The organism is Thauera sp. (assembly GCF_047601425.1).
In the GTDB taxonomy this organism is placed as follows: domain Bacteria; phylum Pseudomonadota; class Gammaproteobacteria; order Burkholderiales; family Rhodocyclaceae; genus Thauera.
On sequence record NZ_JASGJL010000001.1, the window covers coordinates 841899 to 954118 of the forward strand.

At 65.2% G+C, this 112220-nt stretch carries 108 protein-coding genes, 4 pseudogenes and 1 riboswitch (2 of these 113 cut by a window edge); of the genes and pseudogenes, 71 read left to right on the top strand and 41 right to left on the bottom strand.

Translation table 11 applies throughout. The annotated features are described in order from the left end of the window. On the bottom strand, positions 1–382 hold the 5' portion of the coding sequence (locus QM748_RS04090) for a LemA family protein (protein WP_415245776.1). 242 nt of this gene lie to the left of the window's left edge; 382 of the gene's 624 nt are visible here — the first part of the coding sequence; it begins with the start codon at positions 380–382; its stop codon lies off the left edge, out of view. Between the two features lie 226 nt (positions 383–608). Between QM748_RS04090 and QM748_RS04095 the strand changes: the two genes are divergently transcribed. Then, positions 609–929, top strand: coding sequence for a DUF2249 domain-containing protein (locus QM748_RS04095; protein WP_415245777.1), 321 nt, complete (start codon positions 609–611; stop codon positions 927–929). Positions 930–967: 38 nt separating this feature from the next. Here the strand turns inward: QM748_RS04095 and QM748_RS04100 are convergent, their stop codons facing one another. Both QM748_RS04100 and ppk2 read right to left on the bottom strand, forming a co-directional pair. Then, complete coding sequence (locus QM748_RS04100) at positions 968–1552, bottom strand: glutathione peroxidase (protein ID WP_415245778.1); 585 nt, start codon at positions 1550–1552, stop codon at positions 968–970. 127 nt (positions 1553–1679) lie between these two features. After that, positions 1680–2903 (bottom strand): polyphosphate kinase 2, encoded by a 1224-nt coding sequence (ppk2, locus tag QM748_RS04105; protein WP_415245779.1) that lies wholly within the window; start codon positions 2901–2903, stop codon positions 1680–1682. A gap of 155 nt (positions 2904–3058) precedes the next feature. On the opposite strand from ppk2, the gene QM748_RS04110 reads away from it, so the two are divergent. After that, positions 3059–4003 (top strand): alpha/beta hydrolase, encoded by a 945-nt coding sequence (locus QM748_RS04110; RefSeq protein WP_415245780.1) that lies wholly within the window; start codon positions 3059–3061, stop codon positions 4001–4003. Between the two features lie 72 nt (positions 4004–4075). On the opposite strand, the gene QM748_RS04115 is transcribed toward QM748_RS04110, so the two are convergent. Further along, positions 4076–4936 (bottom strand): HDOD domain-containing protein, encoded by an 861-nt coding sequence (locus QM748_RS04115; RefSeq protein WP_415245781.1) that lies wholly within the window; start codon positions 4934–4936, stop codon positions 4076–4078. Between the two features lie 300 nt (positions 4937–5236). Here QM748_RS04115 and QM748_RS04120 point away from each other — a divergent pair. After that, positions 5237–5347: pseudogene (locus tag QM748_RS04120) on the top strand (hypothetical protein); the annotation flags it as partial. Between the two features lie 115 nt (positions 5348–5462). After that, a complete protein-coding gene (locus QM748_RS04125; protein ID WP_415245782.1) occupies positions 5463–6971 on the top strand; it encodes an SLC13 family permease in 1509 nt (502 codons plus the stop codon). On the opposite strand, the gene QM748_RS04130 is transcribed toward QM748_RS04125, so the two are convergent. Further along, positions 6968–7786 (bottom strand): DODA-type extradiol aromatic ring-opening family dioxygenase, encoded by an 819-nt coding sequence (locus QM748_RS04130; RefSeq protein ID WP_415245783.1) that lies wholly within the window; start codon positions 7784–7786, stop codon positions 6968–6970. The two genes, QM748_RS04125 and QM748_RS04130, sit on opposite strands and share 4 nt — an antisense overlap. A 192-nt stretch (positions 7787–7978) precedes the next feature. On the opposite strand from QM748_RS04130, the gene tadA reads away from it, so the two are divergent. The 4 genes from tadA to QM748_RS04150 are packed head-to-tail and all read left to right on the top strand — an operon-like array spanning position 7979 to position 10184. After that, positions 7979–8443 (top strand): tRNA adenosine(34) deaminase TadA, encoded by a 465-nt coding sequence (tadA, locus tag QM748_RS04135; protein ID WP_415245784.1) that lies wholly within the window; start codon positions 7979–7981, stop codon positions 8441–8443. After that, positions 8444–8923 (top strand): L,D-transpeptidase family protein, encoded by a 480-nt coding sequence (locus QM748_RS04140; RefSeq protein WP_415245785.1) that lies wholly within the window; start codon positions 8444–8446, stop codon positions 8921–8923. It begins immediately after the preceding gene. After that, positions 8920–9390 carry a GNAT family N-acetyltransferase gene (locus tag QM748_RS04145; RefSeq protein ID WP_415245786.1) on the top strand — a complete coding sequence of 157 codons (471 nt, stop codon included), beginning with the start codon at positions 8920–8922 and terminating at the stop codon, positions 9388–9390. The genes QM748_RS04140 and QM748_RS04145 overlap by 4 nt, the downstream gene beginning before the upstream one ends. After that, positions 9387–10184 carry a transferase gene (locus QM748_RS04150; RefSeq protein ID WP_415245787.1) on the top strand — a complete coding sequence of 266 codons (798 nt, stop codon included), beginning with the start codon at positions 9387–9389 and terminating at the stop codon, positions 10182–10184. The genes QM748_RS04145 and QM748_RS04150 overlap by 4 nt, the downstream gene beginning before the upstream one ends. Positions 10185–10256: 72 nt before the next feature. On the opposite strand, the gene QM748_RS04155 is transcribed toward QM748_RS04150, so the two are convergent. Genes QM748_RS04155 through QM748_RS04165 form a run of 3 tightly spaced genes read right to left on the bottom strand, consistent with a single transcriptional unit; the run spans position 10257 to position 12452 of the window. Further along, positions 10257–11027: an NRDE family protein gene (locus QM748_RS04155; protein ID WP_415245788.1), complete on the bottom strand. Its 771-nt coding sequence runs from the start codon at positions 11025–11027 to the stop codon at positions 10257–10259. A 4-nt stretch (positions 11028–11031) separates the two neighbouring features. Then, positions 11032–11367 carry a DUF4936 family protein gene (locus QM748_RS04160; protein WP_415245789.1) on the bottom strand — a complete coding sequence of 112 codons (336 nt, stop codon included), beginning with the start codon at positions 11365–11367 and terminating at the stop codon, positions 11032–11034. 35 nt (positions 11368–11402) lie between these two features. After that, positions 11403–12452 carry a YgfZ/GcvT domain-containing protein gene (locus QM748_RS04165; RefSeq protein ID WP_415245790.1) on the bottom strand — a complete coding sequence of 350 codons (1050 nt, stop codon included), beginning with the start codon at positions 12450–12452 and terminating at the stop codon, positions 11403–11405. A 133-nt stretch (positions 12453–12585) separates the two neighbouring features. Here QM748_RS04165 and mltG point away from each other — a divergent pair. From mltG to QM748_RS04200, 7 genes and pseudogenes are all read left to right on the top strand, one after another. Then, a pseudogene (gene mltG, locus QM748_RS04170) lies at positions 12586–13603 on the top strand (endolytic transglycosylase MltG). Next, positions 13600–14238: a dTMP kinase gene (gene tmk, locus QM748_RS04175; protein ID WP_415245791.1), complete on the top strand. Its 639-nt coding sequence runs from the start codon at positions 13600–13602 to the stop codon at positions 14236–14238. The pseudogene mltG and the gene tmk overlap by 4 nt, the downstream one beginning before the upstream one ends. Then, a complete protein-coding gene (holB, locus tag QM748_RS04180) occupies positions 14235–15305 on the top strand; it encodes a DNA polymerase III subunit delta' (protein WP_415245792.1) in 1071 nt (356 codons plus the stop codon). The genes tmk and holB overlap by 4 nt, the downstream gene beginning before the upstream one ends. Further along, positions 15302–15667, top strand: a complete 366-nt coding sequence (locus tag QM748_RS04185; protein ID WP_415245793.1) for a PilZ domain-containing protein — start codon at positions 15302–15304, stop codon at positions 15665–15667. Before holB ends, QM748_RS04185 begins: the two co-directional genes overlap by 4 nt. Positions 15668–15704: 37 nt before the next feature. Continuing rightward, positions 15705–16481, top strand: coding sequence for a TatD family hydrolase (locus QM748_RS04190; RefSeq protein ID WP_415245794.1), 777 nt, complete (start codon positions 15705–15707; stop codon positions 16479–16481). After that, positions 16462–17184, top strand: a complete 723-nt coding sequence (locus QM748_RS04195) for an ankyrin repeat domain-containing protein (protein ID WP_415245795.1) — start codon at positions 16462–16464, stop codon at positions 17182–17184. The genes QM748_RS04190 and QM748_RS04195 overlap by 20 nt, the downstream gene beginning before the upstream one ends. A gap of 11 nt (positions 17185–17195) precedes the next feature. After that, positions 17196–17534: a zinc ribbon domain-containing protein YjdM gene (locus QM748_RS04200; RefSeq protein WP_415245796.1), complete on the top strand. Its 339-nt coding sequence runs from the start codon at positions 17196–17198 to the stop codon at positions 17532–17534. Between the two features lie 107 nt (positions 17535–17641). On the opposite strand, the gene QM748_RS04205 is transcribed toward QM748_RS04200, so the two are convergent. The 5 genes from QM748_RS04205 to murJ form a co-directional block, all read right to left on the bottom strand. Next, the gene (locus QM748_RS04205; protein WP_341645069.1) at positions 17642–17857 is read right to left on the bottom strand and encodes a hypothetical protein; all 216 of its coding nucleotides are present in this window, start codon (positions 17855–17857) and stop codon (positions 17642–17644) included. A 303-nt stretch (positions 17858–18160) separates the two neighbouring features. Continuing rightward, on the bottom strand, positions 18161–18718 hold the full coding sequence (locus QM748_RS04210) for a mechanosensitive ion channel family protein (RefSeq protein ID WP_415245797.1): 558 nt from the start codon (positions 18716–18718) through the stop codon (positions 18161–18163). Between the two features lie 91 nt (positions 18719–18809). Continuing rightward, positions 18810–19664: a DUF429 domain-containing protein gene (locus QM748_RS04215; RefSeq protein WP_415245798.1), complete on the bottom strand. Its 855-nt coding sequence runs from the start codon at positions 19662–19664 to the stop codon at positions 18810–18812. Then, on the bottom strand, positions 19654–20574 hold the full coding sequence (locus QM748_RS04220) for a histone deacetylase (protein ID WP_415245799.1): 921 nt from the start codon (positions 20572–20574) through the stop codon (positions 19654–19656). Before QM748_RS04220 ends, QM748_RS04215 begins: the two co-directional genes overlap by 11 nt. Before the next feature lie 20 nt (positions 20575–20594). After that, positions 20595–22133, bottom strand: coding sequence for a murein biosynthesis integral membrane protein MurJ (gene murJ, locus QM748_RS04225; protein WP_415245800.1), 1539 nt, complete (start codon positions 22131–22133; stop codon positions 20595–20597). Positions 22134–22293: 160 nt separating this feature from the next. Here murJ and rpsT point away from each other — a divergent pair, with 160 nt between their 5' ends. Further along, a complete protein-coding gene (rpsT, locus tag QM748_RS04230) occupies positions 22294–22560 on the top strand; it encodes a 30S ribosomal protein S20 (protein ID WP_068636544.1) in 267 nt (88 codons plus the stop codon). Between the two features lie 85 nt (positions 22561–22645). On the opposite strand, the gene QM748_RS04235 is transcribed toward rpsT, so the two are convergent. Beyond that, complete coding sequence (locus tag QM748_RS04235) at positions 22646–22936, bottom strand: DUF3579 domain-containing protein (RefSeq protein ID WP_415245801.1); 291 nt, start codon at positions 22934–22936, stop codon at positions 22646–22648. A gap of 232 nt (positions 22937–23168) precedes the next feature. On the opposite strand from QM748_RS04235, the gene QM748_RS04240 reads away from it, so the two are divergent. From QM748_RS04240 to QM748_RS04325, 18 genes are all read left to right on the top strand, one after another. After that, complete coding sequence (locus QM748_RS04240; protein ID WP_415245802.1) at positions 23169–24344, top strand: aspartate aminotransferase family protein; 1176 nt, start codon at positions 23169–23171, stop codon at positions 24342–24344. Between the two features lie 9 nt (positions 24345–24353). Beyond that, on the top strand, positions 24354–25280 hold the full coding sequence (gene argF, locus QM748_RS04245) for an ornithine carbamoyltransferase (protein ID WP_415245803.1): 927 nt from the start codon (positions 24354–24356) through the stop codon (positions 25278–25280). Between the two features lie 69 nt (positions 25281–25349). Further along, entirely contained in the window at positions 25350–26582 is a 1233-nt protein-coding gene (locus tag QM748_RS04250) for an argininosuccinate synthase (protein ID WP_415245804.1), read from the top strand. A 35-nt stretch (positions 26583–26617) separates the two neighbouring features. Beyond that, on the top strand, positions 26618–26848 hold the full coding sequence (locus QM748_RS04255; protein ID WP_415245805.1) for a DUF2788 domain-containing protein: 231 nt from the start codon (positions 26618–26620) through the stop codon (positions 26846–26848). A 13-nt stretch (positions 26849–26861) separates the two neighbouring features. After that, positions 26862–27185, top strand: a complete 324-nt coding sequence (locus QM748_RS04260) for a pyrimidine/purine nucleoside phosphorylase (RefSeq protein ID WP_415245806.1) — start codon at positions 26862–26864, stop codon at positions 27183–27185. A 25-nt stretch (positions 27186–27210) separates the two neighbouring features. Continuing rightward, positions 27211–27696 carry a YajQ family cyclic di-GMP-binding protein gene (locus QM748_RS04265; RefSeq protein ID WP_415245807.1) on the top strand — a complete coding sequence of 162 codons (486 nt, stop codon included), beginning with the start codon at positions 27211–27213 and terminating at the stop codon, positions 27694–27696. Between the two features lie 119 nt (positions 27697–27815). Next, positions 27816–28022, top strand: coding sequence for a putative motility protein (locus QM748_RS04270; RefSeq protein WP_415245808.1), 207 nt, complete (start codon positions 27816–27818; stop codon positions 28020–28022). Between the two features lie 239 nt (positions 28023–28261). Continuing rightward, the gene (locus tag QM748_RS04275) at positions 28262–28714 is read left to right on the top strand and encodes a type IV pilin protein (RefSeq protein ID WP_415245809.1); all 453 of its coding nucleotides are present in this window, start codon (positions 28262–28264) and stop codon (positions 28712–28714) included. Then, complete coding sequence (locus QM748_RS04280) at positions 28708–29268, top strand: GspH/FimT family pseudopilin (RefSeq protein WP_415245810.1); 561 nt, start codon at positions 28708–28710, stop codon at positions 29266–29268. Before QM748_RS04275 ends, QM748_RS04280 begins: the two co-directional genes overlap by 7 nt. Beyond that, on the top strand, positions 29265–29726 hold the full coding sequence (locus QM748_RS04285; RefSeq protein WP_415245811.1) for a type IV pilus modification PilV family protein: 462 nt from the start codon (positions 29265–29267) through the stop codon (positions 29724–29726). Before QM748_RS04280 ends, QM748_RS04285 begins: the two co-directional genes overlap by 4 nt. Further along, positions 29723–30832, top strand: a complete 1110-nt coding sequence (locus tag QM748_RS04290; protein WP_415245812.1) for a PilW family protein — start codon at positions 29723–29725, stop codon at positions 30830–30832. Before QM748_RS04285 ends, QM748_RS04290 begins: the two co-directional genes overlap by 4 nt. Next, complete coding sequence (locus tag QM748_RS04295) at positions 30832–31440, top strand: hypothetical protein (RefSeq protein ID WP_415245813.1); 609 nt, start codon at positions 30832–30834, stop codon at positions 31438–31440. The genes QM748_RS04290 and QM748_RS04295 overlap by 1 nt, the downstream gene beginning before the upstream one ends. Positions 31441–31449: 9 nt before the next feature. Next, a complete protein-coding gene (locus QM748_RS04300; protein WP_415245814.1) occupies positions 31450–34479 on the top strand; it encodes a hypothetical protein in 3030 nt (1009 codons plus the stop codon). After that, complete coding sequence (locus QM748_RS04305) at positions 34379–35671, top strand: pilus assembly protein (protein ID WP_415245815.1); 1293 nt, start codon at positions 34379–34381, stop codon at positions 35669–35671. The genes QM748_RS04300 and QM748_RS04305 overlap by 101 nt, the downstream gene beginning before the upstream one ends. A gap of 29 nt (positions 35672–35700) precedes the next feature. After that, positions 35701–36333 carry a TIGR02281 family clan AA aspartic protease gene (locus QM748_RS04310; RefSeq protein WP_415245816.1) on the top strand — a complete coding sequence of 211 codons (633 nt, stop codon included), beginning with the start codon at positions 35701–35703 and terminating at the stop codon, positions 36331–36333. Positions 36334–36460: 127 nt separating this feature from the next. Continuing rightward, entirely contained in the window at positions 36461–36982 is a 522-nt protein-coding gene (locus tag QM748_RS04315; RefSeq protein WP_415245817.1) for a CoA pyrophosphatase, read from the top strand. Between the two features lie 88 nt (positions 36983–37070). Next, positions 37071–37994 (top strand): CobD/CbiB family protein, encoded by a 924-nt coding sequence (locus QM748_RS04320; RefSeq protein ID WP_415245818.1) that lies wholly within the window; start codon positions 37071–37073, stop codon positions 37992–37994. Positions 37995–38022: 28 nt separating this feature from the next. Continuing rightward, positions 38023–39204 (top strand): acetyl-CoA C-acyltransferase family protein, encoded by a 1182-nt coding sequence (locus QM748_RS04325; protein ID WP_415245819.1) that lies wholly within the window; start codon positions 38023–38025, stop codon positions 39202–39204. 178 nt (positions 39205–39382) lie between these two features. On the opposite strand, the gene msrB is transcribed toward QM748_RS04325, so the two are convergent. The 3 genes from msrB to QM748_RS04340 form a co-directional block, all read right to left on the bottom strand. Next, the gene (gene msrB / locus QM748_RS04330) at positions 39383–39793 is read right to left on the bottom strand and encodes a peptide-methionine (R)-S-oxide reductase MsrB (RefSeq protein WP_415245820.1); all 411 of its coding nucleotides are present in this window, start codon (positions 39791–39793) and stop codon (positions 39383–39385) included. A gap of 34 nt (positions 39794–39827) precedes the next feature. After that, positions 39828–40997, bottom strand: a complete 1170-nt coding sequence (locus QM748_RS04335) for a DUF2863 family protein (protein ID WP_415245821.1) — start codon at positions 40995–40997, stop codon at positions 39828–39830. A gap of 107 nt (positions 40998–41104) precedes the next feature. Next, positions 41105–41938: a pyruvate, water dikinase regulatory protein gene (locus tag QM748_RS04340; protein ID WP_415245822.1), complete on the bottom strand. Its 834-nt coding sequence runs from the start codon at positions 41936–41938 to the stop codon at positions 41105–41107. A 128-nt stretch (positions 41939–42066) separates the two neighbouring features. Between QM748_RS04340 and ppsA the strand changes: the two genes are divergently transcribed. The 5 genes from ppsA (at position 42067) to QM748_RS04365 (ending at position 47816) form a co-directional block, all read left to right on the top strand. Next, entirely contained in the window at positions 42067–44433 is a 2367-nt protein-coding gene (gene ppsA / locus QM748_RS04345; RefSeq protein ID WP_415245823.1) for a phosphoenolpyruvate synthase, read from the top strand. Between the two features lie 170 nt (positions 44434–44603). Next, a complete protein-coding gene (locus tag QM748_RS04350; RefSeq protein WP_415245824.1) occupies positions 44604–45500 on the top strand; it encodes an amino acid ABC transporter substrate-binding protein in 897 nt (298 codons plus the stop codon). A 134-nt stretch (positions 45501–45634) separates the two neighbouring features. Beyond that, on the top strand, positions 45635–46372 hold the full coding sequence (locus tag QM748_RS04355) for an amino acid ABC transporter permease (protein ID WP_415245825.1): 738 nt from the start codon (positions 45635–45637) through the stop codon (positions 46370–46372). Between the two features lie 2 nt (positions 46373–46374). Continuing rightward, positions 46375–47046, top strand: a complete 672-nt coding sequence (locus QM748_RS04360; RefSeq protein ID WP_415245826.1) for an amino acid ABC transporter permease — start codon at positions 46375–46377, stop codon at positions 47044–47046. Positions 47047–47078: 32 nt separating this feature from the next. Further along, positions 47079–47816 carry an amino acid ABC transporter ATP-binding protein gene (locus tag QM748_RS04365; protein WP_415245827.1) on the top strand — a complete coding sequence of 246 codons (738 nt, stop codon included), beginning with the start codon at positions 47079–47081 and terminating at the stop codon, positions 47814–47816. Between the two features lie 123 nt (positions 47817–47939). Here the strand turns inward: QM748_RS04365 and QM748_RS04370 are convergent, their stop codons facing one another. The 9 genes from QM748_RS04370 to QM748_RS04410 form a co-directional block, all read right to left on the bottom strand. Then, positions 47940–48800 carry an oxidoreductase gene (locus QM748_RS04370; protein ID WP_415245828.1) on the bottom strand — a complete coding sequence of 287 codons (861 nt, stop codon included), beginning with the start codon at positions 48798–48800 and terminating at the stop codon, positions 47940–47942. Positions 48801–48821: 21 nt separating this feature from the next. Next, positions 48822–49592 (bottom strand): SDR family NAD(P)-dependent oxidoreductase, encoded by a 771-nt coding sequence (locus QM748_RS04375; protein ID WP_415245829.1) that lies wholly within the window; start codon positions 49590–49592, stop codon positions 48822–48824. A 17-nt stretch (positions 49593–49609) separates the two neighbouring features. After that, positions 49610–50566, bottom strand: a complete 957-nt coding sequence (locus QM748_RS04380; protein WP_415245830.1) for an SDR family NAD(P)-dependent oxidoreductase — start codon at positions 50564–50566, stop codon at positions 49610–49612. 212 nt (positions 50567–50778) lie between these two features. Beyond that, positions 50779–51108, bottom strand: a complete 330-nt coding sequence (locus QM748_RS04385) for a DMT family transporter (protein WP_415245831.1) — start codon at positions 51106–51108, stop codon at positions 50779–50781. Positions 51109–51135: 27 nt separating this feature from the next. Continuing rightward, the gene (locus QM748_RS04390; RefSeq protein ID WP_415245832.1) at positions 51136–51522 is read right to left on the bottom strand and encodes a VOC family protein; all 387 of its coding nucleotides are present in this window, start codon (positions 51520–51522) and stop codon (positions 51136–51138) included. Between the two features lie 3 nt (positions 51523–51525). Then, a complete protein-coding gene (locus tag QM748_RS04395; protein ID WP_415245833.1) occupies positions 51526–52293 on the bottom strand; it encodes a RibD family protein in 768 nt (255 codons plus the stop codon). Positions 52294–52318: 25 nt separating this feature from the next. Continuing rightward, on the bottom strand, positions 52319–53188 hold the full coding sequence (locus tag QM748_RS04400) for an oxidoreductase (RefSeq protein ID WP_415245834.1): 870 nt from the start codon (positions 53186–53188) through the stop codon (positions 52319–52321). A gap of 29 nt (positions 53189–53217) precedes the next feature. Further along, complete coding sequence (locus QM748_RS04405; protein WP_415245835.1) at positions 53218–54084, bottom strand: oxidoreductase; 867 nt, start codon at positions 54082–54084, stop codon at positions 53218–53220. Positions 54085–54272: 188 nt separating this feature from the next. Next, the gene (locus QM748_RS04410; protein WP_415245836.1) at positions 54273–55046 is read right to left on the bottom strand and encodes an SDR family NAD(P)-dependent oxidoreductase; all 774 of its coding nucleotides are present in this window, start codon (positions 55044–55046) and stop codon (positions 54273–54275) included. Between the two features lie 228 nt (positions 55047–55274). On the opposite strand from QM748_RS04410, the gene QM748_RS04415 reads away from it, so the two are divergent. After that, positions 55275–55466: a hypothetical protein gene (locus tag QM748_RS04415; protein ID WP_415245837.1), complete on the top strand. Its 192-nt coding sequence runs from the start codon at positions 55275–55277 to the stop codon at positions 55464–55466. Between the two features lie 207 nt (positions 55467–55673). Here the strand turns inward: QM748_RS04415 and QM748_RS04420 are convergent, their stop codons facing one another. The 3 genes from QM748_RS04420 to QM748_RS04430 all read right to left on the bottom strand — a co-directional run bounded on the left by QM748_RS04420 (position 55674) and on the right by QM748_RS04430 (position 59065). Then, positions 55674–56810 (bottom strand): MBL fold metallo-hydrolase, encoded by a 1137-nt coding sequence (locus QM748_RS04420; protein WP_415245838.1) that lies wholly within the window; start codon positions 56808–56810, stop codon positions 55674–55676. 78 nt (positions 56811–56888) lie between these two features. Continuing rightward, the gene (locus QM748_RS04425) at positions 56889–57827 is read right to left on the bottom strand and encodes an alpha/beta hydrolase (protein WP_415245839.1); all 939 of its coding nucleotides are present in this window, start codon (positions 57825–57827) and stop codon (positions 56889–56891) included. 332 nt (positions 57828–58159) lie between these two features. Continuing rightward, positions 58160–59065, bottom strand: a complete 906-nt coding sequence (locus QM748_RS04430; protein ID WP_415245840.1) for an alpha/beta hydrolase — start codon at positions 59063–59065, stop codon at positions 58160–58162. Positions 59066–59174: 109 nt separating this feature from the next. Between QM748_RS04430 and QM748_RS04435 the strand changes: the two genes are divergently transcribed. After that, positions 59175–60134: an AraC family transcriptional regulator gene (locus QM748_RS04435; RefSeq protein ID WP_415245841.1), complete on the top strand. Its 960-nt coding sequence runs from the start codon at positions 59175–59177 to the stop codon at positions 60132–60134. A gap of 63 nt (positions 60135–60197) precedes the next feature. Here the strand turns inward: QM748_RS04435 and QM748_RS04440 are convergent, their stop codons facing one another. Then, on the bottom strand, positions 60198–61730 hold the full coding sequence (locus tag QM748_RS04440; RefSeq protein WP_415245842.1) for a fumarate hydratase: 1533 nt from the start codon (positions 61728–61730) through the stop codon (positions 60198–60200). Positions 61731–62005: 275 nt separating this feature from the next. On the opposite strand from QM748_RS04440, the gene acs reads away from it, so the two are divergent. The 7 genes and pseudogenes from acs (at position 62006) to clpB (ending at position 74438) form a co-directional block, all read left to right on the top strand. Next, positions 62006–63970, top strand: coding sequence for an acetate--CoA ligase (gene acs, locus QM748_RS04445; RefSeq protein ID WP_415245843.1), 1965 nt, complete (start codon positions 62006–62008; stop codon positions 63968–63970). Positions 63971–64163: 193 nt separating this feature from the next. Next, entirely contained in the window at positions 64164–64361 is a 198-nt protein-coding gene (locus QM748_RS04450) for a hypothetical protein (RefSeq protein WP_415245844.1), read from the top strand. 10 nt (positions 64362–64371) lie between these two features. After that, positions 64372–67113, top strand: coding sequence for an ATP-binding protein (locus tag QM748_RS04455; protein ID WP_415245845.1), 2742 nt, complete (start codon positions 64372–64374; stop codon positions 67111–67113). Between the two features lie 30 nt (positions 67114–67143). Continuing rightward, on the top strand, positions 67144–67512 hold the full coding sequence (locus tag QM748_RS04460; protein WP_415245846.1) for a response regulator transcription factor: 369 nt from the start codon (positions 67144–67146) through the stop codon (positions 67510–67512). A gap of 3 nt (positions 67513–67515) precedes the next feature. After that, the gene (locus tag QM748_RS04465; RefSeq protein ID WP_415245847.1) at positions 67516–69705 is read left to right on the top strand and encodes an exonuclease domain-containing protein; all 2190 of its coding nucleotides are present in this window, start codon (positions 67516–67518) and stop codon (positions 69703–69705) included. A gap of 40 nt (positions 69706–69745) precedes the next feature. Beyond that, positions 69746–71792, top strand: a pseudogene (locus tag QM748_RS04470) (VC_2705 family sodium/solute symporter). 66 nt (positions 71793–71858) lie between these two features. Then, a complete protein-coding gene (gene clpB, locus QM748_RS04475) occupies positions 71859–74438 on the top strand; it encodes an ATP-dependent chaperone ClpB (protein ID WP_415245848.1) in 2580 nt (859 codons plus the stop codon). A gap of 39 nt (positions 74439–74477) precedes the next feature. Here the strand turns inward: clpB and QM748_RS04480 are convergent, their stop codons facing one another. Further along, positions 74478–77777 (bottom strand): EAL domain-containing protein, encoded by a 3300-nt coding sequence (locus QM748_RS04480; protein WP_415245849.1) that lies wholly within the window; start codon positions 77775–77777, stop codon positions 74478–74480. Between the two features lie 142 nt (positions 77778–77919). Between QM748_RS04480 and QM748_RS04485 the strand changes: the two genes are divergently transcribed. Next, positions 77920–79812, top strand: coding sequence for a SurA N-terminal domain-containing protein (locus QM748_RS04485; RefSeq protein WP_415245850.1), 1893 nt, complete (start codon positions 77920–77922; stop codon positions 79810–79812). A 78-nt stretch (positions 79813–79890) separates the two neighbouring features. On the opposite strand, the gene QM748_RS04490 is transcribed toward QM748_RS04485, so the two are convergent. Continuing rightward, on the bottom strand, positions 79891–80685 hold the full coding sequence (locus QM748_RS04490; RefSeq protein WP_415245851.1) for an enoyl-ACP reductase: 795 nt from the start codon (positions 80683–80685) through the stop codon (positions 79891–79893). 290 nt (positions 80686–80975) lie between these two features. On the opposite strand from QM748_RS04490, the gene QM748_RS04495 reads away from it, so the two are divergent. The 4 genes from QM748_RS04495 to QM748_RS04510 all read left to right on the top strand — a co-directional run bounded on the left by QM748_RS04495 (position 80976) and on the right by QM748_RS04510 (position 87614). After that, complete coding sequence (locus QM748_RS04495; protein ID WP_415245852.1) at positions 80976–83213, top strand: ABC transporter substrate-binding protein; 2238 nt, start codon at positions 80976–80978, stop codon at positions 83211–83213. Beyond that, complete coding sequence (locus QM748_RS04500; protein ID WP_415245853.1) at positions 83213–84190, top strand: ABC transporter permease; 978 nt, start codon at positions 83213–83215, stop codon at positions 84188–84190. Before QM748_RS04495 ends, QM748_RS04500 begins: the two co-directional genes overlap by 1 nt. A gap of 8 nt (positions 84191–84198) precedes the next feature. Further along, entirely contained in the window at positions 84199–85701 is a 1503-nt protein-coding gene (locus QM748_RS04505; protein ID WP_415245854.1) for an ABC transporter permease, read from the top strand. A gap of 311 nt (positions 85702–86012) precedes the next feature. Continuing rightward, positions 86013–87614: a protein adenylyltransferase SelO gene (locus QM748_RS04510; protein ID WP_415245855.1), complete on the top strand. Its 1602-nt coding sequence runs from the start codon at positions 86013–86015 to the stop codon at positions 87612–87614. Positions 87615–87633: 19 nt separating this feature from the next. Here QM748_RS04510 and smpB read toward each other — a convergent pair whose 3' ends face one another. Continuing rightward, positions 87634–88143 (bottom strand): SsrA-binding protein SmpB, encoded by a 510-nt coding sequence (smpB, locus tag QM748_RS04515; RefSeq protein ID WP_341645007.1) that lies wholly within the window; start codon positions 88141–88143, stop codon positions 87634–87636. Between the two features lie 69 nt (positions 88144–88212). Between smpB and QM748_RS04520 the strand changes: the two genes are divergently transcribed. Continuing rightward, positions 88213–88650: a type II toxin-antitoxin system RatA family toxin gene (locus QM748_RS04520; protein WP_415245856.1), complete on the top strand. Its 438-nt coding sequence runs from the start codon at positions 88213–88215 to the stop codon at positions 88648–88650. 2 nt (positions 88651–88652) lie between these two features. After that, a complete protein-coding gene (locus QM748_RS04525; RefSeq protein ID WP_415245857.1) occupies positions 88653–88991 on the top strand; it encodes an RnfH family protein in 339 nt (112 codons plus the stop codon). A gap of 64 nt (positions 88992–89055) precedes the next feature. Here the strand turns inward: QM748_RS04525 and QM748_RS04530 are convergent, their stop codons facing one another. Next, positions 89056–89526, bottom strand: a complete 471-nt coding sequence (locus tag QM748_RS04530) for a DUF4124 domain-containing protein (protein ID WP_415245858.1) — start codon at positions 89524–89526, stop codon at positions 89056–89058. A 79-nt stretch (positions 89527–89605) separates the two neighbouring features. Between QM748_RS04530 and guaB the strand changes: the two genes are divergently transcribed. From guaB to QM748_RS04580, 10 genes and pseudogenes are all read left to right on the top strand, one after another. Further along, positions 89606–91069 carry an IMP dehydrogenase gene (gene guaB, locus QM748_RS04535; protein ID WP_415245859.1) on the top strand — a complete coding sequence of 488 codons (1464 nt, stop codon included), beginning with the start codon at positions 89606–89608 and terminating at the stop codon, positions 91067–91069. A 74-nt stretch (positions 91070–91143) separates the two neighbouring features. Then, on the top strand, positions 91144–92709 hold the full coding sequence (gene guaA / locus QM748_RS04540) for a glutamine-hydrolyzing GMP synthase (RefSeq protein WP_415245860.1): 1566 nt from the start codon (positions 91144–91146) through the stop codon (positions 92707–92709). A 290-nt stretch (positions 92710–92999) separates the two neighbouring features. Next, positions 93000–93870, top strand: a pseudogene (locus QM748_RS04545) (tyrosine-type recombinase/integrase); the annotation flags it as partial. Between the two features lie 45 nt (positions 93871–93915). After that, positions 93916–94536: a nucleotidyl transferase AbiEii/AbiGii toxin family protein gene (locus QM748_RS04550; protein WP_415248016.1), complete on the top strand. Its 621-nt coding sequence runs from the start codon at positions 93916–93918 to the stop codon at positions 94534–94536. A 181-nt stretch (positions 94537–94717) separates the two neighbouring features. Further along, positions 94718–94809: riboswitch (TPP riboswitch) on the top strand. A gap of 69 nt (positions 94810–94878) precedes the next feature. Further along, a complete protein-coding gene (locus QM748_RS04555; protein ID WP_415245861.1) occupies positions 94879–95961 on the top strand; it encodes a hypothetical protein in 1083 nt (360 codons plus the stop codon). Then, entirely contained in the window at positions 95958–97439 is a 1482-nt protein-coding gene (locus tag QM748_RS04560) for an acyl-CoA reductase (RefSeq protein WP_415245862.1), read from the top strand. Before QM748_RS04555 ends, QM748_RS04560 begins: the two co-directional genes overlap by 4 nt. Before the next feature lie 10 nt (positions 97440–97449). Beyond that, the gene (locus tag QM748_RS04565) at positions 97450–98196 is read left to right on the top strand and encodes an ABC transporter ATP-binding protein (protein ID WP_415245863.1); all 747 of its coding nucleotides are present in this window, start codon (positions 97450–97452) and stop codon (positions 98194–98196) included. After that, positions 98193–99005, top strand: a complete 813-nt coding sequence (locus QM748_RS04570) for an ABC transporter permease (RefSeq protein ID WP_415245864.1) — start codon at positions 98193–98195, stop codon at positions 99003–99005. The genes QM748_RS04565 and QM748_RS04570 overlap by 4 nt, the downstream gene beginning before the upstream one ends. A gap of 18 nt (positions 99006–99023) precedes the next feature. Beyond that, positions 99024–100037: an ABC transporter substrate-binding protein gene (locus QM748_RS04575; protein ID WP_415245865.1), complete on the top strand. Its 1014-nt coding sequence runs from the start codon at positions 99024–99026 to the stop codon at positions 100035–100037. 71 nt (positions 100038–100108) lie between these two features. Continuing rightward, complete coding sequence (locus tag QM748_RS04580) at positions 100109–100825, top strand: SDR family oxidoreductase (protein WP_415245866.1); 717 nt, start codon at positions 100109–100111, stop codon at positions 100823–100825. Between the two features lie 33 nt (positions 100826–100858). On the opposite strand, the gene QM748_RS04585 is transcribed toward QM748_RS04580, so the two are convergent. From QM748_RS04585 to QM748_RS04595, 3 genes are all read right to left on the bottom strand, one after another. Further along, positions 100859–101485, bottom strand: a complete 627-nt coding sequence (locus QM748_RS04585) for a LysE family translocator (RefSeq protein ID WP_415245867.1) — start codon at positions 101483–101485, stop codon at positions 100859–100861. Positions 101486–101579: 94 nt separating this feature from the next. Beyond that, a complete protein-coding gene (locus tag QM748_RS04590; protein ID WP_415245868.1) occupies positions 101580–102398 on the bottom strand; it encodes an AraC family transcriptional regulator in 819 nt (272 codons plus the stop codon). Next, positions 102388–102951, bottom strand: coding sequence for a MarR family winged helix-turn-helix transcriptional regulator (locus tag QM748_RS04595; RefSeq protein WP_415245869.1), 564 nt, complete (start codon positions 102949–102951; stop codon positions 102388–102390). The genes QM748_RS04590 and QM748_RS04595 overlap by 11 nt, the downstream gene beginning before the upstream one ends. 105 nt (positions 102952–103056) lie before the next feature. Between QM748_RS04595 and QM748_RS04600 the strand changes: the two genes are divergently transcribed. After that, positions 103057–103881 (top strand): EamA family transporter, encoded by an 825-nt coding sequence (locus QM748_RS04600; RefSeq protein WP_415245870.1) that lies wholly within the window; start codon positions 103057–103059, stop codon positions 103879–103881. Position 103882: 1 nt separating this feature from the next. On the opposite strand, the gene QM748_RS04605 is transcribed toward QM748_RS04600, so the two are convergent. From QM748_RS04605 to QM748_RS04620, 4 genes are all read right to left on the bottom strand, one after another. Beyond that, positions 103883–104149: a winged helix-turn-helix transcriptional regulator gene (locus QM748_RS04605; protein ID WP_415245871.1), complete on the bottom strand. Its 267-nt coding sequence runs from the start codon at positions 104147–104149 to the stop codon at positions 103883–103885. A gap of 37 nt (positions 104150–104186) precedes the next feature. Continuing rightward, entirely contained in the window at positions 104187–104963 is a 777-nt protein-coding gene (locus tag QM748_RS04610) for a DNA alkylation repair protein (RefSeq protein ID WP_415245872.1), read from the bottom strand. Between the two features lie 126 nt (positions 104964–105089). After that, complete coding sequence (locus QM748_RS04615) at positions 105090–106421, bottom strand: type II toxin-antitoxin system HipA family toxin (RefSeq protein WP_415245873.1); 1332 nt, start codon at positions 106419–106421, stop codon at positions 105090–105092. Between the two features lie 10 nt (positions 106422–106431). Then, positions 106432–106701: a helix-turn-helix domain-containing protein gene (locus tag QM748_RS04620; protein WP_415245874.1), complete on the bottom strand. Its 270-nt coding sequence runs from the start codon at positions 106699–106701 to the stop codon at positions 106432–106434. Between the two features lie 119 nt (positions 106702–106820). Between QM748_RS04620 and glpK the strand changes: the two genes are divergently transcribed. From glpK to QM748_RS04645, 5 genes are all read left to right on the top strand, one after another. After that, positions 106821–108311 (top strand): glycerol kinase GlpK, encoded by a 1491-nt coding sequence (gene glpK / locus QM748_RS04625; protein ID WP_415245875.1) that lies wholly within the window; start codon positions 106821–106823, stop codon positions 108309–108311. A gap of 328 nt (positions 108312–108639) precedes the next feature. Further along, positions 108640–109752 carry an ABC transporter substrate-binding protein gene (locus QM748_RS04630; RefSeq protein WP_415245876.1) on the top strand — a complete coding sequence of 371 codons (1113 nt, stop codon included), beginning with the start codon at positions 108640–108642 and terminating at the stop codon, positions 109750–109752. 101 nt (positions 109753–109853) lie between these two features. After that, positions 109854–110747 carry a branched-chain amino acid ABC transporter permease gene (locus QM748_RS04635; protein ID WP_415245877.1) on the top strand — a complete coding sequence of 298 codons (894 nt, stop codon included), beginning with the start codon at positions 109854–109856 and terminating at the stop codon, positions 110745–110747. Beyond that, positions 110740–111627 (top strand): branched-chain amino acid ABC transporter permease, encoded by an 888-nt coding sequence (locus QM748_RS04640; RefSeq protein ID WP_341644944.1) that lies wholly within the window; start codon positions 110740–110742, stop codon positions 111625–111627. Before QM748_RS04635 ends, QM748_RS04640 begins: the two co-directional genes overlap by 8 nt. Further along, on the top strand, positions 111624–112220 hold the 5' portion of the coding sequence (locus QM748_RS04645) for an ABC transporter ATP-binding protein (protein WP_415245878.1). Its footprint extends 207 nt past the window's final position; 597 of the gene's 804 nt are visible here — the first part of the coding sequence; it begins with the start codon at positions 111624–111626; the stop codon falls past the right edge of the window. Before QM748_RS04640 ends, QM748_RS04645 begins: the two co-directional genes overlap by 4 nt.

Sequence of the window (112220 nt, forward strand, 5' to 3'; positions counted from 1 at the left end):
TGGCTTTCAGGTTGGGATAGTTTTCCGATACCGCGAGCAGCCGCGACAGGGCGCTGCCGAGCTGGCCCTGGGCCTGCTGGAAACGTTCCATCGCCTGCGGGTCGTTCATCATCTCGGGCGTGACCTGGATGGCGGTGGCGCGCGAACGCGCCTCGATGACGCGGCTCAGGGTTTCCTGCTCGAAACTGGCTTCGCCCTTGACCGTCTCGACCAGGTTGGGGACCAGGTCGGCGCGGCGCTGGTACTGGTTCAGGACTTCGGCCCAGGCCGACTTGGTCTGTTCGTCGAGGCGCTGGAAGTCGTTGTAGCCGCAGCCGCCGAGAGCAAGGCTGGCGCTGAGGATCAGGATGGCGGGAGCGCGGCGGGTGATTCGGGCGAGCATGGAAGGATCTCCTGGGGTGGGGTAATCCGCTTCGGGTTTGTCTGATTGAACTTTAGCAGGTCTGCCTCTACGCGGTCATGGCGGTTGCAGAGTGTGACGCATGCCGGCCGGTTTCTTGTTCTGCCTCAAGGTTTGCGGCCGAAGCTGTCCCTTAGCATTCGCCTCACTGCGTGACCGGCCGCATGCAAAGCCAAAGTCCGGAATACGAATCGAGGGAATCTCTGCCATGTTCGACAATGCCGTCCATCCTTTCGACGCCCGCGGCGTCGCCAAACGCTTTCGCCACGCCGCCATCTTTGGTGCCCTCGAGTCGCTGGAGGACGGCGAGACGATGCGCTTCGTCAATGATCATGATCCGCTGCCGCTGCTGAACCAGATCCAGCAGCGATATGGCAGCCAGGTGGCGATCGACTATGTCGCCCGGGAACCGGGCAACATCGTCATCGACTTTCGCATCCAGCTCGGCGCCGGCACTGAAGCAGCCCCGGCAGTGGCGGGTGCCGGAAGCTGCGGCGGCGGCAACGGTTGCGGCTGCTCCGGCGGCTGACAGGGCAACAGCTGCAGGGTGGTGGAATTCCGGGGGGATCAGAGCACCTTCTCGATCGCCTTGCGCAACTCGGGCGCGTCGGGTCCGACGCGGCTGGGAAAGGTTGCCACGACCTTGCCGTTGCGGTCGATGAGGTATTTGTGGAAATTCCAGCGGGGCTCTTCCGACTGGCGCGCGATCTCACGGAACAGCGGGTGGGCGTTCGGGCCGCGGACATGGATGGGCGCGAACATGTCGAAGCTGACGCCGAAATTCACGAAGCAGACTTCGGCCGCCTCGGCTTCGTCCTTGGCTTCCTGCTGGAAGTCGTCGGATGAAAACCCGGCAACTTTCAGGCCTCTGTCCTTGTACTGCCGGTGGAGTGCCTCCAGCCCCTCGAACTGGCCGGTGAAGCCGCAGTGGCTTGCAGTATTCACGACCAGCACCGCCTGCCCGTCGAAACGTCGGGCCAGGTCAACCGTCTCTTCCGAGTGCAGGCGGCGAAGCTGGTGGTTGAACATGGGGGCCTGCAAGGGCTCCTGTACGGCAGCTGTCTGCGCGAGGGCAGGGGCAGGCGCAACGAAGGCCGTGACGGTGATGGCCAGCGATGCAAGGATGGAGGCACGGTGGCTGACGGGCATCATTGCTTCTCCTCGGAAATGAGCGGTCGACCGCGGATTGCCGTCGAGGTTCGCTGCCGGGCACCCGTGGGTGTCCGGCAGCGATGGCGCCTCACGCGAAGCCGTGCCCCGATCTGCCCGCGAGGGTGCTTCAGAGCAGCGGCAGGCCGTCCTTCTCGCCGCGTTCATACACCACGTTGGCGCGGCCGACCAGCAACGGGTCGAGCGGCTTGATCGTGCTGATGTCCTTGTTGGCGTAGGGCAGCTTGTGCAGCACGTAGCGCAGCGCGTTGAGGCGTGCGCGCTTCTTGCAGTCGGACTTCACCACCGTCCACGGCGAATCTGCGGTGTCGGTGTAGAAGAACATCGCTTCCTTGGCCTTGGTGTAGTCGTCCCACTTGTCGAGCGAGGCGAGGTCGATCGGCGACAGCTTCCATTGTTTTAGCGGATGGCTTTCGCGCTCCTTGAAGCGGCGGCGCTGCTCCTCGCGGCTGACCGAGAACCAGAACTTGATCACGTGGATGCCGCTGCGCACGAGATTGCGCTCGAACTCCGGCACCTGGCGCATGAACTCGTTGTACTCGTCGGCCGAACAGAACCCCATCACCCGTTCGACGCCGGCGCGGTTGTACCAGGAGCGGTCGAACAGCACGATCTCGCCCGCAGTGGGCAGGTGCTGGATGTAGCGCTGGAAGTACCACTGCCCGCGCTCGATCTCGGAAGGCTTCTCCAGGGCGACGACGCGCGCGCCGCGAGGATTCAGGTGCTCCATGAAGCGCTTGATGGTGCCGCCCTTGCCGGCGGCGTCGCGGCCTTCGAACAGGATCACGACGCGCTGGCCGGTTTCCTTGACCCAGGCCTGCAGCTTCAGCAACTCCACCTGCAGGCGGTACTTCTGCTTTTCGTAGGCCTTGCGCGACATCAGGTTGCGGTAGGGATAACCGCCGCTGCGCCAGTCCTCGGCCAGTTCGTCGTCGGGATGCTGGTCGCCCCGGGTGAGTTTCGAATCGGTCTTCATCAGCGCGCGGCGCAGCATGTAGACGTCGTCGGGCGAGGCGCCGGCGAGGATCGCTTCGAGCGCTTGCGTGGCCTTGGCGGGATCGGTGCTGGTTTCGCGCTGCAGGATGTCGGTGAGCGCGACCAGCTTGGAGTCCTGCGCGCCGCTCGTCGCCTGATCCACCTCGAAATTCTCGATGCCTTCCGGGCTCAGGTCCGGGGCGATGTCTCCATTGCGGGCACTGCGTTTCGCCGGCGAGCCGGATTTGGCTGACGGGCGGGGCTGGGGCTTCGATTTCGTCTTCTGCCCGGTCGGCTGGCTGCCGTTCGTATCGGGGCTGGCGGCGGGGAGGGCTGCGTTGTCATGGTCTTTTGTCATGCGCGATCTCCATTGGATGATGATTCATTTTACGCCTCGTTCAGGCCGCTGATGGCGTGCCTTGAGGCGCACATGTGCCCCTTGAAGGGAGCGAGCGGCTAGAATTGCGGCCCCGAATCCGATGACGGCGCACAGATGGCGCCATGTAGAACATCATGCCCTTGAGTCCCGAGGCCCGTTCCCTGCTCGACATGGCCTATCGTGTCGGCGCGCCCAAGTTTCATGAGCTGTCGCCCGCACAGGCCAGACATTCCTTCCAGAAACTGCAGTTCGCCTTCCGCCCGGAGGCACCGGCCGTGGCATCGACCACCGAAGTGCCGATGGCGCGTGCCGACGGCAGTGCCCTGCTGTCGCGGCTGTATCGCCCGTTGTCCAGTTCGCCGCAGGACGTTCTGCCGCTGCTGATCTATTTCCATGGCGGTGGCTGGTGCGTCGGCGATGTCGCGAGCTACGACGTGCTGTGCCGCCAGCTTGCGAATGCGTCGGGCTGCGCGGTGCTGTCGGTCGAATACCGGCTTGCGCCCGAGCACCCCTTTCCGGCTGCGCTCGACGACGCCGCGCTGGCATTCGACTGGGCAGTGCAGCAGGCCGACCTGCTGGGCATCGATGCTGGACGCATTGCCCTGGGGGGCGACAGCGCAGGCGGCAATCTTTCCATCGTCACCGCGCTGTCGCGGCGCGACGCGGAGGTTGGGCCACGCTTTCTGCTGCTGATCTATCCGTCCACCGAGATCCTCAGCGAACGTCCGTCGCGGCAGAACTATGGCGAAGGCTATTTTCTTGATTTCGGCACCCTGCAGTGGTTCTTCGAGCGCTATCTGCCCGAGGGCAATACCGAGGACTGGCGTGCGTCGCCGATGCGCGCAGCGTCGCTTGCCGGCCTGCCGCCGGCGATGCTGATTTCGGCGGAGTTCGATCCGCTGGTCGATGACTGCGCCGCTTTCGCACGCAGCCTGCGCGATGCAGGCTGCGAGGTGGATTACCGCCAGGTGGATGGGATGGTGCACGGCTTCATCACGCTGGGAAAACTCTTTCCCCAGGCGGAAGAAACCGTGCAGGAAGCGGGCAGGGCGCTTGCCGCCGCGCTGCGGGCCGGGTGAGGGAGGCCGGCAGCCGGGGCTGGCTGGCGCGTCAAAAGGCGCCGGCCGGGATGGCTGCCGGCAGTGGGGGCGTCAGCTGCTGACGGCGGCGAGCATTTCCTTGCGCGTCGCCTCCGCCGCCTCGATCAGCGAATCGAGCTCGCTCCGGCCGTCGTTGCCCAGGCTGGCATCGAGCAGTTCGGGCCGCCGCCGGATGCCGAGAAGATCGGCGAACGGGTCCGGCGTTTCGGCAGCCAGCGTGGCCAGGAAAACGACATCGTCCAGCGTGCGCGGCGGCCACTCGATCGCTCCTTCGGCATCCAGGTTGACGGCCTGGATGATGTCATCGGGCAGCTCGAAGGCTTCGAGGACGGCCCGCTTGATCGGCTCGTCCCAGAGCATGACAAACTCGGCGAAACGCACGGTGTCGTTTTCGAGCGCGGAATAGTCGGCTGCCTTGGCCAGCAGGTAGAACTGGCCGATATTGACCATCAGTCCAGCCAGCAGCGCGGTGTCGGCGTTGTCCTGCGACAGGTGGCGCGAGAAGGCATAGGCCCATGAGGCGACGTCGATCGAGCGCATCCACAGGCCCGAGGCGATCAGGCGCATCCGCGGTGAGCGGTGGTCGCGCGCCAGTTGGTCGGCCGCTACGGCATAGGCGAGGCAGCGCAGCGTGGACAGGCCGATGCGCGCGATCGCATTGGCCACGCTGGTGACTTCCCTTTGATAGGGATTCAGCAGCAAGGAGTTGGCCATGCGCAGCACTTTGGCGCTCAGCAGAGGTTCGGCACGCACCAGCTCGGCGATGCTCTCGAGCGAGGAGTTCGGATCGTCGGCGAGTTTCTTGATGCGCAGGGACAGGTCGAACACCGTGGGAAAGCTGAGGTTGCCAGCCTTCAATTCGGAGTCCATGTCGGCGGCAAAAGCCCTGATCTGTTGTTCGAACGCTTCCATCGCGTGGATACCTGTCCCTGTTTGATGTGGATGCCAAGAGGCTTTGCCCGCCGTTTCCGGCGCGGTGCCTGTGCGAGCCCCGATTCTAGCCTGCATGGTGTGCCGGTGCGTGCCCGTCATGATTCTCGCTTATGCTTCGCGTCTGCGGAAAAGCCTGCCACTCCTCGCCGTCCGGCGTTCCGTGCCATTCGATCGATGACCATGAATCCTGAAATGCTGTGGGTGTTCGGGCTGCTCGCCCTGTGTGTCGGCTGCTTCGTCGCCAACCGGCCGCGCGTGGACGTGGTTGCGATCTGCGCCATGCTCGCCCTGGTGCTGAGCGGGACGCTGAGCGCGGGCGAAGCGCTGGCCGGCTTCAGCGAACCGAGCGTGATCCTCATCGCGGCCTTCTTCGTCATCGGCGAGGGCCTGGTCCGCACCGGCGTGGCCTTTCGTGTCGGCGACTGGCTGGTCGAGCGCGCCGGCAGCAACGAGAACCCGGTTGCTGGTGCTGCTGATGCTGGCGGTGGCGCTGCTCGGTTCGGTGATGAGCTCCACCGGCGTGGTGGCGATCTTCATTCCGGTGACGTTGAGCATCGCCGCGCGCATCGGCGCCGAACCGCGGCGCCTGATGATGCCCCTGGCCTTCGCGGCGCTGATGAGCGGCATGCTGACGCTGGTCGGCACGCCGCCGAACCTGGTGGTGAATGCGGAGCTGAGCCGTGTCGGGGAGGCGGGTTTCGGCTTCTTCGACTTCACGCCGATGGGCCTCGTGGTGCTCGGCATGGGCGTGGCCTACATGCTCCTCGTCCGCAGCTGGCTGGGCGGGCCGGCGTCGCCGCAGGCACCGGTACGGAGCCGCCGCCGGCGTCTGCGCGAACTGGCGGAGGACTACCAGTTGATCGACCGCGCCCGCCGCATGATGGTGGCGAACGGTTCGCCGATGATCGGCCGCACCCTGGGGGAACTGCAGCTGCGCTCGCGCTACGGCGCCAACATCATCGCCATCGAGCGCAGCCGCCAGTTCGGCCGCGTCATGCTGACCACCGCCGCCAATCGCGAGATCCTGGCGGGCGACATCGTGCTGGTCGATTGCGGCCGCGGCGAGGAGGAGACCGCGCGCTTCACTGAAGACATGAAACTGCTGCAGCGCGCCTTCCGCGATGACTATTTCGCCGAACTGTCGCGCGAGCTGGGGCTTGCCGAAGTGCTGATTCCGCCCGGTTCGAGCCTGATCGGCAAGTCCATCCTGGAACTGCGCATGCGCACCCGGCGCGGCGTGAACGTCATGGGCCTGCGGCGCAACGGCCAGTCGCTGGCCGACAACCTGCTCGACGAAAAGCTGAAGATGGGCGACACGCTGCTGATCGCCGGTACCTGGAAATCGATCCGCCTGCTGCACACTCAGGCGCACGACTTCCTGGTGCTGACGCTGCCGGCGGAGATCGACGAAGCCGCGCCCGCGGCGCGCAAGGCGCCCCATGCGCTGGCCTGCCTTGCGATCACCGTGGCCTTGATGATCAGCGGCGTGGTGCCCAACGTCATCGCCGCGCTGATCGGCTGCGTGCTGATGGGCGCGCTGCGCTGCATCGACATGGACAGCGCCTACCGCAGCATCCACTGGCAGAGCCTGATCCTGATCGTCGGCATGCTGCCTTTCGCCGCCGCGCTGCAGAAGACCGGCGGCATCGACCTGCTCGTCGGCGGCATGCTGTCGCTGACCGGCGAGGGCTCGCCGCGGATGGTGATGGCGGCGCTGTTCGGCCTGACCGCGGTGGTCGGATTGTTCGTGTCGAACACGGCGACGGCAGTGCTGATGGCGCCGATCGGCATCGGCCTGGCCGCCCAGCTCGGCGTGTCGCCTTATCCGTTCGCGATGACGGTCGCGCTGGCGGCTTCGGCGGCCTTCATGACCCCGGTGTCCTCGCCGGTGAATACGCTCGTGCTGGGGCCGGGCAACTACCGCTTCGGCGACTTCCTGCGTGTCGGCGTGCCGTTCACCGTGCTGGTGATGCTGGTCGTCATCGGCCTGCTGCCGCTGCTGTTCCCCTTCTAGCGCGGTGTCGACCGGGCTGGATCGTCGAACACGTAAGCGTCCATTGCCAGTGTCCCGTAGCGCACGTCGTCGGCGGCGATGCGCCGGGCCTGCCAGTCCTCGCCTGCCGCGCCCTGAGCGAACAGCAGCGGCAGCAGGTGCTCGTCCGTGGGATGGGCATGTTCGGCGTGCGGGGCACGGCTGCGATAGTCCAGCAACGCGCCGGTATCGCCGGCTGCCAGCATGGCGGCGATCCAGCCGGCGAAGGCCCGCACGTAGTCGTGCACAGGGCCGGGTTCGCGGCGCAATTCATGGAGATTGTGGGTCAGGCTCCCTGAACCGATGATCAGCACCCCCTGCTCGCGCAGCGGTGCCAGCGCGCGGCCGAGTTGCAGATGGTGTGCGGGCCCGAATCGGGGGTGCAGCGAAAGCTGGACGACCGGTATGTCGGCATCCGGGTACATGTGCATCAGCGGAACCCAGGCGCCATGGTCCAATCCGCGCTGCGGATCGGCCTGAGCGGCGATGCCGGCGGCGCCGAGTGCCTCCAGCACTCGTTGCGCCCAGGCGGGCGAGCCCGGCGCGGGATAGTGCAGTTCGTACAAGGGTTTCGGAAAGCCGCCGAAGTTGTGGATGGTCTCCGGGCGTTCGGCCGAGGTCACCGAGAGCCGCGCAGCCATCCAGTGGGGCGAGGCAATGACGATGGCTTCGGGGCGTGGCAGCTTCTCGGCCAGCGAACGCAGTTCGCTTCCGGCAATGCCGGGTTCGATGGCGAACATTGGCGAGCCGTGCGAGACGAAGAGGCTGGGAAGCCTGGGTGTGGACGATCTGGACATGTGGTGTTCCTGTGCAGTGCGAATGGCAGGAGGACTGCCTCGATGGCACCGATCAGCTTAAGCGGAGCGCGCTGCGGGATAAACAGCTTGGCAGATGCTTAACTGTTCCATTCTTGTAATCAATCAATGGGCAGGCACGTCGTGCCCGGGCCCGTCCGCTAGAATCCATGGCATCGGAAAATGGACACGCAGATGAACGACGAAGACTACATGCGCGCGGCGATGGAAGAAGCCCGCCGGGCCGGCGCCTGCGACGAGGTGCCGGTCGGCGCGATCGTGGTGCTGGACGGCGAGATCGTCGGCCGCGGCTTCAACCAGCCGATCGGCTGCCACGACCCCACCGCCCATGCCGAAATCATGGCCCTGCGCGATGCCGCCGCTCGGCTGGGCAACTACCGCCTGCCGGGCTGCGAGCTGTTCGTGACCCTGGAGCCCTGCGCGATGTGCTCGGGGGCGATCATGCACGCCCGCATTGCGCGGGTGGTGTTCGGCGCGCGCGACCCCAAGACCGGCGTTGCCGGCAGCGTGCTCGACCTGTTCGCCGAGACGCGCCTCAATCACCATGCCACGATCGAAGGCGGCGTGCTCGGCGAGGATTGCGGGCGCATGCTGTCGGACTTCTTCGCCGCCCGCCGCAACAAGACCATGGTGGCCTGAATGCAGATCCGCGTCGACATCGGCCGCCAATGCCTGGAACTGTTCGGCGACGACGGCGCCTGCATCCGCCGCTACCCGGTATCGACCGCGCGCAACGGCGCCGGCGAGGAAAACGGCAGCCTGCGCACGCCGCGCGGCCGCCACCGCATCCGTGCCCGCATCGGCGCCGGCGCGCCGTACGGCGCGGTGTTCCGCGGCCGACGGCCGACCGGCGAATGCTGGACGCCGGACTTCGCCGCCGCGCATCCGGGGCGTGACTGGGTGCTGAGCCGCATCCTGTGGCTGTGCGGCGAGGAGCCGGGGCGCAACCGCCTCGGCAGCGTCGATTCGATGCGGCGCTACATCTACATCCACGGCACCGGCGACGACCAGCCGATGGGCGTGCCGCTGTCGCACGGCTGCGTGCGCATGCGCAACCGCGACGTCATCGAACTGTTCGAACTGGTGCGGGCCGGAACACCGGTGGAGATTTGCGAATGAAGAACGTCGAGGACAGGGCCGGCGCGCTGCATATCGGCATCGTCGATTGGCCGAGCGCCCAGGCACGGGTGATGCCGCTGCGCATGCGGGTGTTCGTCGTCGAGCAGGGTGTGCCGGCCGAAATCGAACTGGACGAATTCGATCCGCAGAGCCGCCATGCCGTCGCCACCGGCGCGGACGGCAGCGTGATCGCCACCGGCCGCTTGCTGCCTGACGGCCACATCGGCCGCATGGCGGTGGATGCTGCCTGGCGCGGACGTGGCGTAGGCGGGGTGGTACTCGAAGCGCTGGTGGCGGAAGCGGGCGCGCGTGGCATGGCGGAGGTGCTGCTCAATGCCCAGGTGCAGGCACTGGATTTCTACCGTCGGCACGGATTCGAGGAATACGGCGAAATTTTCATGGACGCCGGCATTCCGCACCGGGCGATGCGGCGCTCGCTCACCGGGCGGCAGGGCGGCAACGCGTGAGCGGACAGCAGCACGACAGCCCCTCTGTCTGCGACTTCGGCGACCTTCGGTCGCTGCAGTTCGACGGCCTGACGGTGCAGAGCATGATGTCGACTACCTATCCCCATCTGCTGGCGCTGGACTACACGCGGGCGATGATGGGCTTCCTGCTGTTCCGGCCGCAGCCGCGCCACATCCTGATGATCGGCCTCGGCGGCGGTTCGCTGGCCAAGTACTGCCTGCATGCGATGCCGGAAGTCCGCTTCACCGCGGTGGAAATCAATCCCGAGGTGATCGCGCTGCGCGAGCGCTTCGGCATCCCGCCGGACGGCGAGGGCTTCCGCGTGATCTGCGCCGATGGAGCCGACCATGTGCGCGATTGCGGTGATGGCGATGGCGCGCCCGACGTGCTGCTGATCGACGGCTTCAATGCCGCCGGTTTGCCCGAACGCCTGGGCAGCGCGGCCTTCTACGCCGACTGCCGCCAGGCATTGGCACCTGGCGGTGTGCTGGCCATCAACCACTGGGCGGGAGACAGCCGCTATCCGGTCTACGCCTCGCGGCTGCGCGAGGCCTTCGACGGCCGCGTGCTGTCGATTCCGGCGGAAGAGGGCGACAACCGCATCAGTTTCGCGGCCGCCGATGCGGCCTTCCCGCCGTCGCGCGGCCAGATCCGCGCGCGCAGCGCGGCGCTGGACGCGATGCACAGCTTCGATCTCGGCAACATCGCCCAGCGCATGCTGGCGCGGCTCGAGCGCATGCCTGCGCGCCGGCCCGGCAGCGCGGACTGGCCGGCAGATGCTTCGGGCCGGTAGGGTGAAGGCGGGGCAAGCAAGTTCTGCCGCGCGGGAGCGGAGGGGGATGGGACGGCTTCGAGGTCGCACCAGTCACGTCTTGCCCTGCGCCGTGAAGCGATGAGTGACTTCGCTGCACACGTCGCCATGCGCATCCCAGGTCCATTCGCGCAGGCGGGTATCGCCCCGGCGATCGACCATCAGCAGGCTCGAGCAGCGCGTGCCGTAGCCCGGTGCGCGGATGAAGGCGGGTGACAGCCAGCGTTCCCATTCCAGGCTGACGCCGGTTTCCGGCAGATGGGGGTCGGGGGCCGGCGTGCTGTCGCGCAGCAGGGCCAGCGCGGTGGCGTCGTCCGGCAGCCGCGGCAGCATCGCGGCGAGCCCTTCACGCGCCTTCAGCAGCTTCGGCCAGGGCGTGTCGAGCAGATGGTTCGACAGGCCGTAGATGCCGGGTGTCAGCATCCTGACCGCGCCGGTGGCGCTTTCCAGCACGCCGAGGCGGTCGCCGTCGCCGACCAGCAGGTTGAAGGCGGCGTAGGCCGCGCTCTCGCCGGCGAGGCGTTTCAGCGTGGTCTCGGCATCGTCGGCCGATTCGAGCGCGCTGTGGACCAGCGCGCCGCGCGACGGCGCCCCTTCGATGTGGCGGCTGGGGTCGCGGTAATTGGTCAGCGCAGCGAAGCGGCCGCCGCGGCTCAGGCCCATCCAGGTGCCGCCGGCTTCCAGATCGCGGCCGGCGAGCAAGTCGGGTGCGTCGGGCCACCAGTGCGCGGGAGCGGCCGGGCGGGCAAGGTATTCGTCGCGGTTGGCGGCGACGACCAGCGGATAGTCGGGGTGGCTCTGCCAGGCGAAGACGATCAGGCACATGGGTTCAGCGCTCGCGAATGGATTCGGTAAAGCACTCGACATGGCGCACGCCGCCGTCCGCCAGCAGTCCGGCCAGCCGGTGCTCCAGCACGGCGGCGTCCAGCGCCTGCATGAAGGCGGCGCGGTCGCCGACGCCTTCGTAGATTTCCATCCAGGTCAGCGGGTCGTCGGCGCGCCGCATCAGCCGGCCCTCGATGCCGCTGCGCCGTGCCAGTCCGGTCTGCATCGCACGGACTTGCGCGGCTGCCGAGCGGGCGTCGGCATCGGGCCGCAGCCGGTAATACAGGTAGAGGTGCACTGTCTCGGCGGCGGCGCGCGGCGCGGCATCGGGCGTGTTCATCGCTTCGACATGGGCGGGTGTGGCTTGAGCAAGGCTCAGCCCAGCGAGTAGGGCAGGTCGAGCAGCGCCAGGCTCGGCCCATCGACGCTGCCGAGGTGGAGTTCGCCCGCTTCGGCGCTGCTGGTCTGCAGCACCGCAAGCGCCTCGAAGCCGCCGTCGGCCGCCGCTGCGGCATTTACGATCTTGCCGGCCGACTGATCGCCGAAGGCCGGCGCGTAGATGTCGGTGCCGGCGGCCGCTTGCGGTGTGCCGGACGGGGCGGCGACGCGATACATGCGCTTCTTCAGCTTGCCGAGGTATTGCGTGCGGGCGACGATCTCCTGGCCGGGGTAACAGCCCTTCTTGAAGTTCACGCCGCCGATCAGATCGTAGTTCAGCATCTGGGCGACGAACTCTTCCTGCGTCGGCTGGGTGATGAGCGGGATGCCGGCACGGATCATCGCCAGCTGCCAGGCGCCAGTGCCGGCCTTGACCGCGCCGGCCGCCTGCAGCGCGTCGAACAGCGCCGGTGCGGCATCGGCCGCCACTGCGACGATGAAGTTGCGCTCATCGAGGCGGACGCAGCGTGGGCCGCTGGTGCCGCCGGTCTCGTCGCCGCCGGCCTGTTTCATCGCCGCGTCCGGCACCGCGAGGCCGGCGCCGGCGAGCACCGCGCCGGCCTCGTTGCCGCCGACCCCGAGCAGCACCAGTGTTTCGCTGGCATCGGACAGCTTCACCTTGCTGCGCAGCACGTACATCGAGAACTTCTTCAGGAAGGCCGGCAGGATGTCGGCCGACAGCACCATCGAGTGTCCATCGGCCTCGGGCCAGAGCAGGAAGCTGGCGATCATGCGGCCCTTGGGTGAGTTGAAGCTGTTCCATACTGCGCTGTCGGCCGCCAGCTTCTGCACTTCGTTGGAAACCAGGTTGTGGATGAAGGCGGCGGAGTCGGGGCCGGCCGAGCGCACCGTGCCGAGATGCAGCAGCGGCACGACGATGGTGGCGTCGGCCACGGCGCGGGCTTCGGCAGCGGGATCGGCAAAGCGGAGGCTGTGGCCGGCGAGGTTGGCGCCCTGCTGGGCGAGGAAATCGGTCCAGGCGGTCATGTTCTTGCTTGTATGTTCCAGCGGGTTGGGGTGGGAGCGGCTGCGCCGGGCAGGCCGGCGGTGCGATGCAGTATTATAGGCGCCCGCCAAACGGCGGTCGCCCCTGCGCCCGCCATGGTCTTGTCGATCGACGATGAAACGTTTTCTGCTTCGTTCCGTGCTGCTGCTTGCGTTGCTGGCCGTCCTGGTGGCGGGCTTGGGCGCGTGGTTTGCGCATCGTCCGCTGACGTTGAAGAACGAAGTGGTGGATTTCACCGTGCCGCGCGGCCTGGGCATGCGCCAGGCTGCCAATGTGATCGCCGAGGCCGGCGTGGGAGTCGAACCCGGTGTGGCTGAGCTGGCTCGCCCGCATCGGCGGCCGGGCCAACTCCATCAAGGCGGGCAGCTACGAAGTCCATGCCGGCATCACGGCCTGGCAACTGGTGCTGAAACTTTCCGATGGCGACGTTTCGCAGGCCGACGTGCTGCTGGTGGAAGGCTGGACCTTCAAGCAGGTGCGCAAGGTGCTTGAAAGCCACCCCGAACTCGACCCGGATACCGTGGGCCTCAGCGATGCGGAAATCCTCGCCCGTATCGGTGCTGCCGAGCCGCACCCGGAAGGGCTGTTCTTCCCGGATACCTATCTGTTCGACAAGCGTTCGGGCGCGTCCGGCGTGCTGCGCCGTGCTTACCATGCGATGCAGCAGCGCCTCGAACAGGCCTGGGCCGTGCGCGATCCGGCGCTGCCGCTGAAGACGCCCTACGAGGCCTTGATCCTTGCCTCCATCGTCGAGAAGGAAACCGGCCGGGCCGAGGATCGCGGCCTGGTTGCCTCGGTCTTCGCCAACCGCCTGCGCATCGGCATGCCGCTGCAGACCGACCCGACGGTGATCTACGGCCTCGGTCCCGATTTCGACGGCCGCCTGCGCCGCAGGCATCTCGAAACCGATCATCCCTGGAACACCTACACGCGTGGCGGCCTGCCGCCGACGCCGATCGCGATGCCCGGCCCCGATGCCTTGCTGGCGGCGGTGAAGCCGCAGCAGAGCGAATTCCTTTATTTCGTTTCGCGCGGCGACGGCAGCAGCCAGTTTTCGCGCACGCTGGCCGAGCACAACCAGGCGGTCAACCGCTTCATCCGCAACGCCGGCAAATCCGGGAGCAAGCCTTGATTCGCAGCGAACAGCCTCCGCGCGGGCGCTTCATCACATTCGAAGGCATCGACGGCGCTGGCAAGAGCAGCCAGATCGCAGCCACCGTCGAACTGCTGCGCACGCGCGGCATCGAGGTCGATCAGACACGCGAGCCTGGCGGCACGCCGCTCGGCGAGCGGCTGCGCGAGTTGCTGCTGCATGAGCCGATGAACCTGGAAACCGAAGCCATGCTGATGTTTGCTGCGCGCCGCGAGCACCTTGCCGCCCGCATCGAACCGGCGCTGGCGGCCGGCCGCTGGGTGGTGTGCGACCGCTTCTCGGATGCCACCTTCGCCTACCAGGTCGGCGGCCGCGGGCTGGCGCGCGACAAGTTCGATGCGCTCGAAGCCTGGGTCCATCCCCGGCTGCAGCCCGATCTGACGCTGCTGTTCGACCTGCCGCCCGAGACCGCCGCTGCCCGTGTGGCCTCGACCGGCGCCGATCCCGACCGCTTCGAACGCGAACAGCGCGACTTTTTCGTGCGTGTCCGCGAGGCCTACCTCGAACGCGCCCGCCAGGCGCCGCGGCGCATCCGCGTGGTCGATGCGAATCGTGCCCCTGAGCCGATCCGTGCCGACATCGAGCGTGTGGTACGCGAGAGTCTGTTCCCATGATCCACCCGTGGATGCAGCCTGCGTGGACACGCCTCGTCGAACTCGGCGGGCGCTTGCCGCATGCGCTGCTGTTCGTCGGCCCGCCCGGCCTCGGCAAGCGCGAGCTGGCCGAGGCGCTGGCGGCGCGGCTGCTGTGCGACAGCCCCGCTGGCGACGGCCACGCCTGCGACTGCTGCGAGCCCTGCCAGTGGCGGCTGGCGGGCAACCACCCCGACCTGCATCGCGTGATACCTGCGGCGGATGCTGCGGCAGCCGGTGCTGCCGACGGCGCCGAAGGCGAGGGTTCGGAAGCGGCGCCGGCCAAGGAAGGCAAGGCCAAGTCCGGGCAGATCGTCATCGAGCAGATCCGCGAGCTGCAGTCGGCGCTGAGCGTCACCGGCCACCACAGCGCGAGGCGGGTGGTAGTGCTCGATCCCGCCGAAGCGATGAACGTCTTCACCGCCAACGCCTTGCTGAAGCTGCTCGAAGAGCCGCCCGCAGGCTGCGTGTTCCTGCTGGTGTCGTCGGCGCCGCGCCGCCTGCTGCCGACGATCCGCAGCCGCTGCCAGCAGTGGCCGTTCTCGCGTCCGGACGAGGCGGCGCTGGCGCAGTGGAAGGCAGGTGCGCCGCCTTCGATGCAGGCCTTGCTGGCGATCGGCGGCGGCATGCCGCTGGCAGCCGAGCGCATGGCCCAGCGCGGTGTCGATGCCTTGCTCGAACGCTTCGTGCGCGATGTCTCCAACCTCCAGACGGCGGATGCGCTGCGCATCGCCGGCCAGTGGGAAGCCTGGCTGAAGTCGAAGGAGGCGCTGGCGGCCGGCTTCGGCCTGCCCGAACTCGCCGACTGGATGCAGCGCTGGGTCAGCGACCTGGCGGCCTTGCGGCTGGGCGGCCGGGTGCGCTTCTTCCCGGCCCAGGAGGGACTGCTGTCGGCACTCGCCAGCCGCGCCAGCGTGGCCGCGGTGAGCGGCTGCTACAATGAGATCGCACAGATCCGCAAGGTGTCGCGCCACCCCCTGAGCCTGCGCCTGGTTCTCGAAGACATGTTGCTGCGCTATGCGCGCAGCTTCCCCGGAGCAAGAGGATGAGCAGCCAAGCCAAACCGCAGATGGCGCGCCCGAGCGTGCTGTCGCTGAACATCAACTCGAAATCCGCGCTGTATGCGGCCTACATGCCTTTCCTGAACAATGGCGGGCTGTTCGTGCCGACGCCGAAAAGCTACAACCTGGGCGATGAAGTCTTCATGCTGCTGCAGCTGATGGACGACCCAACGCGCCATCCGGTGGCGGGGCGGGTGGCCTGGCTGACGCCGCAGGGCGCACAGGGCGGCAAGACACAGGGTGTAGGCGTGCAGTTCTCGGACGACGATGCCAGCAAGGTGCTGCGCGGCCGCATCGAGCAGATCCTCGCCGGCCACCTCAGCTCCAGCCGGCCGACGCACACGATCTGAGCGCTGCCGACCTGATCCATTCTTTCCGGTTTTCCCGATGTTCGTCGATTCCCACTGCCATCTCGATTTTCCCGACCTGATCGCCCGCGAGGACGAAGTGCTCGCCAACATGGCGGCCAACGACGTCGGCACCGCGCTGTGCATCAGCGTCAAGCTCGAGGATTTTCCGAAGGTGCGTGCTCTGGCCGAGCGGCATCCGCATTTGTGGGCCTCGGTGGGCGTGCACCCTGACTACGCCGACTGCGACGAACCCGACGTCGCCCGCCTGGTCGCGCTGGCCGACCACCCCAAGGTGGTCGCCATCGGCGAGACCGGCCTGGACTACTACTGGCAGAAGGATGCGCCCGAATGGCAGCGCGAGCGCTTCCGCACCCACATCCGCGCCGCGCGCGAAACCGGCAAGCCGCTCGTCATCCATACCCGCAGCGCGGCAGAAGACACTCTGCGGCTGATGCGCGAGGAAAAGGCCGGTGAGGCCGGCGGTGTCATGCACTGCTTCACCGAAAGCCAGGACGTGGCCGACGCCGCGCTGGAGCTGGGTTTCTACATTTCCTTCTCCGGCATCGTCACCTTTCGCAATGCGAAAGAGTTGAAGGAAGTCGCCAGGCGCGTACCGCTCGACCGCCTGCTGATCGAGACCGACGCGCCCTATCTGGCGCCGGTGCCGCATCGCGGCAGGACCAACGAACCCGCCTGGGTCGTGCATGTCGCCGAGGAAATCGCCCGCCTGCGCGACGAACCGCTGGCCCGCATCGAGCAGGCCTGCACCGACAACTTCTTCCGACTTTTCCATCATGCACAAAGACCTGCCTGAATCCGCCATGCGCCAGAACCGCAGTCCTTCGGTCCGCCGCCTGCTCGCCGCGGCCGCCATTGCCACCTTCAGCCTGGGCGCAGTTGCGGCCGGAACCTTCGACGATGCGCGCAACGCTGCCGTGATGGGCGATACGAAAGGTCTCGCCAGGCTGATCGACGGCGGCATCGACCCGAACAGCATCGACGCCAACGGCAACACCCTGTTGATCCTCGCCGCGCGTGAAGGCCAGGCTGCCACGGTCGAAGCCCTGCTGCAGCGCGGCGTGCCGATCGACCAGCAGAACCCCAGCGGTGATTCGGCGCTGATGCTGGCGGTGCTGGGCGGCTACGACGACGTCGTCCGCGTGCTGCTGAAGGCCGGTGCGAAGGTGAACCACCCGGGCTGGGCGCCGCTGCACTACGTCGCCTTCGAGGGCCGCGAAGGCATGCTCGACGCCTTGTTCGCTGCCGGTGCCGACGTCAACGCCAAGGCGCCGAACCTCGCCACGCCGCTGATGCTTGCGGCGCGCAATGGCCACATCAAGGTCGTGCGCCGCCTGCTCGCCATGCCCGAAACGGATCTGAATGCGCTGAACGAGGCTGGCTTGTCCGCCGATGCGTGGGCGCTGCAGAACCGCAATACCGACATCGCAAAACTGATCGAGGACGAACGAAAGCGCCGGGGCCTGCCAGCGCCGTCGATGCGGATCACGATCGAATAAAGGAAGGAAGCATGAGCAGTCTGCCCAAATGTCCCGAATGCAGTTCCGAATACACCTACGAGGACGGCAGCAACTACGTCTGCCCCGAGTGTGCGCACGAGTGGCCGCAATCCGCGGAAGAAGCGGTTGAAGCCGCGAAGGTGTTCAAGGATGCCAACGGCAACCTGCTGCAGGACGGCGACAGCGTCACCGTGATCAAGGACCTGAAGGTCAAGGGCTCGTCGCTGGTGGTGAAGGTCGGCACCAAGGTCAAGAACATCCGCCTGATCGATGGCGACCATGACATCGACTGCAAGATCGACGGCATCGGCGCGATGAAGCTGAAGTCGGAGTTCGTGCGCAAGGCCTGAAGTTTGTGCCCCAAGTGCTCAAGGGATTCAGGCCCAAGAGCTGGGCCTGATCGAACCGGCGCAATACGACCTATCGCGGCTTACCCATTTCCGGACAGATAGTGCGTTCATCGAGGCGACGTCGAGGACTTGCGTTCCGATTCACGTTCTTGTTGTTGCAGTTCTTCCGCCGGAACATGAACCACTTGGCCATTTCGTACGATGACGATGCCGGTATCCGTTTGGATAGCCGTTTTGCGGGCTTGCTCTGCTGCTCGTCGTATGGCTGCCATCGAAGCGCGCAGATCGGGGTCTTTGGCGGTGGAAATGTCATTCGCAGTCATTGGCTTTCTCCCCATTCAAGTAAGGTAGGCTCCGCGCCGGCATTGTCGTACAAGGCCCAAGCGTTGACTTTGTCTTTGTAATGTTTCTCGAAGTTGTGCCGCCCTGCCACGAAACGGCGGCGGATCACAGCTTCCGGGATGTTGTGCCCGCCTTGGCTTACACGCTTTGCCACTCGTGCAATGGCTGCTTCTTCATTGGGCTTCCTCCGGCAGGAAGGAGCAGGCAAAGGTGGTTTTTCCCGCACCGTTCGGGCAAGCGATGATGATGATTTTCTTGCCCATCGGTTCGGCTCCTCACGCGCTTCAAACCGGCGGCAGGCTGCGCCAGCGGCGGATCGCGCGCTGGAAGAACAGGCTGTTGGGGACGTGCAGCGTGGTGTCGCTGCCGTCGGGCAGGCGCTCGTGCAGGGTGGTGTAGATCAGGTTGATGTCGGTCACCTGTCCCTTCAGCCCAGGCTTTTCGCCGTTCTCGATCACCTCGATGTGGTCGTGGAGGCGGAAGGGCCGGGTGGTGAAGATCAGCAGCGTGCAGAAGATGTTGGACAGCACGCTCCAGGCAGCGAAGAAGGCTACCGCTGCGACCGCGGCAAAGCCGGTGAAGGCGGTCCATAGCACCGTGCCGGAGACGCCGAAGCGGTCCAGGATCGTCAGCAGCGCACCCGCATAGATGATGAAGGCGATGCTGCGCCGACCGATCAGGATCAGTTCGGGCGGCAGGCTGTAGCGCTCGCCCAGGCGGCGGACGATGCGCCGCACAAGCATGTTCAGAACCCAGGCGGAGAGCAGGACCAGCATGACCTGCAGGCCGAGCGTGATGAATTCGAGCCAGGGGTGGAGCCATTCGGGAAGCAGGGGTTTCATCGAGGGCCGTTCGGTGGAGGGAGGTAGCAGGCAGGCAAGTTTAGCCCGGCCTGCCTGTGGGCGCAGGTGCTGGAGCCGACGTGCAGCGGAATCAGACACCGGCGATCCAGCCTTCCAGCGGGTCGACTGCTGCCGGCAGGCCGTAATGTGGTGGCCCCGCCTGTGCGCAGCGTGCTGCTTGCATCAGTGCCAGTGCGGCATCGAGGCGGTCGCCGGCGGCATCGTCGATCAGGCTTGTCTGTTGGGTTGGAGTGAGGCGCAATGCGAGGCCACCCGGCGTATTACCGGCAAGGAGTGCGGTAATGATGCGTGCGCGGGCATCCCGGCGTTCAAATGTCTGCTTGCGCTTCTCGTCGCTCTTGTAGGAGTCGCGGGTGATGCTGCGCGCGAGCAGGCCGGGATAGGCTTCTACGGCGATCCGTTGCGGATCGCCGGCGTGCAGGCCGGGTAGCGTGGCGCCGGCGGCGAGCAGGCGCGGGGCGCCCTCGAGGAACATCAGCCCGACCGGCGGATTCACCAGCTTCAGCGGACTGTGCGAGCGTGCCGGCAGGTCGGTGGTGCGGTGGGCGTAGCGCCGACCAATGGGGCGCGATTCACGGTAGGCGTCGAGTGCGGCGCGGAAGCCGGCCTTGCCGAGGGCGGCGCAATGGCGGACGAGCTCGGGCCAGTGTTGCTGCCAGCCGAGATCGACGACTGCTTCGCGCGGCAGGCCGAAGGGGAAATCGAAGGCGCCGAGCCAGGGGCCGGGGCGGGCGAGCAGGGCTTCGAAAGCAGCCCAGCCGTCGAAGGCTTCCAGGCCGGTCAGCTCGACCCTCGGTTCGGTCACCTCGCCCGCGAGGCGGCCGAAAGCGGCGGTGATAGGCTTGGCCCGGCGTGGCGCGGAGGTGAAGTTGACGCCGATCAGCAGTATCCCGCTTGCCCGCGCAGGCTTCAGTTCAGCGGCCATCGCGGAGCAGGCGGGCGGCGGTAGTGACGGTGTTGAAGTGGATGCTGACGGTGTCGTCGATCGGTTCGGCGTAACCGCCGGCCATTGCGATCGCCACCGGCACGCCAGCATCGCGGCAGGCGCCGAGCACGCATTCGTCGCGAAGCCGCAGGCCGTCGATGCTCAGGGCCAAGCGGCCGAGGCGGTCGCCGGCATAGGGATCGGCGCCGGCGAGGTAGATCACGAGTTCGGGGCGGGCGCGGGTGAAGGTCGTTGCCAGCGCCTGGTCGAGTGCCGCCAGGTAGACGGCGTCGCCGGTGTCGTCGGCCAGTTCGATGTCGAGGTCGCTGGTCTGCTTGCGGAAGGGGAAGTTCTTCGCGCCGTGCAGGCTGCAGGTGAAGATTTCCGGCTCGCCGGCGAGGATGGCGGCGGTGCCGTCGCCCTGATGGACGTCGCAGTCGATGATCGCCACGCGCCTCACCCGGCCTTCGGCGCGCATCGCCAATGCCGCGATCGCGGCGTCGTTGAAGACGCAGAAGCCGGAGCCGAAGTCGCGGTGGGCGTGGTGCGTGCCGCCCGCCAGGTTGGCGGCGCAGGCGCTGCCGCCATCGCCCGCCAGTGCGCTGCGGCAGGCGGCGAGCGTGGCGCCTGCCGAGCGGCGGGAGCGCTCGACCATCGCCGCCGTCCATGGGAAGCCGATACGGCGGACTTCTGCCGCATCCAGCGTGCCGGCGGTGACGCGTGCCAGATAGCCGGCGTCGTGAGCGCGGAGGATCTCCTCGTCGCTGGCGGCGAGCGGCACGGCGAAATCAGACTCGCCGAACTCGCCGCAGGCCAGCAGGCGGGCGCGCAGGCGCGAATATTTTTCCATCGGAAAGCGATGGCCTTCCGGCAGCGGCAGCACGAAGTGGTCGGCGTAGTAGAGCTGCATGGGTAGCTTCCGCGTTTCTATCAGGCAGCGCCGCGGCGGCGGAAGTCGCGCAGGCGGAAGCCGAGTGCGAACAGCGTGGCGAAGTAGGCTGCGGCACCGGCGAGCACCACGGCGGCCAGGCGCAGGCCGCGCTCCAGTCCGCCGATCTCGATCCACAGGGTTTCCGGACCCATGCCGAACCACAGCACCGCGCCCATCACCGCCAGCGCGGCCAGCAGCTTCAGCGCGAACAGCGCCCAGCCGGCTTGCGGCACATAGACGCCGCGCTTGCGCAGGCCATGGTAGAGCAGGGCGGCGTTGAGGCAGGATGCCAGCCCGATCGACAAAGCCAGCCCGGCATGGCGCAGCGGCATGATGAAGGCGAGGTTCATCAGTTGTGTGGCGATGAGCGTGAAGATGGCGATCTTGACCGGCGTGCGGATGTCCTGGCGGGCGTAGAAGCCGGGCGCCAGCACTTTCACTAGGATCAGGCCGGTGAGACCGACGCTGTAGGCCACCAGCGCGCTGCGCGTCTGCATCACGTCGCCGGCGCCGAAAGCGCCATAGTTGAACAGCGTCGCCACCAGCGGCACGGCCAGCAAGGTCAGGCCCAGTGCGGCGGGCAGGGTCAGCATCAAGGTCAGGCGCAGCCCCCAGTCGAGCAGCGACGAGAACTCGCCGGCCTTCTCGTCGGCGTGCAGCTTGGACAGGCTGGGCAGCAGGATCGTCCCCAGCGCCACGCCCAGCAGGCCGGCGGGGAACTCCATCAGGCGGTCGGCGTAGTACAGCCAGGACACGCTGCCGCTTTCGAGGAAGGAAGCGAAGATGGTATTGATCAGCAGCGAGATCTGACTGACGGAGACGCCGAGGATGGCAGGTGCCATCAGCTTCATGACGCGGCGCACGCCGGGGTCGGACAGGTCGAGGTCGAAGCGCGGCAGCATGCCGATCTTGCGCAGCGGCCGGATCTGCAGCGCGAGCTGCAGCAGGCCGCCGATGAAGACCGCCCAGGCCAGCGCCAGCACCGGCGGATCGAAATAGGGCACGGCGAACAAGGCCATGCCGATGAAGGCGATGTTCAGCAGCACCGGCGTGAAGGCCGGAATGGCGAAGCGGCTCCAGGTGTTGAGCACGCCACCTGCCAGCGCCACCAGCGACATGAAGAAGATGTAGGGGAAGGTGATGCGGGTGAGTTCGACCGTTAGCTCGAACTTGCCTGGATCGCCCGAGAAACCGGGGGCCGAGACATAGATGATCAGCGGTGCGGCCAGTGCGCCCAGCGCGGCGACGAGGGCGACGACCAGGCCGAGCACGGTGGCGACGCGGCTGATCAGCGTATGAGTGGCCTCCGGCCCCTGGCGGTTCTTGTACTCGGCCAGGATGGGTACGAAAGCCTGCGAGAATGCGCCTTCGGCGAACATGCGCCGCAACAGATTGGGCAGGCGGAAGGCGACGAAGAAGGCGTCGGTGGCCATGCCGGCGCCGAAGGCGCGGGCGATGACGAGGTCGCGCACGAAGCCGAGGATGCGGGACAGCAGCGTCATGCCGCTGACGGTGGCGAGGGCGCGAAGCAGATTCATGTAAGGTTTGAGGGCTGGGCGAGGCCCGCATGATAGCCGGCTGCCTTTGCAACTGTAAGCCGGAACAGTGGCGCCGCTTCGAGAAACATGCTTGCGTTACGTTTGATTGGCGGATAGAATCGCGGGCTTTCCAGAACCATTCATCAACGGAATCAAATTTATGGCCAACTCGGCACAAGCTCGCAAGCGCGCCCGCCAGGCAGTCAAGTCTCGCGCCCACAACGCCAGCCTTCGTTCCCGCCTGCGTACCGCGATCAAGGCCGTGCGCAAGGCCATCGTGGGTGGCGACAAGTCGGCGGCTCAGTCGGTCTTTCGCACCTCGATGAGCACCATCGACAGCATCGCCGACAAGAAGATCATCCACAAGAACAAGGCCGCTCGCCACAAGAGCCGCCTGTCCGCCGCCATCAAGTCGATGGCTGCCTGACCGGTGCATGATCTTTGCTGCGGCTCCGGCTGCAGCAAGCAAAAGGCGGCCTGCGGGCCGCCTTTTTGTTTTCAGTGCCAAGCCTTCAAAGAGGCGTGTCGCCGACCCAGTCGATCTGCAGGTCGTTGTCCTTGGCGAAGTTGATCATGAAGTTGTACGCCATTGGCTCCACGTCGTAGAGGGCGGCATCGACCAGCACGGTCTTGTCGCCTTTCAGCGTGCAGCCGGGGCGGACATAGGGCGAGTAGGTCATGCGGTTGTCGGCGCCGAAGGCCGACATGACGCCGCATAGCCGATCGGCCCAGTCGCTCGGGCGGAATTTCTTCCCGTCATTGGTGATGCCGACGATGATGAAATTTTCGATCTTGTGAGTCATGTATGCGCCCTGGCGGCAGAGGTGGTACGCCTGAGGCGCCGTCCTGCGGGCGGCGCCCAAAGCGCGGCGCATTCTAGCAGAATGTCGCCATCGACGGCGATTGGCGTGATATGGGCCTCCATCGGCAGCGCCTGTACAGGGTCGCCGGTTTTGGCTTAAGATTCCGCTTCATTTCTGCACGGCGGCACCTGCCGCCGTGCGCGTTTTCAGCTTCGTTCCGATCGAGGTTCCGATGTCCCATGTCATGAACACCTACGCCAGGCTGCCCATCGCATTCACGCACGGGGAAGGCGCCTGGATGTATGACGAGACTGGCAAACGCTATCTCGATGCCTTGTCCGGCATTGCGGTCAATACGCTGGGCCACAACCATCCGCGCCTGGTCAAGGCCATCGCCGAGCAGGCCGGCAGGCTGATCCACACCTCCAACCTGTACGGTATCCCGCTGCAGGAGAAGCTCGCCGACCGCATCGCCGAAAGCTCGGGCATGGACGAGGTGTTCTTCTGCAATTCGGGCTGCGAGGCCAACGAGGCGGCGATCAAGCTGGCACGCATGTACGGCAACAAGCAGGGCGTGGCGCTGCCGCACATCATCGTGATGGAGAATGCCTTTCACGGCCGCACCATGGCCACGCTGTCTGCCACCGGCAACCGCAAGGCGCAGGCCGGCTTCGAGCCGCTGGTGCAGGGTTTCATCCGCGTGCCCTACAAGGACATCGAGGCCATCCGCAGGATTGCCGCGCACGACAACAGCGTCGTCGCCGTGATGCTGGAGATGATCCAGGGCGAGGGCGGCGTCAATGTCGCCGACGAGACTTTCCAGCGCGAGCTGCGTGCCCTGTGTGACGACAAGGGCTGGCTGATGATCTGCGACGAAGTGCAGTGCGGCATGGGCCGTACCGGCAAGTGGTACGGCTGGCAGCATGCCGGCACCAAACCCGATGTGATGACCCTGGCCAAGGGGCTGGCTTCCGGCGTGCCGATCGGCGCCTGCGTGACTTCGGGCCGTGCCAAGGGGCTGTTCGGCCCGGGCAACCACGGTTCGACCTTCGGCGGCAATCCGCTGGCGTGCGCCGCCGGCCTTGCGACCTTCGACACCATCGTCAACGAAAAACTGATGGACAACGCAGTCGCCATCGGTGACCAGATCCGCAAGGGGCTGGCCGAAGCGCTGGATGGCGTTGCCGGCGTGGTCGACATCCGCGGCCGCGGCCTGATGATCGGCGTCGAACTCGAGCGACCCTGCGGCCCGCTGATGGCGCGCGCGGCCGAACAGGGCCTGCTGCTCAGCGTCACCTCCGAACGTGTGGTGCGTCTGCTGCCGGCGCTGACTTTCAGCGCGGAGGACGCCAGGGCTCTGGTGTCGATGCTGGCGCCGATGATTCGCGACTTTCTCGCGAACGGCTGAGGAATGCCGATGAGTTCGATCAAGCACTACCTGCAGTTCAAGGACTTCACCCGCGAGGAGTACGACTACCTCTTCGAGCGGGCGAAGTGGATCAAGGACAAGTTCAAGCGCTACGAACCCTACCACCCGATGTTCGACCGCACGCTGGTGATGATCTTCGAGAAGGCCAGCACCCGCACCCGCCTGTCCTTCGAGGCCGGCGTGCAGCAGCTCGGCGGCTCGGCGATCTACCTGAACACGCGCGACTCGCAGCTCGGCCGCGGCGAATCGGTGGAGGACGCGGCCCAGGTCATCTCGCGCATGAGCGACCTGGTGATGATCCGAACCTTCGAGCAACAGATGGTCGAGTGCTTTGCCGCCAACTCGCGAGTGCCGGTCATCAATGGCCTGACCAACGAATACCATCCCTGCCAGATTCTGGCCGACATCTTCACCTACATCGAGCATCGCGGCTCGATCGAGGGCAAGACCGTGGCCTGGATCGGCGACAGCAACAACATGTGCAACACCTGGCTGCAGGCCGCGGAGGTGCTGAACTTCAACGTCCATGTGTCGACGCCGCCGGGCTATGAAGTCGAACCCGAACGGGCGGGGCTGTACGGCACCGGCCACTTCGAGCAGTTCGCCGATCCGATGGGTGCATGCCGCGGTGCGCACCTGGTCACCACCGACGTGTGGACCTCGATGGGCTTCGAGGCCGAGAACGAAGTGCGGATGAAGGCTTTTGCCGACTGGTGCGTCGATGCCGAGATGATGTCGGTCGCTGCCGAGGACGCGCTCTTCATGCACTGCCTGCCGGCCCATCGCGGCGAGGAAGTCACCGCCGAAGTCATCGACGGGCCGCAGTCGGTGGTCTGGGACGAGGCCGAAAACCGCCTGCACGCGCAGAAGGCGCTGATGGAATACCTGATGCTCGGCCGCGTCGCCCCCAGGTAAGCCGCAAAAAAACAACGAGGCTCGCACGGGCGTGCGCGCCGGCAACACAGCAGGAAACAGGAAAACAGCATGAGCGACGTCAAGAAAGCAGTGCTCGCCTACTCGGGCGGGCTGGACACTTCGGTCATCCTGAAGTGGTTGCAGGACACCTACCAGTGCGAAGTGGTCACCTTCACCGCCGACCTCGGCCAGGGCGAGGAGCTCGAGCCCGCGCGTACCAAGGCGCTCCAGTTCGGCATCAAACCCGAGAACATCTTCATCGACGACCTGCGCGAAGAGTTCGTGCGCGACTTCGTCTTCCCGATGTTCCGCGCCAACACCGTCTATGAAGGCGAATACCTGCTCGGCACCTCGATCGCCCGTCCGCTGATCGCCAAGCGCCAGATCGAGATCGCCCGCGCCACCGGCGCCGACGCGGTGTCGCACGGCGCCACCGGCAAGGGCAACGACCAGGTCCGCTTCGAGCTGGGCTACTACGCGCTGATGCCGAACGTGAAGGTCATCGCGCCGTGGCGCGAATGGGACCTGCTGTCGCGCGAGAAGCTGCTGGCCTATGCCGAGAAGAACGGCATCCCGATCGAAATGAAGCACAAGCAGGGCGGCTCGCCCTACTCGATGGACGCCAACCTGCTGCACATCTCCTACGAAGGCCGCCACCTCGAAGATCCGGCGGCCGAGGCCGAGGAATCGATGTGGCGCTGGACGGTGTCGCCCGAGGCCGCGCCGGATGCCGCCGAATACCTCGACCTGGAATTCGAGAAAGGCGACCTGGTTGCGATCAACGGCACCCGCATGAAGCCGCATGAACTGCTCGCCAGGCTCAACGAGCTGGGCGGCAAGCACGGCATCGGCCGCCTCGACCTGGTGGAAAACCGCTACGTGGGCATGAAGAGCCGCGGCTGCTACGAAACCCCGGGCGGCACCATCCTGCTGAAGGCCCACCGCGCCATCGAATCGATCACGCTCGACCGCGAAGTCGCCCACCTCAAGGATGACCTGATGCCGCGCTACGCCAGCGTGATCTACAACGGCTACTGGTGGAGCCCCGAGCGCCAGGCCATGCAGGCGCTGATCGACCAGACCCAGCAGACGGTCAACGGTTGGGTGCGGGTCAAGCTGTACAAGGGCAACGTCATCGTCACCGGCCGCGACTCGAAGACCGATTCGCTGTTCGACCCGACGATCGCTACCTTCGAGGACGACCAGGGCGCCTACAATCAGAAGGACGCGCACGGCTTCATCCGCCTGAATGCGCTGCGCATGCGCATCGCGGCGAACGCGAAGACCAGGCGGCAGGGCTGAGCCCGGCTTTCGGCGTGCGCTGATTCGGGAGACGGATGATGGACGACATACTGATCTTCGGCCTGACCATGGCCGAGTTCGAGGATTATTCGCTCAAGTTCGGCCTTGCGGCGCTGATCCTGTACATGATGTTCATCATCTGGAACCTGGGCAAGGAGTCGAAGGCCGGCAAGTACGGCATGATGTGGATGTTCATCGGCCTTGGCGTCGGCTTCGTCGGCTTCGTCGCCAAGGGCATCATCCAGAAACTGCTCGGCATCGAATGAGGAAAGCATCTCCATGAGCATCACCGAAAAGATCGACGGCATTGCCGTCACCACCAAGGCCAACGTCTATTTCGACGGCAAGTGCGTCAGCCATGGCATCCAGTTCGCCGATGGCACGAGGAAGTCGGTTGGCGTCATCCTGCCGGCCACGCTGACCTTCAATACCGGCGCGCCCGAGATCATGGAGTGCGTGGGCGGCAGCTGCCGCGTGCGCCTGAAGGGCAGCGAGGAATGGAAGGCCTACGGTGCGGGCGAATCCTTCGACGTTCCGGGCAACTCGAGCTTCGACATCGAGGTGTCGGGCGAGCCCTACCACTACATCTGCCATTTCGGCTGAACCGAGCGGGACGAAGGGAAGCGATATGCCCTCATTCGACATCATGTCCGAGGTTGACCAGCCCTCGCTGCGCAATGCCGTCGAGCAGGCGAACCGCAAGATCGCCGGCCGCCACGACTTCAAGGGCACCAGCGCCAACATCGAGCAGGCCGACAAGCTGCTGACGCTCTACGGCGACAGCGATTTCCAGCTCGACCAGATCAAGACCATCCTGCTGCCGGAAATGACCAAGAAGAACGTTGACGTGCGCTGCCTGGACTACGGCGACGTGCAGAAGATTTCCGGCAACAAGGTCAAGCAGGAAGTGAAGGTTCGCGTCGGCGTCGATCAGGATCTGGCCAAGAAGATCGTCAAGTTGTCGAAGGACAGCAAGATGAAGGTGCAGGCCGCGATCCAGGGTGACGCGGTGCGCGTCTCTGGGGCCAAGCGCGACGTGCTGCAGGAGGCGATCGCGCTGGTGAAGAAGCAGATCGCGGATTTTCCGCTGCAGTACGGCAACTTCCGCGACTGAGCTCCGGCGGGGGAGCATCCCGCAAATCATCCTCAAGCGGCCGCATTTGCGGCCGTTATCGCTTGAAGCGCCCCATGCCGCATCCCGGCCGGCACCACAAACGTTTTGGAGTACAGATCATGGACGTTTCTTCCATCGCCGCCGCGGCCAGTGCCAATGCTGCTGCCGGGGTTCGGGCCGAAGCCTCGGTCAAGGTGCTGAAGATGGCGCTGGACATGCAGGCGGAGAGCGCCTTGCAGTTGCTGCAAGCGGTTCCGGCGCCGGCACAGCCGCCGGCATCGGCGGTGGGCAGTGCGGCGGGCGGCGTGGTGGATACCTGGGCTTGAGGCCTTTATATATGCGGCCGGATCACCTGCTCGCGTGTCCTTTCCACTGATCGGCCTGCCAAGGCTGTGAGGCGATTCTGAATCAAGGGCCGGACTTTGCCATTGCGCGGTCCTGCCCTTCCTTTTCTGGAAGCGCGTGTCAAATGCCACTGATCCCGTTTTCCGCTCCGTTCGTCTTCCAGTCCAGGCAGGGAGAGGCGGAAGAGAATACTGTAATGCTAGGTAGAAGGGACAACATCATGGGAAAGAACCAGGGTTTCACGTTGATCGAGATGATGATCGTGGTCGTCATCATCGGCATCCTGGCGGCGGTGGGGATACCGCAATACAGCACCTACATCCTCAAGGGCAAGCTCGCCGAGCCACGTGCCAATCTGTCGGAAATGCGTGTGCACATGGAGCGCTATTTTCAGGACAATCGACGCTACAACGGTGCCGCAGGCGTATGCGGGGTGGCGCCGGCCAGGCTTGCCGCAATCGGCGATCAGCGCTTCTTCGATTATGTCTGCGACCCGGGCAACGACGCATGGTCGCAGACCTACACCATAACCGCCACGGGGAGAGCCGGCCAGGGAACCGGAGGCTTCGTATTCACCATCGATCAGAACAACAGGAAGCGCACGACTGCCGTTCCTTCCGGTTGGACAGCGAACGCAACCTGCTGGGTCACTGGATCGGGGGGCGGATGCTGAACCTGCGCCGTGACGCCAGCGGCGTCACACTCATCGAGTTGATGATCGGCATCGCGATTCTCTCCGTGCTGCTGGGGATTGCCGTGCCGAGCTTTCGCACGTGGATACAGAACGGCAAGGTCCGCACGGCGGCTGAGTCGATCCAGAACGGATTGCAGATCGCACGTGTCGAGGCTATTCAGCGTAACAGTCCAGTCCAGTTCGATTTGCGTGATGGGGGGGCTGGCGGGGCCTGGGCGGTATGCCTCCAGCCCGATCCTGCCGGAGCCTGCCCGAGCCCGGACGATGCGAACACCATCCAGAGCCGCAGTGGCGACGAAGGTTCGTCCGCAGCCGTGACGGTCGAGATCGAAGAGGGCGCCGTGCCTGTGGTGTTCAATGCCGCGGGGCGAGTACGGGAGCCGGCGGGAGGTATCGAACTCCTGGTCGACACCTCTGCACTCACCGAGGCCGAAAGCCGGGAATTGCGCATCATCGTGAGTCCAAGCGGAAGCATCAGGGTCTGCGAAGCCAGCTTTCCGGCGGGTTCGACCGATCTGAGGGCTTGCCCATGAAGAAGCGAAACATGGCACATGCAGATTTTTGCGGCCGGGTGTCGCGCAAGCCGCAGGGCGGGATGGCGCTGCTCGAAGCCCTGATCTCCCTGCTGATCTTCTCGATCGCGGTGCTCGGCCTGATCGGCATCCAGGCCAACATGGTCACGAACACGACCGAGGCCCAGTTTCGCAGCACGGCCACGTACATCGCCCAGCAGAAGATCGGCAGATTCTGGGCGAATCCGTCCGGCGTGGTAAGGGCCGATCTGGTCGAGGCAGAAGAAGCACAGGAAATAGACCCGAATCTTCTTCCCTCGGGATATTCGACGGTGTCGTCTCCGGCGCTCGGCATGCTCAGGGTGACCGTGACCTGGGGCGTGAGTCAGGAAGATCATCGCAAACAGGTTTCAGATGATGATGAACCGCGATTCAACAATGTGACGATCGATGCGCGGGTCATGGAGTGGGATGAATGATCATGAATCGTCCGATGTGGAAAACAAGGCATTCCCGCCACGGCTTCACGTTGGTGGAAATCATGGTCGGCATGGTCGTGGGGCTGCTGGCCTTGCTGGTCGTCATGCAGGTGTTCGGCAGCTTCGAAGGGCAGAAGCGCATCACCACCGGCACGGCCGACACCCAGACCAGCGGCGCCCTGGCGCTGCAGGCCGTGCTGCGGGAAACACAGTTGGCGGGCTACGGATTCGCGCTCTTTCACCGGGGGGCCAATTTGCTCAATTGCACGACTGCGCTCAACGGCAGCACGATGGCCGGCGGCTTCAGCACGGTGCCGATCGTGATCGTGAACGGGGATGGGGCTGAAAACGATACGATCACGGTGCGCTATGGCGGATCGATGTCCGGCGGTATCGCCACCCAGATCACCCGGCGCGATGGCGACGTGCTTTCGGTCAGCAGCAATCTCGGCTGCCGGGTGGGCGACAGCCTGATCATGTCGAACGGCGGCGATACCTGCTATCTGCTTTCAGTCGAGGATTTGCCGGCTCCTGCGACCAACACCACGGAAATCACCCTCGATGCGGATGGCTACGCGGATCTCGAATCGCCGTTGCCTTCCGGCAGCCTGCCCGCGCCGGGTGATTCCCCGTGGTTTGCGTCGTGTCTTGGCCAATATCGTGAAGTGACATTCTCCGTTGCAGATGAAGGTGATCGCCTCCTGCGTAATGGTCAGGAGATTGCCACCGGCATCGTCAGTATGCAGGCCCAGTACGGGATTTCGGATTCGGCCGGGGATTCTGCAATCCAGCAGTGGGTCGACGCGACCGGAGACTGGGCCAACCTGGGCAACACCGATCGGCGCAAGCGGATCAAGGCCGTGCGGGTCGCGATCGTCGCGCGCAGTTCCTTGCGCGATCCAGAGCCGGTTTCGCAAGCCTGCAACCAGGCGACCGATCCGCCGACCGGTGTGTGCGCCTGGAAGGATGAAAGCCTGGGCGGCTTCGACTCGCCCGCTCCGGTCATCGACCTCTCCGGTGCTGCCGACTGGGATCATTACCGCTACAGGGTTTTCGAGACGATCATTCCCTTGCGCAACGTGGTCTGGGCGAAAGGGGCGATGTGATGCCGAAGAGAGAATTGCATCCGGCCCGCCCTGGGCCATACCGACAGCGGGGCGTCGTCCTGCTGATCACCCTGATTGCGCTCGTCACCCTGGCGCTTGCGGCGCTGGCGCTGGTGCGTTCGGTCGACACCAACATCATCGTCGCGGGCAATGTCTCGCTGAAACAGGCTGCGACCCTGACGGCGGACAATGGCGTGGAAACGGCGATCGAATGGATGAATTCCGTTGCGCCGGACACCTTTGAAGTCCACCGCACGGCAAATGCCTATTACGCGACATCCAGCGGGTTCGATCCACTGCTTGACGAAACCTGGGCTGCAGGAGGCGTGACGACGCGTGTTGCCACCGGAGCGGGGATCACCAACGGCGTCGACCTGTCGGGCAACCGCATCCGCTACGTCATCCAGCGCATGTGCTCCGAAACGGGGGTGCCGACCGTCGATATCTGCCTGCTGATCGAAGGCGCTGCGGAAGGCTACAGCCAGGGTGTCAGCACTGACCGCTCCGATCTGGGAAACGATGGCCTTGCCAGTCCGGTGTATCGCATCACGGCCCGGGTCGATGGCCCGCGCAATACGGTCAGCTATGTTCAAGCCTTTGTTTATTGAGAGCACATCATGAGAAACGTGACTCTGCGTGCGTTCACATTCCTGGCGAGCGTCGCTGCCGGCTTGATCATGCCGCAAATGGCAATGGCGGATGTCGTCGATCTGGCGAGGACGCCGCTGACGAATGCGGCCACGACCGAAGTAAAGCCCAATCTGATGTTCATCCTCGACGATTCGGGCAGTATGGATTGGGAGTTCATGCCTGACCTGGTGACGGATGGCAGCTATTGCAAGGGAACGAGTTCGGCCGGCACCAACTATCGCTGCTGCCGGGAGGCGACCGGGACCCAGGGCGGCACTGCGAGAGGAGATGGCGAGGCCTGCCAACCGACATCCTTGACAGCCCACAGAGGCATGCCGCCTTTTTATGCTTCGGGTTTCAACAAGAGTTACTACGACCCGACGGTGACTTATCGGCCGCCGCAGACATACGACGGGAATGAGGCAACGGACTATGGCGGTACCGACTCGGTGCCGCTGGATGGATACGGTATTCAGAGAACGGACACACTGAACCTGACGGGAAATTATCCGGATGTCGAGTGGTGTACGGATTCCGGCTATAGCGATTGCCTCCGCAATGGCGACTATATTTTGCCGGGCGTGGTCGGCGGTAAATCATATACTTGGCTGAGGGCGGCGAGAGCCACTGGCGGTACGGCACGATTTGCGGTCGGGCCTGTCGATTCGCCGAGTATCGAGCAACGGCCGACAGGGCCTTTCTATTACGTGATGCTGCCTGCCGAGTACTGCACGGACAACAATCTTGTCGATTGCGTCGAGGCCGGTGCTCCGACCGCGACGCATCGTGTGCCGGCAAAGTTGCGCTGGTGCCGGAATGCGAACCTGACGGATTGCCGTGCGACGCAGAATGCTACCTACAATTATCCGAGATACCCCACCGTCGTGACGAGTTCGGCCGTTTCGGCCGTGCCGAGCAGTACGGGAGTTTTCGGCGTGAGTGGCGTTTCGAGAAGCAATGCGACGGGTGCTGGAAGCGTCTGCAACGGAAAAACGAATGTCGTCACGGTCAACAGTATTCGCGTTGGCGGCATCGAGCTGCTGAGCGAATCACTGAAGTACTGCAACGCGAGCAATGATGCAAACACCCGGAACCGCGGCCTTGCGGATGCAATCGCGGACCGAATTTCCAATGGATTTTCGGCAGCACGCAGCGGCACTGCGAACATGGTCGTCACGGCGCCGGACGGGTCGTATAACGGGCAAAGCCTTGTAGCTTCCATGCTTGGCGCCTCCTGGGCGAATTCGGCGCGCATGAGCTTCAGCGGTGGGGTCGCCGCCAGCGCAATGGCATTCGTCCCCGGCACGTTCACGCGCATCGACATCGTGCCGGGCGTGACCTACGGCAATATCCTCAACGCCGAAGGCAGCATTCTGTTGGATCGTGGCCAGCGCAGCGACTGTGTGGCGGCGCCGAATTGCACTTATGCGGAAGAATTGCGCAATTTCGCCAACTGGTTCGCCTGGTACAGAACACGGATGCAGGCGATGAAGACCTCGGTCAGCCGGACCTTCGTCACGATCGACAGCACTTACCGTGTGGGTTTTCGCTCGCTGAACAACAACAACAGCGTCAATCTCAAGATCGCCAACTTCACCGGCAGCCATAAGGCAGACTGGTACGGCAAGCTGTTCGATGCCAGGCCCACCGGCGGCACGCCCTTGCGCAGGGCTTTGTCGGATGTCGGACGGATTTACGCGGGCAAGGGGAGCGGTACCACAGGCGCCGATCCCGTCCAGTATTCCTGCCAGCAGAATTTTGCCTTGCTGACTTCGGATGGTTACTGGAACGGGAACGGAGGGGGGAATCTGGCGGGGTCGGCCATCGGCAACGAAGATGGCTCCGGAACGCCTCGCCCGTATTACGAAGGGCCGACGGCAAGCTCGGGGAGCCTGGCCGATGTGGCGAAATACTACTATGAAACGGACTTGAGGACCTCTGCGCTGGGCAATTGTGCAGGGGCGCTTTCTGGCGAAAACGTCTGCACGAACAACGTTTTCACCAGCGGCGAGGACAATAATTCAAAGCAGCACATGACCACCTTCACTCTCGGCCTGGGTGTGGATGGAGAGTTGCGCTATCAGAGCGACTACAAGACCGCCGAATCCGGCGATTATTACAATATCCTGAAAGGCCTGGGCACGCCGCAAGCAAACTGGCCGGTTCCGCAGGCAGATAAACCCAGTGCGGTCGATGACATGTGGCATGCCGCGGTGAGTGGCCGGGGCACGTATTTCAGTGCTGGAAATCCTGCGGAGCTTGCCAGTGGCCTGCGCGACGCGCTCAGGGAAATCAGGGTCAAGGTCGGTGCGGGTGCGGCAGCGGCAACGAGCGCGCTTTCTCCGGTGGCGGGAAACAATTTTGCCTATGTCGCCAGTTTCACGACCGAGAAGTGGACAGGCAACCTCGAAGCGCGTGCAATCGACCTCACCACGGGAGAGGTCGGGCTCGAGCCATTACATTGCGTCGAGAACGTGACGTCGGAGTTCGGTTCCTGCTCGGGCACGATGGCAAGCAAGGTGGATGCGGAGACGGATATCCGGACCATTTACACGAGCGGCAGCGATGGCTTGGTGAGTTTCACCTATGACAACCTCACGTCCTCGCAGCAAGCATATTTCAACGCATCGGCGTTAAGTCAATGGGGTGAATTGACGACGGGGCAACGGGCACAGGCGACCGGCTCCAATCTCGTGAATTACCTCCGGGGACAGCACGGTTTCGAGATGCGCAGCAGCAATGCGGTGGAGCGGCAGGTGTTCCGCGCACGCGATGCGATACTGGGCGATCTCGTCGAGTCCACACCGATCTATGTGCAGAAGCCGAATTTCAATTACGCCGATCCCGGCTTTGTCTCTTTCAAGGCTGCACAGGAGTCGCGGGGCGGTACGGTTCTACGTCGGCTCGAACGATGGGATGCTGCATGCCTTCAATGCGGAGGGCCTCGGAGAGCGTTGGGCCTTCGTGCCCAGCATGGTCGTCCCGAACATGTGGCTGCTGGCCGATCAGAACTATAGTGCCTTGCATCGCTACTATGTGAACGGCGCACCCACGGTATGGGACATCTGCACGAGCAACTGCACGAGTGCAGGCTCGGCTGTCTGGAAGACAGTCCTGATCGGCGGTCTCAATGGCGGCGGGCGGGGTTACTACGCGCTGGATGTCACGAATCCGAATTCGCCAGCCTTGTTGTGGGAGTTCACGACCGACGACGACAACGACCTCGGTTACAGTTTTGGCGAGCCGATCGTGACCAAGCTCGAGGACGGTCAATGGGTCGCCGTGCTGACTTCCGGCTACAACAATATCGAAGGCTCGAATCCCGGTGAGGGTTTCGTATATGTGCTCGACGCCTGGACGGGTGCGGTGGTGCGCAAAATCGGCACGGACGTGGGAAGCGCAGCCACGCCCAGCGGCCTTGCACGCATCGTCGTCTGGACGGATGACCAGAATCGCAACAACACCGCGGGCTATGCCTATGGAGGCGATCTGCTCGGCAACGTCTGGCGCTTCGACCTGAACAGGGGAGAGGTCAGCGGGGAAAATCCGTTCAGGTTCGCACGGCTTTACGCGGATGAGGCGGCGACCGAACCCCAGCCCGTCACGACGCGCCCGACGCTGGGCAAGGTCAATGGCAAGCGCATGATCTTCATCGGCACGGGCAAATATCTGGAGGTGAGCGACCTCAGCAATCGTCAGCTTCAATCCCTGTATGGCATCAAGGATGATGACGCGAGCGCGACGCTGGTCAATCCACGCAATTCCCTTGTACGGCAGGAGTTCACCGAGACGACTGCCGCAGAGCGTACCGGCACCAACAACCCGGTTCCCACAAGCGAACGGGGATGGTATGTCGATCTGCCGGATTCCGGAGAACGGCAGAACGTTCCCTCCATGCTGGTGCGTGGTGTGCTCATCGTGCCGACGACGGTGCCGAGTACGACGGCTTGCGAGCCGGGTGGATACAGTTGGCTGAACTTCGTCAATTATCGTACCGGAGGGCAGTTGCCGTCACTTGGCTGGGTGTCAACACGCTTCAGCGCACCGATCGTGGGTATCAATGTCGTTTATGTTGACGGCGAACCGGTTATCTCGATCGTGAAAGGAGATAACCCGACCCCCGAACGTTCGCCTCAGCCGCCTTGGGAAAGCAGTGACGAGGGTTTTCAGGGAAGGCGGGCGGTATGGCGTGAAGCGATCGACGAATGAGGCTTGCCTTGTCTGAGGTGCCGCGCCTGATGGCGGCCGTGCTGGCGCTTGGAGTCTGTCTGGCCTCGAATACTGCGCAAGCCACTGGTGTCGGCCTGTCCGGCGTGTTCGGCAGCCGGGCGGTGATCGTCACTGACGATGACCGCTTGCATACGCTGCGTGTCGGGCAGGCGACGGCCGATGGCATACGGCTCGTTTCGGTCGGGGCGGATTCGGCGGTGGTGGAAATCGGTGGTGTGCGCCGAATGCTGCGGCTGGGAGAGCGGGTGGTCAGCGCGGCGTCGGAGGGCACTGCCCAGCGGGTGATGATCGAGGGCGATAGCCAGGGGCATTTCCTTGCGCAGGGCAGCGTCAATGGTGCGTCGATGCGGTTTTTGGTCGATACTGGTGCGACTGCGGTGTCCATGGGGGCGGCCGATGCCAGGCGGGCGGGGATCGATTTCCGCCAGGGGCGGCAGGTCTACAGCCAGACAGCCAATGGCGTGGCACCGATATGGATCGTCAAGCTGAACTCGGTGCGTCTCGGTGGCATCGAACTGGCGGGCGTGGATGCGGCCATCCACGAGGGCGACATGCCGGTGGTCCTGCTGGGCATGAGCTTTCTGAACCGCATGCAGATGAGCCAGGAAGGGAGTCGCCTGATACTGGAACGGCGTTATTGATCGACGGGAGGATGAGGTGAGTCTGGGGCAACACGCGGCGCCTGAAATCTGGTCCGAACCGCTGGATCGTCTGCGCACGATTTTGCAGCAGGCGCCGGGGCGGCCGGGGGGAGATTGGCCCGAGACGATGAATGGGCAACTTCATCGCCCCGCGGCGGTACTGGTCCCGGTCGTTGCCGGGCAGTCTGCGCCTGCGCTGCTGCTCACCAGGCGCACCGACCACCTCCATCACCACCCGGGCCAGATCAGCTTTCCGGGCGGGCGGGTCGAAGCGCAGGACGCTTCGCCGGTCGAGACGGCGCTGCGCGAAACGGAAGAGGAGATCGGCCTTGACCGCAGCCGTGTCGAACTGCTCGGCGCCTTGCCCGATTACTACACCGGCACGGGTTTCCGCGTGACGCCGGTGGTGGGGGTGGTGCACCCGCCATTCGAACTGCAACTGGATACTTTCGAGGTGGCCGAAGCTTTCGAAGTGCCGCTGGCGCATTTTCTCGACCCGGCCAATCATCTGCGCCACAGCTTGATGCACGAGGGCCGGGAGCGCCAGTTCCACGCCATGCCCTACAAGGATTACTACATCTGGGGCGCGACGGCGGGAATCATCATGTCCTTGTACCGTCTGTTGTCCGGGCAAGGCGGTCGGGTCTGAACCGGCACATGATGTGGCGCCATCGCGGTGCCCTCGGGGCCTGTGTTATCTTGGCAATATCCTGTTTGCGTTTCCACAGTAGTCCTGCATGACTCTTTTCGCCTTGATCATTGCTCTGCTCATCGAGCAGATCCGTCCGCTCCCGGTCGATCGCTGGGTGCTCCAGCCTTTGCGAAAGCTGTCGAGAAGCCTGCTCGAGCGTTTCGGTGACGGTCAGGCCACGCATGGACGGCTGATCTGGGTGGGTGTCGTGGTGCTGGGCTCGCTGTTGACGGCGGTGCTTCACTACCTGTTGTGGGAAATGCATCCGGTACTGGCGTTTGCGTTCAATGTCGTGGTGCTGTTTCTGACAATGGGCTTTCGCCACGAAGGCCGTTTCTTTTCCGGCATCCATCTGGCACTGCGGATGGGCGACATGGAGCATGCGCGTGCGCTGCTGTCGGAATGGCGGGGGCGCGACTGTGGCGAGGCGGATGCCAGCGAGGTGGCCAGGCTCGCCATCGAGCAGATTCTGGTGAGCACGCATCGCAGCCTGTTCGGTGTCGCCTTCTGGTTCGTGATCCTGCCCGGGCCGAGCGGCGCGGTGATGTACAGGCTGGCGCGCTTCTTTGCCGATGAGTGGGGCCATGGCGTCCAGGCGGAGTCCGGCGCCGGCCGGTTCGCGCGGCGCGCTTTCGAGCTGATCGACTGGCTGCCGGCATGGCTGACGGCGGCTTCGTTTTCGGTGGTGGGCGATTTCGAGGGTGCGATCTATTGCCGACGCACTCAGGCAGTGCTGTGGCCGGACAAGTCGTCGGCTATACTGCTCGCAAGTGGTGCGGGTGCGCTGGGCGTCAGACTCGGCATGCCTATCCACGAGTCCGGCGGCTTCGTCGACCGGCCCGAGTTGGGACAGGGCGACGAAGCGGACGCCGATCACATGCAAAGTACCGTGGGCCTGATCTGGCGGGCACTGCTGGTATGCTTGTTTCTGCTTGCTCTGCTCGGCTTGGCCGGGTGGGTGGGTGGATGATTTTTAGAACCCATAGGAGGGAGTGTGCATGGCAAATCGTGAAGTCGTTGTTCTGAGCGCTGTTCGTTCCGCTGTCGGCGGTTTTGGTGGCTCGCTGAAGGACATGGAGCCGTCCGACCTCGGCGCGGTGGTGATCAAGGAAGCGATCGCGCGCGGCGGAGTGGACCCCAAGGAGGTGTCGTTCGCTTCCGTCGGCCATTGCATCCCCACCGATGCCCGCTACGCCTACGTGTCGCGTGTCGCCACCATCAATGCCGGCATGTCGATGGACTCCGTCGCCTTCCAGGTGAGCCGTCTGTGTGGTTCGGCCCAGCAGGCGATCGTCAGCTCGGCCCAGGCGATCATGCTGGGTGATGCCGACTACGCCATCGGCGGCGGTGTCGAAGTGATGTCGCGCGCTGCTTACCTGCTGCCCGCCCTGCGCAACGGTGCCCGCATGGGCGACACCAAGGCGATCGATTCGATGGTTGCCGTGCTGACCGACCCGTTCGGTGTCGGCCACATGGGCATCACTGCCGAAAACCTGTGCACCAAGCATGGCATCTCCCGTGAGGACCAGGATGCCTTTGCGCTGGAGTCGCAGAAGCGTGCTGCCGCGGCGATCGCCGAAGGCCGTTTCAAGAGCCAGATCGTCCCGATCACCTTCGAAACCCGCAAGGGCCCGGTGGTGTTCGATACCGACGAGCATCCGCGCATGACTACCCTGGAAGCGCTGGCCAAGATGAAGCCGGCTTTCAAGAAGGATGGTACCGTGACGGCCGGCAACGCGTCGGGCATCAATGACGCCGCTGCCTTCCTGCTGCTGGCCGACGCGACCAAGGCGGTTTCGGCCGGCCACAAGCCGATCGCCCGCCTGGTGTCCTATGCCATCGCCGGTGTGCCGAACGACGTGATGGGCGAAGGCCCGATCCCCGCAACCAAGCTCGCGCTGCAACGCGCCGGCCTGACGCTGGACCAGATCGACGTGATCGAGTCCAACGAAGCCTTCGCGGCGCAGTCGATCACGGTCAACCGTGGCCTGGGTCTGGATTCGGCCAAGGTCAACCCGAACGGCGGCGCCATCTCGCTGGGCCACCCGGTGGGTGCGACCGGCTCGGTGATCATCACCAAGCTGCTGCACGAGCTGATCCGCACCAATGGCCGCTATGGCGTGGCCACGATGTGCATTGGCGGTGGCCAGGGCATCACCACGGTGTGGGAACGCGTGTAAGCGCAGCTTCCGCCCACGAAAAACCCGCGCTTGCCTCAGGGCAGCGCGGGTTTTTTATTTCCTGATATCTGGATGTCCGTAGGAGCGGCTTTAGCCGGCGGCGCCTAGCCGGGGGTGCCTAGCCGCGAACAGGACTGCGATCCTGTTGCCACGACTGCCATCGTGGCTAACGCCGTTCCTACGAGGAGGGTGTTTCCGCGTCCTGTTTCAGCTCGATCGATGCGGAGTTGATGCAGTAGCGCAGCCCGGTCGGCTGCGGGCCGTCCTCGAAGACGTGGCCGAGGTGGGCGTCGCACTGGCTGCAGAGCACTTCGGTCCGCACCATGTAGTGGCTATGATCGGCCGCGGTGGCGACGTTGTCGGGTTCGGCTGCAGTCCAGAAGCTGGGCCAGCCGCAGCCGGCATCGAACTTGTGCTCGGAGCGGAACAGCGGAGCGCCGCAGCAGATGCAGTTGTAGCTGCCCTTGTCCCAAGTGTTCCAGTATCGCCCGGTGAACGCGCGTTCGGTGCCCTTGTGGCGTGTCACCCGGTACTGTTCGTCGGTAAGCTGGGCGCGCCATTCGGCGTCGCTCCTGTCGATCTTGCTCATGCTTTCCGGTCTCCGTCAGTGGCTTGACCTGCGCTCAGTGCAGATGGCGGGGCATCTGCTCCATCTGCTCTTCCGGCATTTCGGCATGCACGGCTTCGCCTTCGGCGGAGGGGTACATCGGTGCGCCGCAGTCGTCGCAGTATTCGAGCGGGAACTGGTGGTCGAGGTGGATGACTTCGGTGAGGCCGCATTCGCGCAGCACTGCTTCGATCTGCGCGGGAATGTCGGTGCTGTCGTCTTCGGCACCGAGCAGCGGCCAGACCACCCCATGCACGATCTGGTCGTTTCCACGTACGCTGAAGCCGAGGCGATATTCCTCGAGATCCCGGTCCCAGAACGGGGCGATGACGGCACGCAGGTTGGCTGCGGGGACTTCGAGGGCTGTTCCCAAGTAGGCGACCGAGGCGCGTACCGAGTATGGGCGGCTGTCCTTGTCGGCAGCGCGGCTGGCGGCGAAGTAGGGTTCGGGCAGCACGAGATCGACGGCACAGCCGGGCAGCAGTGGGGTCAGACAGGCGCCGCCCTGGATACGCCATTGCTCGCGTGCGTTGTCGCGGCTGCCATCCCTTTCCTGCCAGCGGAAAACCGGTTTGCCGCGAGGTACGGCTGCAGCAGCAAGCAGGTAGCGGGTGTCGGAGAGGAACTGTGCCGTGTCCGGCATGCCTTCGGTATCGATGCGAAGGTCCGAATTGCTCATCGCCGCCTTGCCCAGCATCCTGGCGAACTCCGCCGTGGCGCAATAACCCTGCGGCAGTTGATCGGGGCTGAACAGGAAATCGGCGACGGCGAGGCGGGCTTCCTGGGCGAGGACGTGGGCCTGGAAATGAACGCGCAGATTGGCAAGTACTGCCGAGGGCACGGCGACCGCAGGGATGCGGTAGCGCGACCAGGCAAGGATGGGGGCAGCGATGAGAACCACGTCATGATCGTCGAAAGCGCCGGTGGCGCATTCGGCACGGGATTCGATGAAATCGGCCAGTTCGTCGTAGGCGCGCGTTTCGGTGCTGTAGAGGTGATCCAGCACAGCGTTGAGCGCCTCTTCTTCGTTGTTCTCGAGCTGCTCGTCCAGTGCGGTACTCAACTGCTGCTCCCAGTAGCTGTCCTCGACGCGGCTGGTCGATTCGGCAAGGCCGTTCGCCAGCCATGCCAAGTGTTCAGCGATGCGTCCGAGGCCGCCGCGGCGCTTGATGCGCGTTCTTTTCATGTGCAGTCCTGTTGCTTCCTTCGATGGCGCCCGTGTCGGGTGGCAGGCGCAAGGACGCCATTCTAGCCGAATAAGCGCAGGCCGCTGCCGACGGGCCGTGCTGTGTCTCAGAACGCAGGTCGTTCGACGCGCACGGTCTGGAGAATGGTGGCCGAGATTTCCTCGATCGACTTGGTGGTCGAGTCGAGCCAGCGGATGTTTTCGCGGCGCATCAGCTTCTGGGCGGCATCGATCTCGTAGCGGCAGTTCTCCAGCGAGGCATAGCGGCTGTTGGGGCGGCGCTCCTGGCGGATCTGCGACAGGCGCTCGGCGGCGATGGTGAGGCCAAAGAGCTTGCGGCGGTATTTGTGCAGTTCGCCGGGCAGCTTGTTGCGCTCGAAGTCTTCCGGGATCAGCGGGTAGTTGGCGGCCTTGACGCCGAATTGCATCGCCAGGTAGAGGCTGGTCGGCGTCTTGCCGGAGCGGGAGACGCCGACCAGGATCACATCGGCTTCCTCCAGTTCGCCGTTGCTGGACACGCCATCGTCGTGGGCCATGGCGAAGTTGATCGCCTCGATGCGGTGCTTGTAGTTGATGCTGTCGGCAATGCCGTGGAAGCGTCCGACAGCGTGCGTCGAGCGTTGGCCGAGTTCGGTTTCGAGCGGGCCGATGAAACGGTCGAACAAGTCGAGGAATAGCGCATCGGCGTTGTGCAGTGCCGCAACCGTGTCTTCGTTTACGAGTGTACTGAACACGATCGGACGTACCCCGTCGCTCGCCGCGGCTTCGCGGATCTGGGCTGCGCAGTCGATGGCCTTGTCGATATCGTCAACGAAAGGGGCGCGGACCTGACGGAAACTGCTTTCAGGAAACTGCGCAAGCAGGCTGTGGCCAAGGGTTTCAGCCGTTATGCCGGTACCGTCGGAAACGAAGAAGACGGTGCGGGTGGGAGTGTCAGTCATGATCGCTGCCTGTATTTGCTCGGAGTGAGACATGGTTGGCATTGGGGCAAACCCTGTCGTGCGGCAGAGCACAATAAAACGTTAAAATTGGATTTTGCTTTCTATCTCTCTTTTGTGGAAGGTCATCCATGACGCGCTACGTGCTTCCTTTCAACGAACTTCGCATGACCGACGTCGAAAAGGTCGGCGGCAAGAACGCCTCGCTCGGCGAGATGATCAGCCAGCTGCCTTCGAGCGTTCGTGTTCCGGGCGGTTTTGCGACCACTGCGGAAGCCTACCGCGAATTTCTGGCGCATGATGGCCTTGCCGACCGCATCAATGCCGCGCTCGACGCGCTCGACGTCGATGACGTTGATGCGCTCGCCAGGACCGGCGCCCAGATCCGCCAGTGGATCATCGACATCCCGTTCCCGGCCCAGCTCGAAGCCGAGATCAAGGCGGCCTACGACAAGATTACCGCAGAAGGAGAGGGCAGTTTCGCCGTCCGCTCGTCGGCTACCGCCGAAGACCTGCCGGATGCGTCCTTTGCCGGCCAGCAGGAAACCTTCCTGAACATCCATGGCTACGAGAACATCCTGCATGCAATGAAGGAAGTGTTCGCCTCGCTGTACAACGACCGCGCGATCGCCTACCGCGTGCACAAGAACTTTGCCCACTCCGACGTCGCGCTGTCGGCCGGAGTGCAGCGCATGGTGCGCTCGGATTCGGGCGCCTCGGGCGTGATGTTCTCGATCGACACCGAGTCGGGCTTCGACCAGGTGGTGTTCATCACCGCTTCGTATGGCCTGGGCGAGACCGTGGTGCAGGGCGCGGTGAACCCGGACGAGTTCTATGTGCACAAGCCCACGCTGGCGCAGGGCAAGCCGGCGATCATCCGCCGCAACCTGGGTTCCAAACTGATCAAGATGGTGTTCACCGACAAGGCCGTGGCTGGCAAATCGGTGCGTACGGTGGATGTGCCCGAGGCCGATCGCAACCGCTTCTCGCTGACCAGCGAGGACGTGCTGGAGCTGGCGCGCTATGCGGTCATCATCGAGAAGCATTATGGTCGCCCGATGGACATCGAGTGGGGCAAGGACGGCCAGGACGGCAAGCTCTACATCCTGCAGGCCCGTCCCGAGACGGTGAAGAGCCAGGATTCCGGCCTGGTGATGGAAAAGTACCGTCTGAAACAGTACGGCAAGGCCCTGACCCACGGCCGTGCGATCGGCCAGAAGATCGGTGCCGGCGTGGTCCGCGTGGTGGGCGATGCTTCCGAGATGAACCGCGTGCAGCCGGGCGACGTGCTCGTCACCGACATGACCGACCCGAACTGGGAGCCGGTGATGAAGCGCGCCAGCGCCATCGTCACCAACCGTGGCGGCCGCACCTGCCACGCCGCGATCATTGCGCGTGAATTGGGCATCCCGGCCATCGTCGGCTGCGGCAATGCCACCGACGTACTGAACGAGGGCGAATCCGTCACCGTGTCCTGCGCCGAGGGCGACACCGGTTACGTCTATCGCGGCAAGCTGGAGTTCGAGGTCATCACCACCGACATGGGCAACCTGCCCGAAATTCCGGTGAAGATCATGATGAACGTGGGAAATCCCGAACTCGCCTTCGAGTTCGCCCAGATACCCAATGGCGGCGTTGGCCTGGCCCGTCTGGAGTTCGTCATCAACAACATGATCGGCATCCACCCGAAGGCCATCCTCGACATCGGCCAGGTGCCCGCCAATCTGCGCGACGAGATCAACCGCCGCTCGCGCGGCTACGCGACGCCGAAGCAGTTCTTCATCGAGAAGCTGGTCGAAGGCGTGGCGACGATCGCCGCCGCCTTCTACCCGAAGCCCGTCATTGTGCGCATGTCCGACTTCAAGTCGAACGAATACCGCAAGCTGCTGGGCGGTGATATCTACGAGCCGGAAGAAGAAAACCCCATGCTCGGCTTCCGTGGCGCCTCGCGCTACATCGCGCACTCCTTCCGCGACTGCTTCGAAATGGAAGTGGCGGCGATGAAGAAGGTGCGCAACGAGCTCGGCCTGACCAACGTGCAGATCATGATCCCGTTCGTGCGCAACCTGGAAGAGGCCGAAGGCGTGGTCGATCTGCTGGCCGAGCACGGCCTGAAGCGCGGCGTGAATGATCTCAAGCTCATCATGATGTGCGAGATCCCGTCCAACGCCATTCTGGCCGAGCAGTTCCTCGAGTACTTCGATGGCTTCTCCATCGGCTCCAACGACCTGACCCAGCTCACGCTCGGCCTGGACCGTGATTCCGGCCTGGTTGCGCATGCGTTCGACGAGCGCGATCCGGCGGTCAAGCAATTGCTGTCGATGGCGATCCGTGCCGCCAACAAGCTCGACAAGTACGTCGGCATCTGCGGCCAGGGGCCGTCCGATCACGCCGACTTTGCCGAGTGGCTGATGGACGAGGGCATCCAGACCATTTCACTGAATCCGGATACGGTGGTCGATACCTGGCTGAAGCTGGCCGCGCATCGCGCTGGCTGATTCGGAAATTCAGCAGCTTGATATAGGGGCATTCGCCGATAGGCGAATGCCCCTTTTTCGTGCGCGCTTTGCACCAGGATTGAGCAGTTCTGCTGAATTCAAGTAGATACGTCAAAATGAAAAAGATGCTCTAGAATGGCCTCTCCTGAACAAGCATCGAAGGGGACACAATGAAGAAGCATCTGCTTGCGATTGCCATCACTGCACTGGCCGCCACCTCGACCATGGCGCAGACCGGTGACACTCTGGCGAAGATCAAATCTTCGGGCAGCATCACCTTGGGCGTGCGTGAATCCTCCGGCCTGGCCTATACCCTGGGCAATGGCAAATACGTTGGTTTCCACACTGAAATGGCGGAGAACATCGTTCAGGATCTGCAGAAGGAACTGGGCCTGTCGAAACTGAATGTGAAATATCAGCCCGTCACCTCGCAGAACCGCATTCCGCTGGTGGTCAATGGCACCGTCGATCTCGAATGTGGTTCCACCACCAATGACCTGAATCGCCAGAAGGAAGTCGATTTCGCCAACACCACCTATGTGGAGCAGGTACGCATCGCGGTGAGGGCGGATTCCAACATCAACGACGTCAAGGATCTGGACGGCAAGACCGTGGCGACCACCACAGGCACGACGTCGGTGCAGCTGCTGCGCCAGAACAAGCGTGCTGCAGGCATCCAGTTCAAGGACATCAATGGCAAGGATCACGCCGACAGCTTCCTGCTGCTTGAAACTGGCCGCGCCGATGCCTTCGTGATGGACGCCTCGATCCTGGCCGGCAACATCTCCAAGTCCAAGAACCCGAAGGGTTTCAAGATCGTCGGCGAGCCGCTTTCCACTGAGCCGATCGCGTGCATGCTGCGCAAGGACGATCCTGCCTTCATGAAGGCGGTGAACGACTCGATCGCCCGCCAGGTCAAGGACGGCACGCTCGAGAAACTGTGGGACAAGTGGTTCCTGCAGCCGATTCCGCCGACCAATACCGCGGTTGGCCTGCCGCTGTCCGACGCGACCCGCGATGCCTGGAACAACCCCGACAACAAGCCCAAGGAAGCCTACAACGAGTAAGCTTCGAGCCTGAAAACACCCTTTCCCGTGGAGGGAAAGGGTTTTTCGATGGATAGGGCCGCCCGCGCTGAGGGCAGTCCTATGTGCCATCGTTTCTGCACCTGAAAGGAAATCCTATGGCTTGGGATTGGCAGATGTTTTGCGAAGACACCCTGGACCGCACGGTCCGCGAGGGCTGTTTTGGCACCGATGGGGACATCACCTACCTCGACTGGATGCTGTCCGCATGGGGCTGGACGGTTTCCGTCTCCCTGCTGGCGCTGCTGCTGGCGCTGGTGGCGGGTGTGGTGATCGGCACCATACGCACCTTGCCCGACAACAAATGGGCAGTGCGCTTCGGCAACGCCTGGGTGGAGATTTTCCGCAACATTCCGCTGCTGGTGCAGATCTTCCTCTGGTACCACGTCGTGCCGGCCATCTTTCCGGCGCTGAAATCCGTATCGGGCTTCGTGCTGGTGGTGCTGGCGCTGGGCTTCTTCACCTCGGCGCGGATCGCCGAGCAGGTGCGCTCGGGCATCCAGGCGCTGCCGCGCGGCCAGCGCTACGCCGGCATGGCGATGGGCTTCACGACCTGGCAGACCTATCGCCACGTGCTGCTGCCCAATGCCTTCCGCATCATCATCCCGCCGTTGACCAGCGAGACGATGAACATCTTCAAGAATTCGTCGGTGGCTTTTGCGGTGTCCGTGACCGAGCTGACGATGTTCGCCATGCAGGCCCAGGAAGAAACGGGGCGCGGCATCGAGATCTATCTGGCGGTGACCGGCCTGTACATCGTCTCGGCCTTTGCCATCAACCGCATCATGACCTTCATCGAGAAGCGCGTGCGGGTTCCGGGTCTGGCTGCGCCAGGTGCGGCTGGAGGGCATTGAACATGGACCTCTCGTTCGATTTTTCCTTCTACAGTTGGGACCTGGTCACTAACTTCATTCTGAAGGGCTTGTATTTCAGCGTGATGTTGACGCTGGTGGCGACGCTGGGCGGCATCTTCTTCGGCACCTTGCTGGCGATGATGCGGCTGTCGGGCCGCAAGTGGCTGATCGTGCCGGCCACCATCTACGTGGACGGCATGCGCAGCATCCCGCTGGTGATGGTGATTCTGTGGTTCTTCCTGCTGGTGCCGCTGTTCCTCGGCGCGCCGATCGGGGCGGAAGCCTCGGCCACCGTCACCTTCATCGCCTTCGAGGCAGCGTACTTTTCCGAGATCATGCGCGCCGGCATCCAGTCCATTCCGCGCGGACAGGTGTTCGCCGGGCAGGCGCTGGGCATGACCTATGGCCAGAACATGCGCCTGGTCGTGCTGCCGCAGGCTTTCCGCAACATGCTGCCGGTATTGCTGACGCAGACCATCATCCTGTTCCAGGATACCTCGCTGGTCTACGCCATCGGTGCCTACGACATGCTCAAGGGCTTCGAGGTGGCGGGCAAGAACTACGGCCGTCCGATCGAGGCCTTCATCGCTGCCGCCGTCGTCTATTTCGTGATCTGCTACAGCCTGTCGTGGCTGGTGAAGCGGCTGCACAAGAAGATCGCCATCATTCATTGACCGGCGGTTCCCGTCCGGAAGAGGGTTTGTCCATGATTGAAATGAAGAACGTCTCCAAGTGGTATGGCAGCTTCCAGGTGCTTGAGGACTGCTCCACCCGCATCGAGAAGGGGGAGGTCGTGGTCGTGTGCGGACCGTCCGGCTCGGGCAAGTCCACGCTGATCAAGACCATCAACGCGCTGGAGCCGATCCAGAAGGGCGAGATCTGGGTCAATGGCACGCCGGTGCATGATCCCAAGACCAATCTGCCCAAGCTGCGCAGCCACGTCGGCATGGTGTTCCAGCACTTCGAGCTGTTCCCGCACCTGACGGTGACACAGAACCTGACCATCGCCCAGGTCAAGGTGCTCGGGCGCAGCCAGGACGAGGCCGCCAAGCGTGGTTTGAAGATGCTCGACCGTGTCGGCCTGATGGCGCACAAGGACAAGTTCCCGGGCCAGTTGTCCGGCGGTCAGCAGCAGCGCGTGGCGATCGCCCGTGCGCTGTCGATGGACCCGATCGTGATGCTGTTCGACGAGCCCACGTCCGCGCTCGACCCCGAGATGGTCGGCGAGGTGCTGGACGTGATGGTCAGCCTCGCCAATGAAGGCATGACCATGATGTGCGTGACCCACGAGATGGGCTTCGCCCGCAAGGTGGCCAGCCGCGTCATCTTCATGGACGTCGGCGGCAAGATCCTGGAGGACTGCACGAAGGACGATTTCTTCGGCAACCCGGATGCCCGCCAGCCGCGTACCAAGGACTTCCTGGGGAAGATTCTGCAGCACTGAGAAAGGCTGCGAAAAGAGCGATGCCTGCATGGGCGGCCGTGATTTACGGCCGCCCATGCCACATTCATCAGGCGGTTTGAACGGGCAGGCTGGCCGTGTCCATGGGCCGAGCCGCCTGGGCCATCAGAGCGCCTGGGCGGTGTTCTTCAAGGCGCCCGGGATGGCGGTGTCCTCGCCGCGCGTACGCCATTGGGCGAGATCACGGCTGCGTGAGGCGACGGCGCCTTCCCAAAGCTGGTAGGCATCTTCGCCCAGCATCAGTCGCACGGGCGCGGTGTCGCCGTCCACCATGTCGATGACCACCTGCATGCCCTTGACCGGGTCGCCCATCTGCTGGCCGTTCTGCGTGGCGTAGTACTCGTCCATGCCGGCGGTCAGCGGCGCGTAGTCGGCGATGTCCTGCGCGGCCTTCATGGCGGCGCTGCCTGCAAAGCCGGTGCGGAAGGCGCCGGGCTCGATCAGCGTCACGCGCACGCCGAAGGGCTTGACCTCGTGGTGCAGCGCCTCGGTGAAGCCTTCCAGCGCGAACTTCGAGGCGTTGTACAGCCCGCTGCCCGGGAAGGCCACCAGGCCCGCGATGCTGGTCAGGTTGAGGATGTGGCCCGACTTGCGCGCGCGCATCTGCGGCAGCACCTCGCGCGACAGCTCGGCGGCGGCGAAGAAGTTCAGCTCCATCTGCTGGCGAATCTGCGCGGAGGTGAATGCCTCCAGCGCACCGTAGGAGCCCGCGCCCGCGATGTTGGCCAGCACGTCGATGCGGCCGAATTTCTCCGCCGCGGCCTTGAGCGCGGTGGCGCGCGAGGCGGCGTCGGTCACGTCGAGCTGGAGCGCCAGCGCGCGGTCGCCATGGGCCGCCGCGATGTCCTGCAGCGGCTCCAGGCGGCGCGCGGTCAGCACCGCGTTGTCGCCCTTGGCAAGCACCAGTTGGGCCAGTTCCTTGCCGAAACCGGACGATGCGCCGGTGATGAACCATGTCTTGCTCATGGGGATGCTCCTTGAAAAAAATCAGAAGTTGATGCCGTTGTCCACCGTCAGCACACGGCCCGTCACCGCGCGCGACATGTCGCTGGCCAGATAAAGAATGGCGTTGGCCTGGTCTTCCGGCAGGGTCGCGGGCAAGTCCAGATTGCTGTAGAGCCCACCGTACTTGGCCATGCCCGAGCAGCCGCCCAGCATGTTGCCATCGAAGTAGCCGCGCGCCAGATCGGTATCGGTCGCGCCCGGCGCCACCGCGTTGCAGCGGATCTTCGTGCCCGCGAATCGGATGGCAATGTTGCGGGTCAGGTTGTTCACGGCGCCCTTGGTGGAGGTATAGGCCGGGCCGCACACGGGCAGTTCGCCATTGACCGACGACACGTTGACGATCACGCCTTCGTTGCGCGGCATGAAGTGCTGCACAGCCTCGCGGCAGAAGCGGAACACGCCGAGGTAGTTCACGTTCACCACCTGCTCCAGCACGTCGTCGGTGGTTTCCTCGATGGAGCACAGGTCGGCGATGCCCGCGTTGTTGACCAGGATGTCGACCTGGCCGAAGGTGGCGATGGCTTGCTCGAACACGTGTTTCGGCGCGGCACGATCGGAGGAATCGGCCACCACGCCGGTGGCCTTGCCACCTTGGGCGGTCAGCGCCTGCACGGCCTCGTCCAGCTCCTTTTGGCGGCGCGCGGTGATGACCACGTTGGCGCCCTCTGCGATGAACAGTTCGGCCGTGGCGCGGCCAATGCCTTTGCTGCCGCCGGTGATGATGGCGGTCTTTCCAGTCAGTAGTTGCTTCATGGTGTGAATCCTTGGGGTCAGGCGAAAGCGTTGATGCCGGTCAGTTGGGCCGACAGATTCCACAGGCGCTCGGCCTGTGCGGGGTCGATGGCGTAGCTGCGTACGCCGGTTTCGGTGGGCTGCGGGCTGTCGTCGCGCGCGGCCACGTCGCAGTCCTCGCAATACAGGCCGCCCTTGCCATCGAGCAGCGGCGAGGTGGCGGCCCACACCGTGGTGGCGGCGCCCTGGGGCGGGATCTTGAAGGTGGGGTCGATGACTTCGCCCTTGTCGTTGAGCCAGCCCAGCGCGTTCATCTCGCCCATGTCCATGTGGCGCTGCAGCGGGGTGTAGATCTTGCCGGGGTGCACCGAGAACGAGCACACGCCCTTGGCCTGGCCCAGGGTGTCCAGGTGCTTGGCGAACAACGCGATCGCGGTCTTGGACTGGCCGTAGGCCAGCCACTTGTCATAGCCGGTGTTGAACTGCACGTCGTCCCAGCGCATGGCGCAGTAGTGGTGGCCCATGGACGACAGCGACACAATGCGCGCGCCGGGCGCGATGGCGGGCCACAGCAGGTTGACCAGCGCGTAATGGCCCAGGTGGTTGGTGCCGAACTGCGATTCCCAGCCGTTGCCGACGCGGGTTTCGGGGTTGGCCATGACGGCGGCGTTGCAGACCACGATGTCGGCCTTGCGGCCGCTGGCGACAAAGCGCTCGGCGCAGGCGCGCACGCTGGTCTGGTCGGCCAGGTCGAGCTGATCGACTTCCACGTTCTGTACACCTTCGAGCGCCTTGCGCGCCGCTTCGGGATTGCGCGCCAGCACCAGCACCCGGGCGCCGGCACCGGTCAGGGCCTTGGTGGTTTCCAGGCCCAGGCCGGAATGGCCTCCGCTGATGATTGCGAGCTTGCCGGAGAGATCGATGCCGGCCAGCACCTCGGTGGCAGTGCTGTGAAAGCCGAAGCCGGAGTTCAGGGGTGTTTGGATATCTTGCATGGTGGTGTCCTCGTTCAGTGTTCACAATGGGTTTCTTGCCTTGATACCCATCCATGCCTTGAACGATATGCCTGATGGGGCGAACCATCCATGCTGAAGAGTACGGTTTTTTGTTGAGATCGTACGGGTCTGTGCAGATTCGGGAGGTATCGCCGCTCGCCGGCCCGTATTGCTGGAGCGATGCGTGCAGGGGAATGAGGTGCGATGGCCGCTCAGTGCCCCGAGGCCTTGGAAAACACGTTGAGGACGATCACGCCTGCAGCGATCAGCCCGATGCCGGCGATGCCTGCCAAATCGAGTTTCTGGCCGAACACGAGCCAGCCGATCGCGGTGATCAGGACGATGCCGAGCCCCGACCAGATGGCATAGGCGATGCCGATGGGAATGGTGCGCAGCGTCAGCGACAGGAAGAAGAAGGACACGCCATAACCGATGACCACGGCCACCGAAGGCAATAGCCGGGTGAAACCCTCGCTCGTCTTCAGGAAAGAGGTGGCGAATACTTCGGCCACGATGGCGACGATCAGGTAGAGCCAGTTCATGAATCTCCTCCCCGCGCTTCGGATGGATCAGGCCAGGCTATGGAAGGCGCAGAGTTTATTGCCGTCCGGGTCGCGCACATAGGCCAGGTAGAGCGAACCGGCCGGTGTCTTGCGCTCGCCCGGCGGGTCTTCGCAGGTGGTGCCGCCATTGGCCAGGGCCGCGGCGTGGAAGGCTTCCACCTGCTCGGGGCTGTCGATCAGAAAACCGATGGTGCCGCCGTTGGCGGCTGTGGCCGGCTGGCCGTTCAGGGGCTGGGCGACGGCAAAGATGACGCCCTTGTGCCGGTACATGATGCGTGGCGAGTTGAATACGATTTCCGCGCCGGGTGCGGCGCCGATGACGCCGAGGACGGCGTCGTAGAAGCGCTTGGCGCGGGTGAGATCATTGCTCCCCAGGGTGACGTGGCTATACATCGTTCATTGCTCCTCTTGCTGGTAAAAATCGTCATGGCTGCGCCTGGCGTAGCGCAGCCACACGTTGTCGCCGGGCAGTGTCTTCACCTCGATCAGCGAGAAACCCACCGGCGGCTGCGGCGGCATGTGTTCGCCGCGCTCGGAGAAGGTCGGCGTGCCGATGGCATCGTCCAGCACCGGGGCGATGACCAGGCTCAGCTCATCGACCAGGCCGGCGTTGAAAAATCCGCCGTTGACGATGGCGCCGCCGCCGAGAACCATGGTTTCCACGCCGAAGAGCGACTTGAGCTTGCGCATCGCCAGTTCGAGGTCGAGCTGATCCGTGCCGGCGAAGATGTAGGAAATGCCCTGCTGGCGCAGGTACGACACGTACTGGTCCGAAGCGCGCTCGCTGAGCAGTTCGATGATGTGGCCTGTGGGCCGATAGCGGTACTTGCCCAGCGGGCCGTATTCGCCGAGGGTGATCGAATTCTGTTTCCAGGCCAGCTTGCCGGACGGGTCGACGACCACGATGAAGTCCTTCAGTTCGGTGGGCGCCACCCAGTCCTCGCGCGGGCAGGTCGGCGCAGCCGGGTCGAAGACCGGGGGCTCCTCGCCGGCGAAGAACTCCATGGTCACGCGCCCGGCCAGCCAGGCCTGGCAGCCGAAGCTCATGTGCGTGTCCTCGTAGTTCTTCACCAGGTCGTAGCGTGCCGGCGAACTCATGTAGGGGCCGCGGATCTTCGCGTTCAGCGAGGTTTCCATGTGGCAGATGATCTTTGGCCTGTCCATGGCCCGTTCTCCTTTGCAGTGCAACTTACAGCTTGATTTCCTCGAACCCGGCATCGTCGAAGGCGGTGTCTTCGCCGCGTGCGCGCCAGCTGTTGATGTCTTCGAGGCGCTTGGCGATGGTGGCATCCCAGATCGAGTGCGCATCGCGGCCCAGCATCAAGCGCACGGGCGGTGCATCGCTGGCGACCACTTCGAGCATGCGCCGGGCGGCCTTGGCCGGGTCGCCCGCCTGCTTGCCGGCGGAGCCTTCGAGGTAGGTCTCGAACGGCTCGACCATGGGGCGGTAGGCCGCGATGCTGTGCACCGGGCGCATGTTCACGCCGCCGGCGAATTCGGTGCGGAACGCGCCGGGCTCGACCAGCGTGACATGGATGCCCAGCGGCTTGGCTTCGATCGCCAGCGACTCGGTCCAGCCCTCGATGGCGAACTTGGCCGCGCAGTAGGGGCCGGCGGCATTCATTGCCACCAGGCCGGCGATGCTGCTGACGGTGAGGATGTTGCCCGAGCCCTGTTTGCGCATCTGCGGCAGCACGGCGCGGCTCATCTCGGCGGCGGCGAAGAAGTTCAGCTCCATCTGCTCGCGCAGCTGCGCCAGGCTGAATTCCTCGCAGGCGCCGACCACGCCGCGGCCGGCGACGTTGGCCAGCACGTCGATGCGGCCGAAGCGCGCCAGGGTGTCGGCCACGGCCTTGTCGCGGGCGGCGGCGTCGGTGACGTCCACCGCCAGCGGCAGCACGCGGTCTTCATTGCCCTGGGCGATGGCCTGCAGGCGGTCCAGGCGGCGGGCGGTGATGACGGCGATGTCGCCGTTGGCGATGACGGCCTCGGCCAGGGATTTGCCGAAGCCGGACGATGCGCCGGTGATCAGCCAGACTTTTCGGGAGGGCTTGCTCATGATGTTCATTCCTTGAGAGGTCAGGGGTTTCAGCCGCCGATGGGCTTGATCTCAATGCCGTCGAACGAGGTGTTCAGGCCGCGCTCGCGCCAGCTGTCGATGTCCTCGATGCGCTTGGCGATGGTCTGGTCCCACAGTCCGTAGGCATCGGGGCCCAGCATCAGGCGCATGGGCGGGGCATCGCTTTGCGCGGCGGCGATGATGACTTCCGCCGCCTTGGCTGGGTCGCCGATTTCCTTGCCGGCGGAGGTTTCCAGATAGTTCTCCATCGGGCCGGTGACGTGACGGTAGGCTTCGAGGCGCTGGGCGGGGCGCACGTTGACGTCGCCCGCGAAGCCGGTGCGGAACGAGCCCGGCTCGATGAGGGTGACGCGGATGCCCAGCGGCGCCACTTCCGCCGCCAGGGCTTCGGTCCAGCATTCGATCGCGAACTTGCTGGCGCTGTACGGCCCGCAGCCGGGAATGGCCGCCAGACCGCCGACGCTGCTGACGGTGAGAATGCGGCCCGAGCCCTGCTTGCGCATCTGCGGCAGCACGGCGCGGGTCATCTCGGCGGTGGCGAAGAAGTTCAGCTCGAACTGCGCGCGCAGCTCGGCTTCGGAGAACTCCTCGGCCGCGCCCATCGAGCCGCTGCCGGCGACGTTGGCCAGCACGTCGATACGGCCGAAGCGCGCCAGTGTGTCGGCTACGGCCTTGTTGCGCGCGGCCGCATCGGTCATGTCCACCGCCAGCGGCAGCACGCGGTCTTCATAGCCTTGGGCCAGGGTTTGCAGACGGTCGAGGCGGCGGGCGCCGACCGCCACGTAATCGCCGCTGGCGATGACGGCCTCGGCCAGCGCCTTGCCGAAGCCCGACGAGGCTCCGGTGATCAACCAGACCTTGGGGGTAGTGCTCATGGTGATTTCTCCTGTATGTGCATGCCCGAAAGTGCCGGGGCTTGAATCCATGGCGGCCTTCGTGAAGCCCGCATCGCAATCGATGACTTGAGGATAAGCCGTGGTGTTCGTACGAACAATTCCTGATCGTGCGGATTGCTATTGCAATCGTACGAAGCCGGCTTGAGGACAGCTCCGCTCAGCCTTGCTCAGATGATGGTCAGGCCGCCATCGACCACCAGTTCGGCGCCGATGATGTAGGACGCGTCATCGCTGGCCAGGAACAGCGCGGCCTTGGCGATTTCCTCCGAGGTGCCGACACGGCCGATGGGAATGCCCTTGAGCAGGCTTTCCAGCATCTGCGGATCCTCGGTGAAGTGGGTGGCCATCGGCGTCTCGATCAGGCCGGGGTAGATGCCGTTGACGCGAATGCCTCGGCGGGCGAAATCCACCGCGGCCGCCTTGGTCAGATGCCGGCTGGCGCCCTTGGAGGCGCTGTAGCCCGGCGGCACGTCCGGGAAGACGATGATCCCGGCCGCCGAGGAGATATTGACGATGGCGCCGCTGCCCTGGCGCGCCATGTGCGGCGCGACCGCCTTGATGCCGTAGAACTGGCTGTTCAGGTTCACGTCCATGACGTGATGGAAGTCCTCGGCGGTGGCCTTGTCCCAGCTGCCGTCGCGCGGCCCCGGGGTGCCGGCGTTGTTGACCAGGATGTCGATTCGGCCATGGCGTTCCACGGTGCCGGCCACGACGGCCGCCCATTGATCCTGCTTGGTCACGTCGAGCACGGCCGACGAAGCCCGCTGGCCCTTGCCGGTGATTTCCTTGACCAGCTTGTCCATGTTGTCCTGGCGGTTGGCATTGGCCGTGACCACGACGGTGGCGCCCTCTTCAGCGAACACGCGGGCGATCACCGCGCCCATGCCGGTGCCGCTGCCGGCGCCGGTGATGATGGCGACTTTGTTCTGCAAACGATTCATGATGGCTCTCCGTTTCAATGTATTCGTACCCTGACTGCGGCTGCTTACCGTCTGAATTCGTGAGGCAGGCTGCAGGTATGAAGGTACGCATGAGAGGCCGTACTAACCATGCTTGAGGGTGCGGTCTTTTTTTGTAATCGTACGGAGTTGCTGGGCTGGGCTTGTCGGCTGGTACGGGGGGCGGCAAGCCGGCCTCGTTCGGCGATGGTCAGCGAAGGAGGCAGGGCGATGAAGGCATCAGGGAAAGGCAATTCTTCCCCCGAACGCCAGGACATCCTGAAGGCGCTGCAAGAGGCGATTGCCGATGAACTGGGCGTGAAAAGACGGCTGGGGGAGTGCATGGTCGGCCCGCGGGACGGCCGGCCGGAGCAGGACGATGGCCCGACTATTGAAGAGGCAAGGCCCGTCGGGAAACCCTGAAACGGCGTTTTTCAACGGCCTCGGGGGCACCGGCTGAGGTGGGGCAAGACCTCCCTCTTTCCCGGTGCTCGATGCCATATCCGCCGGAATGCGTCGGAGATGGAGTGTCGAGCTGAGCGCGCAGTGATGGGGTCCCATACCCGTGGGGAGAAGGGGGCGCGCCGTGCAGTGGCGCCTGCCCGGACAGTGTGGCGCAGCGGCGAGCGCTCAGGGCCTGGCCTGCCCCGCGATGGCAGCGGGAAACGCCGAACTGCTTGTCACCGCTTCCTCCCGCCACCAGAGGCGACCCGCGTGGGGGGCGTTCATGTCGATGCGTTCGCCCATCATCGGCGTGGCGACCTGCACGCCGCGCTCGGCGGCGAAGTGCAGGATCTGGTCGAAGGGGTCTTCCCAGACGTGCATGCCGAGGTCGAAGGTGCCGTTGTGGATGGGCAGCAGCCAGCGGCCGCGCAAGTCCTGGTGGGCCTGGACGGTCTCCGACGGCAGCATGTGCACATAGGGCCATTGCTCGTTGTAGGCGCCGGTTTCCATCAGCGTCAGGTCGAAGGGGCCGAAGCGTTCGCCGATCTCGGCGAAGCCCTTGAAGTAGCCGCTGTCGCCACTGAAGAACAGGCGGTAATCGTCGTCCTGGATGACCCACGAGGCCCACAGCGTGCGGTTGCCGTCGCTGAAGCTGCGCCCGGAGAAGTGCTGTGCGGGCGTGACCGTCAGGCGCAGGCCGTCCACTTCGGTGCTTTGCCACCAGTCGAACTGCCGGATCTTGTCCGGCGCGATGCCCCAGTCCGCCAGCCGGTCGCCGACGCCGAGCGGCATCAGGAACAGTGCCGCTTTTTCGCCCAGCGCCTTGATGGCGGCGCGGTCGAGGTGGTCGTAGTGGTCGTGCGACAGGATCACGGCGCGGATCGGCGGCAGTTCGTCGATCGAGATCGGCGGCGCGTGGAAGCGCCTGGGGCCGAAGAACTGCACCGGGGCGGCGCGTTCGGAGAACACCGGGTCGGTCAGCCACCACTGGCCGCGCAGCTTCATCAGCACCGTGGAGTGGCCGAGGCGGTACAGGCTGCGGTCGGGCGCGGCGTCGAGTTCGGCGCGGCTCAGGCGGTGGATGGGGACCGGCGACGAGGGCACCGTGCCGGCGGGCTTGTTGAAGAGGAAATTCCACCATACGCGCAGCGTGGATTCAGGCATGTCGCCGGGGCCGGGCGGGCGTGGGTTGTGGAAACGTCCATCACGCGATTGGGGCGAGGATGCGTAGTCGCCGATCTTGGGCTGCATCATGACGTAGGCGCTCCAGGCGATGAGTGCAATGAGGGCGGCGATGCCCGCACAGCGGAAAACGAAGGGCATGGGGTTGGGGGCGGAGGGAAAGCGGGTTCTTGGGGACTTGCGCGGCGCTGGGAGGGGCGCCGCGCAGAATGGGCGTCTTCAGGAGCCGAGGTGCTTCTTGTAGAAGGGCACGAGTTGCTCCAGCGCCTTGCCGGTGGGCTCGGGCTTGTCGTACAGGTCGTAGTGGCTCACGCCTTCGACGATCTGGATGCTCTTCTGGCTCGAGCGCGCGCGGCCGTAGAGTTCGAGGCCGTCGCGATAGGAGCCGAAGCCGCCCGGAATGCTGCCGATGACGATGTGCAGCGGCTGGGTCAGCAGCACTTCGGCAAAGTGGAAGGCGTCCCAGCCCACGGCCGCGCCGGTGCTGGTCAGGCGCAGCTTGTTGGGCGAGCCGGGCTGCTGGCCGCGCGGGGTGGTGTAGTAATCGACGGCCTCGACGATGTCGATGTTGTCCAGACCGGCTTGCGCACGTTCTGCTTCGGAGTCGGGGATATAGCCCACGATCAGCGGTTCGGCGCCGCGCGCCTCGGCGGTGCGCTGCCTGGCGATGGCGTCCAGGGTCTTGATCGCGGCGTCGGGAGTCATGTCGCCCTCGCGCATCAGGCGGCCATAGTTGGCGGCGACGACGGTGCCGACGGCCTTGAAGCGGCGATCGGTCATCGCCGCGCTGACGGCGTAGCCGCCGCCGCCGCACACGCCCAGCACGCCGATCTTTTCTTCATCTACGTAGGGCAGCGTGACCAGGTAGTCGACCGCGCTGCGGAAATCCTCGACGCGCGTGGCCGGGTCTTCGAGGAAGCGCGGCTCGCCGCCGCTGGCGCCCTGGGTGGAGGCATCGAAGGCGAGCGTGATGAAGCCGGCCCGGGTCAGCCCCTCGCCGTAGATGGCGCCGGAGGTCTGTTCCTTGCAGCTGCTGATCGGGTGGGCGCAGACGATGGCAGCGTATTTCTTGCCGGCATCGAAACCTTCGGGCAGGCGCAGCGTGGCGGCGACGTCCCAGCTACGGTTCTTGAACGTGACGGATTGCGTTTGGCTCATGAAATTCTCCTTGTGAGACGGTGTGCGGATTCCAAAGGGGGCAAGGCATCGAATGCGCATCCGGCATTCCATGGACGCTACGATACCGCTTGAGGCATGGACGAACCATGCTTCAAAGTGCGTTTTTCTTCTTCAGGAGTACGGATCCGATTACGGCTTCCTTCGCCGCCATCCCCTTGCTGCTCAAGCTTCGCAAGCAGGGCTAGCCGTGCCGCTGGAGGCGAGCCGGGGCCGCGTGGAAGACATGTGCCGGCTCTTGAGTCCTCGTTGCGGATCCTGCTTGCCGCCCGGTGTCCGGCATCCGGGATTCGGGATCCGGGCGGCACTCATGCTCAGAGCCTGGTCTTGAAGAAGGGGCCGAGCCTGGACATGGCCTCGGTCACCAGGTCAGGCTTGTCGTACAGGGCGATGTGCGAGGCGCCCGGCACAATGTGCAGGTGCTTGTCCTTGCTGGCGGCGCGGCGGAACAGGTCCTCGCTGATCCAACGCGTGCCAGCATCCTCGCCGGCGACGATCTGGATCGGCTGGGTCAGGAACAGGTCCACCAGGTGGAAGGCGTCGAAGGTGACGAGCTGCATCAGGCTGCGCGTGGGTGCGATGCTCGGCGAGGTGGAGCATTGGGCACGCGGCGTACGGTAGTACTCGACCGCTTCGGCCAGATCGGCGTTGGGCGCTTCTTCCGGTTTCTGCGGCACGATCGGGTAGTAGCCCGTTTCGGCGCCGTTGGCTTCCTCGGTGCGGGCCTTCGAAGCGCTTTCCAGCATCGCGAACGCGCCGGCGAGCTCATCGCGTCCTTCCCAGCCATTGCGCAGGATGGCGCCGTAGTTGGCGGCGCTGACGGCACCGACGGCCTTGATGCGGCGGTCGCCGAGGGCCGCGGTCACGGTATAGGCACCGCCGGCGCAGATGCCCATCGCACCGATCCGGTCACGATCGACATAGGGCAGGGTGGTGAGGTAGTCGATGGCGGCGCTGATGTCGCCGACACGGGCATGGGGATCTTCGAGCTGGCGCGGTTCGCCGCCGCTCTCGCCCTGGCAGGAGGCATCGAAGGCAATGGCAACGAAGCCCCCCGCCGCGAGTTTGCCGGCGTAGAGGCCCGAGGTCTGCTCCTTCACGCCGCCAGCGGGATGGGTGACGACGATGGCGGCGTAGCGCTTCTGCGAATCGAAGCCGGCAGGCAGGTGCAGGTTTGCGGCCATCTCGATCGGGCCGTTCTTGAATTTCACGGATTTCATCTTCGGTTGCCTTTTCAGCAGTTCTCCAGAGATGCAACGGTAATCCGTGCTTGACGAACGTACCATTTCCTAAAGTACATTTTTGTTTTTCGATCGTACAGGCTTGCCGATGGACCCTCTTTCCGACGTCCTCTCGCTGCTCAAGCCGCGCAGCCAGTTCTATGCGGGCCTGGATGCGGCCGGAGACTGGTCTTTCGACTTCCCTCCACACGAGGGCATCAAATTCACCGCGGTGATGCAGGGCACGTGCTGGGGCTACACGGATGACCTGGAGCAGCCGGTGCGCTTCGAAGAAGGCGACTGCTTTCTGCTCAATTGCGGGCGCCGCTTCGTATTGGCATCCGATCCCGGACTGCCGCCGCAGGATTCCGGACACATTCTCGACGCCGCATACCGCGACGGGATCGCCGTGCATAACGGCGGCGGCGAGGTATTCCTGATCAGCGGGCGCTTCGATTTCACCGGCAACCATGCCGCGGTGTTGTTCGATGCGCTGCCGGCCATCGTCAACATTCCCAAGGCATCGAGCCAGGCCGAGATCCTGCGCTGGTCGCTCGATCAACTCGTCGCCGAGTTGCACAGCCCGCAGCCGGGTGGTGCGCTGCTATCGACGCATCTGGTGCATCTGATGCTGGTGCAGGTGCTGAGGCTGTTCCTGGCATCGTGCGGCGAAATCCCCAAGGGCTGGTTCCTCGCGCTGACCGATCGCCAGATCAGCCCTGCGATCGGTGCGATCCATGCCGAGCCGGCCCGCCACTGGACACTCGAAGAACTGGCGCGGGTCGCCGGTGTATCGCGCACCGTGTTCGCGCAGCGCTTCAAGGCGCTGGTGGGCAGTACGGCGATGGACTACCTCGCGCGCTGGCGCATGCTGATGGCGGCGGACCGCCTGCGCGCGGGCAGCGAGAGCGTGTCGACCATCGCCTTCTCACTTGGGTACGAGTCTGAAAGCGCTTTCAGCACCGCCTTCAAGCGGATCATGGCCTGCTCGCCGACCCAGTACCGGCGCCAAGTCAAGGGCGCCGACGAGCGGCGCGAGTTGCTGCCGAGGGAGATGGCAGCGGCGTAGATCCGCAATGAAAAGCCCGGCCTCTTGCGAGTGCCGGGCTTTGCGTCTGCCGGTGCAGGGCGATCAGGCAACCGCGACCGGAATCTTGCCGATCCTGGCCTGCCACTCCTTCGGACCGGTGTTGTGCACGCTGGTGCCGTTGGCATCCACCGCGACCGTCACCGGCATGTCCTGCACGGTGAATTCGTAGATCGCTTCCATGCCGAGATCGGCGAAGCCGACGACGCTGGCTTCCTTGATCGCCTTCGACACCAGGTAGGCTGAGCCGCCGACCGCCATCAGGTAGGCGGACTTGTTGTCCTTGATCGCCTCGATCGCGACCGGGCCGCGCTCGGATTTGCCGATCATCGAGATGAGGCCGGTCTTCTCCAGCATCATGCGGGTGAACTTGTCCATGCGGGTGGCGGTGGTGGGGCCGGCGGGGCCGACGACTTCGTCGCGCACAGGGTCGACCGGGCCGACGTAGTAGATGACGCGGTTGGTGAAGTCGACCGGCAGCTTCTCGCCCTTTTCGAGCATGTCGGCGATGCGCTTGTGCGCGGCGTCGCGGCCGGTGAGCATCTTGCCGTTGAGCAGCAGGATCTGGCCCGGCTTCCAGGAGGCGACTTCTTCCTTGGTCAGGGTGTCGAGATTGACCCGGGTTGCGACGTTGGTGTCGGCTTTCCAGGTAACCTGCGGCCAGTCTTCCAGCCTCGGCGTTTCCAGCTTCGCCGGGCCCGAGCCGTCGAGGTGGAAGTGGACGTGGCGGGTCGCCGCACAGTTCGGGATCATCGCCACCGGCAGCGAGGCGGCGTGGGTCGGGTAGTCCATGATCTTGACGTCGAGCACGGTGGTCAGGCCGCCCAGGCCCTGGGCGCCGATGCCGAGCGCGTTGACCTTGTCCATCAGTTCGAGGCGCAGCTCCTCGACGCGCGTGAGCTGGGCACCGGAAGCGGCCTTCTCGCGCAGTTCGTGGATGTTGACCGGCTCCATCAGCGATTCCTTGGCCAGCAGCATCGCCTTTTCCGGCGTGCCGCCGATGCCGATGCCGAGGATGCCCGGCGGACACCAGCCGGCGCCCATGGTCGGCACGGTCTTGATCACCCAGTTGACGATCGAGTCGGACGGATTCAGCATCACCATCTTCGACTTGTTCTCCGAGCCGCCGCCCTTGGCCGCACAGATGACTTCGACGTGGTCGCCGGGGACGATCTCGTAATGCACCACCGCCGGCGTGTTGTCCTTGCTGTTCTGGCGCTTGCCGGCGGGGTCGAGCAGCACCGAGGCGCGCAGCTTGTTATCGGGGTGGTTGTAGGCGCGGCGCACGCCTTCGTTGATCATTTCCTGTACGCTCGACTTGGAATCCCACTGCACGTTCATGCCCACTTTCATGAACACGACGGCGATGCCGGTATCCTGGCAGATCGGGCGGTGGCCTTCGGCGCACATGCGCGAGTTGGTCAGGATCTGCGCGATGGCGTCCTTCGCCGCCGGGCTTTCCTCGCGTTCGTAGGCTTCGCCAAGCGCCTTGATGTAGTCGAGCGGGTGGTAGTAGCTGATGTACTGGAACGCATCCGCAATCGACTGAATGAGGTCTTCTTCGCGAATAATCGTCATGGCGCTTGGTCTCCGGGATGACATAGGGGCAGAATGCCGAAGTTGGATCGGAATTCGATCAACGGATGAATTTTAGCATCGCCGCGTACCGGCCACATCGCCGAAACGGCGCGGGGGCTTGTGTAAGTCCTCTGTAAGATACATATTCTTAAATGTGACGAATTCGGCGGTAGCCGGACGTGTGGCTACTGCAACCATTTCAAGGCCGGAACCAACCGGTCGTCGACCCGCAAGGGGTCAGCTTCAACCATATGGTCAGTTGAGGAGAGGTGAGCATGTCCAATGAGCAGCAAGTCCGCATTTACAACCCGTCCGAAGAGATGGTGAAGAACGCCGCGGTGTCCGGCATGGATGGATACCGTGCGCTGTGCAAGGAAGCAGAAGACGACTACGAAGGTTTCTGGGCTCGTTACGCCAGGGAACTGCTCGACTGGAAGGTGCCTTTCACCCAGGTGCTCGACGAAAGCGATGCGCCGTTCTTCAAGTGGTTTGCCGACGGCAAGCTGAACGTCTCCTACAACTGCCTCGACCGCAACGTGGAAAAGGGCCTGGGCGACAAGGTCGCGCTGATCTTCGAAGCCGACAGCGGCGACGTCACCAAGGTCACCTACAAGGATCTGCTGTCCCGCGTCAGCAAGTTCGCGAATGCCCTGCGCGGCATGGGCGTCAAGAAGGGCGACCGTGTCGTCATCTACATGCCGATGTCGATCGAAGGCGTCGTCGCGATGCAGGCATGTGCCCGCATCGGCGCCACGCACTCCATCGTCTTCGGCGGTTTCTCCGCCCAGGCCCTGCGTGACCGCATCGAGGATGCCGGTGCTGTTGCCCTGATCACCTCCGACGGCCAGCACCGCGGCGGCAAGGCGCTGCCGCTGAAGCCGATCGCCGACGAGGCGCTGACGCTGGGCGGCTGCGACACGATCAAGAACGTGATCGTGGTCAAGCGCACCGGCGGCGACTGCAACATCGTCGCCGGCCGTGACACCTGGTTCCACGATGCCTGCGAAGGCCAGTCCGAGACCTGCGAACCGGAATGGGTGGAAGCCGAGCATCCGCTGTTCATCCTCTACACCTCGGGTTCCACCGGCAAGCCGAAGGGCGTGCAGCACTCGACCGGCGGCTATCTGCTGCAGGCCGTGCTGTCGATGAAGTTCAGCTTCGACATCAAGCCGGAAGACGTTTTCTGGTGCACCGCCGACATCGGCTGGGTCACCGGCCACACCTACATCGCCTACGGTCCGCTCGCCTGCGGCGCCACCGAGATCGTCTTCGAAGGCGTGCCGACCTATCCGGATGCCGGCCGTTTCTGGAAGATGATCCAGGACCACAAGGTCACCATCTTCTATACCGCGCCCACCGCGATCCGCTCGCTGATCAAGGCTGCCGACAACAACCCGACGGTGCATCCGACCAAGTACGACCTGTCCAGCCTGCGCCTGCTCGGCTCGGTCGGCGAACCGATCAACCCGGCCGCCTGGCAGTGGTACTACGACAACGTCGGCGGCGGCCGCTGCCCGATCGTCGATACCTTCTGGCAGACCGAAACCGGCGCGCACGTGATCACGCCGATGCCGGGTGCCACGCCGATGGTGCCGGGTTCGTGCACGCTGCCTTTCCCGGGCATCCAGGCCGCGGTGGTCGATGAGACCGGCACCGAAGTGCCATGGGGCCAGGGCGGCATCCTGGTGATCAAGCGTCCGTGGCCATCGATGATCCGCACCATCTGGGGCGATCCGGAGCGCTTCAAGAAGTCCTACTACCCGGACGACTTCAAGGGCAAGCTCTACCTGGCCGGCGACGGCGCCATCCGTGACGCCGAGACGGGCTACTTCACCATCACCGGCCGTATCGACGACGTGCTGAACGTGTCCGGCCACCGCATGGGCACGATGGAAATCGAATCGGCGCTGGTTGCGCACGAGAAGGTTGCCGAAGCCGCCGTGGTCGGCCGTCCGGACGACGTCACCGGCGAGGCGATCGTGGCCTTCGTGGTGCTGAAGGGACCGCGTCCGACCGGCGAGGAAGCCGCCGCCGTGGTCAAGGAGCTGCAGAGCTGGGTGGGCCACGAGATCGGGCCGATCGCCAAGCCGAAGGACATCCGTTTCGGCGAGAACCTGCCGAAGACGCGTTCGGGCAAGATCATGCGCCGCCTGCTGCGCCAGCTGGCAAAGGGCGAGGACGTCACCCAGGACACCTCGACGCTCGAGAATCCGCAGATCCTCGAGCAGCTCAAGGGCTGAGGCGGTTTGGCCGAGCCGGGCCGCAAGAGCCCGGCCGGCACAGGAACAAGGGAAGGTCCGGCCATGACGCCGGGCGGGGGAGAGGGAGCGGCGTGCGTCATGCCGCCGTCCGTACGCGCGATGCGCCCAACCTGCCGCAAGAGCGGGGGGCGCATTCGTTTTTTGCCGGAGCGGTCATCATGGGAGGGGCATGATGCGCAAGGGACTTGCCGGGCAACGGCTGGTCGCGATGTTCATCGCGGGCGTCCTGCTGCTCAATTTTCCGTTGCTGTCGCTGTTCGACCGGCCCGTGACGCTGTTCGGGCTGCCGCTGCTGCACGTCTATCTGTTCGTGGTCTGGGGCGGACTGATCGCCGCCGTGGGCTGGATCGTCGAACGCGGCGCGCGCTGAGGGCAGACCGATGCTTCCGGGCTGGCTCATCATCGGCGCTTCGTTCGCCTACCTGCTGACGCTTTTCGCGGTGGCTTATTTCGGCGACCGCCGCGCCGACCAGGGGCGCTCGGTCATCGACAACGCCTGGACTTACGGCCTGTCGCTGGCTGTCTACTGTACCGCCTGGACCTATTTCGGCAGCGTCGGCCGCGCCGCGTCGGGCGGCATCTGGTTCCTGCCGACCTATCTCGGCCCCACACTGGGCATGGCATTGGGCTGGCTGGTGGTGCTGAAGATGATCCGCATCTCGCGCACCCACCGGATCACGTCGATCGCCGACTTCATCGCCTCGCGCTACGGCAAGAGCCACATGCTGGGCGGACTCGTCACCATCATCGCAGTGGTCGGCATCCTTCCTTATGTGGCGCTGCAGCTCAAGGCGATCTCGAGCGCCTATGCCTTGCTGGTGGAGGATGCCGGCAGCCCCCTGCCGCTCGGTGCGAACGCCGAGTGGTGGCTCGACAGCACGCTCTACATCGCCCTGACGCTGGCGGCCTTCACCGTGCTGTTCGGCACCCGCCACCTCGATGCCACCGAGCGGCATGAGGGCATGGTCGCAGCGATCGCCTTCGAGTCGGTGATCAAGTTGCTGGCATTCCTCGCCGTGGGCATCTATGTGACCTACTGGCTGTACGATGGCTTCACCGATCTCTATGCGCGGGCGCGCGAGCACCCCGGCCTCGCCAGCGTGCTGATCTTCGACAGTACCGGCAAGATCGGCTATGGCGGCTGGTTCGCGCATGTGCTGCTGGCGATGCTGGCGGGCATCTTCCTGCCGCGGCAGTTCCAGATCGCGGTCGTGGAGAACGTCAACGAACAGCACCTGAGGCGCGCAACCTGGCTGTTTCCGGCCTATCTGCTGGCGATCAACATCTTCGTGATCCCGATCGCGCTCGGCGGCCTGCTGCACTTCGGCCAGGGCAACGTCGATCCGGACACCTTCGTGTTGACGCTGCCGCTGGCGCACGACAACGCCGGGCTGGCGCTGTTCGTGTTCATCGGCGGCCTGTCGGCGGCCACCGGCATGGTCATCGTCGAGGCCATCGCGCTGTTGACGATGGTGTGCAACGACCTGGTGATGCCGATCCTGCTGCGCAGCCGCCGGCTGGGCCTGTCGGCGCAGCGCGACCTGACCCGCCTGCTGCTGGGTATCCGCCGCGGCGCGATCGTCGGCGTGCTGCTGCTCGGATACCTGTACTTCCGTCTCGCCGGCGAAGCCTACGCACTGGTCAGCATCGGCCTGATCAGCTTCGCCGCCGTTGCCCAGTTCGCGCCGGCCATGCTGGGCGGCATGTACTGGCGCAACGGCACGCGCGACGGCGCCTTTGCCGGCCTGCTCGCAGGCTTCCTGGTGTGGGCCTATACCTTGCTGCTGCCGTCCTTCGCCAAGTCCGGCTGGCTCGATCCGGCCTTTCTGGACAACGGGCTGTTCGGCCTGGCGTGGCTGCGGCCGGAGCAGCTGTTTGGTCTGGCCGGGCTCGACAACATCAGCCATGCGCTGTTCTGGAGCCTGTTCGCCAACATCGGCTGTTATGTGTTCGTGTCGCTGCTGCGTGTCCCGACCACGGCCGAGGCGGGGCAGGGTGCCTTGTTCGTCAATGCCTTCCGCCGTGGCGACAGCACGCCGGCGAGTTTCTGGCGCGGCCGTGCGGAGGTCGCCGACCTGATTCCGCTGGTCGCCCGCTTCCTGGGGCAGCGTCGCACCGAGGAGGCATTCCGTACCTATGCCCGCAGCCGCGGCGTGGACAGCATCGACAGGCTGAAGGCCGATCCCGATCTGGTCCACTTCGCCGAATCGCTGCTTGCCGGTGCGATCGGCAGCGCCTCGGCCCGCGTCATGGTGTTGACCGTGGTGCAGGAGGAGCCGCTGGGCCTGGGCGAGGTGATGGATATCCTCGACGAGGCCTCGCAGGTGCGGGCCTATTCGCGCCAACTCGAGGAGAAATCACGCGAACTCGAAGCGGCGACTGCGGAGCTGCGTGCCGCCAACGACAAGCTGAAGGAGCTCGACCGCCTGAAGGACGACTTCATGTCTTCCGTCACCCACGAGCTGCGCACGCCGCTGACCTCGATCCGGGCGCTGTCCGAGATGATGCTCGACGACCCCGACATCGATCTCGCCGACCGCCAGCGCTTCCTCGGCATCATCGTGTCCGAGACGGTCCGCCTGGGCCGGCTGGTGAATCAGGTGCTTGATCTCGCCAAGATCGAAGCGGGCCATGCAGAGTGGCACAACACCGACATCGACATGTGTGAACTGGTGACACATGCAGTCGATGCGACGCAGCAACTGTTCCGCGACCGTGCCGCCGAGGTGGTTCTCGAGCTGCCGCAAAGTGTGCCGGTCCTGCGCGCAGACCATGACCGCCTGCTGCAGGTGATGCTCAACCTGCTGTCGAATGCGGCCAAGTTCGTGCCGGCGGAAGGCGGGCGAGTGGTGGTGAAGCTGGCTGCCGATGGCAGCCGAATCCGGGTCGACGTGCGCGACAACGGCCCGGGCATTCCGCCCGAACTGGAAACGGTGATCTTCCAGAAATTCAGGCAAGGCGGCGATGAGCACTCGCGTCCGCAGGGCACCGGCCTGGGCTTGCCGATCAGCCGCCAGATCGTCGAGCACTTCGGCGGCCGCTTGTGGCTGGAGTCGCCCTCGGAAGGAGGGGCGTGCTTCTCGTTCGAATTGCCCCTGCCACCTGCGGCGGACGGCCAATGACATAGAATGGTGCAGGAGGGAGGAGAAAACATGGCCAAAAAGATCCTGATCGCAGACGACGAGCAGAACATCGTCATATCCCTGGAGTTCCTCATGAAGCGCGAGGGATTCGAGGTGCTGGTGGCGAACGATGGCGAGGAAGCGGCGCGGCGCATCCGCAGCGAGCAGCCGGATCTCGTCCTGCTGGACGTGATGATGCCCAAGAAGACCGGTTTCGAGGTTTGCCAGGAGATCAAGGCCGATCCGGCCATGGCGGCGGTCCGCATCCTGATGCTGACCGCCAAGGGACGGGATACCGAGGTGGCAAAAGGGCTGGCGCTGGGGGCCGATGCCTACATGACCAAGCCGTTCTCGACCAAGGAACTGGTGGAGAAAGTACGCAGCCTGCTGGGGGCCTGAACCATGTCGGCTCGCACGCGCTTTGCCCTGGCGATCGTCGTTCTCGGTCTGCTGATGACCGGTCCCTTCATCCTGACCGCGTTGATCGTCTGGCTGGAGACGCATGACGAAGGCCGGCAGCAATTGACCGAAGTGCTGCTGCCCCACTTGGGCGTCGGCACGATGCTGACCATCGTCGGCTTTGCCGCGGGCGTCGGCGTGCTGCGCATCCTGTTTCGCCAGTACGTGCAGGGCCTGCTGCGGATGGCGGAGAATCTGCGCCTGATGCTCGGTGCCAATCGCGGTTTCCGTGTCCAGCCCGAAGGGCCGCCGGAAGTGCAGATGCTGGCGAGTGCGGCGAATGAACTCGCGACCCAGCGTGACGAGATCTTCTCCGACGTGGAGGCGCAGATCGCGCGTGCCAAGGATTCGGTCGAGCAGGAAAAGAACCGCCTCGCCGCGCTGATGTCCGAGCTCACCCAGAGCGTCGTGGTCTGTAACCTGGATGGCCGCATCCTGCTCTACAACAACCGCGCCCGCATGCAGTTCCGCGCCTTGTCCGATGCGCCGGGCGTGGCCGGCGGCGGTGAACTGATCGGCCTTGGGCGCTCGATCTACGCCGTGTTCGAACGCAACCTGATCGCCCATGCGCTCGAAACCATCCAGCAGCGCCTCAGGCGCGGTGCAGCTCAGCCGCAGGCCAACTTCGTCACCACCACGCGCGCGGGCCAGCTGCTTCGCGTGCAGATGGCGCCGGTGCTGGCGGTGGCGAAGCCGCAGGGGGATGGCGGAGCAGCGGAGGAGACCGAGCGCACGCAGACCGGTTTCATCCTGATGCTCGACAACATCACCCGCAACTTCGAGACCGAGTCGCGCCGCGACCAGATGCTGCACAACCTGACCGAAGGCAATCGTGCGGCGCTGGCCAACGTGAGGGCGGCGGCGGAAATGCTCGAGTACGGCGATCTGCCCGACGAAATGCGCGACCGTTTCCGCAACGTGATCCGCGATGAGGTGCAGGGCATGAGCAAGCGCCTCAACGAGACGGCCGAAGCCTTCGCCGATTCGCTGAAGGCGCGCTGGCCGCTGGAGGAAATGCTCGGCGCCGACCTGGTGGCGGCGGTGCAGCGCCGTATCGAGCAGCGCATCGAACTGCGGACCAAGCTGGAGGAGATCGACGAAAGCCTGTGGGTGAAGGTCGATAGCTTTTCGCTGATCCAGGCGCTGACCTATCTGGCGAGCCGGCTGTCCGACGAGTTCGAGGTCCGCGAAGTGCGCTTCCGCCTTACCGGGGCCGGACGCCTGGTGCACCTCGACCTGATCTGGTCCGGCCAGGCGATGAGCACCGAGACGGTGATGAACTGGGAACTCGAGCCGATGCGGATCGAGGACGAGAGCAGCCCGCTGACGGTGCGCGACGTCATCGATCGCCACGACGGCGAGATGTGGCTGGAGCGCGAGAAGGTGCGCCACCGTGCTTTCTTCCGCGTCCTGCTGCCGGCCGCGGTGCCGCAGGAGCAGGCCGAGGCCGAGTTGTTCCTGCGCGGCGAGAGCCGGCCGGAGTACTACGATTTCGATCTCTTCGCCTGGTCCGAGAAATCGCACGGGATCGAGGACCGCCCGCTGACCGAACTCGTGTTTACGGTGTTCGACACCGAAACCACCGGGCTCAATCCCTCGCAGGGCGACGAGATCATCCAGATCGGCGCCACCCGCATCCTCAACGGCAAGCTGCTGCGCAACGAATCCTTCGAGCAACTGATCGATCCGCGCCGGCCCTTGGCGCCGGAGTCGGCTGAGATCCACGGCATCACCGAGGAGATGCTGATAGGCCAGCCCGCGATCGACACGGTGCTGCCCGCCTTCCATGCCTTCGCTGCCGATACCGTGCTGATCGCCCACAACGCCGCCTTCGACATGCGCTTCCTGCAGCTCAAGGAGGCGGCGACCGGCTTGCGCTTCGATCAGCCGGTCCTCGATACGCTGCTGCTGTCGGCCGTGGTGCATCCGAACCAGGAGTCGCACCGCCTGGAGGCGATCGCCGAACGGCTCGGCCTGACCATCGTCGGCCGGCATACCGCGCTCGGCGATGCCATCGTCACCGCCGAGGTGTTCCTGAAGCTCGTTCCGCTGCTGGCGGACAAGGGCATCCGGACCTTGCGTCAGGCGCGCGAGGCCGCAGAGCAGACCTATTACGCACGGATCAAGTATTGATGCATCACACCCCGGCCGGCGCCCTCGGGCGAAATGAATCGTGAGCGCCCAGTCGGCGTTCACGAGCCGGCTCAAGCGCTACTACGCCTGGTACACAGGCACCTTCCTGCTGTTCGTCGTCGGGCTCGCCATCGGCGAGCAGCTGGGCCTGCCGCAAGGAGTGATCGGGCACAGCTTCCTGTTCGTCACCATCGCCATCTACGCCGGCATCGGCGTCATGAGCCGGACCTCGAACGTGTCGGAGTACTACGTCGCCGGCCGGCGCGTGCCCGCATTGTTCAACGGCATGGCCACCGCGGCCGACTGGATGAGCGCGGCATCCTTCATCGGTCTGGCCGGAACGCTGTATTTCTCGGGTTTCGAGGGGTTGGCCTTCGTCGCCGGCTGGACCGGCGGTTTCGTGCTGGTGGCGCTGCTGATCGCGCCCTATCTGCGCAAGTTCGGCCAGTACACCATCCCGGATTTTCTCGGTGAGCGTTACCAGGGCAATCTTGCGCGCGTGGTCGGGCTGATCGCCACCGTGCTGGCCAGCTTCGTGTACCTGGTGGCACAAATCTACGGCGTGGGGCTGGTGACCAGCCGCTTTGTCAGCATCGAGTTCGAGATCGGCCTGTTCATCGGCCTTGCCGGCATCCTGCTGTGCTCCTTCCTGGGCGGCATGCGGGCGGTGACCTGGACCCAGGTCGCGCAGTACGTGATCCTGGTCATCGCCTACCTGGTACCGGTGGTGATCCTGTCGTACAAGCTCACCGACGTGCCGATACCGCAGGCAGTTCTACGGTGCGGTATTGCAGCAGATCAGCGAGCGTGAGCAGATCCTGTTCGATGCTCCCGACGAAATCGAGGTGCGCGCGCTGTACCGCCTGCGTGCCGAAAACTATGCCGACCGGATCGAGAGGCTGCCTGAGTCGCTCGAGCTCGAGCGCCGGACGATGATCGAGCGGCTCAATGCGTTGCGCCTGAGCGATGCGTCAGCGCGCGAGATCGCGCTGGCCGAACGTGCGTTGCGCGATTTGCCGCACACGCCCGGTGAAGCGAAACTGGTGTGGGAGAAGGCGCGTGCCGAAGCGCTCGAGCGGGCCAGGCCACCGCCGCGGCATGCCGAAGCGCACCCGGGCGAGACACCTGAGGAGTCCCGCATTGCGCGCAACAACTTCCTGGCATTGATGTTCGTGCTGATGCTCGGCACGGCGGGGCTGCCGCACATCCTGATGCGCTACTACACCACGCCGGGGGTGGCCGATGCGCGCAAGTCGGTACTGTGGTCGATGTTCTTCATCTTCCTGCTCTACGTCACTGCGCCGGCCTACGCGGTGTTCGCCAAGTGGGAGGTCTATCACAATCTCGTCGGCTCCAGCCTCGACATCCTGCCCGACTGGGTGATGTCGTGGGGCAAGGTCGGCCTGGTGAAGATCGAGGACCTGAACGGCGACGGCATCCTGCAGCTTGCCGAGCTGAGCCTGAACACCGACGTCATCGTGCTCGCCACGCCCGAGATCGCCGGCTTGCCCTACGTCGTATCCGGCCTGGTGGCGGCGGGCGGCCTGGCGGCGGCGCTGTCCACCGCCGACGGGCTGCTGCTGACCATATCCAACGCCTTTTCGCACGACCTCTACTACAAGGTGCTGCGGCCGACGGCCTCGGCCCACCGGCGGCTGGTGATCTCCAAGTCGCAGTTGCTGGTGGTCGCCGTGGTGGCGGCCTGGGTGGCCTCGCTGCGGCCCGACAACATCCTGTTCACGGTCGGGCTGGCGTTCTCGATCGGCGCCTCGGCACTGTTCCCGGCGCTGGTGCTGGGCATCTTCTGGAAACGGGCCAACCGCCCCGGCGCGGTCGCCGGCATGCTGGTCGGGCTGACGGTCACGGTGTTCTACATGGTGCGCACGCACGGTTTCTTCGGCGGCTCGATGGACAACGCCTGGTTCGGCATCAGTTCGATTTCGGCCGGCGTGTTCGGCGTGCCGCTCGGCTTCCTGACGATCGTCGTCGTCAGCCTGCTGACCAGGCCGCCTCCCGACGAAATACAGGAGCTGGTCGATTATGTGCGCTATCCGCAACTGCCGTCGGATACCCACAGAACGGGCTGAGGGCTTGAAGCGCGGACGATGCGCCCCACATAGGGTTCAGTTCAACGAATCCCGAGGATGGCTTCCATGCGCTTCGACAAGCTCACGACCAAATTCCAGCAAGCCCTCGCCGATGCGCAGAGTATCGCCGTCGGCAACGACCAGCAATTCATCGAGCCGCTGCACGTGCTGCAGGCGCTGCTCGAACAGGACGACGGCGGCAGCGTGTCGCTGCTGCAGCGCGCCGGCGTCAATGTTCCGCCGCTGAAGACCGCGCTCGGCAAGGCCATCGGCCGCCTGGCCAAAGTAGAGGGACACGGCGGCGAAGTCAGCATCGGCCGCGACCTCAACAACCTGCTCAACGTCACCGACCGCGAGGCGCAGAAGCGCGGCGACCAGTTCATCGCCAGCGAGATGTTCCTGCTCGCGCTCGCTGACGACAAAGGCGAAGCCGGCCGCCTGCTGAAGGAGCACGGCCTGTCGCGCAAGGCGCTGGAAGCGGCGATCGAGGCGGTGCGCGGCGGTGCCAGCGTCGGCAGCCAGGATGCCGAAGGCCAGCGCGAGTCGCTGAATAAGTACTGCCTGGATCTCACCGAGCGCGCCCGCAGCGGCAAGCTCGACCCGGTGATCGGCCGCGACGACGAGATCCGCCGCGCCATCCAGATCCTGCAGCGCCGCACCAAGAACAACCCGGTGCTGATCGGCGAGCCCGGCGTCGGCAAGACCGCGATCGTCGAAGGCCTGGCGCAGCGCATCGTCAATGACGAAGTGCCCGAGACGCTGAAAGGCAAGCGCGTGCTGTCGCTCGACATGGCGGCGCTGCTGGCCGGCGCCAAGTACCGCGGCGAGTTCGAGGAACGCCTGAAGGCGGTGCTGAAGGAGATCGCCCAGGAAGAAGGGCAGATCATCCTGTTCATCGACGAGATCCACACCATGGTCGGTGCCGGCAAGGCCGAAGGCGCGATGGACGCCGGCAACATGCTGAAGCCGGCGCTGGCGCGCGGCGAATTGCACTGCATCGGCGCCACCACGCTGGACGAATACCGCAAGTACATCGAGAAGGACGCCGCGCTCGAACGCCGCTTCCAGAAGGTGCTGGTCGAGGAGCCGACGGTGGAAGCCACCATCGCGATCCTGCGCGGCCTGCAGGAGAAGTACGAGATCCACCACGGCGTCGACATCACCGACCCGGCGATCGTCGCCGCGGCCGAGCTGAGCCATCGCTACATCACCGACCGCTTCCTGCCGGACAAGGCGATCGACCTGATCGACGAGGCCGCGGCGCGGATCAAGATGGAGATCGACTCCAAGCCCGAGGTCATGGATAAGCTCGACCGCCGCATGATCCAGCTCAAGATCGAGCGCGAAGCGGTGAAGAAGGAAAAGGACGAAGCTTCGCAGAAGCGCCTGCAACTGATCGAGGAAGAGCTCGAGAAGCTGCAGCGCGAGTACAACGACCTCGAGGAAATCTGGAAGGCGGAGAAGGCTAAGGTCGCCGGTTCGGCCCACATCAAGGAAGAGATCGATACGCTGCGCGCGCAGATGGCGGAATTCCAGCGCAAGGGCCAGCTCGACAAGGTCGCGGAGCTGCAGTACGGCAAGCTGCCCCAGCTCGAAGCGCAGTTGAAGATGGCGGAGCAGGCTGGCGACGGCGGCACGCCGAACAAGCTGCTGCGCACCCAGGTCGGCACCGAGGAAATCGCCGAGGTGGTGTCGCGCGCCACCGGCATTCCGGTCAGCAAGATGATGCAGGGCGAGCGCGAGAAGCTGCTGCACATGGAGGACAAGCTGCACGAGCGCGTGGTCGGCCAGGACGAGGCCGTGCGCCTGGTGGCGGACGCCATCCGCCGCTCGCGTGCGGGCCTGGCGGACGAGAACCGTCCTTATGGCTCCTTCCTGTTCCTCGGCCCCACCGGCGTCGGCAAGACCGAGCTGTGCAAGACGCTGGCGAGCTTCCTGTTCGATTCGGAAGAGCACCTGATCCGCATCGACATGAGCGAGTTCATGGAGAAGCACTCGGTGGCCCGCCTGATCGGCGCGCCGCCGGGCTACGTCGGCTACGAGGAAGGCGGCTACCTGACCGAGCAGGTGCGGCGCAAGCCCTACAGCGTGATCCTGTTCGACGAGGTCGAGAAGGCCCATCCGGACGTGTTCAACGTGCTGCTGCAGGTGCTCGACGACGGCCGCATGACCGACGGCCAGGGCCGCACGGTGGACTTCAAGAACACCGTGATCGTGATGACCTCCAACCTCGGCAGCCAGATGATCCAGGCCATGGCCGGCGACGACTACGGCGTGATCAAGCTCGCGGTGATGGCCGAGGTCAAGACCTACTTCCGCCCCGAGTTCATCAACCGGATCGACGAAGTCGTGGTGTTCCACGCCCTGGACGAGAAGCACATCGCCGGCATCGCGAAAATCCAGCTGCAGTACCTGCAGCGGCGCCTGGCGCGGCTGGACATGGAACTGGAGGTCACGGATGCAGCGCTGGCCGAACTGGCCGAGGCAGGCTTCGACCCGGTGTTCGGCGCGCGGCCGCTTAAGCGGGCGATCCAGGAGCGCATCGAGAACCCGCTGGCGAAGGCGATTCTCGAAGGACGCTTCGCCGCCAAGGATCGCGTAAAGGTCGATGCGCGGGACGGCAAGCTGCTGTTCGAGAAATCCTGATCCTGGCCCGGTACCCATGCCTGACGCCCATGGGGGCGTTCAGGCGTGGGCCATGATCCGGACCCATTCCGTGAAGGCGGCGGCATCCAGCGGCCGGGAGAACAGGTAGCCCTGCATTCGCGTGCATTCCCGCTCGGTGAGGAAGGCGCGCTGCTCGGCGGTTTCCACCCCCTCGGCGACGACGTCCATGCCGAGTGCGCGGGCAAGTGACAGCGCTGCCGTCGCGACTGCAGCGTCTTCGGGGTCGCCCGGCAGATCGGCAATGAAGGAGCGGTCGATCTTCAGCTGCTTCAGCGGCAGGCGCTTGAGGTAGGCGAGGCAGGAATAGCCGGTGCCGAAGTCGTCGAGCGCGAGCGTCAACCCGAGGTCGACCAACTGCTCGAGACGTTCAGAGAGGGCAGAGCCTGGATCCATCAGCGCGCTCTCGGTGATCTCGAGTTCAATCGCGAGCGGATTTGCGCCGGTTTCGGCGAGAATCGCCTCGACGGTGGCGACGAAGTTGCTGCGCTGGAACTGCAGCGCGGAGATGTTGATGGCGACCGTCAGTGCGCCGAGGCCTTGCTGGCTCCATTCAGCCTGCTGCCGGCAGGCTTCACGCAGCACCCATTCGCCGATCGGTACGATCATGCCGGAGTCTTCGGCAACCGGAATGAAAACCGCGGGAGGCACCATGCCGCGCTCCGGGTGCCGCCAGCGCAGCAGCGCCTCGCAGCCGACGACATGTCCGCTGGCGGTGTCGATCTGGGGCTGGTAGTGCAGCGCCAGTTCCCCTTTCCCGATCGCTCGGCGCAAGGCGTTTTCCAGCTTCAGGCGTTCGATGGCCTGCCGGTTCATCTCCGGCACGAAGAACTGGTAATTGTTGCGGCCGGCGGCCTTGGCGCCGTACATCGCGGTGTCCGCATGCTTCAGCAGCACGTCGATGCTGCTGCCGTCCTCGGGATAGATGGCGATGCCGATGCTCATCGACGGCCGCAGCTCGTATTCATTGATGACGATGGCCTCGCCCAGCACATCGAGAATCTTGCGTGCGACGGCTGCGGCGTCCTCGGCATGATTCAGCCTGGGCAGCAGCGCAACGAACTCGTCGCCGCCCAGGCGGGCGAGCCGGTCTTCGCCACGCATGCAGCTGTTCAGCCTGCCGGCCAGCGTGGCGAGAAGGCTGTCGCCGATGGTGTGGCCGAGCGAGTCATTGATGGTCTTGAAGTTGTCGAGATCGAGGAACAGCACCGCCATGCGGTCCCCGTGGCGCTCGGCCGAGGCCAGGGCGTCCCGTGCATGTGTGGCCCAGGCGCTGCGGTTGGGCAGGCCGGTCAGCGGGTCGTAGTGGGCGAGGAAATGGATATGGGCGTCGGCTTCGCGTGCGGCGGTCACGTCCTGGACGGTGCCGCGCAGGCGGGCCAGCATGCCCCCGCGCCATTCGCTTTCGATGCGGAACTGCAGGATCGCAGGTGGCACCGTGCCCGTCCGGCATTCCAGGGTCGTTTCTCCGGCTGTCTTCAAGAACTGCTCGAAACGGGTTTCGAGCAGGGGGCGGTCGTCGGGATGGAGTGCGGCCAGGATGTCGTCCAGCGAATGCAGCGTGTTCGGGTTGCAGCCGAGCAAGGAGTGGAGTTCGTGCGAGCAGCGCAATCCGTCGCGGCTGCTGAGGGTTTCCCAACTGCCCATGCGAGCGATGCGCATGGCTTCGGCAAGCGCGGTCTGCTTGTCGTAGAGGGAGGCCGTGGTGGCTTCGAGTTCGCGGGTACGGCTCTCGACCAGCGAGGCGATCCGTCGCGTGTTGCCGGTGGTGAGCAGCAGGAAGATGCCGAGCAGGCCGACACAGAAGAGTCCGATGGCCACCGTGCCCCATGCAACCCAGCTGCGCTGGGCTTCCAGATAGGCGTCGTCGATACGCAGGCGCAGCTCCCATGGCCGGCTGGCGAAGGGCAGCTCGATCGTCCGCGTCAGATGCCCTGCGATCCACTCGCCGGTGTCGCAGGCCGGTGGTCCGCTGAGCCTGACGGGCGGGCCGCCTGTGCCGTTATCCAGCATGCACAGCTCGATGCCGATCGCGCCGGCGCTGCTGCGCACGCTGGCCAGGGCGTCGTCCATGCGGAACGCTGCGGAGATCATGCCCGCCGGGCTGCCTGCATGAGCGGCGGGGGCGTACTTTGCCTGCTCGCTGGCGAGATAGATCACGACGCCGTTCTGATGTTCGCTTTCCCGCATCAGGCTGAAGGCCCCGCTCACGACCGGCTGGCCGGTCTGGCGCGCTTCGTGGACCGCCCGGGCGGTCGGCGGCAGCGACAAGGCATTGATGCCGAGCGTGCTCAGGTTTTGTGCGAACGGCTCCACGTAGATGATCGGAAAATATTCATCCGACCGAGGGGACGCGAAGGTATTGCCGCCGGCATCGCGGTCGAGAATGTGGAAGGCGGGCTGCCCGGGGCTGCTGGCGGCACGTTCGAACGAGGCCCGCTCTGCGTCCCGGACCATGGGGTTCCAGGTGAAGTTGTGTGTGCCCGGATAGCGCGTCAACCAGGGCGAGACGAAATCGCGGAAAGTCTCGCGGCTCAGCGTTTCTTGCGCACTCACCAGCCCCTTGAGGGCGAGGAGCATGTCGAGCTGGGCGTCGAGCCGCTTGCTGATCTGGCTGGCGATATGCGTGGTGTCGCGTTCGAACTGGGCCTCCAGGCGCATGCTCTCCCAGGCCGTGACGTAGCGGAATGCGAGGCCGAGGATGACGAGGGCGACGATGAACGGGACGGCCACACCGACCCGGCGGCCGCGCCAGTCGCTCGCCGGCCGGCCGAAGAAGGCGAACATCAGCGGCGCGGCGACGATGATGCCGATGGTGTCGCCGAGCCACCAGCTCCACCAGCTGAAGAACCAGTCCGGCACGGCCAGCTGTCCACTGGCCTGGAGCATGGGTATGGCGAGCGTCGGCGCCAGCACGGCCGTGAGCGGGGCGACGACGACGATGAAGCGCACGATCGGGCGGGGAGAATCGAGGCGGTTGGGGAAACCGATCGTCTTCTGTGCCAGCCACGCGCCTGCGACAGCCTGCAGCGTCACGGCTGCCGCCAGCATGCATTGCATGACCGGGGAGATGTCCGCGCCACCGTTGAGCAGCATCTGCTCGGCCATCAGCTCGACCGCGAAGGCGCCGGCGAAGACGGCAGGCCAGACGCCGAAACCATAGATTATCAGGGCGGACAGGGCGATGCCTGCGGGCGGAAACGCCGGTGATGCGATATCGGGCGGAACAGCAAGCTTGAGGGAAAGCCAGCCTGTCACGGCGTAACCGAGGGCGATCATGGCCAGCAGGCCCGGACGGCGGAAATGCGTGCGCGTTTGCATGCCGCCAGTTTAGTGGCTGCCGGCCATTCATTTCGAGTAGTGCGACACGCTTGTGCCGTTCGGAAGGCCGATTTTTCCCGGGATGCGATAAACTGCCGGCTTCCTGTTTCTTCAAATCCCCTGGCTTTCCACGGAAATCGAGATGTTCGAGGCTGTACGCAACAACAAGCGCATTGCGCAAATCATTCTGGCCATCCTTGTCGTGCCGTTCGCATTCTTCGGCATGGATGCCTATTTCAGCGATGCGCCGGGCGGAAACGAGGTCGCGGTCGTGGCCGGCAGGCCGATCGGCTCGCTCGAATTCGAGCAGGCGTTGCGCGAGCAGCAGGATCGCCTCCGTGCAACCGCCGGCGGCGAAGTCGATCGCGCTCTGCTCGAATCGGAAGCGCTGCGCCGCTCGGTGCTGGACAACCTCATCAATCGTCGCGTGCTGGCTCTGTATGCGTCGGACAATCGCTTCAGCGTCACCGCGCAGGAACTGCAGGAGACCATCGCCGCCGTGCCTTCCTTCCAGGAGAACGGCCGTTTTTCGCTCGAGCGCTACGAAACGCTGCTGCGCGCCCAGGGCATGAGCCCGGCGATGTTCGAAGCCGGCCTTGCGCAGGATGTCCGCATCCAGCATGTTTCGATGGCCGTCGGCGATGCCGGCTTCGCGCCGCTGTCGTCGGCCCGCCGCTTCCTCGCAGCCCAGCTCGAGGAGCGCACCGTCAGCGAATTGCAGCTGTCGGGCGCCAGCCTGGCTGCCGACCTCCAGGTCAGCGATGCCGAGATCGGCGCCTGGTATGAGGCCAATGCTGCACGATTCCAGCGTCCGGCGCGCCTGCAGGCGGAGTACGTGGTGTTCGATCGCGAGGCTGCGGAGAAGCAGGTCAGTATCAGCGCCGATGAGGTCAGGGCTTTCTACGATGGCAACCCCGAGCGCTTCGGTGCGGCCGAGGAGCGCCAGGCACGTCACATCCTGCTCGAGCTTGCGGCCGATGCCGATGCTGCGGAAGTCGAGCGGGTGATGAACGAAGCGCGGGCGATTGTCGAGCAGTTGCGCAGGAATCCCTCGGCTTTCGCGGAACTGGCGAAGGAAAAATCGAAGGACAGCGGCTCTGCCGCGCGCGGCGGCGATCTGGGGTTCTTCGGCCGTGGCGTGATGGTCGGGGCGTTCGAGGACGCTGCGTTCTCGCAGCAGAAGGACGAGATCGGCGAGCCGGTGCGCAGCGACTTCGGCGTCCATGTCATTCAGGTCACTGCCGTCAAGCCGGCGTCCACGCGGCCGTTCGACGAGGTTCGTGGCGAAATCGAAGCCGAACTGCGCAGCCAGGCCGCGAGCAAGCTGTTTGCCGAGCAGGCCGAGCAGTTCGCCAACATGGTTTACGAGCAGCCGGACAGCCTGGCTCCGGTCGCCGAGGCGCTGAAGCTCGAGATCCGCAGCACCGACTGGATTTCGCGCAATGGCGGCAACGTGGGAGGCTATGGCAACGAGCGCCTGCTCGATGCCTTGTTCGCCGATGATGCGGTGGTGAATGCCCGCAATACCGAGGCGACCGAAGTGGCCCAGAATACCCTGGTCGCTGCGCGGGTGAAGGCTTTCGAAGCCGCGGTACAGCCGCCGCTGAATGAGGTGCGCGACCAGGTCGCGGCTGAACTGCGCCGCGAGGCAGGCGCAAAGCGTGCCCAGGAGCGGGGTGGTGCGATGCTGGCCGCGCTCGACAAGGGCGAACCGGTCGAGGGTAGTTTCGGTGCCGTGCGAAAGCTGCAGCGGGCTGCGCCTGGCCTGCCCGGTCAAGCGATGCAGGCGGTATTCTCTGCGCCGACGGCCAAACTGCCGGCCCATGTCGGCCTGGCACAGCCTAATGGCGACTACGTGATCTATCGCATCGAGGCGGTCGAACGTCCGCAGATCACCGACGGTGACGAGCGGGTCAAGGCCGTGGCCGAGCAGTACGGGCAAGTATTGGCCGAGCGCGATTTCGCCGCTTTCATCGCCGAACTGCGCAAGCGCTACGAAGTCCAGGTCAAGCTGGCGCCGCAAGCCCAGCAATGATCGCGGCGCCGGGCCGTGAGCCCATCAAGCAGAAAGGCCCCGCGGGGCCTTTCTGCTTTGGAAGCCGGCAAGGATGATTCAGGCCATCGGTTCCGGATTGCCCAGCGCGGTGATGTTGAAGCCGCCGTCAACGTACATGACCTCGCCAGTGATGCCGCTGGCGAGGTCCGAACAGAGGAAGGCGGCGGCGTTGCCGACTTCTTCGATGCTGATGCTGCGGCGCAGCGGGGCGTTGTGCTCGTTGAAGGCGAGCAGCTTGCCGAAGCTGCCGATGCCCGAGGCCGCCAGCGTCTTGATCGGGCCGGCGGACACGGCATTGACCCGGGTGCCTTCCGGACCGAGGGTGACGGCCAGGTAGCGCACCGAGGCTTCGAGGCTGGCCTTGGCCAGGCCCATGATGTTGTAGTTGGGCATGGTGCGCTCGGCGCCGAGATAGGACAGCGTCAGCAGCGCGCCGTTGCGGCCCTTCATCAGCGGCCGGGCGGCCTTGGCCAGCGCCGGGAAACTGTAGGCGCTGACTTCCTGCGAAAGGCGGAAGGCCTCGCGCGACAGGCCGTCGAGGAAATCGCCTTCGAGACAGTCGCTGGGCGCGTAGGCAATGGAATGCACCAGGCCGTCGAGGCTGTCCCAGTGCAGGCCGAGCTGTTCGAACAGGCCGGTGATCTGCGCATCGTCCTGGACGTCGAGCGGGAACAGCAGGCTGCTGCCGAAATCGGCCGCCATCTTGGTGACCCGTTCCTGGAAACGTTCATTCTGGTAGGTAAACGCGAGTTCAGCCCCTTCCCGGTGCATCGCCTTGGCAATGCCGTAGGCAATCGAACGGTTGCTGAGCAGGCCGGTGATCAGGATTCGTTTGCCGGCAAGGAAAGCCATTGATCCCACTCCGAATGACAAGCGTTCAATTATAGCGAAAACCCTGATGGCGACAGCGTTCTGTCGCCCTTGCAATTTGGATGGGGCCATTGGCGCAGGTGATGGAAGCAGTGGAAACCGGGCCAGATGGCCGGAGTGGCTCCGGGCGCTGCGATGGCCGGCAAAACCTGCCAGAATCGCGGCTGTCCTGATTTCACCGTCTGCCCGTGCCCCGTCTCCCGGTTCCTTCCGTGCGGTCGTCCTTGTGCGCCATTCCGCTCCGCCTGTTTCGCCATGCCTTCGCACGGAGCATGGCGGCCGCTGGCGCGCTGGTGTTGCTGGGCTGCTCGGGAGGGCTGAACGATCCTTATCCGGGCGCCGAACGCGGCGGGAACATCTTCTATACCGCCTTCACCGAGCGCCCCAAGCATCTCGATCCGGTACAGTCCTACAGCGAGGACGAAGCTGCCTTCCTGTACCAGATCGTCGAGCCTCCGCTGCAGTACCACTACCTGAAACGTCCATATGTGCTGGAGCCTGCCACTGCTGCGGAAATGCCTGGCGTGCGGCGCTACGATCAGGCCGGGCGTGAATTGCCTGCCGCCGCGGACGCAGCGAAGGTGGCACGCACGGTGGTCGAGATCCGCATCAAGGAGGGCATCCTCTATCAGCCGCACCCGGCCTTCGCCCTGAATGAGGATGGGACGCCACGCTATCTCGGCCTCACGGCGGACGATCTGCGCGGCGTCCGCGGCCTGGGCGATTTCGGGGAGACCGGCACGCGGGAACTGCTGGCGGCGGACTATGTGCACCAGATCAAGCGGCTTGCCCATCCGGGCCTGCATTCACCGATCTTCGAGCTGATGGCCGAGTACATTCCCGGCCTGAAAACCCTGCATGAGCAGCTGGTGGCTGCACAGAAGGCCGCGGCGGAGCAGGGAGGCAGTGCGCTGGACCTGGAGCGTTTCGAGCTGCCGGGCGTCGAGATGGTCGATCGCCACACCTACCGCATCACGCTGCAGGGCGCCTATCCGCAGTTCATGTACTGGCTGACGATGCCTTTCTTCAGTCCGGTGCCGCCGGAGGTCGACCGCTTTTTCGCCCAGCCCGGCATGGCCGAGCGCAACCTGACGCTGGACTGGTGGCCGGTCGGCACCGGCCCCTACATGCTGGCCGAGAACAACCCGAACGCGCGCATGGTGCTGGCGCGCAACCCGAATTTCCGCGGCGAGGCTTATCCCTGCGAAGGCGAGCCGGATGATGAAGAGGCGGGACTGCTGGCCGACTGCGGCAAGACCATGCCTTTCATCGACCGCGTGGTGTTCTCGCGCGAACGCGAAGGCATTCCGTACTGGAACAAGTTCCTGCAGGGCTATTACGACGCCTCGGGCGTGTCATCCGACAACTTCGACCAGGCGGTGACGATGACCAGCCAGGGCGACGTGGCGCTGTCGGACGAGATGGAAGCGAGAGGAATCAGCCTGCTGACTTCGGTGGCGCCGTCGATCTTCTACCTCGGCTTCAACATGCTCGATCCCTTGGTCGGTGCGGCCGGCTCAGGTGCGGCCGGCCCAGGTGGCGGGGCGAAAGAGAAGGGGGCTGGATCGCGGGAGAGCCGCGAGCAGGCGCGCAAGCTGCGGCAGGCGATCTCGATCGCGCTCGACATGGAGGAGTTCGTCTCGATCTTCCTCAACGGCCGCGGCCTGCCGGGCATGAGTCCGATTCCGCCTGGCATCTTCGGTGCGCGCGAAGGCCGCGAAGGCATCAACCCGGTCGTTTATGAATGGCAGGGCGACGACGAGAACGGCAGGCCGGTGCGGCGCAGCCTGGACGAAGCCCGCCGCCTGCTGGCCGAAGCGGGCTGGCCGAACGGCCGCAATGCGCGCACCGGCGAACCGCTGGTGGTGAACCTCGACACCACGCCGGGCGGCCTGGGCGACAAGACGCGTTCGGACTGGCTGGCCAAGCAGTTCCGCTCGCTGGGCGTGCAGTTCGTCGTCCGTCCGACCGACTGGAACCGCTTCCAGGACAAGATCAGGCAAGGCAATGCCCAGCTCTTCTTCCTTGCCTGGAATGCGGATTACCCCGACCCGGAGAACCTGCTGTTCCTGCTGCATGGCCCGCAGGGCAAGGTGAAATTCAGCGGCCAGAATGCGGCCAACTACGAGAACCCTGAATACGACGCCTTGTTCGAGCGCATGAAGGCGATGCCCGACGGCCCTGCGCGGCAGCAGGTGATCGACCGCATGGTGGCGATGCTGCAGCACGACGCGCCCTGGGTGTTCGCCTTCCATCCCAAGACCTATTCGCTGCAGCATGGCTGGGTGAGCAACCGCAAGACCGGTGCGATGGTGCGCGACAACATCAAGTACCTGAGGCTCGATATCGAGCGCCGCGCCGCCGCCAGGGCGGAATGGAACGAACCGGTGCTGTGGCCGCTGGCGCTGGTGGCGCTGCTGCTGCTGGCGATGGTCTCGCCGGCGGTGCTGCACTGGCGCCGGCGCGAAGTCGCCACCGCGGTGCCGGACAAGACGGGGGAGAAGCGCTGATGCTGGCCTATCTCGTCCGCCGCGCGCTCTACGCGATCCCGATCCTGATCGGTGTCAACTTGCTGACCTTCGTGCTGTTCTTCGTCGTCAATTCGCCGGACGACATGGCGCGCATGCACATCGGCGTCAAACGTGCCACACCGGAGGCGATCGAGCGCTGGAAGGCCGACCGGGGCTACGACAAGCCGATGTTCGTCAATGCCGATGCCGAAGGCAGCGCGCGCTTCACCGATACGATCTTCTTCGACAAGTCGCTGCGGATGTTCGCGCTCGAATTCGGCCGTGCCGACGACGGCCGCGACATCGGCCAGGAGATCCGCGACCGCATGGGGCCGTCGCTGGCGATCGCGCTGCCGACCTTCGTACTGAGTTTGTTCGCGTCGATCAGCCTGGCGCTGCTGCTGGTGTTCTTCCGCGCCACCTACCTGGATTTCTGGGGCGTGGTGATCTGCGTGGCGATGATGTCGATCTCCAGCCTGTTCTACATCATCGGCGGCCAGTGGCTGGTGTCCAAGCTGTGGGCGCTGGTGCCGATCTCCGGCTACGCGCCGGGGCTGGATGCGACGCGTTTCCTGATGCTGCCGGTGCTGATCAGCGTGCTGGCCGGCATCGGCTCCTCGGTGCGTTGGTACCGGACGATCTTCCTCGAGGAGATTTCCAGGGACTACGTGCGCACCGCGCGCGCCAAGGGCCTGTCCGAACTGGCGGTGCTGTTCCGCCACGTGCTGCGCAACGCGCTGATCCCGATCCTGACCGGCGTGGTGGTGGTGATTCCGCTGCTGTTCATGGGCAGCCTGCTGGTGGAATCCTTCTTCGCCATTCCGGGCCTTGGCAGCTACACCATCGATGCGATCAATGCGCAGGACTTCGCCGTGGTCAGGGCGATGGTGTTCATCGGCTCGGTGCTCTACATCATCGGCCTGATCCTGACCGACATCTCCTACACGCTGGTCGATCCGCGGGTGAGGCTGGAATGAGCGCGCCGATGAGCTTCCAGCCCGTGTTGTTATGGACCGACCTGCTGCTGTTCGTGCTGCTGGCGGTGGCGCTGCTCGCGATCGTCCACGTGCGCGGCGACGAGCCGCTGCGCGCGGCCTGGCGCAAGGTCGGCAAGCGCCCGACCGGCATGGCGGCGGCGATGGTGCTGCTCGCCTTCGTCTTGGTCGGAGTGCTCGACAGCCTGCACTACCGGCCGCTGCTGCCGGCGGCGCAGGCCGAGGCATCGGCTGCCCGAACCGAGGCCGGGAACGACACCAAGGCCGCAGACGCTGCCGAAGTCGCGACGGGAGCCGAATCTGCCGCAGCAGGCGGGCAGCCTGGGCCGGTGTATTCCACCGAAGTGCTGTCGGTACTGGATGCTTTGCTGGAACCCCTGCGCGCGCAGACCGAGAAAACCTATTCCGCGCCTTTCGCCTGGCAGCTCTACCAGCGCGAGGCGATGGAACTGCCGGACGGCCGCCAGGTGCGCGACTATCCGCGCCTGGTGCATGGTGCGGCCCACCTGCAGGAGCCGGAGGGCGAACGCGCCGCCGACGTCGCGGCGCGTGTCGCCAGCGGCGCCGGGCTGGCGGCGGCGGCCTGGCTGCTGTGCTTCGTCGTGCTCGCCACCATCGTGTGGCAGGGCAGCGGCCTGGGCTGGGGGCAGGTGGCGCTGGCGATGCTGACCGGCCACACCGTGCTGGCCTGGCGGGCGGCGCTGGTGACGCTGGCGGTCATCCTGCTGATCGTCGGTGTGTGCCTCGAACTGACTCCGCTGTACCACGTGCTGGGCACCGACAAGGTCGGCCAGGACGTGCTTTATCTGTCCTTGAAGAGCGTGCGCACCGCGCTGGTGATCGGCACGATCACGACGCTGGTGATGATGCCTTTCGCGGTGGCGCTGGGCATTGCCGCGGGCTATCTCGGCGGCTGGGTGGATGACGCGGTGCAGTATGTGTATACCGTGCTGAACGCGATTCCCGGCGTGCTGCTGATCGCGGCGGCGGTGCTGATGATGCAGGTGGTCATCGACACCCATCCGCAGTGGTTCGACACCGCGGCCGAGCGTTCGGATGCGCGCCTGCTGGCGCTGTGCTTCATCCTCGGCATCACGAGCTGGACCGGGCTGGCGCGCCTGCTGCGCGGCGAGACGCTGAAGCTGCGCGAGCTGGAGTACGTTCAGGCGGCGAGGGCTTTCGGTGTCGGCACGGCGGCGATCCTGCGCCGCCACATCCTGCCGAACGTGATGCACATCGTGCTGATTTCGCTGGTGATGGATTTTTCCGGGCTGGTGCTGGCGGAGGCGGTGCTGTCCTACGTCGGCATCGGCGTCGATCCGACGACGATCAGCTTCGGCACCATGATCAACCTGGCGCGGGCCGAGCTGGCGCGCGAGCCGATGGTGTGGTGGTCGCTGGCGGCGGCGTTCGTGTTCATGTTCGTGCTGGTGCTGGCGGCGAACCTGTTTGCGGACGTGGTGCGGGATGCGTTCGATCCGCGGCGTGGGTGATATTTCGTTTTTGGCAGCCTGCGGGAACGAACGGCGCTGACAGCCGTGCGGGGTATTCGCGGAAACTGCGAGGACTGTCCGAGCCCGGAGGGCGAGTTCTGTCTCAGCTGGAGCGAATATCCCGCGCGGATGTCGGAGTTGTTATGAACGGTAGGTGCCCTGTTTGACCGGAGCGCGGGGTATTCCTTCCGTGGGCTGCGGAACTCACCCTGCGGGCTCGGACAGTCCTCGCCCACTTCAGGAATACCCCGCACTCCGGTCAGCGTCGGTGCTGGCCTGCTGATCTGAAAAACCCTTGGATGGATGGCCTCATGCGAGAACTTCGTTTCGACAATCGCTTCGTGCACGAACTGCCGGGTGATCCCGTGGATGGTCGGCATGTGCGGCAGGTGCATGGCGCCTGCTACTCGCGGGTGGAGCCGACGCCGGTGCGGGCGCCGCGGCTGCTGGCCTGGGCGCCGGAGGTGGCGGAGCTGCTCGGGCTGAACGAGGCGGACGTGCGCGGTCCTGCTTTTGCCGAAATCTTCGGCGGCAATGTTTTGCTGCCGGGCATGGAGCCGTACGCGGCCTGTTACGGCGGCCATCAGTTCGGCAACTGGGCGGGGCAGTTGGGCGACGGCAGGGCGATCACGCTGGGCGAGTCGATCAGCCCGCAGGGGCAGCGCTGGGAACTGCAACTGAAGGGGGCAGGGCCGACGCCGTATTCGCGCCGGGCGGACGGGCGGGCGGTGCTGCGCTCGTCGATCCGCGAGTTCATCTGCAGCGAGGCGATGCACCACCTGGGGGTGCCGACGACGCGCGCCTTGAGCTTGGTGGCGACCGGCGAGCAGGTCGTGCGCGACATGTTCTACGACGGCCATCCGCGCCCCGAGCCGGGTGCGGTGGTGTGCCGGGTGGCGCCGTCCTTCATCCGCTTCGGCAATTTCGAGATCTTTGCCTCGCGCGGCGAGGAAGAAGTGCTGCGGCAGTTGATCGATTTCACCATCGACCGTGATTTTCCCGAACTGGCCGCGGCCGAACCCGATCCGGCGGAGCGCCGGCTGCGCTGGTTCGAGGAAGTGTGCCGGCGCACGGCGGTGCTGATGGCGCACTGGATGCGGGTCGGTTTCGTCCATGGCGTGATGAACACCGACAACATGTCCATCCTGGGGCTGACGATCGACTACGGCCCCTACGGCTGGATCGACGACTTCGATCCCGACTGGACGCCCAATACCACCGACGCCGGCGGGCGGCGCTACCGTTTCGGCCATCAGCCGCGCATCGCCCAGTGGAACCTGTGGCAGCTGGCGAATGCGGTATATCCGGTGATCCAGCAGGTCGAGCCGCTGGAGCGGGCGCTGGCGATGTATGCCGACGTCCACGAGGCAGAGAACTCCCGCATGACGCAGCAGAAGCTCGGTCTCGAAACCTGGCGCGAAGGGAAGGGCGGGGAGGAAGGCGAAGACGGGGCGCTGGTGGCGGAACTCCATCGCATCCTGCAGGCTGGCGAGATGGACATGACGCTTTTCTTCCGGCGCCTGGCCGGGCTGGATGCGGAGCGTCCCGATCGGGCGCATACCGGCGAATTGTTCGGAGACGTGTCCTACAGCGAAGAACGCCGGGCCGGTGTGGCCGAGGCATTCCAGGCCTGGCTCGAGCGCTACGCGGCACGGCTGCGCGAGGAAGGTGTGCCGCCGGCGTTGCGCAAGGCGCGCATGGATGCGGTCAATCCGCTCTACGTGCCGCGCAACTATCTGGCACAGCAGGTCATCGACCGGGCGGAGCAGGGTGATGCGAGCGGTATCGCGGAACTGCTCGATGTGCTGCGCCGGCCGTATGTGGAGCAGCCGGGGCGGGAGGCCTATGCTGAGCGCCGGCCGGACTGGGCGCGCCACAAGGCGGGATGCTCGATGCTGTCGTGCAGCTCCTGAGGCGGGCTGACCCCGAGGCTCACATCTGCGTGCGCATCAGGCGCTGCTTCTCGCGGTCCCAGTCCTTCTTCTTTTCGTCCTCGCGCTTGTCGTGCAGCTTCTTGCCCTTGGCGAGGCCGATTTCGAGCTTGATGCGGCCCTTGACGTAGTGCAGGTCGAGCGGCACCAGGGCGAAGCCGGCGCGCTCGACCTTGCCGATCAGGCGGGCGATCTCCTTCTTGTGCAGCAGCAGCTTGCGGGTGCGCACCGGGTCGTGGCGGACGTGGCTCGACGCGGTGGTGAGCGGCGCGATGTGCATGCCGAACAGGAAGATCTCCTCGTTGCGGATGATGACGTAGGATTCCTTGATGTTCGCCCGCCCGGCCCGGATCGCCTTGACTTCCCAGCCTTCGAGGACGATGCCGGCCTCGTGCTTTTCTTCGATGAAGAAATCGTGGAAGGCCTTGCGGTTTTCGATGATGCTCATTGCTCGATGATCCTTGGGCGGCGTCGCGCCGATGCGGTGCGCGGCCAACGGGCTGGTCCGCATGCGGTAGAATCGCGCATTTTAACAGCACGGCGCTGCCCGTTTCGCACCGTGCCCCGCTCCAGGTTGTTCATGGCCGACGTCAAGAAGCTCGTTCTGATCGAATTCACGCCCGCGCAGATGTTCGAACTCGTCGACCGGTGCGAAGACTACCCGCAGTTCCTGCCCTGGTGCGGCGGTGCAGACGTGCATCAGCGCACCGACACCGTCACCGCGGCGACGCTGCACATCAACTACCACGGCATCAAGGCGCATTTCAGCACCGAGAACACCAAGCGCTGGCCGACCGAAATGGACCTGCGCCTGACCGACGGCCCCTTCACCCACCTGGACGGGCAATGGCGCTTCACGCCGCTCGGCGATACCGCGTGCAAGGTCGAATTCAGCCTGCGCTACCAGTTTTCCAGCAAGCTGCTGGAGAAGGTGCTGGGGCCGGTCTTCAACCACATCGCCAATACCTTCGTCGATTCCTTCGTGAAGCGCGCGGCCCAGGTCTATCCGCGGGCCTGAGCATGGCGACGATCCGCGTCGAAGTGGCCTACGCCCTGCCGCAGCAGCAGGAGCTGATCGAGCTGCGGCTGGAAGAAGGTGCCACCGTGCGCAATGCGGTGGAGGCTTCGGGCGTGCTGCTGAAGTATCCCGACATCGAACTGGACAAGCGCAACAAGCTCGGCATCTTCGGCAAGCTCGCCAAAGCCGACACGGTGCTGCGCGACCGTGACCGGGTCGAGATCTACCGGCCCCTGGTTGCCGACCCCAAGGCGGTACGCAAGAAACGGGCGGAAGAAGGCAAGGTGATGACGAAGGGCGGCGGTCCGGCGGAAGAAAAGTCCGAAATCGCAGCCTCCTGAATCATCGGGAGGTTGCGCGCCAGGCGTTGCTGCGCCGGGCGCCGGCACTCCGCGGCTTTTTTCTTCAGCTGCAGTGCTGTTCGATCTGCTGACGCAGGCGTTCCGACTCGGCCGCACGGGTGGCGTCATCGATGAACTCGCGCTCGCCAGCGGCATTCATGCGTGCGATCCGTTGTCCTGAATCGAGTGCGCCCAACTGATTGCGCGCGTCAGTACAGAAGCGCTGGCGTTCGGCCTCGTCGGCTGTGCCTTGTGCCACCTTGGCGGCGGCCTCCGCCTCTGCTGCACGGCGCTGACGGAAGGCAGCGTCTGCGTCGGTGGCCTGTTGTCCGGCCGCGGGTTGCCCCGTTTCCCCGTCTTCGGCCTGCGGAGCGGGGGCAGGGGGCGGGGCGCCGCGCAGGGTCTTGACCTGGCCACTGGGAGGAGGGATGTCCGAATAATGTGTCCGCCCCTCCTTGTCCTTCCAGCTGTAGATTTCCGCGGCTGCGGGCAGCGCGGTCAGCACGGCGAGAACGAGAAATGCGGGACGAATCATTCAAGGACTCCGGAAGGCATGGCTTACATGCTGCGAGGGGCCTCTGTATAATACGGATTTGGTCGAAAGGATAAAAGCCATGCGAGTGATTCAGAAGGCGCTGACGTTCGATGACGTCCTTCTAGTTCCCGCCCACTCCACGGTTCTCCCGCGCGATGTGAGTCTGCAGAGCCAGATCACCCGGCGCATCCGTCTCAATATCCCGCTCGTGTCCGCCGCCATGGATACCGTCACCGAAAGCCGCCTGGCGATCGCGCTCGCGCAGGAAGGCGGTATCGGCGTCGTGCACAAGAACCTCACGCCGGCCGAGCAGGCGGCGGAAGTGCATAAGGTCAAGCGCCACGAGTCCGGCATTCTGAAGGATCCGATCACCATTCCGCCGACGATGACGGTCGGCGAGGTGGTCGCGCTGCAGCGGCAGAATCGTTTTTCCGGCGTGCCGGTCGTCGAGGGCGGCAAGGTCGTCGGCATCGTCACCAACCGCGACACCCGCTTCGAGACCAATCTCGACCAGCTCGTGTCGAAGATCATGACTCCGCAGGACCGCCTGGTCACCGTGCGCGAAGGCGCCAGCCTGGAAGAAGCACGCGAACTGCTGCGTGTGCACCGCCTCGAGCGCGTGCTGGTGCTGAACGACGCCGGCGAGCTGTGCGGCCTCATCACGGTCAAGGACATGATGAAGTCCACCGAGCACCCGTTTGCGGCCAAGGACGAGCAGGGCCGCCTGCGCGTCGCCGCGGCGATCGGCGTCGGTGCGGGTACCGAAGAACGTGCCGAGCGCCTGGCCGAGGCCGGCGTGGACATGATCGTCGTCGATACCGCCCACGGCCACTCGCAAGGCGTGCTCGACCGCGTCAATTGGGTCAAGAAGACCTTCCCGCACATCGAAGTCGTCGGCGGCAACATCGCCACCGCCGATGCGGCGCGGGCGCTGGTCGATGCCGGTGCGGACGGCGTCAAGGTCGGCATCGGCCCCGGCTCGATCTGCACCACCCGCATCGTCGCCGGCGTCGGCGTGCCGCAGATCACCGCGGTCGACAACGTCGCCAACGCGCTGGCCGGTACCGGCGTGCCGATGATCGCCGACGGCGGCATCCGCTTCTCGGGCGACATCGCCAAGGCGATCGCCGCCGGCGCCAACGTCGTGATGCTGGGCGGCCTGTTCGCCGGCACCGAAGAGGCGCCGGGCGAAACGGTGCTGTTCCAGGGCCGTTCGTACAAGTCCTATCGCGGCATGGGTTCGCTCGGCGCGATGGAGAAGGGCGCGGCCGACCGCTACTTCCAGGACGAGAACTCCGGCAACATCGACAAGCTGGTGCCCGAAGGCATCGAAGGCCGCGTGCCCTACAAGGGCTCGGTCGGCGCAGTCATCCACCAGTTGATCGGCGGCCTGCGCGCCTCGATGGGCTATCTCGGCTGCGCCGACATCCCGGCCATGCACGAGCGCGCCCAGTTCGTGCAGATCAGTTCGGCCGGCATGCGCGAATCCCACGTCCACGACGTGCAGATCACCAAGGAAGCGCCGAACTACCAGATCAGCTGATCGATCCGTTTCAAATATCCCAGGCGGCCGACAGGCCGCCTTTCCTTTTTCCGCCGTTCGACATTTTCCGCGCCATGGCCCACCAGAAAATCCTCATCCTCGACTTCGGCTCCCAGGTCTCCCAGCTCATCGCCCGCCGCGTGCGCGAGCAGCAGGTGTACTGTGAGCTTCATCCCTTCGACGTGTCGGACGACTTCGTGCGCAACTTCGGCGCCCACGGCGTGATCCTGTCCGGCGGCCCCAATTCGGTGTACGAAGCCGAGGACTGGCGCGCGCCGCAGGCGGTGTTCGAGCTCGGCGTGCCGGTGCTCGGCATCTGCTACGGCATGCAGACCATGGCCAGCCAGCTCGGCGGCAAGGTCGAGAGTTCGAGCCATCGCGAGTTCGGCTATGCCGAGATGCGCGCGCGCGGCCACTCGAAGCTGTTCGCAGGCATCGAGGACCGGACCAACGACGAAGGCCACGGCCTGCTCGACGTCTGGATGAGCCACGGCGACAAGGTCACCGAGCTGCCGCCGGGCTTCAAGGTCATCGGCAGCAACGACTCCACCCCGATCGCGGCGATGGCGGACGAAGCGCGCGGCTTCTACGGCGTGCAGTTCCACCCCGAAGTCACGCACACGATCAAGGGCAAGGAAATGATCGCCCGCTTCGTGCACGATATCTGCGGCTGCGGCCACGACTGGAACATGCCGGACTACATCGCAGAAGCGGTGCAGAAGATCCGCGAACAGGTCGGCGACGAGGAGGTCATCCTCGGCCTGTCGGGCGGCGTCGACTCCTCGGTGGCGGCGGCGCTGATCCACCGCGCCATCGGCGACCAGCTCACTTGCGTGTTCGTCGACCACGGCCTGCTGCGCCTCAACGAAGGCAAGCTGGTCATGGAAATGTTCGCCGGCCGCCTGCACGCCAAGGTCGTGCACGTCGATGCCACCGAACAGTTCATGGGCCACCTGAAGGGCGTCACCGACCCCGAGCAGAAGCGCAAGATCATCGGCCGCGAGTTCGTCGAAGTCTTCCAGGCCGAAGCGAAGAAACTGCCGAATGCGAAGTGGCTGGCGCAGGGCACCATCTACCCCGATGTGATCGAATCCGGCGGCGCCAAGAACAAGAAGGCGCACACCATCAAGAGCCACCACAACGTCGGCGGCCTGCCCGAAACCCTCGGCCTGAAGCTGCTCGAACCGCTGCGCGAGCTGTTCAAGGACGAAGTCCGCGAACTCGGCGTCGCCCTCGGCCTGCCGCACGACATGGTCTACCGCCATCCTTTCCCCGGCCCCGGCTTGGGCGTGCGCATCCTCGGCGAAGTCAAGCAGGAATACGCCGACCTGCTGCGCCGCGCCGATGCCATCTTCATCGACGAACTACGCGCCGCCGACTGGTACGACAAGACCAGCCAGGCCTTCGCCGTCTTCCTGCCGGTCAAGAGCGTCGGCGTCATGGGCGACGGCCGCACCTACGAATACGTCGTCGCGCTGCGTGCCGTGCAGACGCAGGATTTCATGACCGCGCACTGGGCGGAACTGCCGCATAGCCTGCTGGGCAAGGTCAGCAACCGCATCATCAATGAAGTGCGGGGGATCAATAGGGTGGTGTACGACATCAGCGGGAAGCCGCCGGCGACGATCGAGTGGGAGTGAATTTAGGTCCTTCGAGGACTATCGCCAGCTATCGGAAAAACTGACTTAACGTATTGATTTATAATAGAATACGTCACGTCAGCTATCGGAGGCTATCGCCGGCCAGCAAAACGGATTGACGGTAAGAACCGGAGGTCGGATTAAGACCCTCCCGTTTACTATTGAGATCAAACCGGTCTTTGACGGTAAAACGCTCCCTTGGAAAGCTTGTTTCATGCGGCTTTCCGGGCATCGACGGGTCTCCTGGCCCCTGACGGTAAAAGCCGTCACGAACAGGAGGAAAAACCTCGATGCTTACCGACACAGCCCTGCGCAACATGAATCATAAGTCATTTATTTATAAGGATTAAAACCGGGATTGGATGTACGTGACGGTATCGCCCGCCGGCACCGTCACCTTCCGCTACGATTACCGTCTCAACGGGCGCCGTGAGACGCTGACCATCGGTCGCTATGGCCCTGGCGGCATCTCCCTGGCGCTGGCCCGCGAAAAGCTGCTCGACGCCAAGAAGGCTGTCGCTGCAGGCCGTTCCCCGGCACTGGAGAAGCAGTGTGAGAAGCGCTGGCTCACCGCAGCCAAGAACTTCGGCGATGTGGCGCTCAAGTGGCTGGCGGACGCCAAGATGGCCGACAGCACGCGCGCGATGCGCAAGCACGTCGTCGACCGCGACATCCTGCCGGTGTTCAGGAGCCGGCTGCTCAACGAAATAACCGCTGATGACCTGCGGGCCTTGTGCAACAAGGTGAAGGCGCGCGGGGCGCCTGCCACTGCGGTGCATGTCCGCGACATCGTGAAGCAGGTCTATGCCTTCTCCATCCTGCATGGGGAGAGGGTGGACAACCCGGCCAACGACGTGGCGGCGGCCTCGATCGCCACCTTCGTGCCGAAAGACCGGGCGCTGTCGCCGACCGAGATTCGGCTGGCGTTCCACCAGTTAGAGTTCATCGCGACCTACCCGACGATCCGCCTGGCGCTGCGCATGGTCCTGCTGACCCTGGTGCGCAAGAGCGAACTGATCGAGGCCACCTGGAGCGAGACCGACTTCGAGCACGCGACCTGGACGATTCCGAAGCCGCGCATGAAGGGGCGCAATCCCGCACGTGGTCTATCTGTCGCGGCAGGCACTGGACATTTTCGTGGCGTTGCACATCTGCGCGGCGGACGCCTGCATCCGACCTACCAGATCACCTTGCCGGGAGACCTCGATGAGCACCTGGCTTGACCATTGGGATCGGCGCTACACGGACAGGGTGCGGCTGCTGGTCGAGATCCTGCCGGTGTTGGCCTCGGAGCCGGGCTTTGCACTCAAGGGCGGCACGGCCATCAACCTGTTTGAGCACGATATGCCGCGTCTGTCGGTGGACATTGATCTGGCTTGGCTGCCGGTGCACGACTATGCCGAAGATGCGAAGCTGATCGCTGAAGCGCTTGGGCGGTTGAAGGTGATGCCCGTCTCGGTGATCCGGATTGATGACCGGTATCTGGCTCAGCGCAACATCCCCAAGTCGAAAACGCTGGCAGGAAAGCGAATCGCACTTGTGGATTGCGGCATGATCGGCGGATATCTCTCGGACATGCTGGTCAAGGCCGGGGCAGGCTCATGCGGGGGGAAACTCACGCTAGTGGATTTTGACGGCTTCCTTCCGCAAAACATCGGACGGCATCGGCTCCCCGGGCTGATCGCCGAGGGGAAAGGTGACGTGATGATCACCGAGACCTACGAGGCGATGCACTATGCCAAGGCGCGATCCGCGCCTGCATGCGGCCTTCATCGAACGGCCGCTGACGCCGCCGAGCACGCTGGGCTTCATGCTGCCCACGGATGATGCGGATTATTCGCAGGTGATGGAGTTCGTCTGGGATCAGGTCGAGAGCCGCGGCGGGCTGGATCAGGCCGCGCAGAAGTGGTTGCGCTGACGGAGGTGTGGGGCGGAGGCGGCAATTCGCAGCTCCTGCGATGTTGCGCAGTTTTTGTACTGCATGCAGCCAGCACCATGCGGTAACATGGCTTCCGCTCCGGGGTGCGCGCCAGTGCTGAGATCCATACCCGAGAACTTGAACCGGATCATGCCGGCGGAAGAAGAGCTTGACCCTGACATGGCCGTGCATTGATACGGCGCGCTCGGGGCCCTTCGGAGCATCACGTCCCCGCTCTCGAAGGAAACTCCATGGACAAGGCCGCTCCGCTGCTTGCAGATCTGCTCGCTTTCATCGCGATGGATGGCTGCACCGATGAGCAGTTCGATCAACTCGCGCTGCGGCTGTTCGCCTACCAGTACGAATCCAACGCGCCGTTCCGCAGCTTCTGCCAGCGGCGCGGCGCCACGCTGCGCAAGGTGAAGACCTGGAGCGACATCCCGGCCGTTCCGATCGATGCGTTCAAGGCCATGGAGCTGCGCAGCGAACCGGCCTCGCCCGGCGAGCGCGTGTTCATGACCAGCGGCACCACCGGCCGCGCGGCGCGCGGGCGGCATTTTCATCCCAGGCTCGACGTCTATGATCTGTCGATGACGCGCAACTTTGCGCGGCGCTTCATGGGCGGGGCAGGGCGCATGGCCATGGGCATCCTGTTCCCCGACGAGCAGGCGATGCCCAATTCGTCGCTCGCGCATTACCTGGCGCTGGCGAAATCCGGGTTCGGCACCGCGGACAGCCGCTATTTCCTGACGCCCGAGGGCCTGGATCTGCCCGGGCTGTGCGCCGCGCTGGAGCAGGCCGAGCGGACGGGCCAGCCCTATGCGCTGCTGGGCGCCAGCTTCAGCCTGGTGCATGTGATGGATGCGCTGCGTGCCGAAGGGCGCAGCTTCCGCCTGCCGGCGGGCAGCCGCATCCTCGATACCGGCGGCTACAAGGGCCAGTCGCGCGAGCTGCCGCTGGAGGATTTCTACGCCGGCCTGGAAGAGCTGCTGGGCGTGCCGCGCACGCACTGCATCAACATGTACGGCATGACGGAGCTGAGCACGCAGTTCTACGACGACGGCAATGCCGTGCTGCCCTCGGTCAAGTCGGGGCCGCACTGGATCCGTTCGCGCCTGGTCGAGCCGGTCACGGGCCGCAGCGTGGCGCCTGGCGAGCGCGGCATTCTCGTGCACTGCGATCTGGCCAACTACAACTCGGTCACCACCATCCTGACCGAGGACGTGGGCCTGTGGGCCGAGGGCGGTTTTCTGCTGCTGGGGCGGGCCGAGGGCGCGGCGGCCAAGGGCTGCTCGCTGGCGGTCGAGGAATTCGTCAAGGCTGCGGCTGCATGAAGGTCGAACGGATCACGGCGGGCTGGCTACCCGGGCTGCGCGACGACGAGGTGCGGTGGCATGTGCTGCCTTTCGAGCATGGTGCCGAACCTGAGGGCCTGAGGCTCGAAGTATCCGTACCGGTGCTGACGGCCGCACAGATGCAGGCGCTGGCGCAGCGGGTGCGCGAGGCTGCGGACCGCCATCTGCGCGCGATGCCGATGGCCGAGATCATCGACGCGATCGACCGTGTCATTGCCCGCCTGCTCGACCGCAGCGATCCTTTCCGCCGCGAGGCCGAGGCCTGGCTGCCGGTGGTCAGCGGCTACGACGCGGACATGGTGAGGCTGGGGCTGACGGGTTTCTTCAAGACCTTCCGCGCCGCGCAGCTGCGCCGCTTCGTGGCCGAGGACTTTGCCAACCCCGCCGTGCTCGACGGTTTCCAGCCCGCAGCCAAGGGCGGCGCGGTGCGCGCCTTCGGCCCCGATCTGCTGCTGCATGTCTGGGCCGGCAACGTACCTGCGCTGTCGCTGTGGAGCCTGGTCTGCGGCCTGCTGGTCAAGGCCCCGAGCATCGGCAAGCTGGCCAGTGCCGAACCGCTGTTCGCCGGCTGGTTCGCGCGGCTGCTGGCCGAGGTTCATCCGCCGCTGGCGGAATGCCTGGCCGTCGTCTGGTGGAGCGGGGCGGGCGGCGATGCCAGCCTGGGCGCCGAGGGTGCGGCCGCGCTCTATGCACAGGCCGATACGGTGCTGGCCTATGGCGGCAACGACACGCTGGTTGCGCTGCGCCAACGCCTGCCGGTGACCGCGCGCTTTCTGCCGCACGGCCACAAGCTGGGCTTCGGCCTGGTCGGCGCAGCGGCGCTCGATACGCTCAAGGCGCCCGCGATCGCGCGGCTGGCGGCCTGGGACGTGATGCGCTACGACCAGCAGGGCTGCTATTCGCCCCATGTGTTCTACGTGGAGCGCGGCGCGCCGGTGCCGCCGCGCGCCTTCGCCGACTACCTCGCGGCCGAGCTGGCCAATCTGCAGCGGCGCTTTGCGCGTCGGCCGCTGGAGCTGGAGGAGGGCGCTGCCGTTGCCAGATGGCAGCAGGCCGTGGAGTGGGGCAGCGGCGATCAGGTGCTGATCGGGCCTGTGGATGCGCCCTGGAGCGTGGCCTACGGCGACAGCCTGCAAGCGCTGGCGCCGACTGCGCTGTACCGCACGATAAGCGTGGTCGGCGTGGATCGGCTCGATGAGGTGGTGCCGGTGGTCGCAGCCCAGCGTACGTTCCTGCAGACGGCCGGTATCGCGGCTTCGCCCGAGGAGCTGTACCGGCTGGCCGGCCTGCTGGGCGCGGCCGGCGTCACGCGCATCAGTGCCATCGGTTCGATGAGCATGCCCGAGGCCGGCTGGCACCACGACGGGCGCTTCAACCTGATCGACCTGGTGCGCATGATCGAGATCGAGCAATCGGCCGAGGCGGCGGCGCAGCCTTTCGCCCCGTATGCGGACTGAAGGCGCGATCGTGGCGTTTCTGGACATCGAAAAGGTGGTGTTCACCTATCCGGGCCGCGCCCCGGTGGTCGATGGCGTGGACTGGCGCATGCAGGCCGGCGAGTTCCACTGCCTGCTGGGTCGCAGCGGCTGCGGCAAGACCACGCTGCTCAAGCTGGCTGCGGGTCTGCTGAGGCCGCAGGCGGGGCGCATCGTGCTCCGCGGCGGCGAGTTGGCCTCACCCGGGCCGCAGGTGGGCTTCATGTTCCAGGCGCCTACGCTGCTGGACTGGCTGAGCGTGCTGGACAACGTGCTGCTGCCCGTGTCGCTGCAGCGCCGGCCCACGCCGCAGGATCAGCAGCGCGCACTGCAACTGTTGGATCAACTCGGATTGGCAAGCCATGCGCAACACCACCCGCGCCAGCTCTCGGGCGGCCAGCAGAGCCGGGTGGCACTTGCGCGGGCGCTGGTCCTCGAACCGCCGCTGCTGCTGCTCGACGAACCGTTTGCAGCGCTGGACGCGATCACACGCGCCGAGCTGCAGGACGATCTGCTGCGCACCTGCCGCGAGCACGGCACGACGGTGCTGTTCGTCACCCACGACATCAACGAGGCCGTTTACCTGGGCGACCGCATCGCGCTGATGCACGGCGGGCGCATCGTGGAAAACTGGACGATCACGCTGCCCGCGCCGCGCACGCAGGCCATGCGCCACGGCCCGGCTTTCAACGACTACTGCGCCCGCGTGCGCGCTGCCATGGACGGGGCCGGCACATGAGCCCGACGCCGATGCAGGCACGGCTGATGGCGGCCGCACTGTTCCTGGTCCTGCTGGGCCTGTGGGAGCTGGTGGTGCGGCAATGGGGGCTGTCGGCGCTGGTGCTGCCCGCGCCGTCGGCGGTGGCGCAGGCCTTGTGGTCGGGCCTGGCCTCGGGCTATTTCTGGCCGCACGTCTGGGCGACGCTGCAGGCCCTGTTCCTCGGGCTGGCGGCCGGCAGCATCGTGGGGCTGCTCGTCGGCATGGCGCTGGCCGAATCCGAGCTGCTGGAGCGTGTGCTCAAGCCCTATGTGGTGGTCAGCCAGGTCGTGCCGAAGCTGGCGCTGGCGCCGCTGTTCGTGCTGTGGTTCGGCTTCGGTTTGCTGCCCACGGTGCTGATCACGGCGCTGATCTGCTTTTTTCCGTTGATGGAGAACACGCTGACCGGCCTGCGCCAGGCCGATGCGCAGCGGCTGCAGCTGTTTCGCATGCTGGGCGCCACGCGGCTGCAGACGCTGCTGCGGCTGAAGCTGCCCATGGGCCTGCCCGCCATCCTCGCCGGGCTGCGCGTGGCCGTGGTGCTGGCCCTGGTCGGCGTCGTCGTGGCGGAGTTCATGGGGTCGAGCCAGGGCCTGGGCGCCGTGGTCATCGCCGCCCAGGGCATGATGGACACCACGCTGATGTTCGCGGCGCTGGTGCTCATCGCCGTCATCGGCCTGCTGCTGTACCAGGGCTGCCTTCTGCTGGAGCGCAGGCTGCTGCGCGCCCACGCCTTTCCCGCTTCGTCCCTGTCCGCTGCGTCTCCTCCGCGCTCGCGCGGCAACTCCTGACTGCCACAGGCAACTGCCATGCATACACCGATCCAGCTTCCGTTCATCTCCCGCCGCCGCCTGCTCGGCGCCACTGCAGGCCTCGCCGGCCTGATGCTTGCCGGCGTCGGCTCGGCCGCCCCGGCCCAGGGCAGGGTCCGCCTGGCGGGCTGGAGCAAGCCGATCAGCGAGATCACCAACATCCTCGCCGAGCCCGCCAAGGGTTTCTTCAAGGCCCAAGGGGTGGATCTCGCCTACCTGCCGGGCGCGGGCGGCGGCGACGCCATCCGCAACCTGCTCAGCGGCCAGGCCGACGTGGCCTTCACCGACCCCGGCTCCTTCTTCATGGCGCTGGACAAGGGCGAGAAGCTGGTCGCCATCTACGACATCTATCCGCAGAACGTCTTCAACGTGGTTTCGCTCAAGTCGGCGGGCATCCACGCGCCGGCCGATCTCAAGGGCAAGAAGATCGGCGTTTACAGCCTGTCCAGCGGCACGCGCCAGAACCTGCTGGTGATGCTGCACCAGGCCGGCCTGAAGGAGTCGGACGTAAGCATCGTCGTCACCGGCCTGCTCAACTTCGCGCCGCTGATGCAGGGCCAGGTCGATGCCACGGCCGCCACTGACACCGGCCTGGCCGTGGGCCTGCGCAAGGGCATCGGCGAGGTCGATGTGATGCACGTGCGCGACCACCTGAACATCTCCAGCGACATGTTCGTGGTGCGCGAGGACACGCTGCGCCAGCAGCCGGAGCTGCTCAAGGCCTTCCTGAAGGGCTACCGCGACAGCGCCGCCTGGATGATCGCCAACCCCGAGGAAGCCGCGACGCTGGCCGGCAAGTACGCCATCGACGGCACGCAGCGCGACATCAACCTCGACGTGATCCGCCTGCGCAACGCGGCCTCGCTGCCGGCGGTGGAGGGCAAGGGCCTGGGCAGCTTCGACCTCGAGGCGCTGCAGAAGGGGGCCGACGCCTATCGCGCGCTCGGCCTGGTGCAGCGCCGGATCGAGGTGGCGGAAGTGGTCGATACCAGCCTGCTGCCGGAGGCCTGACATGGACCAGGCATCTGGATTGAACCTGAGCGGCAAGGTGGTGCTGGTCACGGGAGCGGGCCGCGGCATCGGTGCGGCCATCGCCACCGCGTTTGCGCGCGAGGGGGCGACGGTGGCCGTCGAACTATCTGGCCAACGAGGAGGCGGCAGCCCGGACCGTGGCGGCCTGCCAGGCCGCCGGCGGCGACGCCTGGGCGGTCAAGGCCGACGTCGGCTCGGAGCCCGCCGTACAGGCCATGGTCGAAGAGGTCGCACGCGAGGCCGGGGGGATCGACATCGTGGTCAACAACGCCTTCAAACCCTATGCCTTCGACCCCGAACGCCGCAGCCGCTTCGACGACCTGGACTGGCGCGATTACCAGGTCCAGTTCGACGGCGCCGTGGGCGCGGCCTTCGAGGTCTGCCGCGCGGTGTTGCCGCATATGCGCCGGCGCACGCGGGGCAGCATCGTCAATATCGCCACCAACCTCGTCGAACATCCGGTCGTGCCTTACCACGACTACACCACGGCCAAGGCCTCGCTGGTGGCCTTCAGCCGCAATCTGGCCAGCGAGCTGGGGCCGGTCGGCATCCGCGTCAACTGCGTGGCGCCGGGCCTGGTCTATCCCACGCAGGGTACGCAGAACACCCGCGAGTCGTTCCGCGAATCGCTGATGGCGGCCACGCCGCTCAGGCGTCTGGCACGGCCCGAAGATGTGGCCGGGCCGGTGCTGTTCCTGGCCTCGGAGCTCAGCGGTTTCATGACCGGGCAGGTGCTGTTCGTGGATGGCGGCCTGGTGATGCGTTGACAACAGGTGGCGTCCCGCCGGCGTCGTCGCGCATCAGCGGAACGCCATGACTGCGATCACGCCCAGCGCGAGCAGGATCAGGACGGCGCCGGAAATCCGTTCCAGCCAGGGCAGCGCCCGTTCGAAGCGCTGCAGCACGCCCCGGTTGCCGATCAGAATGGCAACCAGCACATCCCATGACAGCACCACGCTGAACATCCAGATGCCGTAGATCGTCTTCCAGCCGGCGCTGGCGTGCGGGCCGGTCAGCATCGCTGCCAGGCTGGCGTAGAACAGGGCGTTCTTCGGATTGAGGATGCCTGACAGGAAACCCATGCCGGCGGCACGGAACCAGGCGGCGAGAGGCCGTGCAGCGGGCACGGCGTGCTTGCCTGGTGCCGGGACCTCGAGCGTGCTGCTGCCGGCGTGGCGCACGAACAGCACGCCGAGATGGATCAGCCAGGCGCACCCCGCCAGTTGCTGGACGCTGAACAGGGCACTGCCCGCCTGCAGCACAGCCATGCCGGCGAAGGCGGCGGCGATGAAGACGCCGTTGGCCAGTGCGATGCCCAGGCACACGCCGCCGGCGGTGCGCCAGCCGGCGGACAAAGAGGTCCGGGCAATCAGGAAGAAGTCGGGGCCGGGCGAGAGCAGCGCGAGGAAATGCGCTGCGGCGATCATCAGGAACTGCTCCATCGAGGGCACGCATGCGAGTTTTTTGCGCAGTGTGCTGACCGAAGGGGGTTCCGTATTGAAGGAAATTGCAGCTGCGGCGCTAGCTGCGGAAGCGGCCGGGCGTCACACCCGCATGCGCCTTGAAAACCCGCTGGAAGTGCGCTTGATCGGAGAAGCCGAGGCGCAGGGCCACGTCCGCGAGACTGTCCCCTTTCCGCATCTGGGCCCTGGCCAGGTTGATGCGCAGGTTCAATTGCCAGGCATGCGGGGTCATGCCGGTCACTGCACGGAAGGCGCGGATCAACTGATAGCGGCTCATGCCCGCCAGGCGCGCCAGTACGTCCAGGGCGATGCTGGCAGAAGGTGAAGCGCGCAGGCAGTCCAGTGTCGGTCGGATCTGCTCGGCCAGATGCGAGGGCACGTTCGGCGCGTCGATGCGCAAGCCCTGTTCGGTGTCGCTGTCGCCGATGAACTCGATCAACGCCGCCTCTTTGTCGTGTGCATCGGCGTCGGAGAACAGCAAGTCATTGAGCCGGCAGAAACGTGCATAGGCCGCGGGGGAAGTCACGATGCGTACCGGTTCGGCGTCGATCGCGCCGGCATGTGCGTACTCCCGGCGGACGGCCCGTAGCCAGTTCGCATCCAGATGCAGCATCTGGTAGCTCCAGGCCGTGTCGGCGGCAGGGTTGCAGGCATGCACGCGCTCGGCAGGCACGAACACCAGCGTGCCGGGGGACAGCTCGACCGGTCCGGCGTCGGCGCCGGTAAAGACGCTGCGGCCACCATCGACCGCACCGATGGAAAAGCTCGGATGGTGATGGGCTTTGTAGCAGGCGCGGCTTCGGCAGGCGCGGCGGCTTTCGGCGAAGGGCAGGGCCGGGTCGCGCCAGAAGGCCTGGCTTGGATTCTTATGCGGCATCAGGCGGTGCAGGGAGGCGATTCCCGGATGTGCCGCTGTCCGCAGGCGCTTCCAATGCCAGCAGCAAGGCGGAGAGGTGGGCGTCCAGTTCGGCAAGCGCAGCGGAGGGCAGCGCGGACAGAAGCCGGCGCTCGTTGTCGACGTGGACCTCGACCGCGCGGTCGATCAAGGCTCGTCCTTCGTCGCTCAACTGCACGAGCATGCTGCGTGCATCCTGTTCGTTGGGTACCCGCTCGATCCATCCTCTGGCTTCCAGGCTCTTGAGCCGATGGGTCATCGTGCCTGAAGTCACCATCAAGGCGGAAAACAGCTCGGTCGGGCTCAAGCGGTATGGCGCGCCGGCGCGCCGCAGCGCGGCAAGCATGTCGAATTCCCAAAGGCTCAGGCCGAAGTGGGCCAGTCCGGATTCCACGCGCTGTTGCAGCCGCAGCGCACATCGCATGATGCGTCCTGCAGGCCCCATCGGGCTGGCATCCAGATCGGGCCGCTCCTGCGCCCACTGTTCGAGGATGACATCCACTGCATCGGCCGGTCGCTGGCTGGTTCTGTGCATATGTCTTGATTTCAAGATAAATGGCGAGCACAATCAATATATCTCGAATTGAAGATAACTGCCATGGCCACCGTCCCTTCGAACAACAACTACTGGCGCGACGTCATGGTCACCGCGCTCGCTCCCATTGTCTGGGGATCGACATACATCGTGACCTCGGAGTTTCTGCCGCCGGATCGTCCCTTTACCGCCGCGCTCATCCGGGCATTGCCTGCCGGCCTGCTGCTGCTCGTGCTGACGCGCCGGATGCCTGTGCGCAGGGACTGGTGGCGTCTGCTGGTGCTGGGTGCACTGAACATCGGCATCTTCCAGGCATTGCTGTTCGTGGCGGCCTATCGTTTGCCGGGCGGGCTTGCGGCGGTGCTGGGTTCCGTCCAGCCGCTGGTGGTCATGGCATTGACCTGGGTGGCCGACAAGCGGTCACCGGCACAGGTCACCTTGTGGTCGGCCGTGGCAGGCATCGCGGGCATGGCCGTGCTGTTGCTGTCGCCGCAGACGGTGTTCGAACCCGTGGGAATCGCGGCCGCGCTGGCGGGCGCCGTATGCATGGCGACCGGCATCTGGCTGACGCAACGCTGGCGCCTGGACATGCCGGTGCTGGCGCTGATCGGCGGACTGATGCTCGTGCCGGTGGCCTGGCTGGCCGATGCACCCTTGCCGCCCCTGTCGCTGTCGCAAGGCGTGGCCTATGCGTATCTGAGCCTGGCAGGCGCGGTGCTGGCCTACGTGCTCTTCTTCCGCGGCGTCGTGCGCTTGCCGACCGTGGCCGTCGCATCGCTGGGTTTGCTCAGCCCGCTTACCGCGGTGGTGCTGGGCTGGATGCTGCTTTCGCAGTCGATGATCGGCATGGCCCTCGCGGGCCTGATGATCGTGCTGCTCAGCGTCTTCGCCGTGCAATGGACGACGGCGCGTACCCGGCGCTCTTCCTGACTCAAGCGCTGGAAGCCTGCGATCGATCTGTGCCGTTCTGATGCTGGATATGGGCGTCGCCCCATGACTTCAGTGCATGAATGACGGGAGCCAGCGTCTGCCCGTAATCCGTCAGCCGGTACTCCACCTTGGGCGGCAGGCGGCGCAGTTCGTTGAAGCGCAGCACCTGTTCGGTGAGCAGGCGATAGAGGATGACGCCTTTCCATTTGCCCCCGATCAGGTCGAGCGTGGCTTCGACCGTGCAGCCGGCTGCGCAGGCGATAGGCAAGATCGTGCTGTCGGACTGGTAGTGTCTGAATGCAGGCTTACCTGAGCTTGCGCAGGGCGCGCTGGCAGATGCGCCGGGTGGCGTCGGTCGGTGTGCCTTGCAGCCACTGGTCGCAGAGACCCTGCACCCAGGCGGGCTGATCCTTGGCCGCGTCGTTGAGCCAGTTGGCAACCGAATCCTGAACGTAGGTGGCCGGATCTGCGCGAAGCGGTGACAGGATGGGCAAGGCCTGTTCGGGTTCGCGCTTGAGCGCGGCAATGTGCGCACACCACACGCCGCGCGGACGCAGGGCTTCGCTGGCGAAGCGGCGCAGGCGTTCGGACGGCTCTGCCGTCCATTGCGCCAGTTGGGCGATGGACGTGTCCAGTTCCCGCACCAGATGCGGACGCACGGCCATCCAGGCCCATTCGCGCACGCCGAAATGTGCGTCGTCGGCCAGCGGTCGGATGGCGGCCAGGCGTGCTGCCACGTCCAGTCCGGATTGCGCACCGATCATGAAGCAGGCCCAGCCACGCACCGTGTCCGAGCCGTGCGAGCCGCATTGCGTGATGCCGGCCGCGCCCAGCTCTTCCAGCAGCACCTCGCCGATGCGGGCCATACGCTTGAGGATGCCCAGTTCACCTGCGGCATCGACGGCTTTCAATGCCCCGGGCGACAGATCGGGAAAGACCGCTCGCACCAGTTCGGACTGGTCGAGCGCCAGGCCCTCGGCCAGCGTGGCACTTTGCATCTCACCGCGCGACAGGGCCTGCAGCACCTCGTCGGGGATGTCGGCGGCGCGGGTCGCGCCTTTGCGGGGAGGGGCGGGTGTCATGCTGTTTGGTCTCCTGGACTCCCGGCCGCGTTGTCCGGCGAGGAGGCTCCTTGCTTGTTCCTAGATGCCGACAGCTTATCGCACTGGCTGGCAACTCATTGGGGCAGGGCTGTGTTCCCGAAACTCTCATTGTCGAAGTCTTGCCGCGGCGTGCTCGAGCCCCCCAAGGATCGTTTCGGCGACCTGCATGGAAAACCCTCGCGGCAGGCTGGCCTGAACCTCTTCGATGACGGTGGGCGTGCGAGCCAGGATGCTTTCGATGAGCTGTTCAGCAGAGGCCGCGTAGCCCGTCTTCTGAGCGGTGCTGTCGAAGTGGCGTCGCTGAATGCCGTGCATTTGGTAGTGCTTGTTCTTGCCGAGCAGAGCCATGGCGAGCCTGATGTCGCGCGGCGACCACTGGTTGGGGCCGTTGCCGAGCACCGGATAGGCGGACATCACATCGTAGAGCGGAGCCAGGTGGAAACGTCCGCGCGGCAGGATGCGGATGCTGAAATTCTTGGCATGGCCATCGGGCGCGCGCAACAGCCAGAAGAGGATCTGCGCGGCCATCACTGCCCGCATGTCCGCCTCGGCATGGACCGAGTGCCGCAGCGTGGCGAACAGCGCCTTCAGGCCCGGCCCGCCGTCGGTTTCATATTTGCGCAATGGGGTGCAGCCTTCCACCTGGCAGAAATCTTCCTGGGGCAGTCGCATCAGCCATTGACCATTGGGTGCGAGGCGTCGGTCGAAACGCTCGACGACGAGCACGCGTTGCTTGCCGAAGGTGGCGATGCTGGCATCGGCGACGTCGAGTCCATAGGCCTTGAGCAGCTTCAGGCACAGCCACTCGTTATCGACCGAGGTGGTGAAATCCGCCTGCCTGCCGCCCATCAGGCCCAGCGGCAGCTTGAAGATATGCGTGGTCGGCGTCGCGCCGTGAGGCTGGTGCCATTGCCCGTTCCACCACAGAAAGGCGGCTTTTTCCTGCGCGCCGGCCAGCGAAATGCGGAAATCCTCGGCGGAATCGCTATTGGCACCGAAGGCGCGTGGTGACACGGTTTCGATGAGATGGCGCTCGATGCCCTCATCGGACAAGGGCCGGCCTTCGGTGCGATCGAAGCCTTCCGGCTCTTCGTCCTCGCCGAGGATCTGCACCGCGCCCACGCAGTCCCGGCCGATGGCCTTCAGGAGGTCGAAGGGGTCGGTCGATGCCGTCCTGAAGCGCTCGGCGATGCGCTTGCGGATCGTATCGCTGTCGGGCAACAGGTTGTCGAACCAGTGAAGAACCTTGTCGCCCTTCAGGGGCATGTTCTCGACGTTGAAAGGCAAGGACAGCGACAGCGGGCGGCCCACTTCGGCAGCGATCCAGCGGCCGTCGTACTGCAATTCCATTTCGCCGCGAGCAGGGATGGTCCAGCGCCCGACGTGTACGCCGTTGCTCCAGATCGAAAGGGTGCGGCTGTGCGATTTGCGGCCCATGACTGGTCTCTTACCATTCCGTCTGCGAATCGGCGGATGCGGCGGCGCCACGCGGACCGAGAGAGAATTCGAGGCCGAGTGCGGCGCACCAGGCGAGCAGTTGATCGACGCTCAGCTCCTGAGCGTTCAGCTCCAGGTAGGAGACGCGAGACTGGCTCAAGCCGATGCGGCTTCCCAGTTCGGCCTGGGACAGCTTGCGGGCCTTGCGGGCGGACTGCAAGATCTGGCCAAGCTGTGACCCCGAGATCAGAACATGCTGAGTGGGCGACATGGAAATCATGTGTTGTCCAGTTAAATGAATAATAGCTGTAAATCAGTTAAACGAAAAATACCACTCATTCAGCTATTTCACCACATTGCAAGGCTGGCTGATGTGAGGATTATCGGAGCCGCTGACCCGTGACCTACCTGCTTGCCCTCGACCAGGGAACCTCCAGCTCGCGCGGCATCGTCTTCGACGAGCGCGGCCACATCGTCGCCCAGGCGCAGCAGGAACTGCCGCAGATCTACCCGCGCCCCGGCTGGGTGGAGCACGATCCGATGGAGATCTGGCGTACCCAGCTCGCCACCGCGCAGCAGGCGCTGCGGCAGGCGGGCATCGGTGCGAAAGACGTGCGCGCCCTGGGCATCACCAATCAGCGCGAGACCACGGTGCTGTGGAACCGCAGGACCGGCCGGCCGATGCACCACGCCATCGTCTGGCAGGACAGGCGTTCCGAGCCGATCTGCGCGACCTTGCGCGAGCAGGGCTGCGCCGAGCTCGTCCAGCGGAAGACCGGTTTGTTGATCGATGCCTACTTCTCGGGCACCAAGCTGCAGTGGCTGCTGGACAAGGTGCCCGGCGCGCGAGCGGCGGCCGAGCGCGGCGAGCTCGCTTTCGGCACCGTAGACTGCTGGCTGATCTGGCAGCTTACCGGCGGACGCCGCCACGTGACGGACGTCAGCAACGCCAGCCGCACGATGCTGTTCAACGTGCGCAGCAACCAGTGGGACGACGAACTGCTCGAGCTGCTGCGCATTCCGCGTGTATTGATGCCCGAGGTGTTGCCCTCCAGCAGCGATTTCGGCCGGACCGCGCCCGAGCTGCTCGGCGATTCGATTGCCATCGGCGGGGTCGCGGGCGACCAGCAGAGCGCCTTGTTCGGCCAGGCCTGCTTCAGCGCCGGCATGGCCAAGAACACCTATGGCACGGGCTGCTTCATGTTGATGCATACGGGCGGCAGCTTTCAGCGCAGTGAGAACGGCTTGCTGACCACCAGTGCGGCGCAAACCAGCCATGCCCCCGAATACGCGATGGAAGGCAGCGTGTTCGTCGGCGGCGCAGTGGTGCAGTGGCTGCGCGATGGGTTGCGTGCCATTTCGGCCAGCAGCGAAGTGCAGGCGCTCGCCGAAAGCGTGCCGGATTCGGGCGGCGTGATGATGGTGCCGGCCTTCACCGGCCTGGGCGCGCCGTACTGGAAGCCCGAGGCGCGCGGCACCATCACCGGCCTGACGCGTGGCACGACGCTGGCCCACGTCGCCCGCGCGGCGCTCGAATCCATCGCCTACCAGAGCGCGGCCTTGCTGCAGGCCATGAGCCGCGATGCCGTGGCCCAGGGCGGCAGCCCGGTCAGCGAGCTGCGGGTGGACGGCGGCGCCTGCGTGAATGATCTGCTGATGCAGTTCCAAGCCGACCTGCTCGGCATTCCGGTGGTGCGCCCGGCGGTGGTGGAGACGACCGCCCTGGGTGCGGCTTATTTGGCTGGGCTCTCGCGCGGCGTGTATGCAGGTACTGCAGAACTGGCGGAGCTCTGGCGTGCCGAGCGGCGCTTTCTGCCTACACTCGCGCACGACCAGGCCGAGGCGCTGATGGCGCGCTGGGAGCATGCGGTGGCGCAGGCGACGCTTTGAGCGCTTGCACCAGGTTGGTGATGGTTGGCGGGCTTGCGCGGCATTCTGGGGCGGCGTGGATGTTCGGCAACGCGTCCGGCCAGGCCGCTTCGATGCCCGTCACCATCGTGCGGCGGCCGGGAAGGGGAGCGCCGGACGCATGACTCAGACTGGCGGCATGCCTCGTACGGAGTGGAAGCTCGGGCTCCGTGGTGTTTGGGGCCGGATTTGCCGAGGGGTTTTCCCTAAATGCCGATTTGGCCCGATTTCAATACATTTGTGCCAAATTCTTGCAGGTATGGATATTGCAAGGGCCGAAGTGTTTTTCCCCCACCAGCCAGGAGTTCACATGTCTCTGACCCGCCGCCAATTCTCTGCTGCAGCCATCGCGCTCGGCCTTGCCGTGGCTTTCCCCGCACATGCGCAGGAGACGATCAACATGGGCGCCGTGCTGTCGCTCACCGGTGCCAATGCCACAGTGGGTGAGGATGTGCGCCGCGCCGTGGCGCTGGCCGTCGATAAAGTGAACGCCGATGGCGGGGTGCTGGGCAAGAAGTTCAACGTCATCATCGAGGACTCGGGCGGCAATGCCACCACGGCGCTGAATGCCGCGCGCAAGCTGGTGAGCGTGGACAAGGTGCCGGTGGTGATCGGCGAATACTCCTCGGGCATCACGCTGCCGATGGCGCAATACCTGGTCAAGGAGGGCGTCGCCCACATCAACATCGCCAGCACCAGCGTGAAGATCCGCGAACTGGGCGCGAGCTCGTTCAACCTGATCGGCCTGGAGGACAAGGGCAACCAGTTCTCGTCCAAGGACGCGTGGGACCTGGGTTACCGCAACGTGGTGATGATCGCCCCCAACAATGCCTACGGCCAGGGCGTGGTGCACGGCTTCAAGGAAGAGTTCGAGAAGCTCGGCGGCAAGGTGGTCGCCGAGGCGCTGTACACCGCGGGCCAGTCCACCTACCGCCGCGAGCTGCAGCAGCTTTCGCGCGCCAACCCCGACGCCTACATCTACACCGCCTACGGCCAGGAGTCGGCCGTGATCAACCGCGAGGCGATGGAACTGGGCTTGCGCGCCAAGCCCTTCTACGCGATCCTGATTTCGATGAGCCTGTCGGACACGCCGGCCGAGATCGCCAAGGGCCAGCTCGGCATGGAGGTGGGCAACGTCTATGGCGAGGTGGGCCAGGCCTACGCCGAAGCCTTCGCCGCCCGCCACAAGGAAGGCATGAAGACTTCCTACACCGGCTATGCCTATGACGCGGTGCTGATGACCGCTGCGGCGATGAACAAGGCCCAGTCCACCGACACCGCCGCCGTGCAGGCCGCGCTGAAGGAGATCGGCAGCGGTGGCTACGTCGGCGTCACCGGCCCGATCGTGTTCGATGCCGACCGCCAGCGCCTCGACCCGCCGTACGCCAAGCTCAAGTTCGACGGCAAGGTCGTTCCCCGCTGAACCAGGAATCGCCGCGAGCGGCGATTTCGAGCCGTGCCTTCCAGCGCCTGTCCGCCAGGCGCTGGAGGCTTCCGACTTCATAGCGCTTCTTTCCGCTCGCCATGCTCCAACTGTTCTTCGACACGCTCCTGCGTGCCTCGGATCTTGCGCTCGTCGCGCTGGGCCTGAGCACCGTCTACGGCCTGGTCAAGTTTCCCAACATCGCGCACGTGCAGTACGCCATGCTGGGGGCCTACGCCACCCATGTCTTCTTCTCGATGGGCGTACCGCTGCCGCTGGCGATCCTCATCGCCTGCATGCTTACCGGCTTACTCGCATTGGTCCTGCACCTGCTGGTGTTCCGCCGCCTGCTGCGTTCTGGGCCGGCCATCACCATGATCGGTTCGCTGGCGGTGGCGATGCTGGTGGTGGCGACGGTGCAGGGCTTTGCAGGCTCGTTTCCGCTGATGTTCAACCTGCCGATGACCGAGCCGGTGATGGTGGGCGACGTGCGCCTGTCGCATACCCAGATCTACGCCATGGTCACCACCGCCGTGCTGCTGGTGCTGTTCATGCTGCTGCTGTTCTTCACCCGCACCGGGCGCGCGATGCGGGCGCTGTCGACCAATCCGGCGCTGGCCGCCGCCTCGGGCCTGAATGCCGAGGGCATCACCCGCCTGGTCAACTTCGTCAGCGGCGCCATCGCGGGGCTGGGCGGCAGCGTGCTGGCGCTGTCGATCGGCGCGCACATCAACCTGGGGCACGACCTGCTGCTGCCGGTGTTCGCCGCCGCCATCCTGGGCGGGCTCGGCAACCCGCTGGGCGCGGTGCTGGGCGCGCTGCTGATCGCACTGACCGAGACGCTGGTGACCAACATCAACTTCGGTCCGCTGCTGGGCAAGCCCATCGCCTTCCTGCCGGTGTCCTACATCAGCGCGGGTTCCTTCCTGATCCTGCTGCTGGCGCTGCTGTTCAAGCCCTACGGTCTGTTCGACCGGGAGGTGCGCCGTGTTTGATTTCTTCATCGCCACCCTCACCATCGCGGGCATCTACGGCCTGATGGCGCTGGGGCTGAACCTGCAGGCGGGGGTGTCGGGGCTGCTCAACTTCGGCCACATCGCCTTCGCCGGCATCGGCGCCTACGGCACCGGCATCGCCGTCCAGGCCGGCTGGTCGCCGCTGGCGGGCGCGGCCTGCGGCGTGCTGGTGGCCATGGCCCTGGGCTGGTGCATCGCACGCCTGGGCCGGCAACTGGCGGCGGACTACTGGGGCATCGCCACGCTGGCGATCGCCGAGATCCTGCGCACCATCGCCACCAACGAGGACTGGCTGACCGGCGGCGCCAACGGCATCGCGGGCATTCCGTCGCTGTTCGAGGGCCTTGCCCGGCCCTGGAGCGCGCTGGCCTTCCTGGCCGTGGTGCTGGCAGTGCTGGCCATGTTCGCGCTGCTGTCGCGCCGGCTGGCCAACGGCCGCTTCGGCCGGGCGCTGCGGCTGATGCGCGAGGAGCCGCAACTGGCCGTATGCATGGGCTACGACCTGCGCCAGTTGAAGTCGCACGCCATCATGACCGGCGCCGCGGTGACCGCGCTGGGCGGCTCGCTGTACGCGCACTACATGAGCTTCGCCGGGCCGGATTACATGGTTGCGCCGGAAACCTTCCTGCTGTGGACCATGGTGATGATCGGCGGCCTGGGCAACACCGCGGGCGTCATCGTCGGCGTGGTGCTGGTGCAGGCCGCTTATGCGCTGGTGCCTTTCGCCAAGGACTACTTCCAGTTCAGTTCCGACCTCGCCGGCGCGCTGCGCCTGGGCATGATCGGCGCCATCCTGCTGGCCTGCCTGCTATGGCGCAGCCAGGGCCTGATCCCCGAAAAGCTGCGGAAGATCCCATGACCGATTCATCGACCAACGCCTTCCTGGACATCCGCTCCGTCGCCAAGGCCTTCGGCGGCAACCAGGTGCTGAAGGACGTCAGCGTGCAGATCGCGCCAGACGAGATCGTCGGCCTGCTCGGCCCCAACGGCTCGGGCAAGAGCACGCTGCTCAACGTCGTCACCGGCTTCACCTCCGCCGACGCCGGCACGGTGCATTTCGACGGCCAGCGCATCGACCGCCTGCCGGCGCACCGCATCGTGCGTACCGGCATGGCGCGCACTTTCCAGCTGCCGTCGATGCCGACCAAGATGTCGGTGATCGAGGTCGCCATGGCTGCCGTCACCGCCCACCACGGCGTGTGGGACACGTTGCTGGGCACGGCCGGGGCAAGGGCTGCCGAACGTGCCGCGCGCGACAAGGCCGAGCATCTGCTCGAGGAATTGCTGCTGACGCCGGTGCGCGACCTGCCAGCTTCGGCCATCTCGGGCGGGCAGAAGAAGCTGCTCGGCATCGTCTGTGCACTGATGGCCGAGCCGCGCATGCTGCTGCTGGACGAACCCACCGCGGGCGTGCATCCCAATCTGCGCCGCGACATCGTCGCCGCGCTGCAG

Bases quoted from the DNA above. Each gene is read 5' to 3' on its own strand.
- QM748_RS04455 (WP_415245845.1), top strand. From the start codon at position 64,372: ATGCTTCCGGGCTGGCTCATCATCGGCGCTTCGTTCGCCTACCTGCTG.
- QM748_RS04370 (WP_415245828.1), bottom strand. From the start codon at position 48,800: ATGAGCAAGACATGGTTCATCACCGGCGCATCGTCCGGTTTCGGCAAG.
- QM748_RS04440 (WP_415245842.1), bottom strand. From the start codon at position 61,730: ATGACGATTATTCGCGAAGAAGACCTCATTCAGTCGATTGCGGATGCG.
- QM748_RS04550 (WP_415248016.1), top strand. From the start codon at position 93,916: ATGAGCACCTGGCTTGACCATTGGGATCGGCGCTACACGGACAGGGTG.
- QM748_RS04420 (WP_415245838.1), bottom strand. From the start codon at position 56,810: ATGCCCTTCGTTTTCCGCTGTGCGGGCATCGCCGCCCTCATTGCACTC.
- QM748_RS04195 (WP_415245795.1), top strand. From the start codon at position 16,462: ATGCACAAAGACCTGCCTGAATCCGCCATGCGCCAGAACCGCAGTCCT.
- QM748_RS04405 (WP_415245835.1), bottom strand. From the start codon at position 54,084: ATGAGCACTACCCCCAAGGTCTGGTTGATCACCGGAGCCTCGTCGGGC.
- QM748_RS04110 (WP_415245780.1), top strand. From the start codon at position 3,059: ATGCCCTTGAGTCCCGAGGCCCGTTCCCTGCTCGACATGGCCTATCGT.
- QM748_RS04430 (WP_415245840.1), bottom strand. From the start codon at position 59,065: ATGAAATCCGTGAAATTCAAGAACGGCCCGATCGAGATGGCCGCAAAC.
- QM748_RS04290 (WP_415245812.1), top strand. From the start codon at position 29,723: ATGATCATGAATCGTCCGATGTGGAAAACAAGGCATTCCCGCCACGGC.
- QM748_RS04310 (WP_415245816.1), top strand. From the start codon at position 35,701: ATGGCGGCCGTGCTGGCGCTTGGAGTCTGTCTGGCCTCGAATACTGCG.
- argF (WP_415245803.1), top strand. From the start codon at position 24,354: ATGAGTTCGATCAAGCACTACCTGCAGTTCAAGGACTTCACCCGCGAG.
- QM748_RS04295 (WP_415245813.1), top strand. From the start codon at position 30,832: ATGCCGAAGAGAGAATTGCATCCGGCCCGCCCTGGGCCATACCGACAG.
- QM748_RS04215 (WP_415245798.1), bottom strand. From the start codon at position 19,664: ATGGCCGCTGAACTGAAGCCTGCGCGGGCAAGCGGGATACTGCTGATC.
- QM748_RS04400 (WP_415245834.1), bottom strand. From the start codon at position 53,188: ATGAGCAAGCCCTCCCGAAAAGTCTGGCTGATCACCGGCGCATCGTCC.
- QM748_RS04205 (WP_341645069.1), bottom strand. From the start codon at position 17,857: ATGACTGCGAATGACATTTCCACCGCCAAAGACCCCGATCTGCGCGCT.
- QM748_RS04590 (WP_415245868.1), bottom strand. From the start codon at position 102,398: ATGCCGCATAAGAATCCAAGCCAGGCCTTCTGGCGCGACCCGGCCCTG.
- acs (WP_415245843.1), top strand. From the start codon at position 62,006: ATGTCCAATGAGCAGCAAGTCCGCATTTACAACCCGTCCGAAGAGATG.
- QM748_RS04320 (WP_415245818.1), top strand. From the start codon at position 37,071: ATGACTCTTTTCGCCTTGATCATTGCTCTGCTCATCGAGCAGATCCGT.
- QM748_RS04380 (WP_415245830.1), bottom strand. From the start codon at position 50,566: ATGCAAGATATCCAAACACCCCTGAACTCCGGCTTCGGCTTTCACAGC.
- QM748_RS04520 (WP_415245856.1), top strand. From the start codon at position 88,213: ATGGCCGACGTCAAGAAGCTCGTTCTGATCGAATTCACGCCCGCGCAG.
- QM748_RS04490 (WP_415245851.1), bottom strand. From the start codon at position 80,685: ATGGCTTTCCTTGCCGGCAAACGAATCCTGATCACCGGCCTGCTCAGC.
- QM748_RS04125 (WP_415245782.1), top strand. From the start codon at position 5,463: ATGAGCTCCACCGGCGTGGTGGCGATCTTCATTCCGGTGACGTTGAGC.
- murJ (WP_415245800.1), bottom strand. From the start codon at position 22,133: ATGAATCTGCTTCGCGCCCTCGCCACCGTCAGCGGCATGACGCTGCTG.
- QM748_RS04155 (WP_415245788.1), bottom strand. From the start codon at position 11,027: ATGTGCCTGATCGTCTTCGCCTGGCAGAGCCACCCCGACTATCCGCTG.
- QM748_RS04495 (WP_415245852.1), top strand. From the start codon at position 80,976: ATGGCGGCCGCTGGCGCGCTGGTGTTGCTGGGCTGCTCGGGAGGGCTG.
- holB (WP_415245792.1), top strand. From the start codon at position 14,235: ATGATCCACCCGTGGATGCAGCCTGCGTGGACACGCCTCGTCGAACTC.
- guaB (WP_415245859.1), top strand. From the start codon at position 89,606: ATGCGAGTGATTCAGAAGGCGCTGACGTTCGATGACGTCCTTCTAGTT.
- QM748_RS04555 (WP_415245861.1), top strand. From the start codon at position 94,879: ATGGACAAGGCCGCTCCGCTGCTTGCAGATCTGCTCGCTTTCATCGCG.
- QM748_RS04165 (WP_415245790.1), bottom strand. From the start codon at position 12,452: ATGACCGCCTGGACCGATTTCCTCGCCCAGCAGGGCGCCAACCTCGCC.
- QM748_RS04190 (WP_415245794.1), top strand. From the start codon at position 15,705: ATGTTCGTCGATTCCCACTGCCATCTCGATTTTCCCGACCTGATCGCC.
- QM748_RS04200 (WP_415245796.1), top strand. From the start codon at position 17,196: ATGAGCAGTCTGCCCAAATGTCCCGAATGCAGTTCCGAATACACCTAC.
- QM748_RS04570 (WP_415245864.1), top strand. From the start codon at position 98,193: ATGAGCCCGACGCCGATGCAGGCACGGCTGATGGCGGCCGCACTGTTC.
- QM748_RS04145 (WP_415245786.1), top strand. From the start codon at position 8,920: ATGAAGAACGTCGAGGACAGGGCCGGCGCGCTGCATATCGGCATCGTC.
- QM748_RS04585 (WP_415245867.1), bottom strand. From the start codon at position 101,485: ATGATCGCCGCAGCGCATTTCCTCGCGCTGCTCTCGCCCGGCCCCGAC.
- QM748_RS04355 (WP_415245825.1), top strand. From the start codon at position 45,635: ATGTTTTGCGAAGACACCCTGGACCGCACGGTCCGCGAGGGCTGTTTT.
- QM748_RS04485 (WP_415245850.1), top strand. From the start codon at position 77,920: ATGTTCGAGGCTGTACGCAACAACAAGCGCATTGCGCAAATCATTCTG.
- QM748_RS04525 (WP_415245857.1), top strand. From the start codon at position 88,653: ATGGCGACGATCCGCGTCGAAGTGGCCTACGCCCTGCCGCAGCAGCAG.
- QM748_RS04300 (WP_415245814.1), top strand. From the start codon at position 31,450: ATGAGAAACGTGACTCTGCGTGCGTTCACATTCCTGGCGAGCGTCGCT.
- QM748_RS04340 (WP_415245822.1), bottom strand. From the start codon at position 41,938: ATGACTGACACTCCCACCCGCACCGTCTTCTTCGTTTCCGACGGTACC.
- tadA (WP_415245784.1), top strand. From the start codon at position 7,979: ATGAACGACGAAGACTACATGCGCGCGGCGATGGAAGAAGCCCGCCGG.
- QM748_RS04435 (WP_415245841.1), top strand. From the start codon at position 59,175: ATGGACCCTCTTTCCGACGTCCTCTCGCTGCTCAAGCCGCGCAGCCAG.
- QM748_RS04280 (WP_415245810.1), top strand. From the start codon at position 28,708: ATGCTGAACCTGCGCCGTGACGCCAGCGGCGTCACACTCATCGAGTTG.
- QM748_RS04465 (WP_415245847.1), top strand. From the start codon at position 67,516: ATGTCGGCTCGCACGCGCTTTGCCCTGGCGATCGTCGTTCTCGGTCTG.
- QM748_RS04635 (WP_415245877.1), top strand. From the start codon at position 109,854: ATGCTCCAACTGTTCTTCGACACGCTCCTGCGTGCCTCGGATCTTGCG.
- QM748_RS04410 (WP_415245836.1), bottom strand. From the start codon at position 55,046: ATGAATCGTTTGCAGAACAAAGTCGCCATCATCACCGGCGCCGGCAGC.
- QM748_RS04260 (WP_415245806.1), top strand. From the start codon at position 26,862: ATGAGCATCACCGAAAAGATCGACGGCATTGCCGTCACCACCAAGGCC.
- smpB (WP_341645007.1), bottom strand. From the start codon at position 88,143: ATGCGGACCAGCCCGTTGGCCGCGCACCGCATCGGCGCGACGCCGCCC.
- QM748_RS04360 (WP_415245826.1), top strand. From the start codon at position 46,375: ATGGACCTCTCGTTCGATTTTTCCTTCTACAGTTGGGACCTGGTCACT.
- QM748_RS04325 (WP_415245819.1), top strand. From the start codon at position 38,023: ATGGCAAATCGTGAAGTCGTTGTTCTGAGCGCTGTTCGTTCCGCTGTC.
- QM748_RS04100 (WP_415245778.1), bottom strand. From the start codon at position 1,552: ATGATGCCCGTCAGCCACCGTGCCTCCATCCTTGCATCGCTGGCCATC.
- QM748_RS04560 (WP_415245862.1), top strand. From the start codon at position 95,958: ATGAAGGTCGAACGGATCACGGCGGGCTGGCTACCCGGGCTGCGCGAC.
- QM748_RS04335 (WP_415245821.1), bottom strand. From the start codon at position 40,997: ATGAAAAGAACGCGCATCAAGCGCCGCGGCGGCCTCGGACGCATCGCT.
- QM748_RS04220 (WP_415245799.1), bottom strand. From the start codon at position 20,574: ATGCAGCTCTACTACGCCGACCACTTCGTGCTGCCGCTGCCGGAAGGC.
- QM748_RS04615 (WP_415245873.1), bottom strand. From the start codon at position 106,421: ATGGGCCGCAAATCGCACAGCCGCACCCTTTCGATCTGGAGCAACGGC.
- clpB (WP_415245848.1), top strand. From the start codon at position 71,859: ATGCGCTTCGACAAGCTCACGACCAAATTCCAGCAAGCCCTCGCCGAT.
- QM748_RS04140 (WP_415245785.1), top strand. From the start codon at position 8,444: ATGCAGATCCGCGTCGACATCGGCCGCCAATGCCTGGAACTGTTCGGC.
- QM748_RS04130 (WP_415245783.1), bottom strand. From the start codon at position 7,786: ATGTCCAGATCGTCCACACCCAGGCTTCCCAGCCTCTTCGTCTCGCAC.
- QM748_RS04630 (WP_415245876.1), top strand. From the start codon at position 108,640: ATGTCTCTGACCCGCCGCCAATTCTCTGCTGCAGCCATCGCGCTCGGC.
- QM748_RS04595 (WP_415245869.1), bottom strand. From the start codon at position 102,951: ATGCACAGAACCAGCCAGCGACCGGCCGATGCAGTGGATGTCATCCTC.
- QM748_RS04460 (WP_415245846.1), top strand. From the start codon at position 67,144: ATGGCCAAAAAGATCCTGATCGCAGACGACGAGCAGAACATCGTCATA.
- QM748_RS04390 (WP_415245832.1), bottom strand. From the start codon at position 51,522: ATGTATAGCCACGTCACCCTGGGGAGCAATGATCTCACCCGCGCCAAG.
- QM748_RS04275 (WP_415245809.1), top strand. From the start codon at position 28,262: ATGGGAAAGAACCAGGGTTTCACGTTGATCGAGATGATGATCGTGGTC.
- QM748_RS04375 (WP_415245829.1), bottom strand. From the start codon at position 49,592: ATGAAGCAACTACTGACTGGAAAGACCGCCATCATCACCGGCGGCAGC.
- QM748_RS04365 (WP_415245827.1), top strand. From the start codon at position 47,079: ATGATTGAAATGAAGAACGTCTCCAAGTGGTATGGCAGCTTCCAGGTG.
- QM748_RS04350 (WP_415245824.1), top strand. From the start codon at position 44,604: ATGAAGAAGCATCTGCTTGCGATTGCCATCACTGCACTGGCCGCCACC.
- rpsT (WP_068636544.1), top strand. From the start codon at position 22,294: ATGGCCAACTCGGCACAAGCTCGCAAGCGCGCCCGCCAGGCAGTCAAG.
- QM748_RS04385 (WP_415245831.1), bottom strand. From the start codon at position 51,108: ATGAACTGGCTCTACCTGATCGTCGCCATCGTGGCCGAAGTATTCGCC.
- QM748_RS04425 (WP_415245839.1), bottom strand. From the start codon at position 57,827: ATGAGCCAAACGCAATCCGTCACGTTCAAGAACCGTAGCTGGGACGTC.
- QM748_RS04095 (WP_415245777.1), top strand. From the start codon at position 609: ATGTTCGACAATGCCGTCCATCCTTTCGACGCCCGCGGCGTCGCCAAA.
- ppk2 (WP_415245779.1), bottom strand. From the start codon at position 2,903: ATGACAAAAGACCATGACAACGCAGCCCTCCCCGCCGCCAGCCCCGAT.
- QM748_RS04255 (WP_415245805.1), top strand. From the start codon at position 26,618: ATGATGGACGACATACTGATCTTCGGCCTGACCATGGCCGAGTTCGAG.
- QM748_RS04610 (WP_415245872.1), bottom strand. From the start codon at position 104,963: ATGACACCCGCCCCTCCCCGCAAAGGCGCGACCCGCGCCGCCGACATC.
- QM748_RS04250 (WP_415245804.1), top strand. From the start codon at position 25,350: ATGAGCGACGTCAAGAAAGCAGTGCTCGCCTACTCGGGCGGGCTGGAC.
- QM748_RS04240 (WP_415245802.1), top strand. From the start codon at position 23,169: ATGTCCCATGTCATGAACACCTACGCCAGGCTGCCCATCGCATTCACG.
- msrB (WP_415245820.1), bottom strand. From the start codon at position 39,793: ATGAGCAAGATCGACAGGAGCGACGCCGAATGGCGCGCCCAGCTTACC.
- QM748_RS04510 (WP_415245855.1), top strand. From the start codon at position 86,013: ATGCGAGAACTTCGTTTCGACAATCGCTTCGTGCACGAACTGCCGGGT.
- QM748_RS04600 (WP_415245870.1), top strand. From the start codon at position 103,057: ATGGTCACCGCGCTCGCTCCCATTGTCTGGGGATCGACATACATCGTG.
- QM748_RS04160 (WP_415245789.1), bottom strand. From the start codon at position 11,367: ATGAACACGCCCGATGCCGCGCCGCGCGCCGCCGCCGAGACAGTGCAC.
- QM748_RS04575 (WP_415245865.1), top strand. From the start codon at position 99,024: ATGCATACACCGATCCAGCTTCCGTTCATCTCCCGCCGCCGCCTGCTC.
- QM748_RS04530 (WP_415245858.1), bottom strand. From the start codon at position 89,526: ATGATTCGTCCCGCATTTCTCGTTCTCGCCGTGCTGACCGCGCTGCCC.
- QM748_RS04185 (WP_415245793.1), top strand. From the start codon at position 15,302: ATGAGCAGCCAAGCCAAACCGCAGATGGCGCGCCCGAGCGTGCTGTCG.
- QM748_RS04500 (WP_415245853.1), top strand. From the start codon at position 83,213: ATGCTGGCCTATCTCGTCCGCCGCGCGCTCTACGCGATCCCGATCCTG.
- QM748_RS04450 (WP_415245844.1), top strand. From the start codon at position 64,164: ATGCGCAAGGGACTTGCCGGGCAACGGCTGGTCGCGATGTTCATCGCG.
- QM748_RS04620 (WP_415245874.1), bottom strand. From the start codon at position 106,701: ATGATTTCCATGTCGCCCACTCAGCATGTTCTGATCTCGGGGTCACAG.
- QM748_RS04265 (WP_415245807.1), top strand. From the start codon at position 27,211: ATGCCCTCATTCGACATCATGTCCGAGGTTGACCAGCCCTCGCTGCGC.
- QM748_RS04235 (WP_415245801.1), bottom strand. From the start codon at position 22,936: ATGACTCACAAGATCGAAAATTTCATCATCGTCGGCATCACCAATGAC.
- guaA (WP_415245860.1), top strand. From the start codon at position 91,144: ATGGCCCACCAGAAAATCCTCATCCTCGACTTCGGCTCCCAGGTCTCC.
- QM748_RS04315 (WP_415245817.1), top strand. From the start codon at position 36,461: ATGAATGGGCAACTTCATCGCCCCGCGGCGGTACTGGTCCCGGTCGTT.
- QM748_RS04285 (WP_415245811.1), top strand. From the start codon at position 29,265: ATGAAGAAGCGAAACATGGCACATGCAGATTTTTGCGGCCGGGTGTCG.
- ppsA (WP_415245823.1), top strand. From the start codon at position 42,067: ATGACGCGCTACGTGCTTCCTTTCAACGAACTTCGCATGACCGACGTC.
- QM748_RS04115 (WP_415245781.1), bottom strand. From the start codon at position 4,936: ATGGAAGCGTTCGAACAACAGATCAGGGCTTTTGCCGCCGACATGGAC.
- QM748_RS04415 (WP_415245837.1), top strand. From the start codon at position 55,275: ATGAAGGCATCAGGGAAAGGCAATTCTTCCCCCGAACGCCAGGACATC.
- QM748_RS04505 (WP_415245854.1), top strand. From the start codon at position 84,199: ATGAGCTTCCAGCCCGTGTTGTTATGGACCGACCTGCTGCTGTTCGTG.
- QM748_RS04395 (WP_415245833.1), bottom strand. From the start codon at position 52,293: ATGGACAGGCCAAAGATCATCTGCCACATGGAAACCTCGCTGAACGCG.
- QM748_RS04270 (WP_415245808.1), top strand. From the start codon at position 27,816: ATGGACGTTTCTTCCATCGCCGCCGCGGCCAGTGCCAATGCTGCTGCC.
- QM748_RS04480 (WP_415245849.1), bottom strand. From the start codon at position 77,777: ATGCAAACGCGCACGCATTTCCGCCGTCCGGGCCTGCTGGCCATGATC.
- QM748_RS04305 (WP_415245815.1), top strand. From the start codon at position 34,379: ATGCTGCATGCCTTCAATGCGGAGGGCCTCGGAGAGCGTTGGGCCTTC.
- QM748_RS04210 (WP_415245797.1), bottom strand. From the start codon at position 18,718: ATGAAACCCCTGCTTCCCGAATGGCTCCACCCCTGGCTCGAATTCATC.